This window comes from Pseudomonas sp. FYR_5, assembly GCF_043106315.1.
Lineage (GTDB): Bacteria > Pseudomonadota > Gammaproteobacteria > Pseudomonadales > Pseudomonadaceae > Aquipseudomonas > Aquipseudomonas putida_Y.
Map to the genome: position 1 here is coordinate 1 of NZ_JBICMK010000066.1, position 115,343 is coordinate 115,343.

Sequence of the window (115,343 nt, forward strand, 5' to 3'; positions counted from 1 at the left end):
GCCGCTCGCCGTTGCCGCCGCCACCGTATTCGCGGGCAAACCCGCTCCTATGTATCCTACTGTTCGCGGCGAAATTTCCTACTTGATTATCAGGTCAAGTCCTACAGCTCCGCAGCCGATGGGCAGAGATGTGATGCCAGCCATGCGCCTGCATCCTTTCTCTCACTCGCTCGGAGATTCCCCATGCTTGGCTCCCTCAACCGCAAGCTCGGCAACATCAGTGTCGCCGCCAAGCTGGCCCTCGGCTTCGCCGTGGTCCTGCTGCTCACCCTGGCCACCACCATCACCGGCTGGCGTGCCCTGGATGGTGCCATCGTGCGCTCACAGCAACTCAGCGAAATAGGCCTGATCAACGACCTGACAAAAGACCTGCGCGCGGAACGCATCACCTACCGCGTGCTCAACGACGATGCCAGCAGAGCGCGCATCAGCAACATCCTCGACCAGCTCAACAGCATGCTGACCACCCTGCAGCAACGCAGCAACGTCGATGAGTCACGGCAGTTGCTGACAGAAAAAATGGCATTGTTGCAGAGCCTGCGCGACAACTTCAGCGAACTGCAGCGCAGCGTCGCCAGCCGTGTAGCCCTGCGCGAAGCCCTGCAGTCGCAGGAGCATGCACTCAGCGAGGCAATTGACGAACTGCAGACCCAGGCCTTGCTGAAAATGCCTGACGACAGTCAGCAAAGTGGTGTGCTGGGCCTGATGGATACCCTCAGCCGGCATGTCGAAGGTGCCAATCAGCAAAGCCTGGTTCCAGCCTACACCTTCGTCCCGGTCGAGGATTTTGCCAAAGTCGGTGATAACGCCCTGGACGCCGCCGACAGTAGCCTTGCGCAACTGCTTGAAGGCCTTGCGCCGCTGGGCTTGCCACGCGCCATCAGTGAGCAACCCGGTGTCGAGCTGAGCAAGTACCGCGCCAGCCTGGATCAGTACCGCCGCGCCGCCGTACGTGTCGAGCAGTTGCAGAACAACATGGAAAACATGGGCAACGAGCTGCGAACGGTGAGCCTCGAACTGGGCAAACGCAAGGTCGAGCAACGCGACAGTGAGGCCCTGGCCGCCCGGTCGCTGCTGACCAGTGTGGCACTGCTGGCAATGGTGGTAGGGGCGCTGGCCGCCTGGCTGATCACCTTGCAGATCACCCAGCCGCTGCGCCAGACGCTGGCTGTGGCCGCCCGCATCGCCAAGGGTGACCTGAGCCAGGTTGATACCGTGCAACGCCGCGACGAAATGGGCCAGCTGCAAACCAGCATGCGCGAGATGACCTTGAGCCTGCGCGAGCTGATCGGTGGCATCGATCAGGGTGTCGGTCAGCTGTCACAGGCCGCCACGCAGTTGGCGGCCAGTAGCGAAGACACCAAGCTGCGCATCAATCAGCAGCGCGAGGAAACCGACCAGGTGGCCACTGCCATGAACCAGATGAGCGCCACCGTGCAGGAAGTGGCACAGAACGCCGAACAAGCCTCGCTGGCCGCGACCAACGCAGACCAGCAGGCACAGGTGGGTGACCAGGTAGTAGCCGAAGCCATCGGCCGTATCGAACAACTGGCCGGGCAGATGGACCATTGCCTGGCGGCCATGCAGCACCTGGCAGGCGAGAGCCAGCGGATTGGCAGCATCCTCGATGTGATCAAGTCGGTGTCCGAACAGACCAACCTACTGGCGCTGAACGCGGCGATCGAAGCGGCACGGGCCGGTGAAGCCGGGCGTGGCTTTGCCGTGGTGGCCGATGAGGTACGCGGCTTGGCTCAGCGCACGTCGACGGCGACCGAGGAGATCGGCCAACTGATAGACAGTCTGCACAACGGTACCGACGAAGTGACCCGTTTGCTGGACAGCAGCAAGAGCCTGACCGAACAGAGCGTGGATCTGAGCCGTAGAGCCGGGCACGCGCTGAGCCAGATCACCGACACGGTGTCGAGCATTCAGGGCATGAACCAGCAGATCGCCACCGCCAGTGAAGAGCAGAGCGTGGTGGCCGAGCAGATCAACCGAAGCGTGATCAATGTGCGGGATGTTTCGGATCAGACCAGTGCGGCCAGTGAGCAGACGGCAGCCTCGAGTGGAGAGCTGGAGCATCTGGGGCAGCAATTGCGGGGGATGGTGGGGCGGTTCAGCATCTGACATCACGTCGCCCTCTTCGCGGGCAAGCCCGCGCCCACAGGTACAGCACCCCCTTCAAGGCAGTGATGGACATGCAGGGGCGGGCTTGCCCGTGAAGAAGCCGGCGCGGTTACAGCACCTGGCGCAGGAATGCCCGCGCACGCGGGTCTTTCGGCGCAGCGAAGAACGCCGCCGGGGCCGAATCTTCCAGCAGTTTGCCGTGATCGAAGAACAGCACGCGGTCGGCCACTTCACGGGCAAAGCCCATTTCGTGGGTGACGCAAACCATGGTCATGCCTTCCTGGGCCAGGGTCTTCATCACGTCCAGCACCTCACCGACCATTTCCGGGTCGAGCGCTGAGGTCGGCTCGTCGAACAGCATCACTTTCGGGTCCATGGCCAGGGCTCGGGCAATCGCTACCCGCTGCTGCTGACCGCCGGAAAGCCGGGACGGGAATTCGTTGGCCTTCTGCGCAATACCGACCTTTTCCAGCAGCGCCCGGGCCTTGGCCTCGCGGTCAGCCTTGTTGCGCTTGCGCACCACCTTCTGCGCCAGGCACAGGTTTTCCAGCACGGTCATGTGCGGAAACAGGTTGAAATGCTGAAACACCATGCCGACTTCGCGGCGATAGGCATTGATGTCGGTCTTGGGGTCGGCCAGTTGCAGGCCATCGATGGCCACATGGCCTTGATCGAAATGCTCCAGGCCGTTGAGGCAGCGCAGGAACGTCGACTTGCCCGACCCCGACGGGCCGAGCACCACCACCACTTCGCCCTTGGCGACCTGAGTGGTGACGTTATCCACAGCCCTTACCACCTGGCCACGGGTGTCGAAGACTTTCAGCAGGTCACGGACTTCAATCACTTTGCGCAAGCCTCCGCTCGAGCCGGCTGGCAATGTGCGACAGCGGCAGGTTGATCAGCAGGTACAGGCCTGCCACGCAGAACCAGATCTCGAAGGTTGAGAACGAGGTGGTGATGGCCTCACGGCCACTCTTGGTCAGTTCGGTGATGGCGATCACCGACACCAGCGAGGTGTCCTTGACCAGGCTGATGAACTGGCCGGCCAGGGGCGGCAGCACGCGCTTGAACGCCTGCGGCAGAATCACATGGCGCATCGACTGGCCAGCGTTCAGGCCCAGCGACCGCGCAGCCTCGTTCTGGCCCTTGGCGATCGACTGCACGCCAGCACGGACGATCTCAGCCACGTAAGCACCGGTGAACAATGCCAGTGCCGCCACCCCGGCAAACTCGCGGGACAGGTTGAGCACGGTGCCGATGAAGAAGTAGAAGATGAAGATCTGTACCAGCAGCGGCGTGCCGCGCACCAGTTCGACATACACGGTCGACAGGTCGCGCAGGGTCGGGTTGTTGGACAACCGGCACAATCCGGCGAACAGGCCGATCACCAGGCCCAGCGCCCCGGACACCACCGAGATCCACAAGGTGGTCCACAGGCCCCACGCAAGCGGGCCAGCGGCCCAGTGGCGGGTTACGCCAATCTGGTCGCCTTCGGCAACATCGTCGCCGCGGCTGAGTTGCAGGCTGTCCTTGGCCACATCGAGCACTTGCTCGGCACCACTTTCATCCTTCAGCGTGACGCGGGCGTTGTCACCGGAGATGACGATTTCCTGCACAGTGCCGTAACCGGCAGCGCGTTGTGCGTCCTCGGCCTTGTAGGCGAAGTACTGCGGTACGCGGTTCCAGCGCCACTCGTAGGAAATCATCGAGGTGGCCATGTAAAGGCTGAGCGCCAGGCCCACCAGGACCAGGGCGGTCAACCCATGCCAGGGCCACTGGGCTTTCTTGTGTTTGATCACGTGGGGTACTTCCGTAAATGCGAACGCGCAGGGTTTGCCTGCGCGTCGGGGTCATAAAGCCGGGCTTGTGGCCTGGGCCTTATTCCATTTCCTTCAGCCAGTCCTTGTTCTTGAACCACTTGTCGTGAATACGATCGTAGGTCCCGTCGTGCTTGATCTGGTGCAGGAAGTTGTTGATGAAGTTGATGCTGTCGTAGTCGCCCTTCTTCAGGCCGAAGGCCAGCGGCTCGTAGGTGAAGGGCTCGTCGAGGAACAGCAGCTTGCCGGCGCCGGCTTTATCTACCGCCACCACGTTGTACGGTGCGTCATAGACAAAGGCGTCAGCCTTGCCGTTGACCACGTCCATGACCGCTTCCTGTTCGTTGTCGTAGCCGTGGTACTTGGCTTTGCTGATCAGCTTCCTGGCGACCATTTCACCTGTGGTGCCCAGCTTGGAAGTGAGGCGGTACTTCTCGTTGTTCAGGTCTTTGTACGACTTGATCTCGCCAGCCAGTTCCTTGCGGATCAGCAGGGTCTGACCAACCACGATGAAGGGTTCGCTGAAGTTCAGACGCAGGTTGCGCTCCTGGGTCAGGGTCATGCCGCTGCCGATCATGTCGAACTTGTCGGTCAGCAGGGCCGGGATGATGCCGTCATAGGCGGTGGACACAGCCTCGAACTTGACGCCCATGGACTTGGCCATGGCCTTGAGGATATCGACTTCGAAGCCGATGATTTCGCCACGTTTGTTGGTCATCTGGAACGGCATGTAAGTCGGGTCCATGCCCACCCGCAGGGTGCCGCGCTTGACCGCGTCATCGATGGCGCCCGCCTGGGCCGCAGTCACGGCGACCAGGGCGGTCACACCGACCAGCAGTCGCGAAAGGTATTTCTTGATCATCACCAAGTCCCCTAGCAATAAAAGTAGCGAATCTTATTGTGTTGGCACGGCCGTACTGGCCGAAGCGTCGTATCGGAGAGGGATGCTAACGCATGGCGGCCCGAGGACCTAGAGCCGCGGGGGGACTTTGTTGGCCAAAATGGGGGGCTAGGGCAAAAAGCTTCGCGGGTGAACCCGCTCCTACAAGGGAATGCGTATCCCTGGTAGGAGCGGGTTCACCCGCGAAGAGGCCCTGTCAGGTACCCTTTAGGATCAGGTCCATCGGGGCGTCGATCCGCCGCGAACAGGCCCGATCAGGCGCCGACGAGGCTCGGTTGGCCTGCGTTTTCCGGATGCAACGGCAACAGCGGCGAATGCGGGTCATTGTTGATCGACGCACGCCACACATCGATCCATGCCGCATTGTGCTCGGCCCACACCTGCTCGTGCAGGCGGCTCAGTGCCACCGGATCGCTGAGCAGGGCCAGGCGCGTATTGAGGTCCAGGCCTTTCGGCCCGACTTCAATCGCCTTGGCAACGCGCTCGGCACGCAACGCTTCGATCGGTGCCGCCTGGCCATGGCGGGCAGTGGCCATGGCGCAGGCCAGGGCATTCTGCCGCGGGTCGACCACGGCCCGCACGAAGCCATCATGCAAGGCATGCCAGCGGTTTTCGTGGGTGTACTGGTCGGTCGCCAGCAGCTCTTGTGGGGTGGCGTATTCCTCGGGGATGAGGAACAGCTTCTCGTCCTTGGCCGCCAGGCCCAGGCGGGTGCGGCTGGAAATCACCGATACCGGGATCGACAGCACCAGCGAACCGACGATAGGCGCCAGCCACCACAGGAAGCTCGGGTTCAACCACGCCACCAGTGCGGCCCAGGCAATGCCCAGCAGCGTCTGCGGGCCATGCCGGCGCACGGCTTCGCCCCACGGCGTGGAGTCGTCGTCACGCTGCGGCGAATTCCAGGTCGCAGCCCAGCCGAGGAACGCGGCCAGCACGAAGCGGGTGTGGAAGATCATGCGGACCGGTGCCAGCAACATGGAGAACAGCATCTCCATCAGCATCGACAAGGTGACCTTGACTCGCCCACCGAACTCGACGGCGCCCTTGGCCCAGATCAGGATGACGCTAAGCAGCTTGGGCAAGAACAGCAGCACGATGGTGGTGGAGAACAGCGCCACAGCCTTCTCCGGGTGCCACTGCGGCCACAGCGGGTAAAGCTGGTACGGCTCGATGAAATACTGCGGCTCCATCAGCGTGTTGGTCGCCAACAGTGCTGTCGACAGCACCAGGAACAGGAACCACAGCGGCGCCGACAGGTAAGACATCACCCCCGTGAGGAACACCGCACGGTGAACCGGGTGCATGCCCTTGACCAGGAACAGGCGGAAGTTCATCAGGTTGCCGTGGCACCAGCGGCGGTCGCGCTTGAGCTCGTCGAGCAGGTTTGGCGGCAGTTCTTCGTAGCTGCCCGGCAAGTCGTAGGCAATCCACACGCCCCAGCCGGCACGGCGCATCAGCGCAGCTTCGACGAAGTCATGGGAAAGGATGGCACCGGCGAACGCGCCCTTGCCCGGCAACGGCGCCAGGGCGCAGTGCTCGATGAACGGCTTCATGCGGATGATCGCATTGTGGCCCCAGTAGTGCGACTCACCCAACTGCCAGAAGTGCAGACCGGCAGTGAACAGTGGGCCGTACACGCGGGTAGCGAACTGCTGCATACGTGCATACAGGGTGTCCATGCCCGAGGCTTTCGGCCCGGTCTGGATGATGCCGGCGTCCGGGTTGGCCTCCATCAGGCGCACCAGGCTGCTCAGGCACTCGCCGCTCATGACACTGTCGGCGTCGAGTACAACCATATACTTGTACTCGCCACCCCAGCGACGGCAGAAGTCGTCGAGGTTGCCGCTCTTGCGCTTCACCCGGCGCCGACGGCGGCGGTAGAAGATGCGACCAAAGCCTTTGGTTTCGCGGCACACATCCAGCCAGGCCTGTTGCTCGGCCACGGCAATGTCAGTGTCGTTGGTGTCGCTGAGCACAAAGAAGTCGAAACGGTCGAGGTTGCCGCTGGCGGCCACCGACTCGAACGTTGCGCGCAGGCCGGCGAACACCCGCGGCACGTCTTCGTTGCAGATCGGCATCACCAGCGCGGTGCGCGCCTCGGGCGCGATCGGCTCGTTGCCTGCACTGCTGCCCGAAATCTTGTATTTGTCGCGCCCGGTGAGCAGCTCGAGGAAGCCCATCAGCGCGGTCCAGAAGCCCGCCGACACCCAGCAGAACAGGATGCCGAAGAGGATCAGGATGGAAGTCTGCAGGGCATACGGCCACACCTGCACCACCGTGTCCCACAGCGACTGGCTGAGGATTTCGTCGAGGTCGACGAACGACCAGCCCTGATACGGCAGGATGCCTTTCATGTACCAGCCGGCGACGATAGTCTGGCCGATCATCAGCGCCAGCAGGATGTAACGGCGGATCGAGCCGACCGTGCGCCAGCGGGCCGGTGGCAGTTCGCGTTTGGGCGGCTGCGGGGCGTTGGTGCGGCCGGTCATGCGTCGCCACATGCGGATCAACACATTGGTGCGCCACGGCTCGGGCACAACCTTGGTGCGCTTGATCGGCGGGGCAATCTTCAGGCACAGGCGGCCGCTGCCATCGACGCCGAGCATTTCGGCGTCTTCAAGTTCGGCGGCGCTGCCCACGGTCAGGCGCGGGCCCACCGAGGCCTGCACGGCCTCGGCAGAGCTGGCGGCCGGTTTGGCCGCCAAGCGTTGGTGCAGCTCACTGAACGAAGTGCAGCTGGCAAGTTCAGCCCGCTGCTCGTCGGTCAGAGGTAGGTGGGCCAGGTACTCGCCAAGCGACTCCGGCCTTGCGCTTGAGTTACTCATCGGCAGGCAACTGATAGCTCCAGGTCTCGGTCAACACCTTCTCGGTGGTGGCCGGTGCCCCGTTGGTGGACGCCGCATCGGCGGCAGGTTGTTCGGCCTTGACGGCTTTCTCGGCCTTGGCATGCTTGGCTGCGGCCTTGTCCTGCTTGGCGTCCTGGGCAGGCTTGGCGGGCTCGACCGGTACATCACGCACCAGCGCGGCACGCATTTCGGTCAATTTGTTGGCTTCCTTGACCTTCAAGCGCAGGGTCAGGCGCCAGCCCTTGGTCTCAGGGTTATAGCGCAGATTGTTCTCGACCACCTCGGCATTGTCGCCCACGCTGATCTGGCTACGCACGGCGGTGTCTTCCGGCAGGGCGGCCAGGGCCGGGCCGGCGAAGTCGACCAGGAACGCCACACTGCCGTCTGGCTGGCGGATCAGGTTGGATTGTTTGACGTCACCGGTGGAACGCAGGGTCTGCTTGACCCAGCCCAGATCAGGGGCCTGGAACTTCGGCTCGTCAATGGTCCAGTGCATACGGTAGGCGTACTCGAACGGTTTACCTGGCTCCGGCAGTTTCTCCGGGCTCCAGAAGGCCACGATGTTGTCGTTGGTCTCGTCGGCGGTCGGGATTTCGACCAGGTCCACGCTACCCTTGCCCCAGTCACCCTTCGGCTCGATCCAGGCGCTTGGGCGCTTCTGGTAGTTGTCGTCGAGATCTTCGTAGTCGCTGAACGCGCGCTGACGCTGCATCAGGCCGAAACCACGCGGGTTCTCGACGCTGAAGTTGCTCACGGCCAGGTGTTTCGGGTTGTTCAGCGGGCGCCACAGCCACTCGCCATTGCCGGCGTGAATCGACAGGCCTTCGGAATCGTGCAGTGCCGGGCGGTAGTTGAGCACCTTGGACGGCTGATTGGGGCCGAACAGGTACATGCTGGTCAGCGGCGCAATGCCCAAGCGGCTGACATGCTCACGCAGGAACACGCGGGACTGCACGTCGACCACGGTATCGTTGCCCGGACGCAGGATCAGCTTGTAGGCGCCGGTGGAGCGCGGCGAATCCAGCAGCGCGTAGATCACCAGGTGCTTGTCGGCTGGCTTGGGTTTTTCAACCCAGAACTCGGTGAAGCGCGGGAACTCTTCGCCCGATGGCAGTGCGGTGTCGATGGCCAGGCCACGGGCAGACAGGCCGTACACATGGCCCTTGCCGACTACGCGGAAATAGCTGGCGCCAAGCAGGGTCATGATCTCGTCCTGCTTGTCAGCCTTGTTGATCGGGTACAGCACGCGGAAACCGGCGTAACCGAGGTTTTTGGTGGTTTCCGGGTCGTGCGGCACGTCACCGAACTCGAAGCGGTCCGGGTCGTACTTGATTTCCCGGACCTTGGTGGCGGTGACCTCGTTGATTTTCACCGGGGTGTCAAAGTGCATGCCCTGATGATAGAACGACAGTTTGAACGGAGTCTTGTCCTTGGCCCACTCGGCCTTTTCCTGCAGGAACCGGATTTTCTGGTAGTCCGCAAACTTCATGTCGCGGAACACGGCCGGCAGGTTGCTTTTTGGTGCGTCGTACTTCTGGCCGGCCAGATCCTTTGCCTTGGCTGCAACATCGTCAAGATTGAATGCCCACAGCTGGCCCGCGCTCATCAGGCCAACCATAGCCACACTGGCCATCAGCGCCTTGCGCAGCCGAACGCCGGGGATTCTTGATGCTTTTTGGGGACTAACAATCACGAGCAACCCTCGCCGAAAACAGATCATGAAACCAACGGCCAGCGACAAATGCCGGGTTGGCGAGCACTGTTCGGACCCCGTGAGGGCGTAATGATTCCCCAAACGGATCCAGACAATGCTCGAGTCAGAGTGAAACGGACCTGCGAACGCAGGTCCATGCAGCGCGCGATTATCCAGCAGGTTGCGTGACAACGCATCAGGCTGGAGCAACTATTTATCGTACAAAACCCCTTGTTTTCCTGCGAACAAAGGGGTTTTTGACCTCATATTTGTAACATAAATGTTACAGGGCCATCATTGACCAGGTGCACCTGCATGTCCGCACCGAAGCGGCCGCTGGCCACGTCGGCGTGCTGAGCCTTTGCCTGTTGCAAAAGATAGTCGAACAACTCGGCGCCGAGGGCCGGTGGCGCCGCTGTCGAGAAGCTTGGGCGCATGCCGTTGCGGGTGTCGGCCGCCAAAGTGAACTGTGACACCAGTAGCAGGCCACCCCCGACATCCTTGAGCGACAGGTTCATCTTGCCCTGCTCGTCACTGAATACACGGTAGTTCAGCAGCTTGTGCAACAGCTTATCGGCCTGTTCGCGGGAATCGTCAGGCTCGACCGCCACCAGCACCAGCAACCCCTGGTCGATGGCACCGACCACCTCCCCCGCCACCTCAACCCGCGCACCGCGCACGCGCTGCAACAGGCCCTTCATGCTTCTTCCAGGGGCAGGTCGAGCAGGCGTCGGGCCATCTGGTCGGCGGCACGCACCAGGGCATCGGTGATGCCAGGCTCGGAAGCCGCGTGACCGGCGTCACGGATCACTTTCAGCTCACTGTTCGGCCAGGCCTGGTGCAACGCCCAGGCGTTGTCCAGTGGGCAGATCACATCGTAGCGCCCATGCACGATCACCGCCGGCAAGTGGGCGATCTTGGGCAGATCACGGATCAGCTGGTCTGGTTCGAGGAAGGCGTTGTTCATGAAGTAGTGGCATTCGATGCGAGCGATCGACAGCGCCCGCTGCGGTTCGGAAAACCGGTCGACCACCAGCGGGTTGGGACGCAGGGTGGCGGTACGGCCTTCCCAGGTGGACCACGCCTTGGCGGCGTGCATCTGGGCGATCTGGTCGTTACCGGTCAGGCGCTTGTGGAAGGCCCTGACCAGATCGTCGCGCTCCTCCGGTGGAATCGGTGCGATGTAGTCCTGCCAGTAGTCGGGGAACAGGCGGCTGGCGCCTTCCTGGTAGAACCACTCGATTTCCTGCGGCCGGCACAGGAAGATGCCACGCAGGATCAGGCCATGCACACGTTCGGGGTGAGCCTGAGCGTAGGCCAGGGCCAGGGTCGAGCCCCAAGAGCCACCAAACAGCACCCACTTGTCTATGCCAAGGTGTTCGCGAATACGCTCCAGGTCTTCGACCAGGTGCCAGGTGGTGTTGTTCTCCAGGCTCGCATGGGGCGTGGAGCGGCCACAGCCGCGCTGGTCGAAGGTGATGATGCGGTACAGGTTGGGGTCAAAGTAGCAGCGGCTCTGGGCGTCGCAGCCAGCGCCCGGGCCTCCGTGGATGAACACCACGGGCAGACCTTCCGGCGAGCCGCTTTCGTCGACATAAAGCACATGCGGCGCTTCCACGGCCAGATCGTGCCGGGCGTAGGGTTTGATCTGCGGGTAGAGGGTCTGCATTGCGCACTCCGTGTGAGGATTATTCGGCCGTGGGCCATCATAAACCTGAATTGCGCTTTCAGCACCGTCCTTGCTGACGCGTTCGAACGGCGCGAATTGACCATTGCGCCGATTTCCAGCCACTGCCCGTCACGATGCCTGGCGACGCCGATAGCGTCGCCTCCTCCACTCAACGTCTGTAACGCTCATCACCCCAAGCCAGCAGCGCTTGCAGCAGCTGCTTCAAGACCGCTTGCGTCGGTTGCGCCAGGTTTTCCCGGTAGGAAAACGGCTCGACTTCCTCCATATAGGTGCTTTGCGCCAGCTCCAGTTGCACAGCATGGATATGGTTGGCCGGGTCGCCATAATGCCGGGTGATGTACCCGCCTTTGAACCGACCGTTGAGCACATGGCTGTAACCTTGCATCCCGGCGCACACACCCTGCAGCCGCTCAGCCAGTGCCGGATCGCAACTGGCGCCGTTGAAAGTACCCAGGTTGAAGTCCGGCAACTTGCCATCGAACAGGTGCGGGATCAGCGAACGGATCGAATGGGCATCCCACAGCAGCGCATAGCCAAACTGCTCACGCAAGCGGTCCAGTTCACGACGAATGGTGGCGTGATAAGGACGCCAGATCTGCTCCAGATAGCGTTTACGTTCTTCGCCAGACGGCGCCAGCCCATCCTTGAACAGGGGTTCGCCACCGAACAACGTCGCCGGGTACAAGCCCGTGGTGGCGCCGGCGTACAGTGGCTTGTCGTCGTCCGGCCGGTTCAGGTCGATGACGAAGCGTGAATACTCTGCAGCCACCACGCTGGCGCCCATGTCACGGGCAAAGTCGTACAGCTGCGGGATGTGCCAGTCGGTGTCCGGCAAGCTTTGCGCCTGGTCGACCAGGCCGTCGCGCACGGCATCGCTCAGGCGCAGGCCAGCGTGCGGCATGCTGATCAGCAGCGGCAGGCGACCTTGGTGAAAACTCAGTACCTTGTCCATCGTGCCTCGCTCAGTTGGAGATTTCATGGCCCATGCGCACTACACGCTTGGGCAGGTCGCCACCCAGCCAGTAGGCCAGGTCGGCGGGGCGTTCGATCTGCCAGGCGACGAAGTCGGCCACCTTGCCCACTTGCAGCGAGCCGTGGCTGTCACCCAGGCCCAGCGCCGTGGCAGCGTGGACCGTAACGCCGGCCAGGGCCTCTTCCGGCGTCATGCGGAAGCAGGTGCAGCCCATGTTCAGCATCAACCGTAGCGACAACCCTGGCGAGGTGCCGGGGTTAAGGTCGCTGGCCAGGGCAATCTTCACCCCGTGCCGACGCAATGCATCCATTGGCGGCAGCTGGGTTTCACGCAGAAAGTAGAAGGCTCCCGGCAGCAGCACGGCGACTGTGCCGGCGTTTGCCATGGCCATGGCGTCTTCCTCTGTCATGAACTCCAGGTGGTCAGCCGACAGTGCCTGGTAACGCGCGGCCAGGCTTGAGCCGTGCAACGATGACAGCTGTTCGGCATGCAGCTTGACCGGCAGGCCCAGTTCGCGTGCCTTGATGAACAGTCGCTCGACCTGGGCCGGCGAGAACGCGAGGTGTTCGCAGAAGGCATCCACCGCATCTACCAGGCCTTCGGCGGCCAGGGCCGGCAACATTTCATCACAGATGTGCGCGATGTAGTCATCGGCCCGGGCTGCGTACTCCGGGGGCAAAGCGTGCGCTGCCAGGCACGTGGCACGCACCGTCAGCGGCAGCTCGTCAGCCAGGCGCCGGGCCACTCGCAGCATCTTGCGCTCGTTGGCCAGGTCCAGGCCGTAGCCGGACTTGACCTCGATGGTGGTCACGCCATCGCGCATCAGTGCCTGAACGCGCTGGCGAGCACTGGCGAACAACTCGTCTTCGCTGGCCGCACGGGTAGCCCGCACAGTGCTGGCGATACCGCCACCCTGTGCGGCGATTTCGGCATAGCTCACGCCCTGCAGGCGCTGCTCGAACTCGCCGCTGCGGTTGCCGCCGAACACCGCATGGGTGTGGCAGTCGATCAGCCCAGGGGTGACCCAGGCACCACCCAGGTCAACCGTGCGGTCAGCTTCGACGGGCGCCAGCTCGGCGCGCGGGCCTATCCACTCGATCAGCCCGGCGCTGGTGACGATCGCCGCATCCTCGATGGCCGAGTAGCGGCCGTCGGCCATGGTTGCAACATGGCAATGCTGCCAGAGGGTTCTCATGCACAATCTCCTATGCTAGCGGTGCAGCTCGGCCGGCTCCGCTACCGGCTGGCCCTGCCCTGCGCGCGGCTTGCACCACAGCAGGTAGGACGCCACCAGGAACACCACCCAGAGCACGCCGACGATCAATGCCGCCTGGGTGTCCGGGAAGTAGCCGAGCACGCCAAAGATGAACACCATGAATGCAATGGCCATGGCCGGGCCGTATGGCCAGAACGGAACCGGAAACTTGAGCTGGGCCACTTGCTCGCGGCTCATGCTGCGGCGCATGGCTACCTGGGTGAGCAGGATCATCAGCCACACCCACACCGTGGCGAAGGTGGCGATCGAGGCAATCAGCAGGAACACATTTTCCGGGATCAGGTAGTTGAGCAATACGCCGATCAACAGCGCAGCGCCCATCACCACGACGGTCATCCACGGTACGCCATGCTTCGACAACTTGCTGAAACCGCGCGGGGCGTGGCCTTGCTGGGCCAGGCCATACATCATGCGGCCAGCACCAAAGATGTCGCTGTTGATGGCAGAGATGGCAGCGGAAATCACCACGACGTTCAGCACGGCAGCGGCAGAGCCGATGCCCAGGTTGCTGAAGATCTGCACGAACGGGCTGCCCTGGCTGCCGATCTGCGGCCAGGGGTACAGGCACATCAGCACGAACAGGGTAAGCACGTAGAACAGCAGGATACGCAGCGGCACCGCGTTGATTGCTTTGGGAATGACGCGCTGCGGGTCCTTTGCCTCACCGGCGGTGACCCCGATGATCTCGATACCGCCGAAGGCGAACATCACCACGGCAAACGACGCAATCAAGCCACCCACGCCGTTAGGCATGAAGCCGCCATGGTCGAACAGGTTGCTCATGCCCACGGCATGCCCGGTACCCACCTGGCTGAAACCGAAGGCCATGATGCCGAGGCCGGCCAGGATCATCGCCACGATGGCGCCGACCTTGAGCAGCGACAGCCAGAATTCCATTTCGCCGAATACCTTGACGTTGCACAGGTTGAGGCCGCCGATCAGGAAAACGATGCCCAGCACCCAGATCCAGCGGGCTACCTCCGGGAACCAGAAGCCCATGTAGATACCGAACGCGGTGACGTCGGCGATGGCGACGATGACCATCTCGAAAGCGTAGGTCCAGCCGAGGATGAAGCCAGCCATTGGGCCGAGGTAGGTCGTGGCGTAGTGGCCGAAGGAGCCGGCCACCGGGTTGTGCACGGCCATTTCGCCAAGGGCGCGCATGACCATGAACACGGCAGCGCCGCCGATCAGGTAGGCCAGCAGCACGGCCGGGCCTGCCATCTGGATGGCCGAGGCCGAGCCGTAGAACAGGCCGGTGCCGATGGCGGAGCCAAGGGCCATGAAACGGATGTGGCGGGCACTTAACCCGCGCTTGAGACCTTGAGCTTGTTGCATGTCACGTCCTTGAATTGTTTTTGTGGTCGTGAGATTGAGGGGCTGCTGCGCAGCCCATTCACGGGCAGGCCCGCTCCTACATGGATTTGCCTATCGCAATTTGTGTAGGAGCGGGCTTGCCCGCGAAGGGCCGCCAAGCGGCCCCAAGGGGCATCACAGGCTTGGCAGCACACCCGTCGGCAGCAAGCCGGTCAGACTACCCTTGGCCAACAGTTCCACGGCCTTCTCGATATCCGGCGCGAAGAAACGGTCACGGTCGTAGTGCGGCACCTCGCTGCGCAGCGCCTGGCGCGCCTGCTCCAGTTTGGCCGAAGTCTTCAGGCCTTTGCGCAGGTCCAGGCCCTGGCAAGCGCCCAGCCATTCGATGGCCAGCACGCCACGGGTGTTTTCGGCCATTTCCCACAGGCGCTTGCCGGCCGCCGGGGCCATCGACACGTGGTCTTCCTGGTTGGCCGAAGTTGGCAGGCTGTCGACGCTGTGCGGGTGCGACAATGCCTTGTTCTCGCTGGCCAGGGCGGCAGCGGTGACCTGGGCGATCATGAAGCCGGAGTTGACCCCGCCGTTTTCTACCAGGAACGGCGGCAGCTGGGACATGTGCTTGTCCATCATCAGCGAGATGCGGCGCTCGCTGAGCGAGCCGATTTCAGCGATGGCCAGGGCCAGGTTGTCGGCGGCCATGGCCACCGGTTCGGCGTGGAAATTGCCGCCGGAGATCACATCACCTTCGGCAGCGAACACCAGCGGGTTGTCCGACACGGCGTTGGCTTCGATGCCCAGTACCTCGGCGGCCTGGCGCAGCTGGGTCAGGCAGGCACCCATGACCTGCGGCTGGCAGCGCAGCGAGTACGGGTCCTGGACCTTGTCGCAGTTCTTGTGCGACAGCGACACTTCACTGGAGTCGCCCAGCAGGTCGCGGAAGCAGGCCGCGGTGTCAATCTGGCCACGCTGGCCACGCACTTCGTGGACACGCGCATCGAACGGCGAACGCGAACCCAGCGCAGCTTCGACGCTCAGGCCGCCGCAGGCGATGGCTGCGGCATACAGGTCTTCGGCCTGGAACAGGCCACGCAAGGCATAGGCGGTGGAAGCCTGAGTCCCATTGAGCAGGGCCAGGCCCTCTTTGGCGGCCAGGGTCAGCGGTTCAAGGCCGGCAATCGCCAAGGCTTCGGTGGCCGGCAGCCACTGGCCCTTGTAGCGGGCCTTGCCTTCGCCCAGCAGCACCAGCGACATATGCGCCAGCGGTGCAAGGTCACCGGAGGCGCCTACCGAGCCTTTCAGCGGGATGTGCGGGTAGACTTCGGCGTTGACCAAGGCAATCAGCGCGTCGATGACTTTGCGGCGGATGCCGGAGAAGCCACGGCTGAGGCTGTTGATCTTCAGCACCATGATCAACCGCACCAGGTCGTCATCCAGCGGCGCGCCGATGCCGGCGGCGTGGGACAGCACCAGCGAACGCTGCAGGTTTTCCAGGTCATGGCTGGCGATGCGGGTCGAGGCCAGCAGGCCGAAACCGGTGTTGATGCCATAGGCAGTGCGGTCTTCGGCAATGATCTGTTCGACGCAGGCGACGCTGGCGTCGATGGCCGGCGCGGCGCTGGCATCTAGTTGCAGGCGCACGGGCGCGGCGTGAATCGCACGCAGCTGGGCCAGGGTCAGGGTGCCAGGCTTGAGGGTGAGTTCGGTCACTTTGCTACTCCAATCGCGTAGAGCCGCAGGCCCGTATCCAGGTGCCTGCGCGCTCCTTCTTGTTGTTCAGTATCACCCCTTGTGGGGTGCGGTCCAAAGCGAGGCGATCAACCAGTGATCATCGGCAGGTCCAGGCCCTGCTCCTTGGCGCAATCGATGGCGATGTCGTAACCGGCATCGGCGTGGCGCATGACGCCTGTCCCTGGGTCATTGGTCAGTACCCGGGCGATGCGCTCGGCGGCCTCATCGGTACCGTCGCAGACGATGACCATGCCCGAGTGCTGCGAGAAGCCCATGCCCACGCCACCGCCATGGTGCAGCGACACCCAGGTGGCTCCACCTGCGGTGTTCAGCAGGGCGTTGAGCAGCGGCCAGTCGGAAACAGCGTCCGAACCATCACGCATGGCCTCGGTTTCGCGGTTCGGGCTGGATACCGAGCCGGAATCGAGGTGGTCACGGCCGATCACCACCGGTGCCGACAGCTCGCCGCTGCGGACCATTTCGTTGAAGGCCAGGCCCAGCTTGGCGCGAAGGCCCAGACCCACCCAGCAGATACGTGCCGGCAGGCCCTGGAAGCTGATGCGCTCGCGGGCCATGTCCAGCCAGCGGTGCAGGTGGGCGTCGTCAGGGATCAGTTCCTTGACCTTGGCGTCGGTCTTGTAGATGTCCTCGGCTTCACCGGACAGCGCCGCCCAGCGGAACGGGCCGACACCGCGGCAGAACAGTGGGCGGATGTAGGCCGGGACGAAGCCTGGGAAGTCGAAGGCATTGGCCACGCCCTCTTCCTTGGCCATCTGGCGGATGTTGTTGCCGTAGTCGAAGGTCGGGATGCCCTGCTTCTGGAAGTCCAGCATGGCCTGTACGTGCACGGCCATCGACTGTTTGGCGGCCTTGACCACTGCAGCCGGTTCGGTCTGCGCACGGTCGCGGTACTGCTCCCAGGTCCAGCCGGCAGGCAGGTAGCCGTTGAGTGGGTCGTGGGCGCTGGTCTGGTCGGTGACCATGTCCGGGCGCACGCCACGTTTGACCAGTTCTGGGAGGATTTCGGCGGCGTTGCCGTGCAGGGCGATGGAGATGGCCTTGCCTTCGGCGGTGTACCTGGCGATGCGTGCCAGGGCGTCGTCGAGGTCAGTGGCCTGCTCGTCGACGTAGCGGGTTTCCAGGCGGAAGTCGATGCGGCTCTGCTGGCATTCGATGTTCAGCGAGCAAGCCCCGGCCAGGGTCGCGGCCAGTGGCTGCGCGCCGCCCATGCCGCCCAGGCCAGCGGTGAGTACCCACTTGCCTTTCAGGCTGCCGCCGTAGTGCTGGCGACCGGCTTCGACGAAGGTTTCATAGGTGCCCTGGACGATGCCCTGGCTGCCGATGTAGATCCAGCTGCCGGCGGTCATCTGGCCGTACATGGCCAGGCCCTTGGCGTCCAGTTCGTTGAAGTGTTCCCAGTTGGCCCAGTGCGGCACCAGGTTGGAGTTGGCGATCAGGACGCGCGGTGCGTTGCTGTGGGTCTTGAACACACCGACCGGCTTGCCCGACTGCACCAGCAGGGTTTCGTCGTCTTCCAGGCGGGTCAGGGTTTCAACGATCTTGTCGTAGCAGGCCCAGTTGCGCGCAGCGCGGCCGATACCGCCATATACCACCAGCTCTTTCGGGTTTTCCGCGACCTGTGGATCGAGGTTGTTCATCAGCATGCGCAGTGGCGCTTCGGTCAGCCAGCTTTTGGCGGTCAGCTTGTTGCCACGTGGGGCACGGATTTCAACGTCACGGTATTTGTTGTTGTCGGTCACGGGAAAGGTCCTCTGCGGTCGTCCGCGGGCGGGTATGTCGTGGTCAATATACAAACACACCTTTACTTGTATGTACAAGCATGGACAACCAAAATAATCGGACCTTGCCGTTCCTACCTTGACTTCTTGGGGGTAAAGCGAGCGCCGGTCCGGCTTGAGTTCTGCGGCGGTGCGTAGATCGAGCGCCGGTCCGGCTTAAGTTCTGCGGCGGTGCGTAGATCGAGCGCCGCCCGCGCGGCGCTTCGCGGGTAAACCCGCTCCTACGTTTGTTTCGGGCCAATTATACCTGTGGGATTTGCGCGCGAACGCCTTGGTGCCTATCTCGATATCGCGTCGTACCAAAAAGGCGGTCGCGCGCGCCAGGCACAGGATGGACTGGCCTGAAACAAACGTAGGAGCGGGTTTACCCGCGAAGCGCCGCGCGGGCGGCGCTCGATCTCACAGGCGCAGAATGTGTCGAGGCGGACACCTGGCGGCGCTCGATCTCACAGGCGATAAAAACCTACAGCCAGACCCTCAGCACTCAATCAGTTCGATCAGGCAGAACCGCCCCTGAACCTCCAGCCCAAGCAATTCGTCATTGCCATCCAGCCGCAAGCAGTCGAACAACCCCAACCGCTGCGTCTCGCGCCCGGAAATAGTGACTTCGACCAGGCTGCAGGCAGCAAACAACAACACCGTCGACGCCGAGCTGTACACCCGGCTGGTGCCATCCAGCCACTGCAACCGCGCCCGATATCGCTGCGGCGAATAGATCAGATTGAAATCGCGGATCGGCCCGCCCAGCAACTTGCAGCTGACCTGGTTCTCGCCGCTGAAGGCAAACGCATCGAACGCCAGCAATGGCCGGCTGGCCTGGCCGTCGACCAGCAGCCGCATGCCGTCGCCCTGCAGCACGGTGATGATCCGTTGGTAACCGACGAAGGCGGAAAAGCCGCCCGACTCCTCGATATCGGCAATCGACAGACGCCAGCCAAAACCGTCCAGGCCCTCGCCACTGTCGCGGGTAATCTCTTCGGTGAAACCGCCACCGTTCTTCCACGGCATGCGCGGGTAATCGTGCGCACGCATCAACTGCAGCTGACTCATTTGCTGAAACGTCCTTCCAGGCGATGACGGGAACCGGGGTGGATCAGCCGTGCAGCGGTCACCGGCTGACGACCGGACCAGGTGCGACGACGAATCAGCAGGCAAGGCTCGCCCTGCTCGATCTGCAACAGGCGGCATTCTTCCGGCTCGGCCAGGATCGCCTCGACCACGTGCTCGCCTTCGGTCAACGGCGCCACCTGGGACAGGTAGGCGTAAGGCGTCTGCCGAGTAAAGTCCTGCTTGAGGTAGTCGGGGGCGATGGCCGCGTTGACGTAACGGTCCTCGATCTGCACCGGCACGCCATTCTCGAAATGCACAATCAGCGAATGGAACACCCGCTGACCTTCACGCATGTCCAGAGCCAGCGCCCGTTCGGAGCCGGCCGCTTCTTCGGCAAGCGTGATCACCTGGCAGCTGTGCTGATGGCCACGCGCGGCGATTTCGTCAGCGATGTTGTTGACCTCGAACAGCGCCGAACGGCCCTTGGGCTCGGCCACGAAGGTACCGACCCCTTGCATGCGCACCAGCAGGCCTTCGGCGGTGAGTTCACGCAGGGCGCGGTTGATGGTCATGCGGCTGAAGCCCAGCTCGTTGACCAGCTCGCTCTCGGAGGGTACCCGGTGATGCGGTGGCCAGCTGCCGTTGTCGATCTGCTGGATGATCATCTGTTTGACCCGGGCGTAGAGCGGCGCCGGGCCCTCGCCCATCTGGGCAACCAGCGCGGAGACAGGAGGTGTCGGCACGGCGATGGATCCTTGTGCAAATGAAATGAGCGGTAGCTTGCCGCAGTTTACCCGGCAGGCAAACGCCTGTATATGTATATACAAGTTAACAATAACAGGATTCCACCGATGTCTGCCTACTTCGCCGAACGCGCCCTGCTACCTACGGGCTGGGCCAGCCATGTGCGTATCGAGGTCGCCAGCGATGGCCATGTGGCCAGCATCGCGCCAGGCGCTTCGGCCGAAGGCGCCGAGCGCCTGGCCGGCCCGCTGCTGCCCGGCATGCCCAACCTGCACTCACATGCCTTCCAGCGCGCCATGGCAGGCCTGGCGGAAGTTGCCGGCAACCCCAACGACAGTTTCTGGACCTGGCGCGAGCTGATGTATCGCCTGGTCGGGCAGATCAGCCCACAGCAGCTTCAGGTCATCGCCCGCCAGTTGTACATCGAGATGCTCAAGGCCGGCTACACCTCGGTGGCCGAATTCCATTACGTGCACCACGACCAGGCTGGCAAGCCCTACGCCGACCCGGCCGAACTGTCGCTCCGCATCAGCGCGGCTGCGGCCGATAGCGGCATTGGCCTGACCTTGCTGCCGGTGCTGTACAGCCATGCAGGCTTTGGCGGCCAGGCGCCGAACGACGGGCAGCGGCGCTTCATCAACTCCACTGAACAGTACCTGCAGTTGCAAGCGCAACTCGCCCCGCTGCTGGCCGCGCAACCCGCGCAGCACCTGGGCCTGTGCTTCCACTCGCTGAGGGCGGTCACGCCTGGGCAGATCGCCGAAGTGCTGGCGGCCAGCGACAGGCAGTGCCCGGTGCATATCCACATCGCCGAACAGCAGAAGGAAGTCGACGACTGCCTGGCCTGGAGCGGCCTGCGCCCGCTGCAGTGGCTGTATGAGCACGTAGACGTGGACCGCCGCTGGTGCCTGGTACACGCTACCCATGCCGAACCGGACGAAGTAACTGCCATGGCCCGCAGCGGCGCGGTGGCCGGGTTGTGCCTGACCACCGAAGCCAACCTGGGCGACGGGACTTTCCCGGCAGTGGATTTCCTGGCACAGGGCGGGCGCATGGGTATTGGCTCGGACAGCCATGTGTCGTTAAGCGTGGTGGAGGAACTGCGTTGGCTGGAATATGGTCAGCGCCTGCGGGATCAACGGCGCAACCGCCTGTATCGCGGCGACCAGCCGATGGTCGGGCGCACGCTGTATGACGCGGCGCTGGCCGGTGGTGCGCAGGCGCTGGGGCAGGCGGTCGGCGAGCTGGCGGTGGGCAAGCGCGCCGATTGGCTGGTGCTCGATGGGCAGGACCCGTACATCGCCATGGCGGAGGGTGACGCCATTCTCAACCGCTGGCTGTTTGCCGGCGGCGATCGCCAGGTACGCGATGTGATGGTGAATGGGCAGTGGGTGGTGCGCCAGGGGCGGCATGCGCAAGAAGAAGAAAGCGGGCGGGCGTTTGCCGAGGTGTTGCGCCAGCTTTTAGGCTGAGGGTACCGGGGCTGCGTTGCAGCCCTTCGCGGGCAAGCCCGCTCCCACAGGTTGGTGGACTGCCCCACAAAGCGTCTTGGGGGTAGCCCAGGGTTCAGCGCAGAACCTGTGGGAGCGGGCTTGCCCGCGAAGGGTTGCCACGCAACCCTAAAAAACTCAGTGCATCTTTACTATTTGCTGATCGGACGCCCGCCAGATCAAGCGGCTGGTGTCATACCCCTGCTGCCGCGCCCTGGACAGCAAGTTCTCGCGCTCCCAGGCCGGCAGTGTCGGCGTGCGCGACAGAATCCAAAGGTATTTGCGGTCCGGGCTGCCGACGATGGCCGTACGGTAGTGGTCGTCCACATAAAGAATCCAGTACTCACCCCGCGCCACGCCTGGCACCAGCTTGGTGAACCAGTTATCGAACTCGACCCAAAGCTTGTCGGTGTGCCCCGGCTCCTGGATATTCGCATGCCCTTCGGCGCGCAGCCATTCATCACCCATGGTGCGGCAGCGGTTGAGCACGCCATAACTGCCATCAGGCTTGAGGTTGTAATGCGCCTCGGACTGCTCGCAGCCTTCCTGGTAGCGCATGGGCAGGCGCGCCAGCTCGTACCATTTGCCCTGGTAGCGCTTGAGGTCGACATGGCCGGCGGTTTTAGGTGCCAGCGGGTCGTGCGAGGAACCTGCACAACCGCCCAGCAGCAACGCCAGGCATACCCCCATCAGCAGGTACGCACGCCTCATTTGAGACCCTGCCCGGAGTACATCAGCACCTTGTCAGCTGCGTACTGCACGCTGATGAAGCTCTTCTCGTCCCCCCAGGTGCAGCTGCTCATGCCCAACGCGCCAGAACACTCGGTCGGCGTGCCGAGCAACTGCTCGACCTCGGCCTTGCTCATACCGGCCTTGATCTTGGAATAGTTTTCCTGGTTGATCTTGCTGCAGGCAGTCAGAACGACGCACAGCGACAACAGGGCGAGGGAACGCAACGACATGAAGGGACACTCCTGAAAGATGATACAGGCGAGTGGCCTGCAGTGACCTTCGACGTGAAAATCCCTCCCAGGTTCCCTGCCCCACCCCCCTTGCCCCTACACCATTGGTCGGATGGCCACTACTGTGCGATTAATCACAAAGCATTAGTCATACGCCCAATAAAAAGGCCGCCCCTGTTGGAGCGGCCTTGCGTCGCGATGGCCTGCACAGCAGGCCTCCTGGGCGTCAGAACCTGGACCCAGGCTCCAGCAAAAAGTCCATCTCTTCACTGGTACTCGGCCGCTCCAGCACCAGGTTGCGGTGCGGGAAACGCCCGAACCGGGCAATTACCCGCTGGTGCTGCTCGGCATAGTCGAGGAAGCCTTCGAACAGCCGGCGGTTGGCCTCGGGCTGTTCGTCCAGCAGCATTTGATAGCGTTCCACGCACAGGTTCTGCCAGTCCAGCACTTCGGCATGCTCCAGCACCAGCAGCACGAACACCCGCTGGATCGGCAGCAGCTGGTAGTCCCAGCCCTTCTGCAGGCCCTGCATGGCCACCACCTGGGCACGCCGGTCGCCCTCGAAGGCACGCGGCGTGTCGCGGTAGATCATGCGTGGCAGTTGGTCCAGCAAAATCAGCAGGCCCAGCCAGCCCTGCGGACTTTGCTGCCACTCCTCGAGCCCACCCGCCAGGGCGTGCTCGACGAGATCGCCAAACAGCGCATAGGCGTCGGCATCGTGATGCTTGCCGAACCACAGCGTGCTCTTCTCGTCAGCCACGGCCTGGGCACTGGTGCCCCAACCGAACCACCACTCCAGCAACGGCTGCCAAGGTGCGAGCATGACTTACTCCTTGTGGTAGGCGGTGACGCGCTCGACCTCTTCCTTCGAGCCGAGAATCACCGACACGCGCTGGTGCAGGCTTTCTGGCTTGATGTCGAGGATGCGATCGTAACCGTTGGTGGAAGCGCCGCCGGCCTGTTCGATGATGAACGACATCGGGTTGGCTTCGTACATCAGGCGCAGCTTGCCCGGCTTGCTTGGTTCGCGGGCGTCACGTGGGTACATGAACAGGCCGCCACGGGTCAGGATGCGGTGCACGTCGGCCACCATCGAGGCGATCCAGCGCATGTTGTAGTTCTTCTTCAGCGGGCCGGTCTCGCCTGCCAGCAGTTCGCCCACATAGCGCTGTACCGGGGCTTCCCAGTGGCGCTGGTTGGACATGTTGATGGCGAACTCGGCAGTGGTTTCCGGTACGCGGATGTTTTCGTGAGTCAGCACGAAGCTGCCCAGTTCGCGATCCAGGGTGAAGCCCTTGACGCCATTGCCCAGGGTCAGGACCAGCATGGTTTGCGGGCCGTAGATGGCGTAACCGGCAGCAACCTGCTCGGTACCTGGCTGCAGGAACGCTTCTTCGTTGAGGCTTTCGTTCTGGCTCAGGTACTGGTTAGGGCAACGCAGAACCGAGAAGATGGTACCGACCGACACGTTGACATCGATGTTCGACGAACCGTCCAGCGGGTCGAAGACCAGCAGGTAGGCGCCTTTCGGGTACCTGCCCGGGATCTGGTAGGCGTTGTCCATTTCTTCGGAAGCCATGCCAGCCAGGTGGCCGCCCCACTCGTTGGCTTCCAGCAGGATATCGTTGGAAATCACGTCCAGTTTCTTCTGGACCTCGCCCTGCACGTTTTCAGTGCCCATGCTGCCCAGCACACCACCGAGGGCGCCCTTGGACACGTGATGGCTGATTTCCTTGCACGCACGCGCTACCACTTCGATCAGGAAGCGCAGATCGGCAGGGGTATTGTTGCTGCGGGTCTGCTCAATCAGATAGCGACTCAGGGTAACGCGGGACATGTATGGCTCCGAACGGATTGGGGGGGATGAAAAACCCCCGCAGTTTACAGGGAGAGTGACAGGCTAGCGAGTGATGAGACTCGCCACGGCTCTCAGACGGCACAATAGGTCGGTAGTTCAGCGCGCGCCAGGCCGGTGGTCTGGTTGTGGGGCCATTCGCGGGCACGCGCGCTCCCAGGTTGATGAAAGCCCTGCAGGAAGCGGGTCTACCCGCGAACAAGCCAGCACAGGCCTACCTCAATCCAGCGCCTTCCAGATCTCGGTCGCATACTCACGGATAGTCCGATCCGACGAGAACCAGCCCATCCGCGCGGTATTGAGCACCGCCTTGCGCCACCACTCCTGCGGCGTGTGCCACAGATCCTCGACCCGCCGCTGGGCATCCCAGTAGGCATCGAAATCGGCGCACACCAGGAAGCGATCGTAGGCCACCAGGCCGTCGATCAACCCGGTGTAACGAGAGGGGTCGTCGGGCGAGAACACACCACTGCGAATAGCCTGCAACACATCGCTCAAACGGTTGGAAGCGGCTATGGCGGCGTTGGCACCAAAGTCACCGGCACGCTTGCGCGTTTCAACCTGCTGCGCGGTCAGGCCAAAGATGAACATGTTGTCAGCCCCCACCTGTTCGCACATCTCCACATTGGCGCCATCCAGAGTGCCGATGGTCAGCGCACCATTGAGGCCGAACTTCATGTTGCTGGTACCGGACGCTTCGTAACCTGCGGTGGATATCTGCTCGGAAAGGTCGGCCGCCGGGATGATGCTCTCGGCCAGGCTGACGTTGTAGTTGGGCAGGAATACCACCTTCAGCAGGCCGCGCACCGTCGGGTCGTTGTTCACCACCCGGGCGATGTCGTTTGCCAGTTTGATGATCAATTTGGCCTGGTGGTAACTGGCCGCAGCCTTGCCAGCGAAGATCTTCACCCGTGGCACCCAGTTGGTGCCAGGGTCATTGCGTATGGCCTGGTACAGTGCAACGGTGTGCAGCAGGTTGAGCAACTGGCGCTTGTATTCGTGAATGCGTTTGACCTGAACATCGAATAGAGCCTCGGGGTTGACCGTGACACCGATGCGATCCTGAATGATGCTGGCCAGGGCACGCTTGCTGTGCAGCCGCTGGGCAGCGAACTGCTTGCGAAAAGCGGCTTTGTCGGCGAACGGCACCAGGCCCGCCAGCCGCGTCTGCGGGTCGTCCTTGAGTTCCGGCCCAAGTGCCTCGACCAGCATCTCGGTCAACTGGGGGTTGGACTGGTACAACCAGCGGCGGAAGGTAATGCCGTTGGTCTTGTTGTTGATCCGTTTCGGGTAGAGCTTGTGCAGCTCGGAGAACACCGTGCTCTTCATCAACTTGCTGTGCAGCGCCGACACGCCGTTGACGCTGTGCGAGCCAAGAAACGCCAGGTTGCCCATGCGCACCCGTCGGCCGTTGTCTTCCTCGATCAGCGAAACCGCGCGCAGCACGTCGAAATCGTGCAGGCCTTTGGCCCGCAACGCATCGATATGGTAGGCATTGATCAGGTAGATGATCTGCATGTGCCGCGGCAGCATGCGTTCCATCAGCGCTACCGGCCAGGTTTCCAGGGCTTCTGGCAACAGGGTGTGGTTGGTGTAGGCGAGCGTGCCGACGGTCAGCTCCCAGGCCTTTTCCCAAGGCACTTCGTGCTGGTCCACCAGCAACCGCATCAACTCCGCCACCGCAATCGAAGGGTGGGTGTCGTTTAGCTGGATGGCCGCTGCATCGGGCAGGTTGAGCAGGTCCTTGTGCATGTTCAGGTGGCGCCGCAGCAAGTCCTGCAGCGAAGCCGAGACGAAAAAGTACTCCTGGCGAAGGCGCAGCTCCTGACCAGCCTCGGTACTGTCGGCCGGGTAGAGTACCCGCGAAATGCTCTCGGCACGCGCCACTTCAGCCACCGCCCCCAAGTGGTCACCGGCGTTGAAGCGCTCCAGGTGCAACTCTTCCAGCGCACGGGCACGCCACAGGCGCAGGGTGTTGACGCTGGATCCGCGCCAGCCGACCACCGGCGTGTCGTAGGCTACCGCCCGCACCGTCTCGCCAGGCCACCATACCTGGCGCTGGGCACCGCTTGCATCGTGCACCGTTTCGACACTGCCGCCGAAACTGATAGGGTAGATCACCTCGGCGCGCTCGAACTCCCAGGGGTTGCCGAAATCCAGCCAGTTTTCGGTCTGTTCCTGCTGCCAACCATCGACCACGGCCTGACGGAACAACCCATGCTCGTAGCGGATGCCGTAGCCATGGGCAGCGATACCCAAGGTAGACATGCTCTCCATGAAGCAAGCCGCCAGACGGCCAAGGCCGCCATTGCCCAGCGCAGCATCCGGCTCGAGCAGGCGAATGCGCTCGAGGTCCACATCAAGCCCCTCCAGCGCATCGCGCGCGATGTCCAGCAGGCCCAGGTTGCTCAGGCTGTCGTACAGCAAGCGCCCGATGAGAAACTCCAGGGAAAGGTAGTAGACCCGTTTCTGGCTACGCCGATAGGCCTGCCGGGTGTGATCCATCCAGTGGTCGACCATGTGATCGCGCGCAGCCAGGGCAATGGCCTCGAACCAGTCATGGTCGAAGGCATGCTCGGGGTCCTTGCCGACCGCGTAGGTCAGCTTGTTCAGTACAGCGGTGCGAAAATCCGCGACTTCGGCGTCACGTGCTTTGGGTTCCTGGGACATGCGGCATCCTCGGGCAAGTTGACGAAAGCGGAGGGAGAGTGATGAGACTAGACCCTTCGACAGGGAGCGACAGTTACGGTTCGCAGTTTTCATGCCCACTCTGCGATTCCGGCAAAAGGTTGTTCATAAATTGAACAATTCCGGTATCATCGCGCGCCCCAAGACCGTGATCCACCCTATAAAGATGAAAACGACCCTGATCGCCGCCGCCGAAGTCGACCGCCTGGAGACTTGGCAGCGCTACGCCAGCCACATGTGCCACGGCTGCCATTCGACCTGCTGCACCCTGCCGGTAGAGGTGAAGATCAAGGATCTGATCCGTATCGGCGTGGTCGACGAGTTCGAAAAAGACGAACCACCCAAGAACGTGGCCAAACGCCTGCAAAAAGAAGGCATCATCGAGCGCTTCAACCAGAAGTCGGGCATCTTCACCCTGACCCGGATGAGCAACGACGACTGCATGTACCTGGATCGTAAAAGCCGCCTGTGCACCATTTATGACAAGCGCCCGGATACCTGCCGCAACCACCCCAAGGTCGGGCCGCGGCCGGGGTATTGTGCTTACAAGCCCAAAGTGGTTGGGCGCTGATCTATTGCCTGCACCGGCCTCTTCGCGGGTAAACCCGCTCCTACAGGTACTGTGGAGGTCTTGACCTTTGTGGAAATCCTGAGCGGGTTTACCCGCGAAGAGGCCAGTACCACCAGCACAAAAAACCCAGACAAACTAAAACGCCCCCGGCCTTTCGACCGGGGGCGTTTTCATTCAGCCTGAGCTAACTCAGTTCTTGGCTTTCTTGGCTGCGCGGGTACGCTCGCCTTCGTCCAGGATCTTCTTGCGCAGACGGATCGACTTAGGAGTCACTTCGCACAGCTCGTCGTCCTGGATGAACTCCAGGGCTTGCTCGAGGGTGTGGCGAACTGGCGGCACCAGGGCGATGACTTCGTCTTTGCCCGAAGCACGCATGTTGTCGAGCTTCTTGCCTTTGGTCGGGTTCACGCCCAGGTCGTTGTCACGGCTGTTCAGGCCGATGATCTGACCGTTGTAGATCTCTTGGCCGTGTTCAACGAACAGCTTGCCGCGAGCCTGCAGGGTTTCCAGCGAGTAGGTCAGTGCCTTGCCGGTCTCGACCGAAACCAGTACGCCGTTGAGGCGGCCGGACATCTGGCCCGACTTCATGGTGTCGTAGCGATCGAAGATCGAGGTCAGGATGCCTGCACCGTTGGTCAGGGTCAGGAACTGGTTACGGAAACCGATCAGACCACGGGCTGGAATGTTGTACTCCAGACGAACACGACCCTTGCCATCCGGAACCATGTTGGTCAGGTCGCCTTTACGCAGCCCCATTTCTTCCATGACCTTGCCCTGGGATTCTTCAGGGATGTCGATGGTGACGTTCTCGAACGGCTCCTGCTTGACGCCGTCGACTTCGCGGATGATCACTTCAGGACGGCCCACGGCCATTTCGAAGCCTTCACGACGCATGGTTTCGATCAGCACCGACAGGTGCAGCTCACCACGGCCCGAGACCTTGAACTTGTCAGGGGAGTCGGTTTCCTGAACGCGCAGGGCAACGTTGTACAGCAGTTCCTTGTCCAGACGGTCCTTGATGTTACGGCTGGTGACGAACTTGCCTTCTTTACCGCAGAACGGCGAGTCGTTGACCTGGAAGGTCATCGAAACGGTCGGCTCGTCAACGGTCAGCGGCTTCATCGCTTCTACCGCATCCGGGGCGCACAGGGTGTCGGAGATGAACAGCTCATCGAAACCGCTGATGCAGACGATATCGCCAGCCTGGGCTTCTTCGACGTCAACGCGGTGCAGACCGTGGTGACCCATCAGCTTCAGGATACGGCCGTTACGCTTCTTGCCGTTGGTGTCGATGGCGACAACCGGGGTGTTCGGCTTGACACGACCACGGGCGATGCGGCCAACACCGATAACGCCGAGGAAGCTGTTGTAGTCCAGTGCAGAGATCTGCATCTGGAACGGGCCTTCGCGGTCAACAGACGGAGCCGGTACGTTGTCGATGATCGACTGGTACAGCGCGGTCATGTCTTCGCCCATGGCGGTGTGGTCCAGGCCGGCAATGCCGTTCAGGGCCGAGGCGTAGACCACTTTGAAGTCCAGCTGTTCGTCGGTGGCACCGAGGTTGTCGAACAGGTCGAAGATCTGGTCCAGAACCCAGTCAGGCCGCGCGCCTGGGCGGTCAACCTTGTTGATCACGACGATTGGCTTCAGGCCGGCTTCGAAGGCCTTCTTGGTCACGAAGCGGGTTTGCGGCATCGGGCCGTCCTGGGCGTCGACCAGCAGCAGCACGGAGTCGACCATCGACATTACACGCTCAACCTCGCCACCGAAGTCGGCGTGGCCGGGGGTGTCGACGATGTTGATGTGGTAGCCGTTCCAGTTGATGGCGGTGTTTTTCGCCAGAATGGTAATACCGCGCTCTTTTTCCTGGTCGTTGGAGTCCATGACGCGCTCGTCGTTGAGCTCGTTACGCTCCAGAGTGCCGGACTGACGCAGGAGTTTGTCGACCAGAGTGGTTTTACCATGGTCAACGTGGGCGATGATGGCGATGTTACGCAGATTTTCGATCACAAGTGTATCTCGATCAGAGGATTCGGTTGCCGCCCAGTGTAGGCGGCCAATATGTACTGTTTAAGGCTCAGCGGGCCCGGCGGTCGGGAGGGCGATGGCGAATACTGCCGCCATACAGCCCCGGCATCTTATGTCGGACGATAAACACGCACATTGGCATGTCCCTCACTGAGCAGGTGGTGTGCGTGCAAACGGCTCATCACACCCTTGTCGCAATACAGCAAGTACTGGCGCGTAGGGTCCAGGTGCTTGAACTTGCTGTTGATGGCGTAGAACGGCATGGCCTGGACCTCGATACCTTCCAGCACCAGTGGTTCGTCTTCCTGGGCATCGGGGTGGCGAATGTCGATGACGATCTGGCCAGGCAGCGCCTCGGCCACTTCCTCGATTTCGATGTCCTTGCCCAGCTCATCGATCACATGGTCGATGGAAATGAACTTGGCGCGCTCAAGAGCGCGCTCCAGCACGGCCATGTCGAACTGCTTTTCTTCGTGCTCCATGCGGTGACGCTTGGCATGGGTAGTCGGGTTTACCGAGATCACGCCGCAGTATTCCGGCATGTGCTTGGCAAAGTCCGCGGTGCCGATTTCGGTGGCCTGGTCGATGATGTCCTGCTTGTGGCTGGCCAGCAGCGGGCGCAGCACCAGCTTGTCGGTGGCCGAGTCGATGATCGACAGGTTCGGCAAGGTCTGGCTGGACACCTGGGAAATCGCTTCGCCGGTCACCAGCGCGTCGATCTGCAGGCGGTCGGCCATATGGGCGGCGCCGCGCAGCATCATGCGCTTGAGGGTCACGCCCATGTAGCTGTTGTCGACCTTGTTGAGGATTTCGCCAACCACTTCTTCGAACGGCACGCTGATGAACAGTACACGCTGGCTGCTGCCGTACTTCTTCCACAGGTAGTGGGCCACTTCCATCACGCCCAGCTCATGGGCACGGCCGCCGAGGTTGAAGAAGCAGAAGTGGGTCATCAGGCCGCGGCGCATCATCTGGTAGGCCGCAACGGTGGAGTCGAAACCACCGGACATCAGCACCAGGGTCTGTTCCAGGGCACCCAGCGGATAACCGCCGATGCCATTGTGCTGGTTGTGGATCACGTACAGGCGCTGGTCGCGGATTTCGATGCGCACCAGCACTTCAGGCTTCTTCAGCTCGATCCCGGCGGCGCCACACTGCTGGCGCAGCTGGCTGCCGACGTAACGGTCGACGTCCATCGAAGTGAAGTCATGGTGGCCACCGCGCTTGCAGCGCACGGCGAAGTGCTTGCCGGCCAGCAGGTGGCCGAAGTGGTGCTTGCACTTGGCGACGATGTCGTCGAAGTCACCCAGCGGGTATTCCTCGACCTGCAGGAAGTGGGTGATACCCGGCGTGCAGGTGAGGCGCTCGATCATCTCGCGCTGAACTTTTTCGTCTTCGACGCGGGTAACCACTTCGAGATTGTCCCAGACACCATCGACCGCGAGCTCAGGGTCGAGATCCTTGAGCACGTTGCGGATGTTCTTGCCAAGCTGGCGGATGAAGCGCTTGCGCACCGGCCGGCTTTTGATGGTGATTTCTGGGAAGACTTTGACGATAAGTTTCATTGGTTAACAGCGCGCGCAGGGCCTGCCGAAAATGAGGGGCGCGAATTATATCGGAAATTGCTCAGGATTTGACCAACTTTTGATCAGAAGCTTTGAGATAAATGCAGAGAGCGGGTTTTGCAGTGCCTGTTCCGGCCCTTTCGCGGGTGCCCCCGCGCCTACAAGCAGTGCAAAGCCCGTAGGAGCGGGTTTACCCGCGAAGAGGCCCTAGAAGCTGGCACACCACTCATGCCACGCACCCTATTGGTGCGAGATGATCAAAAAACGCATCGTAAGGGTGCACTTTTACCCGCCACCCCTACGCCAAATGCCCGCAAACGCCCCCTTTTATCCCAGCCTCGCCATTTTCGGGCACTGGCATGCAATTTGCTCCCTTGTGAGGCAGGTAAGCTTGGCCGACTATCCGCGCCCGGCAACACCCTTTTTCCAGGGCAGCGGCCCACCGCGCTCTAGACCATCCGGAGGACAACATGTCGAAGTCGGTTCAACTCATCAAAGATCATGACGTCAAGTGGATTGATCTGCGTTTCACGGACACCAAAGGCACTCAGCACCACGTGACCATGCCGTCGCGTGATGCGCTGGACGAAGACTTCTTCGAAGTCGGCAAGATGTTCGACGGTTCCTCCATCGCTGGCTGGAAAGGCATCGAAGCCTCCGACATGATCCTGATGCCGGTTGACGAAACCGCCGTTCTGGATCCGTTCACCGAAGAGCCAACCCTGATCATTACCTGCGACATCGTCGACCCGTCGAGCATGCAGGGCTACGATCGTGACCCACGTGCAATCGCCAAGCGCGCCGAAGAGTACCTGAAGAGCACCGGCATCGGTGACACCGTATTCGCCGGCCCAGAGCCTGAGTTCTTCATCTTCGACGAAGTGAAGTTCCAGTCGGACATCTCCGGCTCGATGTTCAAGATCTTCTCCGAGCAGGGCTCGTGGATGACCGGCGCTGACGTGGAAGGCGGTAACAAAGGCCACCGTCCAGGCGTGAAAGGTGGCTACTTCCCGGTTCCGCCGTTCGACCACGACCACGAAATCCGTACTGCCATGTGCAACGCTCTGGAAGAAATGGGCCAGACCGTTGAAGTTCACCACCACGAAGTGGCGACTGCCGGCCAGAACGAAATCGGCGTCAAGTTCAACACCCTGGTGAAGAAGGCTGACGAAGTACAGGCGCTGAAATACGTCGTGCACAACGTTGCCGACGCTTACGGCCGTACCGCCACCTTCATGCCGAAGCCACTGTATGGCGACAACGGCTCGGGCATGCACGTGCACATGTCGATCTGGAAAGACGGCAAGAACACCTTCTCGGGTGAAGGCTATGCCGGCCTGTCCGACACCGCCCTGTACTTCATCGGCGGTATCATCAAGCACGGTAAGGCCCTGAACGGCTTCACCAACCCGTCGACCAACTCCTACAAGCGTCTGGTTCCAGGCTTCGAAGCCCCGGTAATGCTGGCCTACTCGGCTCGCAACCGCTCCGCCTCGATCCGTATTCCTTACGTTGGCAGCCCGAAAGCCCGCCGTATCGAAGCACGCTTCCCGGACCCATCGGCCAACCCGTACCTGGCCTTCGCGGCCCTGCTGATGGCTGGCCTGGACGGCATCCAGAACAAGATCCACCCAGGCGACGCGGCCGACAAGAACCTGTACGACCTGCCGCCAGAAGAAGCCAAGAACATCCCGCAAGTGTGCGGCAGCCTGAAAGAAGCTCTGGAAGAGCTGGATAAAGGCCGTGCGTTCCTGACCAAGGGCGGCGTGTTCTCCGACGACTTCATCGATGCCTTCATCGAGCTGAAGAGCGAAGAAGAAATCAAGGTGCGCACCTTCGTACACCCGCTGGAATACGAGCTGTACTACAGCTGCTGATCTGATTGGCGCCTCGCGCCGATGACCTGATCACAACGGCCTCCTCCGGGAGGCCGTTTTCGTTTCTGCGCACCAAGCAGAAGCACTGCAACCCCGCCTGTCACGCTATGCTCTATCTTGGTGCACTAATTCACACCATGCCCTCATTTGCTCCCCAATCTGGTTCAAATTAAACGTTTCACCAAGACTTTCTGGTCCGAATTTGCGCAGTTTCAGGCCTTTCTCGGCAAATTCCGCTTCTTTTCGGCGCTTTGGTTTGTTTCTTGCATTTTCTTATCAAGAGTCTCGCATCAGTGGATCCACCCCGCGTCCGGCCCTGGCCATAACAGTGCCAGGCAAGCGCCAAAAGAGGTCAACGACGCCTTATGACCATCAGCGATGCACAGCACCGTCTGCTTCTGGACAACCTGACCACTGCCACGTTGCTGCTCAACGCCGAGCTGCGCCTGGAGTACATGAATCCGGCCGCAGAAATGCTACTGGCCGTCAGTGGCCAGCGCAGCCATGGGCAGTTCATCAGCGAACTGTTCACCGAATCGACCGAGGCGCTCAGCTCGCTGCGCCAGGCGGTCGAGCAGGCGCACCCGTTCACCAAGCGTGAAGCGCAGCTTACATCGCTGACCGGGCAGACCATCACTGTCGACTACGCGGTAACGCCGATACTGCATCAAGGCCAGACCCTGCTGTTGCTCGAAGTGCATCCGCGGGACCGGCTGCTGCGCATCACCAAGGAAGAGGCCCAACTGAGCAAGCAGGAAACCACCAAGATGCTGGTACGCGGCCTGGCCCACGAAATCAAGAACCCCCTTGGCGGCATCCGCGGAGCGGCCCAGCTACTGGCCCGCGAACTGCCCGAGGAAGGGCTGCGCGATTACACCAATGTAATCATCGAAGAGGCTGACCGTTTGCGTAACCTGGTCGACCGCATGCTCGGCTCGAACAAGCTGCCGTCGCTGGCCATGACCAATATTCACGAAGTGCTGGAGCGGGTGTGTAGCCTGGTCGATGCCGAAAGCCAGGGGTGCATCACTTTGGTGCGCGATTACGACCCGAGCCTGCCGGACGTGCTGATCGACCGAGAGCAGATGATTCAGGCCGTACTCAACATCGTGCGCAACGCCATGCAGGCGATCAGCGCGCAGAATGAGCTGCGCCTGGGTCGCATTACCTTGCGCAGCCGCGCCCTGCGCCAGTTCACCATCGGCCACGTGCGTCACCGCCTGGTAGCGCGGGTAGAGATCATCGACAACGGCCCGGGCATCCCGCCGGAACTGCAAGACACCCTCTTCTATCCCATGGTCAGTGGTCGCCCGGACGGTACCGGGCTGGGCCTGGCCATTACCCAGAACATCATCAGCCAGCACCAGGGCCTGATCGAGTGTGAAAGCCACGCAGGCCATACCGCCTTCTCGATTTACCTGCCTCTGGAACAAGGAGCCACCGCCTCATGAGCCGAAGTGAAACCGTCTGGATCGTCGACGATGATCGCTCCATCCGCTGGGTCCTGGAAAAAGCCCTGCAACAGGAAGGCATGACCACCCAGAGCTTCGACAGCGCAGACGGTGTCATGGGGCGCTTGGCACGCCAGCAACCCGACGTGATCATTTCCGACATCCGCATGCCTGGCACCAGCGGCCTCGACCTGCTGGCGCAGATCCGCGAGCAGCACCCGCGCCTGCCGGTCATCATCATGACCGCCCACTCCGACCTGGACAGCGCCGTGGCCTCGTACCAGGGCGGTGCCTTCGAGTACCTGCCCAAGCCATTCGATGTCGACGAAGCGGTATCGCTGGTCAAGCGCGCCAACCAGCACGCCCAGGAGCAGCAAGGCCTGGATGTGCCACAGAACCTGGCGCGCACCCCGGAAATCATTGGCGAAGCCCCGGCGATGCAGGAGGTGTTCCGTGCCATCGGCCGCCTCAGCCACTCCAACATCACCGTGCTGATCAACGGCGAGTCCGGCACCGGCAAAGAACTGGTGGCCCACGCCCTGCACCGACACAGCCCGCGCGCAGCATCGCCGTTCATTGCCCTGAACATGGCCGCCATCCCCAAGGATCTGATGGAGTCGGAGCTGTTCGGCCATGAGAAAGGCGCCTTCACAGGTGCTGCCAACTTGCGTCGGGGCCGTTTCGAGCAGGCCGATGGCGGCACGCTGTTCCTCGACGAAATCGGGGACATGCCCGCCGACACCCAGACCCGCCTGCTGCGCGTGCTGGCCGACGGCGAGTTCTACCGCGTGGGCGGCCACGTGCCAGTCAAGGTCGACGTGCGCATCATCGCCGCCACCCACCAGAACCTGGAATCACTGGTGCAGGCCGGCAAGTTCCGTGAAGACTTGTTCCACCGTCTTAATGTCATCCGTATCCACATTCCGCGCCTGGCCGACCGCCGCGAAGATATCCCCGCCCTCGCCCGCCACTTCCTTGCCCGGGCCGCCCAGGAGTTGGCAGTCGAGCCGAAGATCCTCAAGCCGGAGACTGAAGAGTTCATCCGCAACCTGCCATGGCCGGGCAACGTGCGGCAGATGGAGAACACTTGCCGCTGGATTACCGTGATGGCCTCCAGCCGCGAAGTGCTGATCGGTGACCTGCCGCCAGAACTGCTGAACCTGCCACAAGACGCCGCGCCGGTAACCAACTGGGAGCAGGCCCTGCGCCAGTGGGCCGACCAGGCCTTGGCGCGCGGGCAGACCAACCTGCTGGACAGCGCAGTGCCGAGCTTTGAACGGATCATGATCGAGACGGCACTCAAGCACACCGCCGGACGCCGGCGGGATGCCGCGCTGTTGCTGGGCTGGGGGCGTAACACCCTGACGCGCAAGATCAAGGAATTGGGGATGAATGTGGCTGGTGGGGATGATGAGGAAGGTGATGACCACTGAGCTCTGAATTAGCCTTCTAGATTGCTGGGGCTGCTTTGCAGCCCATCGCGACACAAGGCCGCTCCCACGGGATCACCTCTGCCCCAAGGCTGATGCGATGGACACACATCGGGGTCGTCGTAGGAGCGGGTTCACCCGCGAAGAGGCCGGGCCTGCTGGCCAATCTCCACCTGCCGCTCACCATTGCCGCCACCATCGTATTCGCGGGTAAACCCGCTCCTACCACGATCCTGTGGGAGCGGCCTTGTGTCGCGATGGGGCGCAAAGCGGCCCCAGCCATTTCAGCCGTCTGAATGCACCGTTCCTGTGCCGGCTGCACCTCTCGAAGGCACAAATACCCTTAAAATCCGGCCAAATCACCCGCAAAGCCCAGTATTCACGGCTTTTGCAAAACTGGCACGCCCCCTGCAATAAGCAATACATCTACAGTTTCGGGGGCCCTGGTACAGGCAGGCCGGGTGAACCCCTCTTTTACACGCAGCACCGCCCGTTTTGGGGACCTCGGTACAGGCAGGCCGGGACATCCCCCCTTTATACGCAGTACCCCTTTTGGGGACCCTGGTACAGGCAGGCCGGGATATCCCCTCTTTTATTCGTGCAGTTTCACTTGCACCCGCCAGCGCCCAGCGTCCTCTGCACCGGCCCATTCGCCGTGCAGGGGGCGCGCGGCCACCACCGTCAGCAACAAACCTTCCTTGGTGTGCTGTACCCGCCAGCTCACCGGCTTGCCTTGCAGGCTAAGCTGCCCTTGCTGAGCCTTGCCCTGGGCCTGGAACAGCAACGCCACCGTCCCTTCCACGTTCTCGCCATGCAGCTTGGGCTCTTCGTTGAACCAAAGCTCCAGGCCATCCTGCATCACCTGCACCTGTTGCAACTCACGCTCGTCGGGCGTAGTCAGGCGACCGATCATCAGCCCCACCATCAAGCCGACGATCGCCAACGACAGCATCACCCGTGGGAAGGCCTTCGAACGCACGTCCGGTTCAGGAGTAGAATGCCCGTCATCTTCACGCTTGGAGCCGTGCATGTTTCACGTCATCCTTTTTCAACCAGAAATTCCGCCGAATACCGGCAACATCATTCGTCTATGCGCCAACAGCGGCTGCGCCCTGCACCTGATCGAACCCATCAGCTTCGAACTGGATGACAAGCGCCTGCGCCGCGCAGGGCTGGACTACCACGAGTATGCCACGCTCAAGCGTCACGAGAGCTTGGCCGGATGCCTGGAAAGCCTTGGCAACCCACGGTTGTTCGCCTTTACCACCAAGGGCTCGCACCCGTTCCACGAAGTGGCCTTCCAGCCGGGCGACGCCTTCCTGTTCGGGCCGGAGAGCCGCGGGCTGCCGGCCGAGGTGCTGGACAGCCTGCCGGCCGAACACCGCCTGCGCCTGCCGATGCGGCCGGGGTGCCGTAGCCTGAACCTGTCCAATACCGTGGCGGTGACGGTGTATGAGGCGTGGCGGCAGAACGGGTTTGCCGGGAGCTGATGTGTCGCCTGTGCCGGCCTTTTCGCGGGTAAACCCGCTCCTACACAGGTCGAGGGAACGGCGCGATCGCCTGTAGCAGCGGGTTACCCGCGAAGAGGCCCGCACAGGCAAAAAAAAAGCGCCCCGAGAGGCGCTTTCTTGATACCGGCAGTTATTACTGCACAGTAGGCGCTTCACCCGCTTCCTGCATACGCTGCATTTCTTGCGCGTACAGGGCGTCGAAGTTGACAGGCGACAGCATCAGCGCCGGGAACGAACCGCGAGTCACCAGGCTATCCAGGGCCTCACGGGCATAAGGGAACAGGATGTTAGGGCAGAACGCACCCAGGGTGTGGCTCATCGAAGGCGCATCGAGGTTGGCGATCAGGAAGATACCGGCCTGCTGCACTTCAGCAATGAAAGCCACTTCGTCACCGTTCTTGACGGTAACCGACAGGGTCAGCACGACCTCGTGGAAGTCGCCTTCCAGGGATTTCTGCTTGGTGTTCAGGTCCAGGGCAACACTTGGCTCCCAGGTCTGACGGAAGATCTGCGGGCTTTTCGGGGCCTCGAACGACAGGTCGCGCACATAGATGCGTTGCAGGGAGAACTGAGGGCTGTTGTCTTCTGCTGCAGCGCCGTTGGTCTGTTGGTCAGTCATGTCAGATCCTTATCCTAATGTTTTTGAATGCAGTGCAAATCAGGCCGCCAGCAGCGCGTCGAGCTTGCCGGCGCGCTCCAGGGCATAGAGGTCATCGCATCCACCGACATGGGTGCTGCCGATCCAGATCTGCGGCACCGACGTACGGCCGGCTTTCTGACTCATCTCGGCGCGAACCTGCGGCTTGCCGTCGACCTTGATTTCCTCGAAGGCCACGCCCTTGCTCTCGAGCAGGTACTTGGCGCGCATGCAGTAGGGGCAGTAGTCGCTGGAATAGACGATGACAGGCTTCATATCACTTCACCAGGGGCAGGTTATCGGCTTTCCAGCTGGAAACGCCACCGCTCAGTTTGGCGGCGTTGTAACCAGCTTTGAGCAGCTCGCGGCAAATAGTGCCGGACTGCTGGCCCATCGCGTCGACGACAATCAGGGTCTTCTCTTTATGTTTGCCCAACTCGGTCATGCGGTTGGCCAGTTTGTCCTGCGGGATGTTCACCGCACCGACGATATGACCAGCGGAGTATTCCTTGGCCGGGCGAATGTCGATCACCAGGGCCTTCTCGGCATTGACCATGGCTGTCAGTTGGCCGTTAGTCAGGCTCTGGCCACCACGACGGATTTCATTGATAAGCAGCAGGACCAGCAAAATGAGGAAGATCGCAACCAGGATGTAGTGATCTGTCGCGAATTGAATCAGGTGAGCAACCATCAGCGGTGTTCCAGGCGATTGAAAATGCCGGCCAGTATACACAGCCCCTTGGTGCCACCAAAGCCCGACGGGCCGGCCACAAAACCACCTTCATGTTGCTAGCACAGGTGCGCCGGTCGGTGGAATGGGACGAATATTCGCCGCGGGTGGCGTATTTGCCCTAAAATGCGTGTCTTTATCATCTTTGAACAACCGTGAGTTTGATTGATGACGAGCACGCCCAAACCCCTGGTCCTGATTATCCTGGATGGCTTCGGCCATAGCGATATCCCCGAACACAATGCCATCTTTGCCGCCAATAAACCGGTCTATGACCGCCTGTGCGCCACCCAGCCGCATGGCCTTATTTCCGGCTCGGGCATGGATGTCGGCCTGCCGGACGGGCAGATGGGCAACTCCGAAGTCGGTCATATGAACCTCGGCGCAGGTCGTGTCGTCTATCAGGACTTCACCCGGGTGACCAAGGCCATCCGCGACGGCGAGTTCTTCGAAAACCCGGTGCTGACCGGTGCTGTGGACAAGGCAGCCAGTGCTGGCAAGGCCGTGCACATTCTCGGCCTGCTGTCCGATGGTGGCGTACACAGCCACCAGGACCACTTGGTGGCCATGGCCGAATTGGCCGCCCAGCGTGGCGCCGAAAAGATCTACCTGCATGCCTTCCTCGATGGCCGCGACACCCCGCCACGCAGCGCGCAGTCGTCCATCGAACTGCTCGATGCCACCTTCGCCAAGCTGGGCAAGGGCCGCATCGCCAGCCTGATCGGCCGCTACTACGCCATGGACCGCGACAACCGCTGGGACCGTGTCAGCGCCGCCTACAACCTGATCGTCGACAGCGCTGCCGAGTACACCGCTGACACGGCCCAAGCAGGCCTTGAAGCAGCTTACGCCCGCGACGAGAGCGACGAATTCGTCAAGGCCACGCGCATCGGCGAAGCCGTCAAGGTCGAAGATGGCGATGCCGTGATCTTCATGAACTTCCGCGCCGACCGTGCTCGCGAACTGTCGCGTGCATTTGTAGAGCCAGACTTCACGGAATTCGCCCGTGCGCGCCTGCCAAAGATGGCGGCGTACATCGGCCTGACCCAGTATTCGGCGAAGATCCCGGCACCAGCAGCCTTTGCGCCATCCAGCCTCAACAACGTGCTGGGCGAATACCTGGCGAAAAACGGCAAGACCCAGCTGCGCATCGCCGAAACCGAGAAATATGCCCACGTCACCTTCTTCTTCTCTGGTGGCCGCGAAGAGCCGTTCGAAGGCGAAGAACGCATCCTGATCCCGTCGCCGAAGGTCGCCACCTATGACCTGCAACCGGAAATGAGCGCACCAGAGGTGACCGATCGCATCGTCGAAGCCATCGAACAGCAGCGCTTCGACGTCATCGTGGTCAACTACGCCAACGGTGACATGGTCGGCCACACCGGCGTGTTCGAAGCGGCAGTCAAGGCCGTCGAAGCGCTGGATACCTGCGTAGGCCGCATTGTCGACGCGCTGGACAAGGTCGGCGGCGAGGCGCTGATCACCGCCGACCACGGCAACGTCGAGCAGATGGAGGACGAGTGCACCGGCCAGGCGCACACTGCACACACTACCGAGCCGGTACCGTTCATCTATGTTGGCAAGCGCAACGTGAAAGTGCGTGAGGGCGGCGTGCTGGCCGACGTGGCACCGACCATGCTGAAGCTGCTGGGGCTGGAAAAGCCGGTGGAAATGACCGGTACTTCGATTCTGGTCGACGCCTGAATGGCAACGAGGGGCTGCCTTGCAGCCCCAATTGCCCATGAATTCCAGACAAACGCCCCCCTGCATCCGCAGCGAGGCGTTTTTTTTGCCTGCCCACGCGGGCATACTAGGCCAGTCTCCATCCTTGGTACGCCAAACCCCATGCTTCGCGCCCTGATCCTCCTAGCCTTGTCTTGCCTGCTCAGCCCGGCCTTCGCCGATGAGCGCGCGCAGACCCAGCAGCAACTGGATGCCACCCGCCAGGACATTGCCGAGCTCAAGAAAACGCTGAGCAAGCTCCAGGAAGAAAAGGCCGGTGTGCAAAAGGACCTCAAAACCACCGAAACCGACATCGGCAACCTCGAAAAGCAGGTGGAGGCCCTGCAGCAAGAACTAAAAAAGACTGAAGGCGAGCTGGAGCGCCTTGATACCGAGAAAAAAAAACTCCAGAGCGCCCGCGTTGAACAACAACGACTGATCGCCATCCAGGCCCGTTCGGCCTACCAGAACAACGGTCGCGAGGAATACCTCAAGCTGCTGCTCAACCAGCAGAACCCCGAGAAATTCGCCCGCACCCTCACCTATTACGACTACCTGAGCAAGGCGCGCCTGGAGCAATTGCGCACCTTCAACGAGACCTTGCGCCAACTGGCCAACGTCGAACAGGAAATTTCCAGCCAGCAGCAACAGCTGCTGGCCCAGCGCGCGGACCTCGACAGCCGCCGCCAGGCGCTGGAAACCGAGCGCGCCAAGCGCCAGCAGGTATTGGCCAAGCTCAACAGCGATGTAAAGGACCGCGGTCAAAAGCTACAAGCGCGCGAACAGGACCAGGCCGACCTGGCCAAGGTCCTGAAGACCATCGAGGAAACCCTCGCCCGCCAGGCCCGTGAAGCTGAAGAAGCGCGCAAGAAGGCCCTGCTGGCGCAGCAGGAAGCGGAAAAACGCCGCAAGCAGGCAGCGCTGGCCGCCGCCGCTGCCCGCGACCAGGCCCGTGAGCCAGCGGAGCCGCCGAAAAAGGCCCGCACCACCCTCGGGCCGATGGTTTCCAGCGATGGTGCGAACTACGGCGGCGCATTTTCTGCTGCGCGGGGCAAACTTCCATGGCCAGTCAATGGTCGACTGCTGGCTCGTTTCGGCGATGCCCGCGGCAGCGACGCCCGTGCCAAATGGGACGGAGTGATGATCAGCGCCACCCCGGGCACTCAGGTACGCGCCGTGCACGGCGGGCGCGTGGTTTTCGCGGACTGGTTGCGCGGCGCCGGGCTTCTGGTCATTCTCGACCATGGCAACGGTTACCTGAGCCTGTACGGCCACAACCAGAGCCTGCTCAAGAATGCCGGTGACATCGTCAAGGCCGGTGAAGCCATTTCCACCGTTGGCAACAGCGGTGGCCAGGAAGCTGCAGGCTTGTACTTCGCTATCCGCCAGCAGGGCCGCCCTACCGACCCTTCGCAGTGGTGCCGAGGCTAGTCACATTTCTACGGCGCAGCCTGAGTGCTGCGCCGATGCTCCCCAGGGAGCGCTTACAGGATCAGGAGTTCGTTCGACATGCTGCACTCGCCTCGTCTCACCCAGCTGGCCCTGTCCATCGCCCTGGCGGTAGGCGCGCCCCTGGCCACCGCCGCAGAGCCGGCCAAGGCCGCCGCAGTGCCAGCCACCGAGGTGACCGCCAAGGCGCCACTGCCGCTGGAAGAACTGCGCACCTTCGCCGAGGTCCTGGACCGTATCAAGGCCGCCTATGTCGAACCGGTAGACGACAAGACCCTGCTGGAAAACGCCATCAAGGGCATGCTTAGCAACCTTGACCCGCACTCGGCCTATCTTGGCCCCGAGGACTTCCAGGAACTGCAGGAAAGCACCAGCGGCGAGTTCGGCGGGCTGGGCATTGAAGTAGGCCAGGAAGACGGCTTCATCAAGGTGGTCTCGCCAATCGACGACACCCCGGCCTCGCGGGCCGGCGTGCAGGCTGGTGACCTGATCGTCAAGATCAACGGCGCCCCGACCCGCGGCCAGACCATGACCGAAGCGGTCGACAAGATGCGCGGCAAGGTCGGCGAGAAAATCACCCTGACCTTGGTGCGCGACGGTGGCACCCCGTTTGACGTGAACCTGACCCGTGCGGTCATTCAGGTCAAGAGCGTGAAGAGCCAGCTACTGGAGAACGATTACGGCTACATCCGTATCACCCAGTTCCAGGTCAAGACCGGTGACGAAGTGGGCAAGGCGCTGGCCAAGCTGCGCAAGGACAACGGCAAGAAGCTGCGCGGGGTAGTGCTGGACCTGCGCAACAACCCAGGCGGCGTGCTGCAGTCGGCGGTGGAAGTGGCCGACCACTTCCTGACCAAAGGCCTGATCGTCTACACCAAGGGCCGCATCGCCAACTCCGAGCTGCGTTTCTCGGCCAACCCGGCCAATGCCAGCGAAGGCGTGCCGTTGGTGGTGCTGATCAACGGTGGCAGTGCATCGGCATCGGAAATTGTCGCTGGCGCCCTGCAGGACCAGAAGCGCGCCGTACTGATGGGTACCGACAGCTTCGGCAAAGGCTCGGTGCAGACCGTGCTGCCACTGGCCAACGACCGCGCCCTGAAGCTCACCACTGCGCTGTACTACACCCCCAACGGCCGTTCGATCCAGGCCCAGGGCATCGTCCCGGACATCGAAGTGCGCCAGGCCAAGCTCACCGCCGAGGCCGACACCGAAAACTTCAAGGAAGCCGACCTGCAGGGCCACCTGGGCAACGGCAACGGCGGCGCCGACCGCCCGACGGGCAGCAGCAAGCGCAAGGAACGCCCGCAGGATGACGACTTCCAGCTGAGCCAGGCACTGAGCCTGCTCAAGGGCCTGAACATCACCAAGGGCGACTGAGCCACCCTATGCGTTATCTGCTGTGTCTGTTGTTTTGCCTGATGGCCGGAATCGCGCAAGCGGCGCCGGCCAACAAGGCCTACATGAGCATCATCATCGACGACCTGGGCCAGAGCACCGAGCGTGACAGCCGTACCCTGGCCCTGCCCGGGCCGGTAACCATGGCGATCATGCCCGACACCCCGCATGCCACCGACTTTGCCCGCCAGGCACACAAGGCCGGCAAGACGGTGATCCTGCACATGCCCATGGACCCAGCCACCGGGCCCTATGCCTGGCACCCGGGCATCGCCATCGAAGAGCTGGCGCGGCGCCTGGACGCAGCATTGGTCAAGGTGCCCTACGCCGCCGGCATCAACAACCACATGGGCAGCCGCATGACCGCACAGCGTGAACCCATGGCGTGGTTGATGGGCGAGCTACAGCGGCGCCAACTGTTCTTCGTCGACAGCCGCACCAGTGCCGCCACGGTCGCCGCGGCCGAGGCTCAAGCGCACGATGTGGCGCATGTGTCGCGGGATGTATTTCTGGATGACGTGCGCACACCGGAAGCCATCGAGACTCAACTGCAGCAGGGTGTTGCACTGGCCCGCAAGCAAGGCTCGGCCGTGTTGATCGGCCACCCCTACCCGCAAACGCTAGCGGTGCTGGAAAGGCAGATTCCACGGCTCAAGCAATTGGGTATCGAACTGATCACGCTGCAACAGATGATCGCCACACGGGGCAACCAGGCCATGCCGGCACACGGTAAGCATGGCCGTTACAGCAATCGCTAGCGTTGCCGATCGCGGGTTACCACTGGGCTGAAAGTGCAACTGTTCAGAGGTTGAACGGGATCACATCCTTGGCCTGCGCATAGGTCAGGTTACCTCGATAGATGCTCAGTACCTGCCCCTCGCTCGCGGCCTTCATTTGTTCGCGATACCCCATCTTGCGCTGGCTCCACAGCTTCAGATGGCCTTTGCCAAACGCCGTCGGCGCCGCCTGCGAGTCGGCAAAATGGAAATGCGCGGCCCACAAGGGTCTACCCTTGGCCTCGCCGGGAGCCCGCAACAGGCTGATCCGGTACTCGTCCAGATAGCCATCGGAGACCACCTGCCGAGGCCCGACATATTCCACTGCAAGCAGCCCCTGTTGATGGAGAAAATTCAGCCCTCTGGAACCTGGATAGCGCGTCTTGCTGTAAAGCGCTACCAAACAGTCCCGGCGGGCCTGACGCAACTGAATCAGCGCATCGTCCATGCCCGCCAGCAGTGCGTGCTCTGCGTTGGCATCGCTGAGCTGTTCACGCAGCTCGGCCACTTCGTTGATCTGGCCGTCCAGCATCGACATCAGGCCCATGTCGTCAGCATCCTTGGCAACCAGGGCTCTGGCTTGAGCGATGACATTTTCATTCTGTGCCAGCATGGCCTCGGCCAGTTCCCGGTTGTTCCTTTCGGAGTCCGGCGTAGAATTCCGCGACTGCTGTTCCGGTTCGCCCGCGGCTACCTCTTCAACCCAGATGTTTCCCTGCTTCTGGAAGCGATGCAGCGCGCTCTTGTTGAAAGCCGCTACAACTTGCAGCACAGCCTGCCCGTCGACCACCGATTCGCTGCCAATGACTATCTGACCAGCCCGCGTATGGGCCACCTGCAGGCTCTTTCGTGAATAGACCGCACGACGTGTGCCACGAACCTGCCCGTCCGCCTGCTCGCGCATGGCCTCGACCAACGCCTCACCGGCTATGGTTTTCAGTTCCACCATCTGTTGCTTGTAGGCCTCAAGGCGCTGGACATCGATGAGCTTGCTGCCGAGTGTCTTGATCCGTTCGGCGTTGAGAATCGCCGCGAGGTATTCGTCCCACGCACTTTGCAGCACCTCGATTCGTTCGGCGACAGGCAAGTCACAGAACATCAGCAGATGATGCGTTTGTGCGGCCACCCGCAGACGCTGACTGGCGAGCGCATGGCGGAAGATCATGTAGTGCTGGGTAGGCGTGCCTTTGTGCCACTGCAGGGCGAGCTCGACCAGGCCCATGGCCTGGAAAAACCGGATGTTGATCGTGGTCGTCTTGCGGCTCTCGATAATGCTCGAGACGGTCAGCGTGGTATTGACGTAAGGCACTTGCATGTCGATATCGGTGATGGCCAACAGGCGATCCAGCTGGCTGGAGACATTGATGATCCTGGGCTGCTCTTCAAGCAACTTCTCCAACATCGTCCGGAACCTGGCATACAACTCGGCCTGTTTCTCTGGCGGTGCCTCATTGAGCGCATTGGTGAGTTGGTCGTATTCCCTGAACCCACCCAAGGCCAGGAGCTCATCAATGAAGAACATGCCAAAGCTGATCAGGTTCTTGCGGACCTGGCCCAAGAGTATCCGTTGATCTCTCACGCTGCCGCCCTGCGTCGAGGCGCTCGCCTTGTCGAGCACGTAGATAATGTTGCGTTCAGCCTCGAGATACCCCTGGAATAGACTGTCGTTCAACGCCAGGCGCTGGGTGCGCAGCGCATTCGTCTGCTCGTGCAACTGCTGGAGTTTGCGCTTGAACAACTCGGTAGCCTGCTCGAATTGCGCACGTTCGCCCGGGTCGGTTGGTGGCGCCTTTTGCAACCGATCCTCGACTTTTTTTACCGGATCACGCAAACCGACAACCTGCTCGCTCAACGCGTTGAAATCCTTCGTGGCAGCCTCCGCGGCCAAGAGAAGCCGCTCTATCTCGGCCTGAGCCTTGGCGATCGGCCCGCTTAGTTTCTTGCGCAGTCGCTCGCGGGCCAACTCGCCGGAGCGATCATTGCCACCGTGCAATCGCGAATTATTGAGGCGCCAGACATTGCCGTCGCGCATCAGGTATGGCCCAAGCGTGCCGTCCGGACCGATGATGCGAAACGCTGCGTTATCAAGGCTGACTCGGTAGACATCACCGTCCAGAGACACATAGAAATCATCCCCAATCCGCACCAGGCCAGCAGCCACGCCCTGCGTCTGCGGTTCACGCCCCGCCAGCGAAACGCTGGTCGCCAACGCCCGCATTTGACCGCGCTGGGCACTCGACAGGCCGTTGAGCCCCCCAGCCCCACGCCAGGAAAAGTCGAGGTGGGTGTTGGCCATCGCCTGCAGCCTGTCGACCGAGGTACTGGGCTCCCGCGTTGCTGTGGAAAGGTTCGCCAACTCGACCCCATTGCCTGGAGGTGGCCCCTGGAGCAGCGATGGCGGCAGGTCACCAGAAACGGCCGGCGCTGCCAGTTTCGGCGTCTGCAGGTGTATCAGCGCCAGCAAGGTGTTGTTCAGCACATCGACCATCGCCTGGATTCGCTCGTCGAGATGCGGGCTGGCCAGCCCCTGCACATCGTTGATCAGGCTGCGCATGCCGATGTAAAGCCAGGCAACCGAGGTGAGCGGCCCTGGTAACACCGGAAACACAACGTTCAGCAGCTCCCAGGAAAATGCCGTGACCAGCCGCCAGCGCACCTCGCTGTTACTCATGGCGCTGCGATCCGCCAGCTCCAGCAACATCCGGCCCTTGGCTTCGAACATCTGCCGATCCACGTCCTGCGCCCAGAATTGCAGCGCCAACTGAACAGGCTGCGGTTTCTCCGGGAGTGTGTAAGGGTCGGGCAGCCATTGGGGCAGGTGCGGCTCCCGGAAGCCACCATTGTCGTAGACCGCGCGCTGAGCTTGCTCGATCCAAAGCAGCACGTTGTCCTGCAACGCCCCCGGGCGGCTGATCGCATCCAACAGTGCCTGAGCGCTGTCGAACTGAATCAGTGCCTTGTCGGTGTACAGCGGGCAATACAACAGATGAGCCCCCAACTCGATGAGTTCGATCACGTAGAAACCATGCGCCACATCGACCCTCTCTGATGTCGGCGAGCGTTTGAACGCAAGCGCCGCAATGCGCACAGCCGCTGCACCTTCCTGGCCACTACGGCAGAATTCTGCCAGGGCGCCGTAGGCGAACTTGTCGAGCCGCTTGACTGCCCGCGCCCGCGCGGCATCGAACATCAGGGTAATACGCCAGCGTATGGCAAATGCCGAGATGTGTTCGGCGCGGCTCGCCGAGCGATCGAGCATCGACTGTACATGACGTGGATACGTGCCGCCGATGTCGACTCGCTGCACCAGCTCACGGACGTAATCAATGGTCATCCACTTCATGATCAGCTGGTTTTCCCGGTGCGCGATGTGTGTCACCACCCCTCCTGCTGTGGCATCCAGGCGGCCGATCGCCAGTTGCGTCAGGGTCAACTTCTTTTCACCGGTCTTCTGGCCGAAGCCCAGCCCGTGACCGTCACTGACAAAGGTCTCGACGCTGAGGATAAGGTCATCAGGAAAGTAATTGGCGTCTACCGGGTGGTCATGCAGCATCGCTTCGCGCAGGCGTGTCGCCGCATAGGTGTGCAAGTCCGGCAGACCGTCCTGAATGCCCTGGGCTGGGCTGGGCTGTTGCAGTAGCGACAAGTCGAGCATGGCTTGCAGGTAGGCGGTCTGGCTATCCGTATCGGCTCGCGACAGGCCCTTGGGAAGCGCCAGACCCAGCCCACCGGTGCCCTGGTCACTGAACTCGGCAAAAAAGGACGCGGGCTCGCAGGCCAAATGGCAGTAATGCTCCAGTTGGTCGACGCTGTCGATCGCGCTCCAGCGCAGGCGGGCCACGCGCTCGAGCAAGATTTCCAGCAACAAGGCGCTGTACAGGGCGAAAGCGTCGCCCTCCACAGTAAGGCCTTGCCAGCTCAACTCATCAAATCGGTAACGTCCAGCCATCTGCATTTGCAACGCCGTGCCGAACGCGGCCTGGGCGTCGTAACTGCGGACCAGACCTTCGGGAGTACACCAGAGTGTCAGTTCGCGAACTTCACTGGAGGCGGTAATCAGCAAACCGGGCAACAGCTCATGGAAAGTGTCTTCGCCCTCACGTAACGCAACCCGCACCAGCTGCACATCGAGCCCGGTACGGTTACCCATCATCAGGTCACGCAGCAGCTTGCGTTGTTCGTCGTCCAGCGCTTCGTCTTTCAGGCCATCGAGCAGGTTGGCGCGCAACAACTGCTGCAACCACAGGTCCCGGTCGATCGTGACGTCGCCGTTCCAATAGTCGATCTGCGCTTGCTGGAAGTGCCATAGCAGCATCGGCAGCAATGCGTTGAGGCCATCGGTCAGGCGCGCGGGCTCGATCAAATCGCCCTCGGCAGTTTCGAGGCTCGACTCGATGGCGAAAAAGCGCCGGGGCGGGTTCAGGCTAAGGCGGTAGTCACCCGCTGGGGCGAGGTCCAGTGGTTTAGCCGCAAGCAGGGCCTGCAGCACCACATCCACCAGCGGCTGAGGGTGCCAGACGCCATCCGGATGCATGGACATCAGGTACAGCGGTGCAGCCGAGGTCATCTCAGGGCGATGTACGCCAACCAGAGGATAGTGCTCCAGGATCACCTTCATGACCTGTTCCCCTGCGACCTGGCGGAGCGTGGGACGGCTGGCGAACTGGGCGGCGACTGCGTGTTTGAGGTTGTGCGCGTGAGTGGCGGGCATGACCAGGACTCGTTATGGAATGAACCACAAAGCGTCCTGGAGATGTTATCGAAAGAGGTGCTACATATTACTGCTGGCAGGCCGCGGCACCTGGCGGTGCGGCGACCTGCCGGGCAGTCAGCTATAGACGCGGCCAAGCACCTGGCGATGGCTCTCGAACTGGTCGAGCACATCACGCACGATCTGGTCTGGGGCAAAGCCCATCAGGTCGTATTCCTGACTGCCGTCATGCAGGTAGACCTCGGCGCGGTAGAAGCGCTGGCGCAGTTCAGGCTCACCCTCGACCGGCGCCTCGCTCGGCGCGGCCATATAGCCGTCAAGGCTCACCTCATAGACGAACGGGTTGCCTTCTTCCATCATCACCCGCAAGCCCATCAGGTTGCGCGACTGGCCAACGCGGGTTTCCACCTCGAAGCCCAACGTCTGCAGCTGTGCAGCGGCTTCTTTCAACGCCGGGCTGACCTGCTTGTCCATGAAACGCTGCACCACGGCCTGGGTCGGCTGCAGTTCCAGCTGGGTCAGGCGCTCGCTGAAGCCGCGACGGCCGCGGGCGGCCAGTTCGGCGCGCTCCTGCTCGATCACCACGTCCTGCTTCATGGCCTTGTACAGGCCGAACATGAACAGCACCAGCACCACCGAGAACGGCAGGCCCGCCAGCACGACCATGGTCTGCATGGCCTCGAAGTTACCGGCAAACAGCAGGCCGATGGTCACCAGGGTGATCACCACGGACCAGAACACCACCATCCAGTGCGGGGCGTCTTCGTCGACCTTGCCGCCTTTGCACGACAGGTTGGCCATCATCACCGCGCCGGAGTCGGCCGGGGTGAGGAACAGCACGAAACCGACGAACACCGCCACACCAATCACGATCTTGGCCGCCGGGAAGTATTCCAGCAGCTGGTAGATCGACATCGACGGCTGTTCCAGCGCAGTCTTGCCCAGTTCCACAGCGCCCTGGTTGATCACCAGGTCCAGTGCGGTATTGCCGAAGATCGACAGCCAGGCCAGGGTGAAGCCCAGCGGAATCAGCAGCACGCCCATGACCAACTGGCGCACGGTACGGCCCTTGGAGATACGCGCAATGAACATGCCGACGAACGGGCCCCAGGAGATCCACCAGGCCCAGTAGAACACGGTCCACAGGCCCAACCAGCGCTCGGACTTGCCGGCTTCGCCTTCATACACATAAAGGTCGAAGGTTTTCAGCACGATGCCGTTGAGGTAGTCACCGACGTTCTGCACGAGGCCATTGAGCAAATGCAGGGTTTCGCCGCCCAGCAATACGAAAATCAGCAGGCCGCTGAACAGCACGATGTTCAGGTTGGACAGGCGACGAATGCCGTTTTCCACACCCGAGACCGCAGCCACGGTGGCCACACCGGCCATGACCAGAATCACCACCAGCAGGTTGGTCTTGCTGTGGTCCATGCCGAACAGGTATTCCAGGCCCGAAGAGACCTGCATCGAGCCGATACCCAGGTTGGTCACCAGGCCAAGCAGGGTGACGAACATGCCGAAGATGTCGACGGCATTGCCGGCAGCACCCTTGACCCAACGCTCGCCCACCAGCGGGTACAGCGCCGAGCGCAGTGCCAGCGGCTGGTTGTGGCGGTAAGCGAAGTAACCCACGGCCAGGCCGACCAGGGCATAGATCGCCCAGCCGTGCAGGCCCCAGTGCAGGAAGGTCAGCTGCAAGCCCTGGCGAGCGGCCTCGAGGCTGGCCGGTGTGCCTTCCGGGGGATTGAAATAGTGGTCCAGCGGCTCGGAAGCGCCGAAGTACAGCAGCGAAATACCGATACCGGACGAGAACAGCATGCCGGCCCAGGCGCCATAGCTGAAGTCCGGCTGGTCGTCCTTGCCACCCAGCTTGAGGCTGCCGTAGTCGGAGAAAGCCAGGTAGACGACGAACAGCAGGTATCCGCAGATGACCAGCATGTAGTACCAGCCAAAGGTACGCGTCAGCCACTTCTGGGCCACGCCCAGCACTTGGCCGGCAGTTTCGGGTGCAGCGATCAGCAAGGCAGTCAGAACAAGGATCATCAGCGCGGAGGTGAAGAACACCACGCGGTTGACCCGTACCCTCTCGGCGGGGGGCTTGATAAGTGAGGCAGAACTCATTGCACGAATGCTCCGGGCAGTGCGGCTGTGGAGGCTAATCAGTCTTTCCCGAGCAATTGGTGGAATATCCCCACTGCATCAGGTGTTATAAAAGAACCCTGGAAACCGTGATCCCGAATCGATACGTTGCCAAAAACAGACAGGTGGCCTGCTGAAAATGCCACGCCTCAACGGAGGTGCGCGCATTCGTCACAGAGCACCCCGCCCGCTCCAAGGGCCTGCCGCAGGACCAATGACCGTACGGCAGAATCTGCATTTCGCATCGCTCACGCCCGTCAACGCCTTGTATTCCGGGGGTTACACGATTTCCTGGGGTGTCAATCCGTGCCTTCTCGACCGCCTGAAAAACTGTCAATGGCACAAATTGTCGCAGAGCTTATTCTTTATTGATTGAACGTTCAATCAAAACAAAATAGACTGGCCTTCGCCGAGTCAGCCGCCTGTCGTCTGCTCGCAGGCCTGAGGAGATAGCAAGATGCCCAAGGTCGGTATGCAACCCATCCGGCGCCAGCAGTTGATCGAAGCCACCTTGCAGGCGGTCGATCAGGTCGGACTGGGGGACGCCAGCATTGCGCTGATTGCCCGTTTGGCCGGTGTGTCGAACGGCATCATCAGTCACTACTTTCGGGACAAGAACGGCCTGATCGCAGCGACGATGGGTTACATCATGAGCATGCTCAACGAAGGCGTCAGAGCACGTCGCCAGGCCCTGAAAGACGACAGCCCGCGCGCTCACCTGAAAGTGATCATCGAGGGCAACTTCGATGCCAGCCAGGTAAACGGCCCGGCAATGAAAACCTGGTTGGCCTTCTGGGCTTCCAGCATGCACCAGCCCGATTTGCACAGGTTGCAGCGGATCAACGACCACCGCTTGTATTCCAACCTGTGCTGCCAGTTCCGCCGCGTCCTGCCGCTCTACCATGCGCGCAAGGCAGCCCGCGGTCTGGCAGCCCTGATCGACGGTTTGTGGCTGCGTGGCGCCCTGTCGGGTGATGCATTCGACACCGACCAGGCGGTACGGATTGCTTACGAATACATGGAACTACAACTGGCCAAGCAGCACACCCTGGGCACAAACGACCAGGCTGCTGACCATGCGCGCAGGGCCCTTGCCAACCCGGCAGGAGCATGACGCGCAAGCCAAACCACACACTGCACTTGCGAGGACACTATGGCCCGTTTCGGAACGCAAAAACTCTACATTGATGGCGCTTACGTCGACGCTGGCAGCGATGCCACTTTCGAAGCCATCAACCCGGCCACTGGCGAAGTCCTCGCCCACGTACAGCGTGCTACCGAGGCAGACGTCGAGAAGGCCGTGGAAAGCGCCGAGCGTGGCCAGAAGATCTGGGCCGCGATGACCGCCATGCAGCGTTCGCGCATCCTGCGCCGCGCCGTCGACATCCTGCGCGAGCGCAACGACGAGCTGGCCATGCTGGAAACCCTGGACACCGGCAAGTCTTACTCCGAAACCCGCTACGTCGACATCGTCACCGGCGCCGACGTGCTGGAATACTACGCAGGCCTGGTACCGGCCATCGAGGGCGAGCAGATTCCGCTGCGCGAATCGTCCTTCGTCTACACCCGCCGCGAGCCGCTGGGCGTGACTGTGGGCATCGGTGCCTGGAACTACCCGATCCAGATCGCCCTGTGGAAATCTGCCCCGGCCCTGGCCGCTGGTAACGCGATGATCTTCAAACCGTCGGAAGTCACCTCGCTGACCACTCTGAAACTGGCCGAGATCTACACCGAAGCCGGCCTGCCAAACGGCGTGTTCAACGTTCTGACCGGTAGCGGCCGCGAAGTCGGCACCTGGCTGACCGAGCACCCGCGCATCGAAAAAGTGTCGTTCACCGGCGGCACCACCACCGGCAAGAAAGTCATGGCCAGCGCCTCCAGCTCTTCGCTGAAGGAAGTGACCATGGAACTGGGCGGTAAATCGCCACTGATCATCTGTGCCGACGCCGATCTGGACAAGGCCGCTGACATCGCCATGATGGCCAACTTCTACAGCTCGGGCCAGGTGTGCACCAACGGTACCCGCGTATTCATCCCAGCTGAAATGAAGGCGGCCTTCGAAGCCAAGATCGCCGAGCGCGTTGCCCGCATCCGCGTTGGCAACCCGGAAGACGAAAACACCAACTTCGGCCCGCTGGTCAGCTTCCAGCACATGGAAAGCGTGCTGGGCTACATCGCCAAAGGCAAGGAAGAAGGTGCCCGCGTCCTGTGCGGCGGCGAACGTCTGACTGCCGGTGACTTCGCCAAAGGTGCCTTCGTTGCCCCGACCGTGTTCACCGACTGCACCGACGACATGACCATCGTCAAGGAAGAGATCTTCGGCCCGGTGATGAGCATTCTCACCTACGAAACCGAAGAAGAAGTGATCCGCCGTGCCAACGACACCGACTACGGCCTGGCCGCCGGCGTCTGCACCAACGACATCACCCGCGCCCACCGCATCATCCACAAGCTCGAAGCCGGTATCTGCTGGATCAACGCCTGGGGTGAATCGCCGGCCGAAATGCCGGTAGGTGGCTACAAGCAGTCGGGCGTCGGCCGTGAAAACGGCGTCAGCTCGCTGGCTCAATACACTCGCATCAAGTCGGTCCAGGTCGAGCTGGGCGGCTATACCTCGGTTTTCTGAACCCTGTCTAGCCACGCCCGTGCCACCGCGCACGGGCGTACCCGCTCCCCGATCACCGCCAACACGAGGGTACTTTCATGTCCCAAGAATTCGATTACATCATCGTCGGTGCCGGCTCGGCCGGTAACACCCTGGCGACCCGCCTGACCGAAGACGCCGGCGTCACCGTCTTGCTGCTGGAAGCCGGTGGCCCCGACTACCGCTTCGACTTCCGCACCCAGATGCCAGCCGCCCTGGCCTTCCCGCTGCAAGGCCGCCGCTACAACTGGGCTTACGAGACCGACCCAGAGCCGCACATGGACGGCCGCCGCATGGAATGTGGCCGTGGCAAGGGCCTGGGTGGCTCGTCGCTGATCAACGGCATGTGCTACATCCGCGGCAACGCCATGGACTTCGACGGCTGGGCAGAACTGCCAGGCCTGGAAGACTGGACCTACCTCGACTGCCTGCCGTACTTCCGCAAAGCCGAAACCCGTGACATCGGCCCTAACGACTACCACGGCGGTGACGGCCCGGTCAGCGTTGCTACGCCAAAGGCCGGCAACAACCCGCTGTTCCACGCCATGGTTGAAGCTGGCGTGCAAGCCGGTTACCCGCGCACCGAAGACCTCAACGGCTACCAGCAGGAAGGCTTCGGCCCGATGGACCGTTCGGTGACCAAGAATGGCCGCCGCTCCAGCACCGCCCGTGGCTACCTTGACCAAGCCAAGAAACGCCCGAACCTGACCATCGTCACCCACGCCCTGAGCGACCGCGTGCTGTTCGACGGCAAGCGCGCCGTAGGCGTGACCTACCTGGTCGGCGACAGCGAAGAGCGCGTTGAAGCCCGCGCCCGCAAGGAAGTGATCGTCAGCTCTGGCGCCATCGCTTCGCCGCAGCTGCTGCAGCGCTCCGGCGTCGGCCCGCGCGCCCTGCTGGAAAGCCTCGACATCCCGGTTGTGCACGACCTGCCGGGCGTTGGTGAAAACCTTCAGGACCACCTGGAACTGTACCTGCAGTACGCCTGCACCCAGCCGGTATCGCTGTACCCATCGCTGCTGTGGTGGAACCAGCCGGCCATCGGTGCCGAGTGGTTGTTCAATGGCACCGGCATCGGCGCCAGCAACCAGTTCGAGGCCGGTGGTTTCATTCGTACCCGCCCTGAATTCAAGTGGCCGAACATCCAGTACCACTTCCTGCCGGTTGCGATTAACTACAACGGCTCCAATGGTGTGAAGGAACATGGCTTCCAGGCGCACATGGGCTCCATGCGCTCGCCTGCCCGTGGCCGCATCCAGGCCAAGTCGAAAGACCCACGCCAGCACCCGAGCATCCTGTTCAACTACATGTCCACCGAGCAGGACTGGCAGGAATTCCGTGACGGCATCCGCCTGACCCGTGAAATCATGGCCCAGCCAGCGCTGGACCCATACCGTGGCCGCGAAATCAGCCCGGGCCCCGACGTGCAAACCGACGAGCAACTGGACAAGTTCATCCGCGAGCACGCCGAAACCGCCTTCCACCCATCCTGCTCGTGCAAGATGGGCACTGACGACATGGCCGTGGTCGATGGCGAAGGCCGCGTGCATGGCATGCAGGGCCTGCGCGTGGTCGATGCCTCGATCATGCCACTGATCATCACCGGTAACCTCAACGCCACCACGATCATGATTGCCGAGAAGATTTCGGACAAGATCCGTGGTCGCAAGCCACTGCCGCGCAGCACCGCCAAGTACTACGTGGCAGGGGATGCACCAGTGAAAGGCAAGCCGATGCGTGAAGTGAAGCAGGGCTGAGGCCTTGATCAGGGGCCGCACAGCGGCCCCTTTCACGTTTGCTCAGGCGGGCAGCGCAAAGAAAGCTTCCCTGCCACTGATCTGCCTGACCAGCCGCTCTCGCCCCGCTGTCGCGGTGGCATGGTGGCGAAGCACATGGCCCGCCGCCCGGCGCGCCAGATTGTGCAAATCAGGAAATTGCCCGAGCAGGCACTGAGCCACCTAGGCGAGGAAAATGGTTTCTTTGCCACTCATGTTACTCAGCTGCCTGACAGTGGGCGAACATTACAGCCGCACGCCGCAACGACGATGCGGTATCGCTTTACAGCCTGCGTCGGCCTCAGGTTAGAATCGATTGGCACGCGACCTGCTAGCTTTTGCTGAAAAATGCGCTACCAAGTCCCTCCCCCTCGCTGTCTCGGAGTACCTGCCTTTGGATGCCAGCACCATCAACAGCCTGTTTCTGATCGGCGCATTGCTGGTGGGTGCAAGTATCCTGGTCAGCTCGCTGTCGTCGCGCCTGGGTATCCCTATTCTGGTCATCATCCTCGCCGTCGGCATGCTCGCCGGTGTCGATGGTGGCGGCATCATCTTCAACAATTACCCAACCGCCTACCTGGTGGGCAACCTGGCACTGGCCGTCATCCTGCTTGACGGCGGCCTGCGCACGCGGGTAGCAAGCTTTCGCGTAGCGCTTTGGCCGGCGCTGTCGCTGGCCACGGTCGGGGTAATGATCACCACCGCCCTCACTGGCCTGGTTGCCGCCTGGCTGTTCCAGCTCAGCCTGATCCAGGGCCTGCTGATCGGCGCCATCGTCGGCTCCACCGACGCCGCTGCAGTGTTCTCGCTGCTCGGCGGCAAAGGCCTGAACGAACGGGTTTCTGCTACCCTCGAGATCGAGTCGGGCAGCAACGACCCAATGGCGGTGTTTCTCACGGTCACCTTGATCGACATGATCGCCAGCGGCGAGACCGGCCTGCATTGGAGCCTGCTGGGCCACGTGCTGCGTGAGTTCGGTATCGGCGCGCTGGTTGGCCTGGGCGGCGGCTGGCTGATGCTGCAACTGGTCAACCGCATCAATCTGGCCGGCGGCCTGTACCCCATTCTGGTAGTGGCCGGCGGCCTCGTGGTGTTTTCGCTGACCAACGCCCTGCATGGTAGCGGCTTCCTCGCCGTATACCTGTGCGGCCTGGTGCTGGGCAACAGGCCGATCCGTAGCCGCCATGGCATCCTGCATATGCTCGACGGCATGGCCTGGCTGGCCCAGATCGGCATGTTCCTGGTGCTGGGGTTGCTGGTCACGCCGCACGACCTGCTGCCCATCGCCCTGCCAGCACTGGGCCTGGCGCTGTGGATGATCCTGGTGGCGCGGCCACTGTCGGTGGTTGCTGCCCTGCTGCCGTTCAAGGCTTTCCACGGCCGTGAAAAGGGCTTCATTTCGTGGGTCGGCCTGCGCGGTGCGGTACCGATCATTCTGGCGGTGTTCCCGCTGATGGCGGGCCTGCCAGACGCCCAACTGTTCTTCAACCTGGCCTTCTTCATCGTACTGGTATCGCTGCTGGTGCAAGGCACCAGCCTGCCGTGGATGGCCAAGCTGTTGAAGGTGACGGTACCGCCAGACCCGGCGCCGATCTCCCGCTCCGCCCTTGAGGTGCACATCACCAGCGAGTGGGAAATGTTCGTCTACCGTCTGGGCGCAGAAAAATGGTGCATCGGTGCCGCCCTGCGCGAACTGAAAATGCCCGAAGGCACGCGGATTGCCGCGCTGTTCCGTGGCGAGCAACTGCTGCACCCGTCGGGCAGCACCGTGCTGGAAGTTGGCGACATGCTCTGCGTGATCGGCCACGAGCACAACCTGCCTGCCTTGGGCAAACTGTTCAGCCAGGCGCCGCAACGTGGCCTGGACCTGCGTTTCTTCGGCGACTTCGTGCTCGAAGGCGATGCCGAACTGGGTGCAGTGGCGGCGTTGTACGGCCTGAAACTCGATGGCCTCGACGCGAAAATGCCGCTGGCGCAGTTCATCCGACAGAAGGTCGGAGGCGCTCCAGTAGTAGGGGACCAGGTCGAATGGCATGGCACGATCTGGACCGTGGCAACCATGGACGGGAACAAGATCCAGAAAGTAGGCGTCAGATTCCCCGAAGGAACGCGACCCGGACCAGGATTGTTCCTCTAAACTTCGTTTCAGCCGGATCCACAAGTAGCCTGCCTATGTCCCTGCGCGTGTACCTTCGCACAGCCCTGCTCGGGTTGTGCCTGTTCCTTTCTTTTGCGGCTACCGCGGCAGAAGCCCCGACCACCGCCAGCATCCAGAACAGCCTCGACAAGATCGCCGAGCGCAAGCTGCCCGAGGCAGACCAGAAGGCGCTGCAGCAGGTGCTCGAACAAACGTTGAGCCTGCTTGCTGCCAAGGAAGATAGCGAGAAGAAGCTTGCTGCACTGAAGCAGCAACTGAGCAGTGCCCCCAAAGAGACCAGTGACAGCCAGAAGGAGTTGGCCAGGCTCAAGGAAACCAAGGCACAACCGGTGGCCCAGCGCTACGCCAACCTCACCGTGCCACAGCTTGAACAGATGCTCAGCGAACGCAACACGCAGCAGGGCGAACTGCAAAAGGCGCTGTCTGAAGCCAACAGCCTGATCATCAACTCGCAAACCCGCCCCGAGCGCGCCCAGGCCGAGATCAGCAGCAGCCAGACCCGCACCCAGCAGATCAACAGCATCCTCAAAACCGGCAAGGACGGCGGCAAATCCATCAATGCCGACCAACGCAACCAGCTCAACGCCGAGCTGGCCTCGCTCAACGCGTTGACCCTGCTGCGCCGCCAGGAGCTGGCCGGCAACAGCGTGCTGCAAGACCTCGGCAATGCGCGTCATGACCTGCTGGTCGAGCGTGCTGCGCGCCTGGAGCAGGAAATCCAGGACCTGCAGACGCTGATCAACGACAAACGCCTGGCCCAGTCCCAGGAAGCCGTCACCCAGCAGTCGATCGAGGCTCAGAAGGCCGGCGGCAGCAGCCTGCTGGCCACTGAGAGCGCGATCAACCTCAAGCTTTCCGACTACCTGCTCAAAAGCACCGATCGCCTCAACGAATTGACCCAGCAGAACCTGCGCACCAAGCAGCAGCTCGACAGCCTGACCCAGGCCGACCAGGCGCTTGACGAGCAGATCAACGTGCTCAAGGGAAGCCTGCTACTGTCGAAGATCCTTTATAAGCAGAAACAGACCTTGCCGCACCTGAAGGTCGACCGCGACCTGGCCGACCAGATCGCCGACACCCGCCTGTACCAGTTCGAAGTCAACCAGCAACGCGAGCAGATGAGCAGCCCGGTCACCTACGTCGACAAGCTGCTGGCGGCGCAACCGCAGGAAGATGTGACCCCGCAGCTGCGCAAGGCCCTGCTGGATGTAGCCATCACCCGTAGCGACCTGTTGGAGCGGCTGAACCGCGAACTGTCGGCGCTGCTCAACGAATCGATCACCCTGCAACTCAACCAGAAGCAGCTGCTGGGCACTGCGCAGAGCCTACGCACCACCCTCGACGAGCAAATGTTCTGGATCCCCAGCAACAAGCCGCTGGACTGGGACTGGCTGCAATACGTGCCAGAGCGCCTGGCCGACCAAGTCGCCAAACTGCCGTGGGGTTCCGGCCTGAAAGAGCTGGCCGATGGCCTGAGCCAGCGCCCGCTGCTGTTCCTGCCACTGCTACTGGTGATCGGTGCGCTGCTGTGGCGGCGCAAATACCTTTACCAACGGTTAGGCAAAGTGCACCAGGATATCGGCCACTTCCGCCGAGACAGCCAATGGCACACGCCCCAGGCAATCCTTATCAACATTCTGCTGGCGATGCCGGTCAGCCTTGGCCTGGCGCTGTGCAGCTATGCCCTGCAGATCGACGCCCGTGGGCAGAACGCCAACCTGGGCGCCGCACTCTGGCAGCTGGCCCAGGCCTGGCTGGTGTTCTACACCGCCTACCGCATCCTCGCTCCCGGTGGCGTGGCGGAAGTTCACTTCCGCTGGCACAAACCACAGGTCGAGTTCCTGCGCGGCTGGGTTCGCCGCTTGGGCACCGTGGTGCTGGCACTGGTCGGCGTGGTGGCGGTGGCCGAGCACCAGCCTTCGGCACTGGCAGACGACGTGTTGGGCATCGGCGTGGTACTGACCTGCTATGCGCTGATGGCCTGGCTACTCAGCCGCCTGCTGCTCAGCAGCCCGGCACACCGTGACACCTCGCTGTTCCGCAGGGCCGTGGGCGTAGCATTCACCGCCCTGCCCATCGCCCTGTTCGTCGCCGTGTGCTTCGGCTACTACTACACCGCACTGAAGCTTACCGACCGACTGATCTATACCCTGTACCTGCTGCTGTTCTGGTTGGTGATCGAAGCCGCCTTCGTGCGCGGCCTGTCGGTGGCTGCACGACGCCTGGCCTACCAGCGTGCGTTGAGCAAGCGTGCAGCGGCCAAGGAAGGCCTGGATGGCGAAGTCATCACCGAAGAGCCAACACTGGATATCGAACAGGTCAACCAGCAGTCGCTGCGCCTGATCCGCCTGGCCCTGCTCGGCGGCTTCATCGCCGGCCTGTACTGGGTATGGGCCGACCTGATCTCGGTGTTCGCCTACCTCAACAACTTCGTCCTCTACGAATACACCAGCGGCACCGGCGCCGCCGCCAGCATGGTACCGATCAGCCTCGGCGACCTGCTCGGCGCACTGGTGATCGTCGGCATCACCTTCGCCCTGGCCGGCAACTTGCCAGGCCTGCTGGAAGTACTGGTGCTGTCACGCCTGAACCTCGCCCAAGGCAGTGCCTACGCCACTACTACGTTGCTGTCGTACACCATCGTCGGCATCGGCATCGTCAGTACCCTGTCGACCCTGGGGGTGAGCTGGGACAAGCTGCAATGGCTGGTGGCCGCGCTGTCAGTAGGCCTGGGCTTCGGCATGCAGGAAATCTTCGCCAACTTCATCTCCGGCATCATGATCCTGTTCGAGCGCCCGGTACGGATTGGCGACACCATCACCATCGGCAACCTGTCGGGCACGGTAAGCAAGATCCGCATCCGTGCCACCACCATCACCGACTTCGACCGCAAGGACATCATCGTCCCCAACAAGACCTTCATCACTGGCCAACTGATCAACTGGTCGCTGACCGATACGGTCACCCGGGTGACACTGAAGCTGGGCATCGACTATGGCTCAGACCTCGACCTGGTGCGTGACCTGCTGCTCAAGGGCGCGCATGAGAACCCACGCGTGCTCAAAGATCCGGAACCGATCGTGTACTTCCTCAACTTCGGCGAAAGCTCGCTGGACCACGAACTGCGCATGCACGTTCGTGACCTGGGCGACCGCAACCCGACACTGGACGAGATCAACCGGTACATCAACCGCGAGTTCAAAGCCCACAACATCAAGATCTCGGTGCGCCAGGTAGAGGTATTCTTGATGGACGCGAAGGGCAGCAAGCAGCAATTGATTCCGATGGAACAGCCGAAATCGGATGGCACTGCTTCGGCCTGAATAGGCTCGAATACTTTATTGTGTGCAACATGGCTGCGAGGGCTTCGCCCTCGTTCGCGGGTGAACCCGCTCCTACACAGGGACCGCACTGCTTTCAGGCGCTGCATGTTCTTTGTAGGGGGGCAGCCGCGAAGGGCCGCCAAGTGGCCCCATTGGCACCGATTCCAAGGAGCAGTCCCGTGAAAGCCCTCGACCAACTCACCTTCGACAACCGCTTCGCCCGTCTGGGCGATGCGTTCTCCACCCAGGTGCTGCCCGAACCCATTGCAGACCCGCGCCTGGTGGTAGCGAGCGAGTCGGCCATGGCCTTGCTCGACCTCGACCCCGCCCAGGCCGAACTGCCGGTGTTCGCCGAGCTGTTCAGCGGCCACAAGCTGTGGGAAGAGGCCGACCCTCGGGCGATGGTTTATTCCGGCCACCAGTTCGGCTCGTACAACCCACGTCTGGGCGACGGCCGTGGCCTGCTGCTGGCCGAAGTGCTCAACGACGCTGGCGAACACTGGGACCTGCACCTCAAGGGCGCCGGCCAGACCCCCTACTCCCGTATGGGTGATGGGCGCGCTGTGCTGCGCTCGTCGATCCGCGAGTTCCTCGCTTCCGAAGCCTTGCACGCCCTGGGCATCGCCACCAGCCGGGCGCTGTGCGTGATCGGTTCCAGCACCCCGGTGTGGCGCGAAACCCGTGAAAGCGCGGCCATGCTGACGCGTCTGGCGCAGAGCCATGTGCGTTTCGGCCATTTCGAGTACTTCTACTACACCAAGCAGCCCGAGCAGCAGCGCGTGTTGATCGACCACGTGCTCGAACAACACTATCCCGAATGCAGTGACGCCGAGCAGCCCTACCTGGCCATGTTCCGCACCATCGTCGAGCGCAATGCCGAACTGATCGCCCGCTGGCAGGCGTATGGCTTCTGCCACGGCGTGATGAACACCGACAACATGTCGATCCTCGGCATCACCTTCGACTTCGGCCCGTACGCGTTTCTGGACGACTTCGATGCCAACTTCATCTGCAACCACTCCGACGACCGTGGCCGCTACAGCTACGCCAACCAGGTGCCCATCGCCCACTGGAACCTCAGCGCGCTGGCCCAGGCACTGACCACCGTGATCGAAGTTGAGCCGCTGAAGGAAGCGTTGGGCCTGTTCCTGCCGCTGTACCAGGCCCATTACCTGGACCTGATGCGCCGGCGCCTGGGGCTGACCACGGCCGAAGATGACGACATGGGGCTGGTCGAGCGCCTGCTGCAGTGCATGCAACGCGGTGGCGTGGACTACAACCTGTTCTTCCGCAAACTGGGTGAGCAGCCGGTGGCTGAGGCACTGCAGGTAGTGCGTGATGACTTTATCGACCTGGCCGGTTTCGATGCCTGGGGCGCAGACTACCTGGCCCGCTGTGGGCGTGAACCCGGTAATGCCGAAGGCCGTCGTGAGCGGATGCATGCGGTGAATCCGCTGTACGTGCTGCGCAACTACCTGGCGCAGAACGCCATCGAAGCGGCCGAGGCGGGGGACTACAGTGAAGTTCGACGGCTGCACCAAGTCCTGGCCAGACCTTTTGAGGAGCAGCCCGGGATGCAGGCCTACGCCGAGCGACCGCCAGAGTGGGGCAAACACCTGGAAATAAGCTGCTCTTCCTGATTAGCACCGCTCCCACAAGGAAACCGTGAACCCAACACCGGAGATGAAATGACCGACCCACTGGTAATCCCCTGCCCCCACTGCAACGGCCTCAACCGCCTGCCCGCCGAGCGCCTGGGCGATGCGCCGAAATGCGGTCGCTGCAAAAAGGATGTGCTGTTGAGCACCCCCTTCGAACTGACTGAAGCCAGCTACGCCAGCCAGATCAAAGGCGACCTGCCGCTGCTGGTCGACATCTGGGCCGACTGGTGCGGCCCGTGCAAGTCATTCGCCCCCACCTTCGAAGAGACCGCTCGGCAACTTGCTGGCCGCTGCCGCCTGGCCAAGCTCGACAGCGAAGCCAACCGTAACCTCGCAGGGCAACTGGGCATACGCTCGATCCCCAGCCTGCTGCTGTTCAAGAACGGCCGCGAAATTAGCCGCCAAGCCGGGGCGTTTCCACTCCAGTCATTGCTGGAGTGGCTGCGTAGCCACGGGGTTTAAGCGTTCTCTTCAAGCAGCGAATGCAACTCGACAAACTGCTGAGTCAGCTTGTGCCGCGGTTCCAGGTGAATCAGCGGCAGGCTGGCGTGATGCGATTCGCGCATTTTCACCGAACTGCCCAAGTACACCGGCAGCACCGGCAACCCTTCGGCCAGCAGTTCGTCGAGCATCTGCTGTGGCAGGCTGGCACGTGACTGGAACTGGTTGACCACGATGCCTTCGACCATCAGGTCTTCGTTGTGGTCTTCCTTGAGGTCTTCGATCTCGGCCAACAGGCCATACAAGGCCTGGCGAGAGAAGCTGTCGCAGTCAAAGGGGATCAGCACGCGATCAGCAGCGATCAGCGCAGAAACTGCGTAGAAGTTCAGTGCCGGCGGGGTATCGATATAGATCCGCTCGTAATCCTCGTCCAGTGCGTCGAGCAGCTTACGCAGCTTGTTGATCTTGTGCTTGGCCTCCAGCTTCGGCTGCAGGTCGGCCAGCTCGGCAGTGGCGGTGACCACATGCAGGTTGTCGAACGGGGTTTCGTAGATATCGACCTTGTTCTTCTTGCTGAACGGCCCGCTGGAAAGGCTTTGCTTGAAGAAATCGGCAATGCCCATGGGGATGTCCTCGCCGGTCAGGCCGGTGAGGTATTGGGTCGAGTTCGCCTGGGCATCCAGGTCGATCAACAAGGTCCGGTAACCTTCATTGGCACTGACCGCCGCCAGGTTGCAGGCAATGCTCGACTTGCCTACGCCACCTTTTTGATTGAACACCACGCGCCGCATGCTTGACCTCCGTGTATCAACGAATGCCCGAGTATGTGGCGGCATGGGGGCAATGACCAGTGCCATTTGACCGGCATCACGCCTGACCGACCACCTGTCCTGTCAACAACTCGGTAAATGCCTTGGCCATCACCGAATGACCGCGCTCGCGCTGCACCAGCCACACCGCCGTCATCGCCTCTTCATCGAGCAAGGTACGGTACACCACCCCTTCTATGCGCATGCGCTGGAACGAAGCCGGCAACACCGACACCCCCAGCCCCGCCGAGACCAGACCGATGATGGTCATCGCTTCACCTGCCTCTTGCGCAAAATGGGGGCTGAAACCCGCATGCCGCGCCAGGCTCAGCAATTGTGCATGCAAACCGCTGCCATAACTGCGCGGGAAGAACACGAAGGGCTCAGGGGCCAACGCCGCCATGTAGACGCCTTGCTCAGTGCCTTCGGCCAGCGGATGCGAGGCATTGATCACCGCCACCAACGGTTCTCGGAACAACTCGGTGGCCACCAACCCCTCCGGCAGCGGCATCGGCCGCATCAACCCCACCTCGATGGACTCGTCGAATACCCCTTCGGCAACGTCACGGCTGCTCATTTCCTTGAGGTTCAGGTGCACCGCCGGAAAGCGCTGACGGAAGGCATGAATGGCCTTGGGGATTTTCGAGGTGAACGGGGCCGAGGAGGTGAAACCGATTTTCATCTCCCCCAGCTCGCCCAACTGCGCACGCCGGGCTACATCCGCAGCCTTCTCAACCTGCGCCAATACCTGGCGCGCTTCCTCGAGGAACAATCGACCGGCCTCGCTCAGTTCGACACGACGGTTGGTACGCTCGAACAGCCGGGCCCCTAGCTCCTGCTCCAGAGCCTGGATCTGCTGGCTCAAGGGCGGCTGGGAAATACCCAACTGCTGGGCGGCGCGGCCAAAGTGCAGCTCTTCGGCCACAGCAATGAAGTAACGCAGATGACGCAGTTCCATGATCCGCTCCAAATAAGTCGCCAGACGTCTCAAATAGGTCGAACAATATATTGGATCTAATCGTTAGGCAGCTATATGCTTTTTTCATTGCGCCAGAGGTACCCTCCCGTGAAAACTGCAGTAGCCCCCCTCCTCCTTGAGCCAAAGCCTGCCATCCTGAGCGAAATGTGGATCGAAAAAGGCACACCCGCCTTCATGAAAACCGTGCTGGCCTTGTTCAGCGGCGGGTTCGCCACCTTCGCCTTGCTGTACTGCGTACAGCCGATGATGCCTCTGCTATCCAGTGAGTTTGCCATCAACGCGGCACAGAGCAGCCTGGTGCTGTCGGTGTCCACCGCCATGCTGGCGTTCGGCCTGCTGATCACCGGCCCCATTTCTGACCGCATCGGACGCAAGCCCGTGATGGTGTTCGCGCTGGTCTGCGCCGCCCTGTCCACCTTGGCCAGCGCCGTAATGCCCAGCTGGGAGCTGGTACTGGCCACCCGCGCCTTGGTCGGCCTGTCGCTGAGCGGCCTGGCAGCAGTGGCGATGACCTACCTGAGCGAAGAGATCCACCCGCAGCACATTGGCCTGGCCATGGGCCTGTACATCGGCGGCAACGCGATTGGCGGCATGAGCGGGCGGCTCATCACGGGCGTATTGATCGACTTCGTCAGCTGGCACACGGCGATGCTGACCATTGGCGGCCTGGCCCTGGTGGCTGCGCTGGTGTTCTGGAAGGTGCTGCCGGAGTCACGCAATTTTCGCGCACAGACGATGAACCCGCGCAGCCTGCTGGACGGTTTTGTCATGCACTTCAAGGACGCCGGCCTGCCCTGGCTGTTCCTTGAAGCCTTTCTGCTGATGGGCGCCTTCGTCACCTTGTTCAACTACATCGGCTACCGCCTGCTGGCCGAGCCCTACCACATGAACCAGGCACTGGTCGGCTTGCTGTCGGTGGTCTACCTGTCAGGCATCTACAGTTCGGCACAGGTCGGCGCCCTGGCGGACAAACTGGGCCGGCGCAAGGTGTTCTGGGCCAGCATCGTGGTAATGGCGAGTGGCTTGCTGATGACACTGGCCAGTCCACTGGTGATGGTGATCGTGGGCATGCTGGTGTTCACCTTCGGCTTCTTTGGTGCGCACTCGGTGGCCAGCAGCTGGATCGGCCGCCGGGCGCTGAAGGCCAAGGGACAGGCGTCGTCGCTATACCTGTTCTGCTACTACGCCGGCTCCAGCGTGGCCGGTACGGCGGGCGGAGTGTTCTGGCACCAGTGGGGCTGGAACGGGATCGGGCTGTTCATTGGCAGCTTGCTGGCGGCGGCATTGCTGGTGGCGTTGCACTTGAGCAAGCTACCACCCAAAACGGTGTGATGCATTCGTGGGCACGCCCGCGCCCACAACCTGCGGGAGCGGGCGTGCCCACGAAGAGGCCATCAGATCAGTTGATGATCTCGACAATATCCACATCCACTTCCCGGCTCATCAGGTGCTTTTCCACCTCACCGGTCAGCTTCACCTTGGTCTTGTCGTTGAACGGCGTCGGCGGCAGGTCCTCATCGTCGATCTCGACAGTGATGGTGCCGGTGTTGTCCTTGAACTCGTACTTGTCGTCGTTGTTGATCTTCTTGGTCACGAACCCCTGCAGTACAACCGGGGTGTCATCGGCAGCGTCATTGGCGGCGGCAACAGTGGTTACCGACTGGGCGCCAGGGCCGGTGTAGCCAGCGGCAAATGCGCCAGTGCTGAACAAGGGGGCGAAGATGAGGGCGAGATAACGGATTTTCATGATAATCGGGTCCTGTTTCGGTTTCGATGGGACCAGATTAGCGACGATCGCTGAATTCAAACTTAACGTACAAAAAACCCGGCATCGAAGCCGGGTTTACTGTGCAATGCATCAAGTCACTGGTGGTACTGCGCCGACAGTTCGTGCACGGCGTTGATGAATGCACCCGCATGTTCCGGGTCAACTTCCGGCGTGATGCCGTGGCCGAGGTTGAATACATGGCCGGTGCCGTGGCCATAACTGGCCAGGATGCGCGCCACCTCCTTGCGGATGGCCTCGGGCTTGGCGTACAACACGGTCGGGTCCATGTTGCCTTGCAAGGCTACTTTGTCACCCACGCGGCGACGGGCATCGCCGATCTCGCAGGTCCAGTCCAGGCCCAGCGCGTCGGCACCTGCGTCGGCGATGCTTTCCAGCCACAAGCCGCCATTCTTGGTGAACAGGATCACCGGCACCTTGCGCCCCTCATGCTCGCGGATCAGGCCGCTGACGATCTTGCGCATGTAGGCCAGTGAGAACTCCTGGTAGGCTGCCGCCGACAGGTTGCCGCCCCAGGTGTCGAAGATCTGTACGGCCTGGGCGCCGGCCAGGATCTGGCCGTTCAGGTAGCTGGTGACCGACTGGGCCAGCTTGTCCAGCAGCATGTGCAGGGCTTGCGGGTTGTCGTAGGCCATGGCCTTGGTCTTGCGGAAGTCCTTCGACGAGCCGCCTTCGACCATGTAGGTGGCCAGGGTCCACGGGCTGCCGGAGAAGCCGATCAGCGGCACACGACCATTGAGCTCACGGCGAATGGTGCTGACCGCGTCCATCACGTAGCCAAGGTCTTTCTGTGGGTCCGGGACTGGCAGCGCTTCGATGTCGGCGGGGGTACTGATGACCTTCTTGAAACGCGGGCCTTCGCCGGTTTCGAAGTACAGACCCAGGCCCATGGCGTCGGGGATGGTGAGGATGTCCGAGAACAGGATCGCCGCGTCCAGCGGGTAGCGGTCCAGCGGCTGCAGGGTGACCTCGCAGGCGAACTGCGGGTTCATGCACAGGCTCATGAAGTCACCGGCCTTGGCGCGGCTGGCGCGGTACTCCGGCAGGTAGCGGCCGGCCTGGCGCATCATCCACACCGGGGTGACGTCTACGGGTTGCTTGAGCAGAGCACGCAGGAAACGATCGTTCTTCAGGGCAGTCATGTCGGCATCCGGAAAAATAGTGCGGGCATTTTCTCAGACACCAGCGCAAAAGGCACGGCCATGGCCATGTGTTTTGTCTATTGGATGCCACAGATCAAGCGTTTTTGTATACAAAAGCTTCGCGGGCATGTCCGCTCCCACAGGTTCTGCGCTTAAACCTGCGGGAGCGGGCATGCCCGCGAATAGGTCGCCAATCAGACTTCGAGGTAGTCGAGGATACCCTCGGCGGCCGTACGCCCTTCGAAGATCGCAGTCACCACCAGGTCCGAACCACGCACCATGTCGCCACCGGCGAACACTTTCGGGTTGCTGGTCTGGTGCTTGAACTGGCCCTTCTCCGGGGCAACCACACGGCCCTGGCTGTCCAGTTGAATACCATGCTGCTCAAACCACGGCGCGGGGCTCGGGCGGAAGCCGAAGGCGATCACCACGGCATCTGCCGGCAGGATCTCTTCGGAGCCCGGGATGGGCTCAGGGCTGCGGCGGCCACGGGCATCAGGCTCGCCCAGGCGGGTCTCGACCACTTTGACGCCTTCGACCCTGTCCTCACCCACAATGGCAATGGGCTGGCGGTTGTAGAGGAACTTCACGCCCTCTTCCTTGGCGTTCTTCACCTCTTTGCGCGAACCCGGCATGTTGGCTTCGTCACGACGATAAGCACAGGTCACCGCCTTGGCGCCCTGACGGATCGAGGTACGGTTGCAGTCCATCGCGGTGTCACCACCGCCCAGCACCACCACTTTCTTGCCCTGCATGTCGACGAAGTCTTCCGGCGACTTCTCGAAGCCCAGGTTGCGGTTGACGTTGGCGATCAGGAAGTCCAGTGCGTCATGCACGCCCGGCAGGTCTTCACCCGGGAAGCCACCCTTCATGTAGGTGTAGGTACCCATGCCCATGAACACTGCATCGTACTCGGCGAGCAGCTGTTCCATGGTCACGTCCTTGCCCACCTCGGTGTTCAGGCGGAACTCGATACCCATGCCGGTGAAGACTTCGCGGCGGTTGCTGAGCACGGTCTTTTCCAGCTTGAACTCGGGGATGCCAAAGGTCAGCAGGCCGCCGATTTCCGGGTTCTTGTCGAACACCACCGGGGTTACCCCAGCGCGCACCAGCACGTCGGCGCAGCCCAGGCCCGCCGGGCCGGCGCCGATGATGGCGACGCGTTTGCCGGTTGGCTTGACCTTGGACATGTCCGGACGCCAGCCCATGGCGAAGGCGGTGTCGGTGATGTACTTCTCCACCGAGCCGATGGTCACCGCGCCGAAGCCGTCGTTCAGGGTACAGGCCCCTTCGCACAGGCGGTCTTGCGGGCAAACACGGCCGCATACTTCCGGCAGGGTGTTGGTCTGGTGCGACAGCTCCGCCGCGGCCAGGATGTTGCCTTCGGAGACCAGCTTCAACCAGTTGGGGATGAAGTTGTGTACCGGGCACTTCCACTCGCAATACGGATTACCGCAGCCCAGGCAGCGGTGCGCCTGCTCTACGGACTGCTGCGGCTTGAACGGTTCGTAGATTTCCACGAACTCCTTCTTGCGCTGGCGCAGCAGCTTTTTTTTCGGGTCCTTTCGGCCCACTTCGATGAACTGGAAGTCGTTGTTCAGACGTTCAGCCATTTTTCAAAACCTCTTTACAGCAGCTGCAAGCTACAAGCTGCAAGCCGCAAGACGATCACTTAAGCCGGGCAAACCTCGAACTGCCATTTACTTGCAGCTCGGGGCTTGCCACTTGCAGCTGTTTTTACTGCGGGTTGGCACGGGTGCTGGACAGCAGTTGCTTCAGGTTGGCTGCCTTCGGCTTGACCAGCCAGAAGCGCCGCACGTAGTCGTCCAGGTTCTCCGAGAGCTCACGCCCCCACTCGCTGCCGGTCTCATCCACATACTCGGCAAGGACACGCGCCAGGTGGCTACGGTAGGCCTCCATCGCTTCGCCACTGATACGCTGGATTTCCACCAGCTCGTGGTTGAGCTTGTCGACGAAGCTATTGTCCATGTCGAGCACGTAGGCAAAGCCGCCAGTCATGCCAGAACCGAAGTTGTAACCGGTCTTGCCCAGAATGCAGACAAAGCCACCGGTCATGTATTCACAGCAGTGATCGCCAGTGCCCTCGACAACAGCATGGGCGCCGGAGTTACGAACAGCGAAGCGCTCGCCCGCAGTACCTGCGGCAAACAACTTGCCGCCAGTGGCACCGTACAGGCAGGTGTTGCCGACGATGGCGCTGTGCTGGGTTTCGAACGGGCTGCCGGCTGGCGGCACGATGGTGACCTTGCCACCGGTCATGCCTTTGCCGACGTAATCGTTGGCGTCGCCTTCCAGGTGCAGGTTCAGTCCACCGGCGTTCCACACGCCAAAGCTCTGGCCCGCAGTACCCTTGAAGCGGAAGGTGATCGGCGCCGCGGCCATGCCCTGGTTGCCGTGCAGACGGGCGATTTCGCCCGACACACGCGCACCAATGGAGCGGTCGCAGTTGCAGATGTCGAGGCTGAACTCGCCGCCCGCCTGGTCGCGGATGGCCGGCATGGCCATATCAACCATCTTCTCGGCCAACTCGCCCAGGTCGAACGGCGGGTTCTTGTCGACCTCGCAGAACTGCGGTTTGTCCGCCGGAATGTGCGAGCTGCCCAGCAGCGGCGACAGGTCCAGGTACTGCTGGCGTTCGGTGTCACCTGGCAGCACATCGAGCAGGTCGGTACGGCCGATCAGTTCACCAAGGCTGCGCACGCCCAGCTTGGCCAACCACTCGCGGGTTTCTTCGGCGACGAAGGTGAAGAAGTTGATCACCATGTCGACGGTGCCGATGTAGTGGTCCTTGCGCAGCTTGTCGTTCTGGGTGGCCACGCCGGTGGCGCAGTTGTTCAGGTGGCAGATGCGCAGGTACTTGCAGCCCAGGGCAATCATTGGCGCGGTACCAAAGCCGAAGCTTTCGGCACCGAGGATGGCCGCCTTGATCACGTCCAGGCCGGTTTTCAGGCCGCCGTCGGTCTGCACACGCACCTTGCCGCGCAGGTCGTTGCCGCGCAGGGTCTGGTGGGTTTCCGCCAGGCCCAGCTCCCAAGGGGCGCCGGCATACTTGATCGAGGTCAGCGGCGAAGCACCGGTACCACCGTCGTAACCGGAGATGGTAATCAGGTCTGCATAGGCCTTGGCCACACCAGCGGCGATGGTGCCCACGCCCGCTTCGGCTACCAGCTTGACCGATACCAGCGCCTGCGGGTTGACCTGTTTGAGGTCGTAGATTAGCTGGGCCAGATCTTCGATCGAGTAGATGTCGTGGTGTGGAGGTGGCGAGATCAGGGTCACGCCAGGCACCGCATAACGCAGCTTGGCGATCAGGCCGTTGACCTTTCCGCCCGGCAACTGGCCGCCCTCACCGGGCTTGGCGCCCTGGGCAACCTTGATCTGCAGCACTTCGGCGTTGACCAGGTACTCCGGAGTCACACCAAAACGGCCGGTGGCCACCTGCTTGATCTTCGAACTCTTGATGGTGCCATAGCGCGACGGGTCTTCGCCGCCTTCACCAGAGTTGGAGCGGGCGCCCAGGCGGTTCATGGCCTCGGCCAGCGCTTCGTGAGCTTCCGGCGACAGTGCACCCAGCGAGATCCCCGCCGAGTCAAAGCGCTTGAGAATCGCCTCCAGCGGCTCGATCTGCTCCAGCGCCAGCGGCTGGTCGGCCACCTTCACTTTGAGCAAGTCACGGATCATCGACACCGGGCGCTGGTCCACCAGCGTGGTGTATTCCTTGAACTTGGCGTAGTCGCCCTGCTGCACGGCCGCTTGCAGGGTGTTGACCACGTCCGGGTTGTAGGCGTGGTATTCGCCACCGTGGACGAACTTCAGCAGGCCACCTTGCTGGATCGGCTTGCGCGCGCTCCAGGCTTCGGCCGCCAGCAGCTTCTGGTCGTTTTCCAGGTCTTCGAAGCGCGCACCCTTGATGCGGCTGGACACGCCCTTGAAGCTCAGGCCTACCACTTCCTCGGCCAGGCCGATGGCTTCGAACAGCTGTGCACCGCGGTACGAGGCGATGGTGGAGATCCCCATCTTCGACAGGATCTTCAGCAGGCCCTTGGAAATACCCTTGCGGTAGTACTTGAACACTTCGTCCAGGTCGCCCAGCACTTCGCCGGTACGGATCAGGTCAGCCAGTACTTCATACGCCAGGTACGGGTAAACGGCCGAGGCACCGAAGCCCAGCAGCACGGCGAAGTGATGCGGATCACGGGCGGTAGCGGTTTCCACCAGGATGTTGCTGTCGCAACGCAGACCCTGTTCGGTCAGGCGGTGATGCACGGCACCAACGGCCAGCGACGCGTGCACCGGCAGCTTGCCCGGGGCGATATAACGGTCGCTCAGCACCAGCTGGGTCTTGCCCCCACGCACAGCTTCTTCGGCCTGGTCGGCAATGTTGCGGATGGCCGCTTCCAGGCCGACGCTCTGCTCATAGTTGAGGTCGATCAGCTGGCGGTCGAAGCCTTCGCGCTCCAGGTTCATCAGCGAACGCCACTTGGCAGGCGAGATGACCGGCGAGCTTAGGATTACCCGCGAAGCGTGCTCCGGGGACTCCTGGAAGATGTTGCGCTCGGCACCCAGGCAGATTTCCAGCGACATCACGATCGCTTCGCGCAGCGGGTCGATCGGCGGGTTGGTCACCTGAGCGAACTGCTGGCGGAAGAAATCGTACGGCGAACGCACGCGCTGCGACAGCACGGCCATCGGCGTGTCGTCACCCATCGAACCAACGGCTTCCTGGCCCTGCTCACCCAACGGGCGCAGCACCTGGTCACGCTCTTCGAAGGTAACCTGGAACATCTTCATGTATTGCTTGAGCTGGTCAGCGTCGTAGCTGGCCACGCCCTGGTCGTCGGTCAGTGTCGCCTGGATACGCGTAGCGTGCTGACGCAACCAGCGCTTGTATGGGTGCCGCGACTTCAGGCGGTTGTCGATGGCGTCGGTGTCGAGAATCTGGCCGGTTTCGGTGTCCACGGCAAGGATCTGGCCCGGGCCGACACGGCCCTTGGCCAGCACTTCCTCAGGCTGATAGCCCCATACGCCGATTTCCGAGGCGATGGTGATGTAGCCATTGGTGGTGGTCACCCAGCGCGCCGGGCGCAGACCGTTACGGTCGAGCAGGCACACCGCGTGGCGGCCTTCGGTCATGACGATACCGGCCGGACCATCCCACGGCTCCATGTGCATGGAGTTGTATTCGTAGAAGGCGCGCAGGTCGGCGTCCATGGTCTCGACGTTCTGCCATGCTGGCGGTACCAGCATGCGCACGCCGCGGAACAGGTCGATGCCACCGGTAACCATCAGCTCCAGCATGTTGTCCATGCTCGACGAGTCGGAACCGACGCGGTTGACCAGCGGGCCGAGCTCTTCGAGGTCGGGGATCTGGTCGTTGGCGAACTTGGTGCGACGAGCCACGGCCCAGTTGCGGTTGCCGGTGATGGTGTTGATCTCGCCGTTGTGGGCGAGGAAGCGGAACGGCTGCGCCAGCGGCCATTTTGGCAGGGTGTTGGTGGAGAAGCGCTGGTGGAACACGCAGATCGCGGTTTGCAGGCGCTCGTCACCCAGGTCTGGGTAAAACGCCGCGAGATCGCGCGGCATCATCAGGCCTTTGTAGATGATGGTCTTGTGCGAGAAGCTGCAGATGTAGTGGTCGACGTCATGGGCGTTGGCCACCGACGAACGACGACGGGCACTGAACAGCTTGATGGCGAACTCCTGGTCACTCAGGCCTTCACCGCCAATGAACACCTGCTCGATCTGCGGCAGGCGCTCCAGGGCCAGGCGGCCGAGTACACTAGTGTCGATCGGCACCTTGCGCCAACCGACCAGTTTCAGGCCGGCGGCGAGGATCTCGCGGTCCATGTTGGCGCGGGCAGCTTCGGCTTTGACCGGGTCCTGGTTGAAGAACACCATGCCGACGGCGTACTGCTTGGGCAGCTCGACAGCGAAGTGCTCCTGGGCCACGGCTCGCAGGAACTGATCGGGCTTCTGCATGAGCAGACCGCAACCGTCACCGGTCTTGCCGTCGGCATTGATGCCGCCGCGGTGGGTCATGCACGTCAACGCCTGCATGGCAGTTTGCAGAAGGTGGTGGCTCGGCACGCCCGTCATATGGGCGATCAGGCCAAAACCACAGTTGTCCTTGAATTCTTCGGGATGGTACAGACCTGTTTTCATAGACACATTCTCACCAGGTTCACCTCTCAACGGAGGTAAATCTCTTTTTTAACAACCACTTACCATCCACGCCGATCAAACGCCAGCTTTTTTGCGGTGGTCATGGAAAACCATTGTTGCACAGCGACAGCGATGCCCACAAATTTTCATGTCTCGGCATTGAAAATTTATGTCGCAATTTTGAATGTTTTTGCGCCATGCGCCGTGATAGCGGCTTGACTCGAGTCTGAAGCGTTTCAGCCATGACTGCAACTAGGGGCTTGTGGCCGGCAGTCCGGGACAGAAAAGCCTGCCGCGCTCGGGCGCAGCAGGCTAGTCGAAAGCTAGAATTCGCTTAGCTACTGGGCGGCGGGGTGATGCCGCCCGGAAGGTATCAGCGGGCCGCGGCCAGCTCTTGTTGGACGCTGGCGACGGTACGTGGCCAAGGTTTACCAGCCTGGACCTTCGCTGGCAAGTTCTTGATTGCCGCAACCGCTGCGTCACGGTTGGCGAAACTGCCGTAAGTCACGACGTACAGGGGCTTGCCCTGCAGGGTTTTCTTGAAGTAGCGATAGTCGCCACCCTGGGCCTTGACGTAAGCCTGGGCCGACGCTTCGGAGCTGGTTCCGAGGATCTGCACCACATAGTTGCCAGGCTTCTGCCCGGCATACCAGCCACCATTACCAGCGCTAGCGGCGGCTGGTTTTTCGGCAGCTTTGGGGGCCGGCTTGGCCACGGCGACCTGGGTCGGCGCTGGTGCTGGCTTTACAGGTGCAACCGGCTTGACGGGCTGGGTTGCGACAGGCTTCGGCGCAGGCGCAACCGGCTGGGCAGGCGCCGGGCCAGCCGGCACACCTTGTGGCGGGGCGATGGTGGTCACGGTAGGTGGCGGGTTGCCAGGCTGCAGCGCGGTGTCGCCAGCCGGGCTTCCCTCTTCACCCTCGCCCATGCCTGCGGCTTGGGCCAGCGGTTCGCGCATCACCGGCTGCGACTGGCCAACCAGAGGCAGCGGCATTGGCTGGGAAGAGCCAGAGAACTCGATGGCAGCGCCCTGCTTGCCATCGCCCAGCGGCAACTGGGCTTGGGCGGCCGGCGCTTCGGCAGGGGCCTTGTCGCCTTTCTTGGGCATCAATACCGCGGCCGCAACGGCAACCACGACCACAGCGGACAACGCGAGTACATGTTTTGTAGGCATCTTGAACCCCATGGTTGGTCGCTTGGCCGTCGAGCGGCTGGCGATCATGGTTTCGATCAAAGTGTCACGGGCGACCTGATTGATGTTGCCAGGCCAGCCGTCGGAGTTTTCATGGATATCGGCGATCTGTTCACGGCTGAACACCTCGATGCCCCGGCCTGCCCCTTCCAGGCGCTGCTCCAGATACTCGCGGGTTTCTTCTTCACTGTAGGGCGCAAGCTCGATGATGTGGAACCGCTCTTCCTCGACATTGAGCTCGTCCAGCCCGGCAATCAGCGATGGCTCACCGAACAGAAACACGTGCGGACGCCCTTCAGGTACCCCCGCCGCCAATTCCAGCAACGCTTGGAGTGCAGACTCGTCGAGTTGTTCCGCATCGTCCACCAGCAAATACACTTCCTGCCCGGTCAGTGCCAGTTGCACCACCTTCGACAGGATCGCCTGCACCTCGGGCTGGGCGACACCCAACTCCTGCGCGACCTGCGCGAGCATACTGGAGGCATCGCTGGCGCTGCGGGCTGACACCACCACACTTTGCACAGCCTGCTTGTTGGTACTGGCCACCAGGGCCTGGCGCAGCAGCGACTTGCCGCTGCCCAATGGGCCACTGACCACCAGCATCAACTGGCTATAGCGCGCCAGGTGGTGCAGTTGGCCAAGCACGGGCTTGCGCTGGGCCGGGAAGAACTTGAAGCCAGGTACGCGGGGCGCGAACGGATCATGGCTCAACTGGTAATGGTCGAGAAAGGCCTCATCGGCATGCAAACTTGTCATTGCGCTGTCACAACCTCAAAGCTGGGCCACGATCGCGCGGTAATCCGCCGACAGCGTGGCCTGGAGAATCTCTTTCGAATAGTCGTCGGTCACCACGGCCTCGCCCATCTGGCGCAGCAGCACCAGACGCAAACGGCCGTCGAGCACCTTCTTGTCGACCGCCATGTGCTCCATGAAATGCGCCGGGGTCATTTCCTGTGGTGGCACCACCGGCAAACCTGCGTCCTGCAACAGGCGGATCCCACGATCGCGCTCAGCCTGATCGATCCAGCCAAGGCGCATGGACATTTCCAGAGCCATCACTGTGCCCGCCGCCACGGCTTCGCCGTGCAGCCACACGCCATAGCCCATATGGGTTTCGATAGCATGCCCAAAGGTATGCCCCAGGTTCAGCGTGGCCCGTACGCCAGACTCGCGCTCGTCGGCCCCCACCACTGCAGCCTTGGCCGCGCAAGAACGGCGGATGGCCTCGGTCAGGGCTGCCGAATCGAGGGCACGCAGTGCCTGCATATTGTCTTCGAGCCAGGCGAGGAACGGCTTGTCGCAAATCAGCCCGTACTTGATCACTTCAGCCAGGCCTGCAGACAGCTCGCGCGCTGGCAGGGTCTTGAGGCTGGTGGTATCGATCAGCACCGCATTGGGCTGATAGAAAGCACCGACCATGTTCTTGCCCAGCGGATGATTGATGCCGGTCTTGCCACCCACGGAAGAGTCGACCTGAGACAACAGGGTAGTCGGCACCTGGATGAAGTCGACGCCGCGCTGGTAGCAGGCGGCAGCGAAACCAGCCATGTCACCAATCACGCCCCCACCCAGAGCGACCACAGTCGTACGACGATCATGGCGGGCTGTCAGCAGGCCATCGAAGATCAGTTGCAATGTTTCCCAGTTCTTGTGGGCTTCACCATCGGGCAACACCACTGGCAGTACCGAGTAGGCACCGAGGGCCTTGCTCAGGCGTTCGAGATACAGCGGCGCGACGGTCTCGTTGGAAACGATGGCAACCTGCCGACCCGCGATGTGCGGTGCCAGCAGCTCGGGCTGGTCCAGCAGGCCTTCGCCAATGTAGATCGGGTAGCTACGCTCGCCCAGGTCGACCTTTAGTGTCTGCATGTATCCCCACAATGTACTTGGGCGCGGCGCCATCCGGCGACCTGCGCGATAACGTTGAGCCTCGCCTCGGCGCTGGAAGCCGAGAATAGTCCCGGGTTAACGGGGCGGCAACTGCTGCAAGCGCTCGAGAATATCGATCACCACCATGCGTGGTGGCCGCTCGTCGGTTTCAACCACCAGGTCGGCGATCTCGCGGTAGAGCGGGTCACGGGTTTCCAGCAAGGTGCGCAAGGTCGCCTCGGGATTGGCCGTGCGCAGCAGCGGGCGATTGCGGTCGCGCGCAGTGCGACCGACTTGCTGCTCGACCGAAGCATGCAGGTAGATCACCCGGCCACCCTGATGCAGCGCCCGGCGGTTAGCCTCTCGCATCACCGCGCCACCGCCGGTGGCCAGAACCACACCGTCGAGCGCGCACAGCTCGGCGATCATCGCTTGCTCGCGATCACGGAAACCCGGCTCGCCTTCCTTGTCGAAAATCCACGGGATGTTTGCGCCGCATCGCAGTTCGATTTCCTTATCGGAATCCTTGAACAGCAGGCGCAGCTCTTTGGCCAACAGGCGTCCGATGGTGCTTTTACCAGCGCCCATGGGCCCCACAAGTATCAAATTTCGCACAGAATCAACGACTCACAGCAATCGCCTGGTCACTCATGATACGCGGAGTCAGGAAGACCAGCAGCTCGGATTTTTTCTCTTGTAATGCATCGCGTCGAAACAGCCGCCCAACATACGGCAGATCGCCGAAAAATGGCACCTTGTCGACTACATTGTTTTGCGAAGTCGAGTAGACGCCACCGATCACGATCGTTTCGCCGTCAGCCACACGAACCTTGGCATTGACCTCGTTCTTGCGGATCGGCGGTACGTTGTTCAAGGCATTGACGTAATCCGGCTCGTCCTTGGTCACCCTGACGGTCATGATCACCTTGTTGTCCGGAGTGATCTGTGGCGTTACTTCCAGCGACAGCGAGGCTTCGCGAAACGATACCGAGGTAGCGCCGCTTTGGCTCGTTTCCTGGTAAGGCACCTCGGTACCCTTGAGGATCCTCGCCGTTTCCTTGTCAGCCGTGACCACCTTGGGCTGCGAAATGATTTCGCCGTTGCCGCTTTTTTCCATGGCACTGAGTTCCAGGTCCAGCAACACGTCACCGCGCAACAAACCAAGACCGATACTGCTGCCGGCACGCTCCAGGCCGAGGTCGACGAACAGTTCCTTGCCAGGCCGCAGCTTCTCGCCGTACAGCGGCCCACCCCAGCGTACCCCCAGGCTTTTCTCGTAATCGACGTTAGCCTCGACGATACGCGCCTCGATCGCTACCTGGCGCACCGGCACATCCAACTGCGCCACCAACTGGCGCAACTCGGTCAGGCGCTCAGCGGGCAGATACACCACCAGCGTATTGGTGCGCTCATCGACACTCAGGCTACCCGTGGGGATGCCGTCACCCTCCAGACTTGTCTGCAGCAACTGCGCCAAATCGGCGGCCTTGGCGTGGTGAATGGGCAGCAGCTCCCGACGCAGTGGCTGCAGGTGCCCATCCAGCACCTGACTCACACGGGCGTCTGCTGATTGCGTGGCAAACTCGGCTGCAGGCGCCACCAACAGCACATTGCCCTCCTGACGCCGGGACAGGCCCTTGCTGCGCAGCACCAGATCAAGCGCCTGATCCCACGGCACATCCTGCAAACGCAAAGTGACACTGCCTTGTACTGCATCACTGGCGACCAGGTTGACGCCGGCGTAGTCAGCCAGCACCTGCAGCACTGCTCGCACCTCAACATCCTGGAAGTTCAGCGACAGGGGCTCACCCTGATAAGGCGTCGCCGAAGCCAACGGGATCGACAACAGGGTTGCCAGCAGGTATTTCATCCATGTTCTCATTCGGGTCCGAGGCCTCCTTGCCCAGGCGCTTGGCGAGGGTGATGAACGCTGTGCGCTCGTGCCATACCCCCGCCATGAACAGCCGCTCACGCACTTCGACCTGGCGTTGGTCTATATGCATCACTACCCCCTGATCGCGCCCTACCCGGTCACCCGGACGCACGCGATAAAGCTTGCCAGCCGCCATCAGCAGTGCCTCGCGCGCCGTCCCGCGCGCCAGGCTGCCGACCATTTCCAGCTGCGCCAACGGCACGCCGACCAGACCGGCGCTGGCCACTCGTGCCGCAGCGGGAGCAAACGGATCCACTTCAGGTGCAGCCATTGCGGCCCTTGCCGGCAGGTGCGCCAGCATTGCAGGTGCCTTCATGGGCGTAGCCGCGTGATAGGCATCAACCCGCAACTGCAGACGCAACAACCCAGGCTGGCGATCAACGGCTGCCAGACTCATGTCACTGCTGCGCAGAACCCGTGCCTGGCCTAACCAGTCGTCCAGCCACAACCGCAAGGCCGGATAACGCCCTACCACTTGCACCACCAGCGGTACCTTGCTGAACCCGGCCTGTTGTTCGCCCTCACCTACATCGAGGCGCTCGACAAGCAAGCCATGCGCATGCCCCGACACTGCCAGCCGCTCAAGCAGGTCGCTCATGCTCTCCCCGGCAGCCAGATACCAGTACGCCTCTTGCAACCGCTGCTCGACAAGCACCACTAAAGCCTTCAGCCGCTCCAGTTCTGCCAACTGCGATGCACTGGCTGCCTGCAGCTGGCTCAGCTCGACATGCCTGGCATCCTCACGCGCCTGCTGCTGTAACAGTGGGGGCAGGCGTATCGCGCAGCCGAGGCCGAACAGCACAACAGCTACCAGCACTGGCGCCAACCGTCGGAAGCGGCCTGAGCGCTCGACCACCGCCAGCCAAGCGAGCATCTGTGCTGCACTCACGACCAAAACGCCGCAACGCGAGCGGTCAGCAAAAACTCATCGCCGTCCGGCAGGCTCTTGATGCGCTTGAGTTCCAGATCGAGCAAAACGTTCGAGCGGTTCAAATCGCGCATGAACTGCGCAACCACAGCACCGGACGCAGCCACCCCAGTCATTTGCAAGCGGCCACTATCAAGGCTCAGGTCTAGTAGCTGCACACCTTCAGGCAGCGCCCCTTCAAGGTCGGCGAACACACCGGCCAATACATCCTGATGGGCACGCAGGCCTTCCAAAGCCACCGCACGGGCAAGTAACGCTTCATGCTGTGCACGTACCTCGACCAGCGGCTGCAACTGCTCACCCAGTACGCCAAGGGTCGCTTGGCGCTGGGTATTGGCCAACACCTGCTGCTGCCCGCGTTGGCGGGCCAGCTGATCGACCAGCATCACCGCGCAAAAAGCCAACAGTGCGCCAGCAACCAGCTGGCCTCGAAAGCGCCGCAGCGCCGCCTGACGCTGCCGTTCGCGCCAGGGCAGAAGGTTCAGCCGCATCATGGGCGCAACCCTCCCATGGCCAAGGCGCAGGCCAGAAGCATCGACCCATCGACATGTTCAAGCCCTGCCAGCCCAGGCAGGTACGTGCACGGCACATTCAGCCGGCTGCCAAGGCCTTGCAGCCAGCCCGGATTGATCGATGAGCTGCTGGCAACCCACAACCCCGCGGGCAGGCTCTGCCCGGCAAGCAAAGCCTGCAGGCGCTCTGGCCATTGCCCGCTCATGTCCGGGCCAGCCGTTTGCAGTTCAAAGCGCTGGTACGCCCTGCCCGGCTGCCAGTCATGAAGGGTCACGCTGCGGGCTTCGACACGCAGCAGTGCTGCTCCCTCAAGGCCGCCCCGTGGCAACATGCGGCACAAGGCAATGTTGTCGACCTCGACGGCTTCCAACTGCAAACCCGCCTCCTCGACGACGGCTTCGAGTGACGCCAGCGCACTCTGCCGACAGGCAGCAACCATCACCTCGGAACAATCTGGCTGGTCATGGGAAGCCCCCATGACCTGAAAGTCCAGGGCCAGGTCTTCCAGCGGGAACGGAAACAGCCGCTCTGCATCGGCTAGCAACTGCGCCTCCAACTGTGCCCCATCCTCCTCCACGGGCAGATGGCACAACTTGCAGATAACCTGACTCGCCGGCAGCGCCAGCGCCACCCGGCGTTGCCTGATGCCGCTGCGCCGATAAGCTCGCTGCAGCGCAGCCACCACCACTTCAGGCTTTGCGACCCAGTCATCGGCCAGCGGCGTCTGAAACAGCTCTTGTGCCGACCCCATTACACGGCAGCGCCGATTGCGCTGCTGCAGTTGCATTATCCGAACGGCGTCGGGCGTGATTTCCACCCCCACGAGTGAACCGGCATCCTTGCCGAAGCGTCCAAGCATGGCGACTCCTTTGCTGTCTGTTGCAGCTGCCAAGCGCAGCCACCTGTCGCAACCCCGCGGCAACACTGGGCCGGAGCTACTCATCGAGTCGACGGGTAGCCTGGCCGGTCACCCGGAGAGGCGAAAAATGCTTATAATGCCCAGCGTTTTTTGGTCCACCGGACCTGCGTGCAATCCACTCCCAACCTGGACACCGAAAAGCCTTGATACGTCTGCTGAAGTTCTTCTGGTGGTCTTCCGTCGCAGTCATCTGCGCGCTCGCACTCGGTGTGAGCGGTGCGTTTCTGTATCTTAGCCCCAGCCTGCCCTCGGTCGAGTCCCTCAGAAGCATCCAGTTGCAGATCCCCCTCAGGGTGTACAGCAGCGATGGCAAGCTGATTGCCGAATTCGGCGAAATGCGCCGCTCGCCGATCCGCTTCGCGGATATTCCCCCACAATTCATTCAGGCGCTGCTGTCAGCCGAGGACGACAATTTCCTCAACCATTACGGTGTCGACCCCGGCAGCCTGATGCGAGCCGCGACCCAACTGGTGAAAACCGGTCATATCCAGACCGGCGGTAGCACCATCACCATGCAGGTGGCGAAGAACTTCTTCCTCACCAGCGAGCGCAGCTTCTCACGCAAGACCAACGAAATCCTGCTGGCCCTGCAGATCGAGCGTGAGCTGACCAAGGACGAAATCCTTGAGCTGTACGTGAACAAGATCTACCTGGGCAACCGCGCCTACGGTATCGATGCAGCTGCACAGGTGTACTACGGCAAGTCCATCCGTGACGTGAGCCTGGCGCAGATGGCGATGATCGCGGGCCTGCCCAAGGCACCGTCACGCTTCAACCCGCTGGCCAACCCGGTGCGTGCCAAAGAGCGCCGCGACTGGATCCTCGGGCGCATGTACAAGCTGGGCAAGATCGACGAGGCCAGCTACCAGGCCGCCCTGGCCGAGCCGCTCAACGCCAGCTACCACGTGCCGACGCCTGAGGTGAATGCCCCGTACATCGCTGAAATGGCACGCGCGGAAATGGTCGGCCGCTACGGCAGCGACGCCTACACCGAAGGCTTCCGCGTCACGACCACCGTGCCTAGCGACATGCAGGAAATGGCCAACAAGGCCGTCCTCAAAGGGCTCTCCGATTACGACGAGCGCCACGGCTATCGTGGCCCTGAAGCACGTTTCCCGGGCCGCACCCCGGCAGCCTGGCTGAAGGAGCTGGGCAAGCAACGCACCCTTGGCGGCCTGGAGCCAGCCATTGTCACCCAGGTGGAACAAACCGGCCTCAAGGTGCTGACCCGTGACGGCCAAGAGGCGCAAGTTGCCTGGGACACCATGAAATGGGCGCGTCCGTTCATCAACAACAACGCCCAGGGCCGCGCACCGCAATCGCCGGCCGACGTGGCCCAGGTCGGTGACCTGGTGCGCCTGCAACGCCTCGAAGATGGCACGCTGAAGTTCAGCCAGGTACCCGCTGCGCAAAGCGCCCTGGTCACCCTCGACCCGAACAGCGGCGCCATCCGCGCCCTGGTTGGCGGTTTCTCGTTCGAGCAGAGCAACTACAACCGCGCCGTGCAGGCCAAGCGCCAACCGGGCTCAAGCTTCAAGCCATTCGTCTACAGCGCCGCGCTGGACAGCGGCTACACCGCTTCCAGCCTGGTCAACGATGCGCCGATCGTGTTCGTTGACGAGTCGGTGGATAAAGTGTGGCGACCGAAGAATGACAACAACACCTTCCTCGGCCCTATCCGCATGCGCGAGGCGCTGTACAAGTCGCGTAACCTGGTGTCGATCCGCCTGCTGCAAGCCATGGGCGTGGACCGCACCATCGACTACATCGCCAAGTTCGGCTTCAACAAACAGGACCTGCCGCGCAACCTGTCGCTGGCCCTGGGCACCGCTACCCTGACCCCGATGGAAATTGCCACCGGCTGGAGTACCTTTGCCAACGGTGGCTACAAGATCACCCCGTACCTGATCGACCGCATCGAAAGCCGCAGCGGCGAGACACTGTTCACCGCCAACCCGGCCCGCGTACCGCAAGGTGCCGAAGATCAGGCGGGCCTGGCCGCCCCCGAGCAGCCGATCAGCACTGCGGCTATGCCAGGCGAGGCACCTGCTGCCTTCAGCCAGATGGCCACGGCGCCGCAAGCGCCGGCAGTGGCCGAACAAATCATCGACGGGCGTACCACCTACATCCTCACCAGCATGCTGCAGGACGTGATCAAGCGCGGCACCGGCCGCCGGGCGCTGGCCCTGGGCCGCACCGACCTGGCGGGCAAGACGGGGACCACCAACGAATCCAAGGACGCCTGGTTCTCCGGTTACAACGCCGATTACGTGACTACCGTTTGGGTCGGCTTCGACCAGCCGGAAACCCTCGGCCGCCGCGAATATGGTGGGACTGCGGCACTGCCAATCTGGATGAGCTTCATGGGCGCGGCGCTCAAGGACAAGCCTGCGCATGCCCCGGCAGAGCCGGAAGGCATTCTCAGCTTGCGCGTCGACCCGGTCAGCGGTCGAGCCGCATCGCCGAGCACACCGAATGCCTACTTCGAGCTGTTCAAAGCCGAAGATTCACCGCCGTCGGTGGACGAACTGGGCAATGGCGTGGCACCGGGCAGCCCGCTTCCAGCCGATGAAGCGACGCCGATGGATCTGTTCTAAGGCAGGGCGCCTGACTCAGGTTTTGCGTGGGCGCGTGAATCGAGCGTCGCGCGGGCGGCGCTCGATCTGATAGGCGCCACAAGTGCCCTGACGAACACCCTGCAGCCCTGACACATTCCCAAGCCCCAATAAAAAGCCCCGGCTCATGCGAGCCGGGGCTTTTTAGTGTCGCTGGCAATCAGCCGTTGAACACTTCATCCACGCTGGTCAGCGGGTAATGCTTCGGATAAGGCAGGGTAGCCACGCCAGATTCGATGGCGGCCTTGGCCACAGCATCGGAAACGACGGTGATCAAGCGTGCATCCAGCGGCTTCGGAATGATGTACTCACGGCCGAACTCCAGGCCTTCAACGCCATAGGCCTCGCAAACTTCCTTCGGCACTGGCAGCTTGGCCAGGTCTTTCAGGGCGATTGCAGCAGCGATCTTCATTTCTTCGTTGATACGCTTGGCGCGAACGTCCAGAGCACCACGGAAGATGAACGGGAAGCCCAGCACGTTGTTGACCTGGTTCGGGTAGTCGGAACGACCGGTCGCCATGATCACGTCGTTGCGAGTGGCATGTGCCAGCTCTGGGGAGATTTCCGGGTCTGGGTTCGAGCAGGCGAACACGATCGGGTTGGCAGCCATCGACTTCAGGCCTTCCGGGCTCAGCAGGTTCGGGCCAGACAGGCCTACGAACACGTCGGCACCGTCAAGGGCGTCGGCCAGGGTGCGCTTGTCGGTCGCGTGGGCGAACTGCGCCTTGTACTGGTTCAGGTCGTCACGGCCAGCGTGGATCACGCCACTACGGTCGATCATGAAGATGTTCTCGACCTTCGCACCCATGCTTACCAGCAGTTTCATGCAGGAGATGGCAGCTGCGCCGGCGCCCAGGCAGACGATCTTGGCGTCTTCCAGTTTCTTGCCAGCGATTTCCAGGGCGTTGATCATGCCAGCGGCAGTCACGATGGCAGTACCGTGCTGGTCATCGTGGAACACCGGAATGTCACACTGTTCGATCAGGGTGCGTTCGATTTCAAAGCACTCAGGTGCCTTGATGTCTTCAAGGTTGATGCCACCGAAGGTGATCGAAATGCGGCGAACGGTGTCGATGAACGCTTGCGGGCTTTCCGACTCGACTTCGATGTCGAACACATCGATACCGGCGAAACGCTTGAACAGAACACCCTTGCCTTCCATGACCGGCTTGGAAGCCAGTGGGCCAAGGTCACCCAGACCGAGGATGGCAGTACCATCGGAAATCACCGCAACCAGGTTGCCTTTGCCGGTGTATTTGTAAGCCAGCTCTGGATCACGGCCAATTTCGCGCACCGGCTCTGCAACACCTGGGCTGTAGGCCAGGGCGAGATCACGGGCGGTGGCAGTGGGCTTGGAGAGTTCAACGCTCAGTTTCCCCGGACGAGGTTGAGCGTGATATTCGAGAGCGGCGGTTTTCAGGTCTGACATGGTGGGCATTCCGCTATTTACTGTTCTGACGGACCGCCGAGGATACGCAAAGAGCCGGGGAGCCACAAGACTGGCCGGTCACTTGTGTCAAGGCCTTTAGCCTACGACTTTACGCTACAACCCACGGGGGCATAAGACCTACAGTGTGTACAATCCAGTAGCGAAATGTCTACATCTTTTAGCCTGAAGTACGCTCCAACATGCTCGGATCGGTCAATGGCAACACCCAGCGTCGCTGCTCGTGCTTGAGGCCACCCCTGCGGGAACGATCCAGCACCCAGCCGCGCGCTTCGACCTGGCGTCCCTTGAGGTTATCGAAGAAGCTGGCAGGGAAGTTGCGCTGCAGACGAGCGGGAACCTGCAGCACCATGGTACTGCCCAGAGTAAGCCAGACCCCGCCACGGTTTCGCTCGATGCCTTCGATACGACCACGTACAACAGCGAACCCTGACTGCCTGACGTCGCCTGCAGGCACCACGGGTGAACGCCGCCACAGGCCAGCGCCAGCCTGGCGCGCCACTTGTTCGGCAAGCTGCTGGCAGCCGCTGAAACGCACATTAGGGGCAATTGCCACGCGATAGCCCAAGCCCTCGCTAAGCAATTGTGCTTGCAGATTGTCGCCATTGCGGCTGTAGATGTGCGCCAGTGTGCGACCGTACTTGTCTTTGCCTTCAACACCAGGCACCAGCCCGACGCGATGGTCACTGGCCTTTACCAAGGCCTGCAATCGCCGCCTGGCAGCTTCGGCATAAGGCTCACTGCTACGTCCCTTGCGACCGATTTCCGGTGCATTGATGCCGATCAGCCGCACACTGCGGCCATCGACCAGACGCAAGGTGTCACCATCGACCACCTGTCGTACCGCTACCCATTGGGGTTTATCCGGCTGCGGGCAGAACGCCAGGACCGGGAAATGCCAGATAACGCCCACAAAAAAGGCGCCCACAAGGGGCGCCTTCTTCAGCAACAATGCGAAACCCGAAGGAATCGCCATGCGCATGATTACTTCTTGGCACCGAACATGCCGAAGCGATCGGCGAACTTCTGTACGCGACCACCGGTGTCCAGAACTTTCTGCTTACCGGTGTAGAACGGGTGGCACAGGTTGCAAACGTCGATCGACAGGACATTGCCCAGGGTCGAACGAGTTTCGAACTTGTTACCGCAGCTGCAGGTGACTGCAACTACTTCGTAGTTCGGGTGGATACCTTCTTTCATGGTCACTTCCTCGAGCTGCGTGCCGCCACCCAACACCAATTGTTGAATACCGCACGTAATTAGGCGGCGAATAATACCAGAGCACACCGTCAGCGCAAGATGTCGCTTGCACCGACCGTCGTCTGCTAGGCTCGCCAGTCCTTGTAACGCCCTCCGAGACTTTTCGCGTGTCCGACGTCATCCTGCGCCTTGCCCTGCCCTCTCCGCTGCGGCGCCTGTTCGACTACAAGGCACCGGCGAGCATGGCGCGCCTGACCTTGACCCCTGGCATGCGTATCCGCGTGCCCTTTGGCCGCCGCGAAATGATCGGTGTACTGATAGAAGTGTGCACGCAGAGCGAAGTGCCCGCCGACAAACTGAAGCCAGCCAGCGCCCTGCTCGACCCGGTGTCCCCCATCCCAGCGTCGCTGTTCAAGTTGTGCCTGTGGACCGCCCAGTACTACCAGCACAGCCTGGGCGATACCCTGAGCTGGGCGTTGCCCACGCTGCTGCGCCAGGGCGAAGCCGCCGAAATGCGCCAAGAGCGTTTCTGGCACATAGCCCCTGGCGCCCGCCTGGAAGACCCGCGCATTGCCCGCGCGCCGCGCCAGCGCGACGCCCTCAAGACCCTGGCCCAGCATCCGCACGGCGTGGCCCACAGCCTGCTGGCCAAACTCAACCTGAACAAGGACAGCCTCGACCTGCTGCTGGCCAAGGATCTGGTGCAGGTCGAGACGCGCCGCCACCTGCCGGCACTACGCCATGAGCACTGGCTGGCACAACCGGAACTGCCGCTCAACGAAGAACAACGCGATGCCTTCGACGCCGTATGCGAAGGCTTTGGCGGTTTCGGCGCGTTCTTGCTGGCCGGCGTCACCGGTAGTGGGAAGACCGAGGTCTACCTGCAACTGATCCGCGAAACCCTGGAAGCCGGCAAGCAGGCGCTGGTGCTGATCCCGGAGATCAACCTCGGCCCGCAAACCCTTGCGCGCTTCGAGCAACGCTTCAACGCGCGTATTGCCCTGCTGCACTCGGCGGTGAACGACCGCGAACGCCTGGATGCCTGGCTAGCGGCTCGGGACGGCGAGGCCGATATCATCATCGGCACCCGCTCGGCCTTGTTCACGCCGATGAAAAACCCCGGACTGATCATCATCGACGAAGAGCACGACGGCTCCTATAAACAGCAGGAAGGCCTGCGTTACCACGCCCGCGACCTGGCGCTGGTACGCGCTCACCAGGAGAACATTCCGATCCTGCTCGGCTCCGCCACCCCGTCGCTGGAAACCCTGCATAACGCCCTGACCGGCCGTTACCGCCTGCTGCGTATGAACCAGCGCGCCGGAGGGGCACGCCCGCCGCGCATGCTGCGCCTGGATGTGAAAAGCCTGCCGCTGGACAGCGGCATCAGCGGCCCGCTGCAGCAGGCTATCCGACAGACGCTGGAAGCCGGCCAACAAGTGCTGGTGTTCCTCAACCGCCGCGGCTTTGCTCCAACCTTGCTGTGCCACGATTGCGGCTGGCTGTCCGAATGCCCACGCTGCGATGCGCGCATGACCGTGCACCAGCGCTCCGGCGTGCTGCGCTGCCACCACTGTGGCTATGACGAACGCCTGCCGCACCAGTGCCCGCAATGCAACCACGTCGACCTGCGCCCGGTCGGCGCCGGCACCGAGCGCGCCGAAGAGCGCCTGAAGGTGCTGTTCCCGGATTACCCGATCCTGCGTGTGGACCGCGACAGCACGGCACGCAAGGACGCCATGCACAACCTGTTCAGCACCATCCAGCGCGGCCAGCCGAGCATCCTCGTCGGCACCCAGATGCTCGCCAAGGGCCACCACTTCCCGCGGGTGACGCTGGTGGCCATCCTTGATGCCGATGGCGGGCTGTTTTCCGGCGACTTCCGCGCCAGCGAGCGCATGGCACAACTTATCGTGCAGGTGGCCGGGCGGGCCGGGCGGGCCGAAGAACCCGGCAAGGTCATCATCCAGACCCACCTGGCAGACCACCCACTGCTGGTACAGCTTACCGAGCAAGGCTACTTTGCCTTCGCCGAACAGGCCCTGGACGAACGCCGAGCCGCCGGGCTGCCGCCCTACTCGCACCTGGCCTTGCTGCGTGCCGAAGCACACAAGCCGGGGCAGGCCGAAGGTTTCCTCGACGAAGCCTGTGCCGCCGCCGAGCGCCTGGTGGCCGAACAACGCCTGCCGGGCATCGAACTGCTGGGCCCGGTACCGGCACCCATGGAGCGTCGCGCCGGACGATTCCGCGCGCAACTGTTGATACAGGCCAATACCCGGGCGCCGTTGCATCGACTGATCAGCGCCTGGTTGCTAGTGTTGGAACAGATGCCAAGCGGGCGCCAGGTGCGCTGGTCGCTGGATGTCGACCCGGTAGACCTGTATTGAGCTGCAAGCTGCGAGTTACCAGCCGCAAGCATGCGCCGGGTGGGTGCGATGCCGCTTTTTCTTGCAGCTTGTGGTCTCCAGCTTGCCGCCCAAAGGTTGGCAACCTGCTCCCGGCAACGGATAATGCCCAGTTTTTCCACCTGCGCATCCAGGCGCTCACCGCGCTTGCGGTCGAAAAGAGATCCCCATGAAAGACACCATTCGCCAGCTGATCCAGCAAGCCCTCACCCAACTCGTCACCGACGGTGTGCTGCCTGAAGGGCTGTCGCCGGCGATCCAGGTGGAAAACGCCCGGGACAAGACCCACGGCGACTTCGCCAGCAACATCGCCATGATGCTGGCCAAACCGGCCGGCATGAAGCCGCGCGACCTCGCCGAAAAACTGATCAACGCCCTGCCGGCCAGCGCCGACATCAGCAAGGTTGAGATCGCAGGCCCCGGCTTCCTCAACTTCTTCCAGAACACCGACGCCCTGGCCAACCGCCTGGATGCCGCCCTGGCCGACGCCCACCTGGGTGCGCGCAAAGCCGGTCCGGCGCAAAAGGTGGTGATCGACATGTCGGCACCCAACCTGGCCAAGGAAATGCACGTCGGCCACCTGCGCTCGACCATCATCGGTGACAGCGTTGCACGCGTGCTGGAGTTCCTGGGCGACAACGTCATCCGCCAGAACCACGTCGGCGACTGGGGTACCCAGTTCGGCATGCTGATGGCCTACCTGCAGGAAAACCCGATCACCAGCGACGAGCTGTCGGACCTGGAAAACTTCTACCGCGCGGCGAAGAAACGCTTCGATGAATCGGAAGAGTTCGCCACTCGCGCCCGCGGCCTGGTGGTCAAGTTGCAAGCCGGTGACCCCGAGTGCCTGGCCCTGTGGACTCGCTTCAAGGATATCTCGCTGTCGCACTGCCAGAAGACCTACGAGTTGCTCAACGTCAAGCTGACCATGGCCGACGTGATGGGCGAAAGCGCCTACAACGACGACTTGGCCAACGTGGTGGCCGACCTCAAGGCCAAGGGCCTGCTGGTGGAAGACCAGGGCGCCCAATGCGTGTTCCTCGAAGAGTTCAAGAACAGCGAAGGCGACCCACTGCCGGTGATCGTGCAGAAGGCCGACGGCGGCTACCTGTACGCGACCACCGACCTGGCTGCCGTGCGTTACCGCAGCAACGTGTTGAAAGCTGACCGCGCACTGTACTTCGTCGACCAGCGCCAGGCCCTGCACTTCAACCAGGTGTTCGAAGTGGCCCGCCGCGCAGGCTTCGTCAGCCACCCGATGCAAATGGAGCACATGGGCTTCGGCACCATGAACGGCGCCGACGGCCGCCCGTTCAAGACCCGTGACGGCGGCACCGTGAAGCTGATCGACCTGCTCACCGAGGCCAAGGAGCGCGCCTACGCGCTGGTCAAGGAAAAGAACCCGAGCCTGGCCGACGACGAACTGCGCCACATCGGCGAGGTGGTGGGCATTGGCGCGGTGAAATACGCCGATCTGTCCAAGCACCGCACCAGCGACTACAGCTTCAACTTCGAGCTGATGCTCAACTTCGAAGGCAACACCGCGCCTTACCTGCTGTACGCTTACACCCGCGTAGCCGGCGTGTTCCGCAAGCTGGGCAAAGGCTTTGACGAAGTCGACGGCAAAATCGTGCTGCAGGCTGCCCACGAACAAGATTTGGCCGCGCGCCTGGCGCAGTTTGGCGAAATTCTCAACAACGTCGCCGAAAAAGGCACGCCGCATGTGCTGTGCAGCTACCTGTACGACCTGGCCGGCCTGTTCTCCAGCTTCTACGAGAACTGCCCGATCCTCGCTGCCGAAACCCCTTCGCAGCAGCAGAGCCGGCTGCGCCTGGCCGCCCTGACCGGCCGCACCCTCAAACAAGGTCTGGAACTGCTCGGCCTGGAAACCCTGGAGCGCATGTAAGTTGGCTGCCAAGAAAAAACCTGCTCCGAAACGCGGCGCCAGCCGCCAGACGGCACCGGCCAAACAGCCGATCCCCGGCTGGGTATGGCTGGCGGTCGGCCTGACCGTAGGCGCGTTCATCGTATTCCTGATGAAACTCGAACCCGGTGGCGACGACATCAAACGCACCAAACCCGAGCAGCAGAAGCCGGCGAAAACGGCCGAAGCCGGCAAGCCAGCGCAAGCAACCCCGCAACAGCCGGTGAAGCCGAAGTACGACTTCTACACCCTGCTGCCGGAGTCTGAGGTGATCGTGCCGCCGGAAGCCGTACCGGAGAAAACGCCACCAGTGCCGGCCCAGCCGGTAGCCCCGGTGACGCCTGCAGAAGCGGCGAAAATCGACACGGCGAGGGCACAGGCAGCGCTGCTCGGCCAGACCCCGCCACCGCCACCCCCCGTGATCAAGCCGGCGGCAACCACGCAGTACTTCCTTCAGGCCGGCTCGTTCCGCAAGCAGGCCGATGCCGACAAGGTACGGGCACAGATCATCCTGCTGGGCCAGTCTGTGAAGGTGGAGTCAGGCACGGTCAAGGAAGAAACCTGGTACCGCGTGCTGGTCGGGCCGTTCAGCAACCGCGAGCAGCTGACCGGGGCTCAGAAGCAGCTGGCTGGGGCCGGTTTCAGCAACCTGTTGCTGCAACAGCGGCAGACCCGCCAGTAACGAAGAAGGCCTTGCCGCAGCGATGCGACAAGGCCTTTTTTCATAGGGGCGGGCTAGCCCTTGAATGGGCTGTAAAACAGCCCCCGGCACCGTCAGCCCCGTCCCGCATTCCTTTCGGACACCTGGCTGTTCAACGTCCAGAAGTCATACAGCACCCCCACCAGAAACAACCCGCCGGTAAAGAAGTAGATGATCGCGGTGATCCACTTACCCTGATACAGCCGGTGCAGGCCAAACACCCCCAGGAAGGTCAGCAGAATCCAGGCGATGTTGTAGTCGATACGCCCCGATTGAAACCTCAGGTCGGCTTCACGGTCCATGGACGGAATCAGGAACAGGTCGATCAACCAACCAATGCCCAGCAAGCCCAAGGTGAAGAACCAGATGGTCCCGGTAATCGGCTTGCCGTAATAGAAACGATGGGAACCGGTGAAGCCGAAAATCCACAGCAGGTAGCCGATGGTTTTGCTGTGGGTGTCGTGAAAGGGCACCCCCTGTTGATAACTGTTCATTCATAGCCCCTGTGGGTTATCCAAAAATTTTCTAAGAAAAAATGTGACTTTTTCGTCGCAAGCCGACATACGGCACCTGGACAATCGACCAACGGATCAATAACTGATCAAAAAGCTGTTATAAAGTTGCGCGCCAACACACAACTATTCATAAGAGCTTCATCTATGCCGCCTTTGATCAAGACATGGCTGACCCTCTGCCTATTATTGCCCTTGGCCGCCCACGCCACCAATCGTGAGCAACGTCTTCCCAATGGTTTCACCGGCTACACGACCAACGCCTCGGTGAAACGCGCCCCCGTCAAACAGACCGCGCTACACGCCCGCCCAAGCAATGCCGCCAGCAGCCACGGTGCGCAGGTCACCGCCATGTCGCCGAAGCAAAGCAGCGATGTGCTCAGCCGTGCGGTAAATGTGCTCGGCACCCCTTATGTTTGGGGCGGCAGCAGCCCGAAAAAAGGCTTTGACTGCAGCGGGCTGGTCAAATACGCCTTCAACGACATCGCCGACGTCGATCTGCCGCGCACCTCCAATGCGATGGCCAAGGGCCACGGGGTGAAAGTGGCCAAGAAAGATCTGAAGCCTGGCGACCTGATTTTCTTCAACATCAAGAGCCGTCGGGTCAATCACGTCGCCATCTACCTGGGTAACGACCGTTTCATCCACGCTCCACGCCGTGGCAAGCGCGTGAGTATCGATACCTTGAGCAAGCCTTACTGGCAGAAGCACTACGTGGTGGCCAAGCGGGTGCTGCCGAAAGAGCATCAACAGCTGAACCTGGCCAAGCGTTAATCTGATCGGCGCTATCCGGTACCGGCCCCTTCGCGGGCACGCCCGCTCCCACAGGTACCGCGTCGCTCTCGCGGGCAGCGCCATACCTGTGGGAGCGGGCGCGCCCGCGAAAGGGCCTTTGCAGGTACTACTAGCTTTTGATCAACCCTCGCTCCCTCAGCCTCCGCATCGCCCCCTCCATCGTCCGCATCCCCTCCGCTGCCCCACCCTGCATCACCGAAGACAACTGCGCCAACCGCCCCTCCCGAACCAGGTTACGCACCGCCGGCGTCGCCACCAGCACTTCCCGCACAGCCACCCGCCCACCGCCCACGCGCCTGACCAGCACCTGCGCGACCACCAGGCGCAGCGACTCGGCCAGCATCGCCCGCACCAACGGTTTTTCCTCGGCAGCAAAAACCTCCACCAACCTGTCGAGGCTGCTGGTCGCCGAACGCGCATGCACGGTTGCCAGCACCAGGTGCCCGGTTTCGGCCGCGCGCAGGGCCAGGCGAATGGTTTCCAAGTCGCGCAACTCGCCGATCATGATCACATCCGGATCCTGGCGCAGCGCACTGCGTAGCCCCTGAGCAAAGCCGCGGCTATGGCGCCCCATCTCACGCTGGTTGACCAGGCTGCGCTGGCTGCCATGGATGACCTCGACAGGGTCTTCCAAAGTAATGATGTGCAGTGCCCGCTCGCGGTTCAGTTGGTCGAGCAGCGTTGCCAGGGTGCTGGACTTGCCACTGCCGGTCGGCCCGCCCACGAGGATCAAGCCATCACTGCATTGCGCAACAGCTTGAAACACATCCGCAAGGTCCAGCTCGCTCACCGTGGCAATTCGCCCCGGAATCAGCCGAAAGGTCGCCGCCGGGCCATTCAACTGGCGAAACAGGTTCAGCCGAAAGCGCCCAAGCGTCGGCAACTCCAGCGCAAGGTCCAGTTCATCGCCTTGGGCCCACTGCTGGTGCTGGTGGTCATCCAGCAAGCTCGCCATGCCCTCGATCAAGGCACCCGCGCTCAAGGGTGGCAAGCCCATACGCTGCAACTCGCCATCCAGACGCAGCATCGGAATCTGGCCCGTCGCCAGGTGCAGGTCCGAAGCCCCCGCATCCACAGCTCGGGCCAACAGGTCGGTCACATCCATGAGACTCCCCAAAGGCCTTCAAGCAGGTAGAATGCCGCAGACCCTACAGCTGCCGGCATTGATCCATGTCCACCCTAGCAGACAACCTTTCCGCGATTTCCGCCCGTATCGCCAGTGCTGCCCAGGCAGCCGGGCGTGATCCGGCCAGCGTCCAGTTGCTGGCCGTGAGCAAGACCAAGCCCGCCAGCGCTATCCGTGAGATCCATGCCGCCGGTGTGCGCGACTTCGGGGAAAATTACCTACAGGAAGCACTGACAAAGCAGCAGGCGCTCAGCGACTTGCCCTTGATCTGGCACTTCATCGGCCCCATTCAGTCGAACAAGACCAAAGCCATTGCCGAGCACTTCGACTGGGTACATTCCGTGGACCGCATGAAAATTGCCCAACGCCTGTCGGAACAGCGCCCTGCCGGCCTGGCACCGCTGAACATCTGCCTGCAGGTAAACGTCAGCGGCGAAGACAGTAAATCCGGCTGCGCCCCGGCCGACCTGCCCGCGCTGGCCGCAGCCGTAGCCGCACTGCCCAACCTGCGCCTGCGCGGGCTGATGGCAATTCCCGAACCCACCGAAGACCGCGCCACCCAAGAGGCCGCGTTCGCCAGCCTGCGCAAGTTGCAGGAAGGCCTGGGGCTTGGCCTGGACACCCTGTCCATGGGCATGAGCCACGACCTGGAAGCGGCCATCGCCCAGGGTGCGACGTGGGTACGGATTGGCACGGCCCTGTTCGGTGCCCGCGACTACGGCAACACTTGATTCCATGTTTCACTCACTCTTTCCCACAAGGACCTGACATGAGCAAGACACGTATTGCCTTTATCGGCGCCGGCAACATGGCCGCCAGCCTGATCGGTGGTCTGCGTGCCCAGGGCCTGGACGCCTCGCAGATCCGCGCCAGCGACCCGGGCGCCGAGACCCGCAGTCGCATCCAGGCCGAGCACGGCATTGAAGCGTTCGAGGACAACGCCCAGGCCATCGATGGCGCCGACGTCATCGTGCTGGCGGTCAAGCCACAAGTCATGAAAACCGTCTGTCAGGCGTTGCAACCCAACCTGCAGGATGGCCAGCTGATCGTTTCCATCGCCGCCGGTATCACGTGCGCCAGCCTGCAAAGCTGGGTGGGCGCTCGCCCGGTAGTGCGCTGCATGCCCAACACCCCGGCATTGCTGCGCCAAGGCGTGAGCGGCCTGTACGCCACCGCTGAAGTGTCCGGCGAACAGCGTCAGCAGGCCGAACAACTGCTGTCGGCCGTGGGCACCGCCCTGTGGCTGGAGCAGGAACAGCAACTGGACGCCGTGACTGCTGTGTCCGGCAGTGGCCCGGCGTACTTCTTCCTGCTGATCGAGGCCATGACTGCGGCCGGCGAAAAACTCGGCCTGCCACGCGAAACCGCCTCCCAACTGACCTTGCAGACGGCCCTGGGCGCCGCGCGCATGGCGGTTGCAAGCGATGTCGATGCCGCCGAACTGCGCCGCCGCGTCACCTCGCCCGCCGGCACCACGGAAGCGGCGATCAAGTCGTTCCAGGCCAGCGGCTTCGAAGCCATCGTCGAGCAGGCGCTGCAGGCTGCAGCCACGCGCTCCGCCGAGCTGGCCGAACAACTGGGCAAATAAGGAGCTTTAGATGAATGCACTGTCAGGCGCCGCGATTTTCGTGGTGCAAACCCTGGTAAGCCTTTACCTGGTAATCGTCCTGCTGCGCTTCGTACTGCAGTTGGTCAAGGCCAACTTCTACAACCCGCTGTGCCAGTTCGCAGTTCGTGCCACCCAACCACTGCTCAAGCCGATCCGCCGGATCATCCCCAGCGTTGGCGGGCTGGACACCTCGTCGCTGCTGCTGGCGGTGGTTATCCAGGCCCTGCTGATGGGCTTCGTGCTGATGGTCACCTACGGTACCTTCGGTGACGTCCTGCACCTGCTGATGTGGGCGATCATCGGCATCACCTCGCTGTTCCTGAAGATTTTCTGGGTGGCAATGATCGTCATGGTGATCGTGTCCTGGGTTGCACCCAACAGCCACAACCCGGCGGCCGAACTGGCCTACCAGATCAGCGAGCCAGTGCTGGCGCCATTCCGCCGCCTGGTACCAAATCTGGGCGGCATGGACATCTCGCCGATCTTCGCCTTCCTGGCGATCCAGGTAATCCAGTCGTTTGTCATGCCCCCACTGGCTGCCTACGCCGGCATGCCTCAAGAGCTGTGGCGAATGATCTGAGGCTCGCCAGAGCCAGCTTGCCCCCAGTCGCAAGCCTTTGCTTGCCGCTGGGGGTAGCGCTCTTTAGACTTACGCCTCCGTCAAGCGTGAGCAGGGTCGATGTCAACTGTCTTTCCCGAAGATTCCGTCGGTCTGGTAGTACCGCAAACCGCCCGGTTCGATGAACCGCTGGCACTGGCCTGTGGCCGCTCACTGGCCAGTTACGAACTGGTCTACGAGACCTATGGCACCCTGAACGCCAGCGCGAGCAATGCCGTGCTGATCTGCCATGCCCTGTCCGGCCACCACCATGCCGCGGGCTACCATGCCGCCACCGACCGCAAGCCGGGCTGGTGGGACAGCTGCATCGGCCCCGGCAAGCCGATCGATACCAACCGCTTCTTCGTGGTCAGCCTGAACAACCTCGGCGGCTGCAACGGCAGCACCGGCCCCAGCAGCATCAACCCTGCCACCGGCAAACCGTATGGCGCCGATTTCCCCGTACTGACCGTAGAGGACTGGGTACACAGCCAGGTGCGCCTGGGCGAGCGCCTGGGCATCCAGCAATGGGCCGCTGTCGTCGGCGGCAGCCTTGGCGGCATGCAGGCGCTGCAATGGACCATCAGCTACCCCGAGCGTGTGCGCCATTGCGTCGACATTGCCTCGGCGCCCAAGCTGTCGGCGCAGAACATCGCCTTCAACGAGGTGGCGCGCCAGGCCATTCTCACCGACCCGGAGTTCCATGGCGGTTCGTTCCAGGACCAGGGCGTGATCCCCAAACGGGGCCTGATGCTGGCACGCATGGTCGGGCACATTACCTATCTGTCCGACGACTCGATGGGTGAAAAATTCGGCCGTGAGCTGAAAAGCGACAAGCTCAACTACGACTTCCACAGCGTCGAGTTTCAGGTCGAAAGCTACCTGCGCTATCAGGGCGAGGAGTTTTCCGGCCGTTTCGATGCCAATACCTACCTGCTGATGACCAAGGCACTGGACTATTTCGACCCGGCCGCCACGAACGGTGGTGACCTGGCAGCCACCCTGGCCCACGTCACGGCGGACTACTGCATCATGTCGTTCACCACCGACTGGCGCTTCTCTCCGGCCCGTTCACGTGAGATCGTCAACGCGCTGATGGCCGCGCGCAAGAACGTCTGTTACCTGGAGATCGATTCGCCCTACGGGCACGATGCCTTCCTGATCCCCACACCTCGCTACATGCAGGGTTTCTCGAACTACATGAACCGCATTGCCATCTGAGGACAGCATGAGAGCCGATCTGGAAATCATCCACGACTGGATTCCCGCCGGCAGCCGGGTACTCGACCTGGGCTGCGGTAGCGGCGAACTGCTGGCCTCGCTGCGTGACCGCAAGCAGGTCACCGGCTATGGCCTGGAAATCGACGCCGACAACATCGCCGCCTGCGTGGCCAAAGGCGTCAACGTCATCGAACAAGACCTGGACAAAGGCCTGGGCAACTTTGCCAGCGACAGCTTCGACGTGGTGATCATGACCCAAGCCCTGCAGGCCGTGGAATACCCTGACCGCATCCTCGACGAAATGCTGCGGGTGGGCCGTCAGTGCATCATCACCTTCCCCAACTTCGGTCACTGGCGTTGCCGCTGGTACCTGGCGACCAAAGGCCGCATGCCGGTATCGGACTTCATGCCTTATACCTGGTACAACACGCCGAACATCCATTTCTGCACCTTCGCCGACTTCGAAGAACTTGTGCACGAACGCCGGGCCAAGGTACTCGACCGCCTGGCGGTCGACCACTTGCACCGCAATGGGTGGGGCGGCCGGCTATGGCCTAATCTTCTAGGTGAGATCGGCATCTACCGCGTCAGCAGTTCGGGCCTGCAAGAGCAGCCGCTCGCGGTCTGACGCCCACCGGAGGAATCGCCCCATGCGCCGCCTAGCCCTGTTCCTGATCAGCCTGTGCCTGGCCCTGCCAGTACTGGCTGCCGATGCCGCACGCCCCGAGCGCAAGGAGGTATTTGGCGACGTGACGGTGCACTACAGCGCGTTCACGTCGAGCATGCTCACGCCCGAGGTGGCCGCGGCCACCGGCCTGGTTCGCAGCAAGAACCAGGGCGTGCTCAACATTACCGTACTCAAGGCCAGCAAACCGGCCACAGCGGTGGTCAGCGGCACGATCAAGGACCTGACCGGGCGCAGCAGCCCGCTGTCGTTCAAGCAGATTACCGAACAGGGCGCGGTGTACTACATCGCCCAGTTCAAGATCGACCAGCCAGAAACCGTCACCTTCGACCTGAACATCGAAACCGGCGGCATCAGCAACTCTCTCCGCTTCAACCAGGAAGTGTTCCCAGGCGAATGATGAATTTCCAGCAACTCGTATTGGCCAGCCACAACGCCGGCAAACTCAAGGAACTCCAGGCCATGCTCGGCCAATCCGTGCAACTGCGCTCGATTGGTGAGTTCAGCCAGGTCGAGCCGGAAGAAACCGGCCTGTCGTTCGTCGAGAACGCCATCCTCAAGGCGCGCAACGCCGCCCGCATTTCCGGCCTGCCGGCCCTGGCCGATGACTCCGGTCTGGCGGTGGATTTCCTCGGCGGCGCGCCGGGCATCTACTCGGCACGCTATGCCGATGGCCAGGGTGACGCGGCAAACAACGCCAAGCTGCTCGAAGCCTTGAAAGACGTGCCTGAAGCTGAGCGCGGTGCACAGTTCGTCTGCGTTCTGGCACTGGTACGTCACGCCGACGACCCGTTGCCGATCCTGTGCGAAGGCCTGTGGCAAGGGCGCATCCTGTTCGAGGCCAGCGGTGAGCAGGGCTTTGGCTACGACCCGCTGTTCTGGGTACCGGAGCGCAACTGCTCCAGCGCCGATCTGCCCCCCGCAGACAAGAACCAGCTCAGCCACCGCGCCCGTGCCATGGCCCTGCTGCGCCAACGTCTGGGCCTGGCATGATCGAAATGCTGTCGCCCCCCGGTGCGGCAGGCTTTAGCAGCCTGCCGCCGCTGGCGCTGTACATCCACATTCCGTGGTGCGTACGCAAATGCCCTTATTGCGACTTCAACTCCCACGCTGCCGGGCCTGAGCTACCGGAAGATGCCTATGTCACAGCCCTGCTCGACGACCTCGACCAGGAACTGGCTGCCGTACAAGGCCGCCCGATCAGCTCGATCTTCTTCGGTGGCGGTACGCCAAGCCTGTTCAGTGCCAACGCCCTCGGCCGGCTGCTGCGGGGCGTAGAGCAGCGTATTGCGTTCGCGCCAGACATCGAGATTACCCTGGAAGCCAACCCGGGCACCTTTGAGCAGGACAAGTTCAAGGCCTACCGGCAGACGGGCATCAACCGCCTGTCGATCGGTGTGCAGAGCTTCCAGCCAACCAAGCTGGAAGCTCTTGGGCGCATCCACAATGGCGACGAAGCGGTTCGGGCCGCTGGCATGGCGCGCGCGGCCGGTTTCGACAATTTCAACATGGACCTGATGCACGGCCTGCCCGACCAGTCGCTGGACGACGCGCTGGCTGACCTGCGCCAGGCCATCGACCTGGGGCCGACACACCTGTCGTGGTATCAGCTGACCGTGGAACCGAACACGGTGTTCTGGAACCAGCCGCCAGAGCTGCCGGAAGACGATATCCTCTGGGATATTCAGGAAGCCGGCCAAACGCTGATGGCCGCGCACGGCTACCGCCAGTACGAGGTATCGGCCTACGCCCAGGCAGGCCGCGCCGCCCGGCACAACCTCAACTACTGGCGCTTCGGCGACTTCATCGGCATTGGCGCCGGCGCCCACGGCAAGCTCACTTTCGCCGACGGGCGCATCCTGCGTACCTGGAAGACTCGCCTGCCCAAGGACTACCTGAACCTGGCCAAACCGTTCAAGGCCGGCGAGAAGCTGCTGCCAGTCGAGGAACTGCCGTTCGAGTTCCTGATGAACGCCCTGCGCCTGACCGATGGCGTGGAAGCCGACTTGTTCACCCAACGCACCGGCTTGCCACTGGCACAGCTGCATGAGGCACGCCGCGCCGCCGAACAAAAGGGCCTTTTGCAGGTCGAACCGGATCGACTGGTGGCCACCGCAAGGGGCCAACTGTTCCTCAATGACCTGCTGCAGTATTTCTTGACCTGAGGATGACCCATGGATCTGGTACTTGATCTGCTCGCGACGGTTTCCCGCTGGAGCCGCAGCAACCTGTCGGAGATTTCACTGGCCTTGGTAGGCTGCTTGCTGGTGCTGTTCGGCACCGATGTCAAAGCCTGGGCCGAGCAGCGCCTGGGCGGCCTCGCCGGCGCCCTGCGCGTGCCGTTCATGGCGCTGATGGTGATGATCGGCAGCGGTGCTGCGCTGATCTATGCCACGCCGTGGGTGGTGAAGGGGCTGAGCCAGTTCAACAACTATGCGCTGGCGCCGGTGTTGCTGGTGGTGCTGGTGTTGATTGGCGTGGTGGCGGATCGCCGCGGCTGAGCCAATGGCCCCTGGGTCAACTGTCTTGCTCAACATTTGAAAGACCTGCGCGGCCGCCTGTAGGAGCGGGTTTACCCGCGAAGAGGCCGGCCCTGCTGGCCAATTTCCACCCGCCATTCACTGTTGCTGCCGCCACCGTATTCGCGGGTAAACCCGCTCCTACACAGATGGGTGGTGGACACACATCGGTGGTTGGACACAGCCCACTGTAGGAGCGGGTTTACCCGCGAAAGGGCCGGCCCTGCTGGCCAATTTCCCCGCCGTTCACCGTTGCCGCCGCCACCGTATTCGCGGGTAAACCCGCTCCTACACAGACTGGTGGTGGACACATCTCGGGGTTGGACACAGACCGCTGTAGGAGCGGGTTCACTCGCGAATGGGCCGGCCCTGCTGGCCAATCTCCACCCGCCGCTCACCGTCGCAGCCGCCCGCGAACACCGGCAAAGCCGGTGCCATCCACCGCGTTGGTTTCTTCGCGGGCATGCCCTGAGATGTTGTGTATTACCGAAAAAAAACCGCCCTTCTCAAGGCGGTTATTTTCGCCTGCATTCCTGCAGGCATCAGCACATCGAAAAGCCGTATCAGCCGCTCAATCCACCTTCTCGAACTTCAAGTCCCACACCCCATGCCCCAACCGCTCACCGCGGCGTTCGAACTTGGTGATCGGGCGCTCTTCGGGGCGCGGCACATAGGTGCCGTCTGCCGCACGGTTGCGATAGCCCGGGGCAGCGCTCATTACCTCCAGCATGTACTCGGCATACGGCTCCCAATCGGTGGCCATGTGGAACACGCCACCGGGCTTGAGCTTGCGACGTACCAGCTCGGCGAACTCCAGCTGGACAATGCGGCGCTTGTGGTGACGCGCCTTGTGCCAAGGGTCTGGGAAGAACAGCATCAATCGATCGAGGCTATTATCCGCCACGCAGCGGTTCAGCACCTCGATGGCATCACAGTCATACACCCGCAGGTTTTTCAGCCCCTGAGTCAGCACGCCATTGAGCAGCGCGCCAACACCCGGGCGGTGCACTTCCACACCGATGAAGTCCTGCTCCGGTGCGGCAGCGGCCATTTCCAGCAGGGAATGGCCCATGCCGAAGCCGATCTCCAAGGTGCGCGGGGCCGAGCGGCCGAACACCTGGTCGTAGTCAACCGGGCTGTCAGCCAGTGGCAGGATGTACAGCGGGCCGCCTTGGTCAAGGCCGCGTTGCTGGCCTTCGGTCATGCGCCCGGCACGCATCACGAAGCTCTTGATGCGGCGGTGTGGGCGGGCTTCGCCGTCGGGGGTGATCGGCGTATCGTGCGATTCAGTCATCAGTTGCTCTTACTTGATCAGACCATCCAGCGGCGAAGAGGCGCTGGCATAGAGTTTCTTCGGCATACGACCGGCCAGATAGGCCATGCGACCCGCGACAATGGCGTGCTTCATGGCCTCGGCCATCAGCACTGGCTGCTGGGCATGGGCGATGGCCGAGTTCATCAGCACCGCCTCACAGCCCATTTCCATGGCGATGGTGGCGTCGGATGCGGTACCCACACCGGCATCGACCAGCACCGGCACCTTGGATTCTTCCAGGATGATCTGCAGGTTGTAAGGGTTGCAAATACCCAGGCCGGTGCCAATCAGGCCAGCCAGCGGCATGACTGCGATGCAGCCGACTTCGGCCAGCTGACGGGCGATGATCGGATCATCGCTGGTGTAGACCATGACGTCGAAACCTTCCTTGACCAGCACTTCGGCAGCCTTGAGGGTTTCGATCACGTTGGGGAACAGGGTTTTCTGGTCAGCCAGCACTTCCAGCTTCACCAGCGTGCGGGACTCGTGCGATTTGCGCCCATCGAGCAGTTCGCGCGCCAGACGGCAAGTGCGTACCGCTTCCACTGCATCAAAGCAGCCTGCAGTGTTCGGCAGGATGGTGTACTTGTCAGGCGACAGCACATCGAGCAGGTTCGGCTCGCCCGCGTTCTGGCCAAGGTTGGTGCGGCGCACAGCGACAGTGACGATTTCGGCACCCGAGGCCTCGGTGGCCAGGCGGGTTTCTTCCATGTCACGGTACTTGCCGGTACCGACCAGCAGGCGCGACTGGAAAGTACGCCCGGCCAGGGTGAAGGGCTTGTCGCTACGAACGTTGCTCATCGTTGTTCCTCGGGAAAAGGTTGCAGGGCTTGCTTGTGAACCGCCGGGCTGCTGTCAGCCGCCACCGATGGCGTGGACCACTTCGACCTGGTCACCGTCATTCAGCAGCGTACTGTCGTGCTGGCTGCGCGGCACGATATCCAGGTTCAGTTCCACTGCAACACGGCGCCCGGTCAGCTCAAGGCGCGCCAGCAGGGCTGCAACGCTTTCGCCGGCAGGCAGTTCGTAAGGTTCACCGTTCAATTTAATGCGCATGCGCACGGCCACCATTGTTCTTTGGGGCCAGCATTCTAGCGCCGAACCGCCCTGCAACCCAAGGGCGGTGCGCGCCATTAGTCGTGATTGTGGACCACTCGGTCAGCCCAGCCGCCAGGCTGCCAGGCCCAGGCACAACCAGCCGCCGAGGAAGCACAAGCCACCAATCGGGGTGATGATGCCAAGCTTGCCGAGGCCACTGAGGGTCAGTAGGTACAGGCTGCCGGAGAACAGCAGGATGCCCAACGCAAACAGGCCGCCGGCCCACCCCACCAGGCGCCCGGGCAGGTGCGCCGAGAGCACCGCAACGCCGAAGATCGCCAAGGCATGGACCAGTTGGTAAGTCACGCCAGTATGGAAGATCGCCAGGTAGTCAGCCGTCAGCCGGTTTTTCAGGCCATGAGCGGCGAAGGCGCCCAGGGCGACCCCGGTAAAGCCAAAAAAGGCGGCAAGCATCAGGAAGCTGCGAAGCATGGGACGACTCCTTGTATCGGGTCTGTATAATGGCCCCTTCCACCCTTAGGGCCAAGCCATCGACATGCTGTCAACGCTTATCCGTCGCCTCTCCCGTGCCCTGCTCTGGTTCGTTGCCGGCAGCATCGTACTGGTGCTGGTGTTCCGCTGGATCCCACCGCCCGGCACGGCGCTGATGGTCGAGCGCAAGGTACAGTCTTGGGTGAGTGGTGAACCGATCGACCTGCAGCGCGACTGGGAGCCATGGGAGAACATCTCCGATCAGCTCAAGGTTGCGGTCATTGCTGGCGAGGACCAGAAGTTCGCCAGCCACTGGGGTTTCGACATCCCGGCCATTCAGGCGGCCCTGGCGCACAACGAGCGCGGCGGTAATATTCGCGGCGCCAGCACCCTGACCCAACAAGTGGCCAAGAATCTCTTCCTGTGGTCAGGCCGCAGCTGGTTTCGCAAGGGACTGGAGGCCTGGTTCACTGCACTGATCGAGCTGTTCTGGTCGAAGGAAAGGATTCTCGAGGTCTATTTGAACAGCGCTGAGTGGGGCAAGGGCGTGTTTGGTGCCCAGGCGGCGGCGCGTTATCACTTTGGTGTCGACGCCAGCCGGCTCAGCCGTCAGCAGGCAGCGCAGCTGGCTGCGGTGCTGCCTAGCCCGATCAAGTGGAGCGCCAGCCGGCCGAGTGCGTATGTGGCCAGCCGGGCCAGCTGGATTCGCCGGCAGATGAGCCAGTTGGGCGGGCCCAGCTACTTGATGCAGCTGGACTCATCCAGAAAGCTTTGAATGCAGGCCCGGCCCTTTCGCGGGTAAACCCGCTCCTACGGGCAACCGCACCCCCGGCCTCCTCGCGGGCAAACCCGCTCCTACGGGCAACCGCATCTCCTGTAGGAGCGGGTTTACCCGCGAAGAGGCCAGCAAAACCAGCACAAACAAAAAAGCCGCTCACCCCATTCGGGTCAGCGGCTTTTCTTTACAACCCAGACTCGATCAGGCAGCGATCAGGGCCTTGACCTTGTTCATCGCATTCTTCTCCAGCTGGCGAATACGCTCAGCCGATACGCTGTACTTGTCTGCCAGTTCATGCAGCGTGGCCTTCTCTTCCGCCAGCCAACGCTGGTAGAGAATGTCGCGGCTACGCTCGTCCAGGCCCTGCAGCGCTTCGTGCAGGTTGCTGGTGGAGTTGTCACTCCAGTCGGCATCCTCCAGCTGCACCGCCGGATCGTAACGGTGGTCTTCCAGGTAATGCGCAGGCGACTGGAAGGCGCTGTCGTCGTCAGCTTCCGCTGCCGGGTCAAAGGCCATGTCCTGGCCACTGAGGCGGCTTTCCATCTCGCGCACTTCGCGCGGCTCGACGCCAAGGCTTTCCGCCACGCGATGCACTTCGTCGTTGTTCAGCCACGCCAGACGCTTCTTCTGGCTACGCAGGTTGAAGAACAGCTTGCGCTGAGCCTTGGTGGTAGCCACCTTCACGATGCGCCAGTTGCGCAGAATGAACTCGTGGATCTCTGCCTTGATCCAGTGCACGGCGAACGACACCAGACGCACGCCCATTTCCGGGTTGAAGCGCTTGACGGCTTTCATCAGGCCGACGTTGCCTTCCTGGATCAGGTCAGCCTGTGCCAACCCGTAGCCGGCATAGCTACGGGCGATATGTACAACAAAACGCAGGTGGGCCATCACCATCTGACGAGCGGCCTCGACATCCTGCTCATAATAGAGACGCTCGCCCAGATCACGCTCCTGCTCGACCGTCAGCAGCGGGATGCTGTTGACCGTGTGCACGTAGGCTTCCAGGTTTGCACCGGGTACCAGGGCATAGGCAGGTTGCAACGATGTGGTCATTCAAGAACCTCCGACTTACAAAACTCGCACCTTGTGGGCGCTGCCAACATTGACCCGGAACGACGGTACAAGTTCCGTAGTGAAGAAAATGTCAATGCTGGCAGGTAAAAACTATCGCGGCGCCAGCTCGTTCAAGTGGCGGGCGACTGCAATCCATGCACCGATATACCCCAACAGCACGGCTCCGATCAAGAGCGACAGACCATCGGAAGCCGGGACGCCGCCCAGGGCGAAGTCACTGCCATACAGCCCGGAAAGCCCTACCACCGCCTCGTTCAGCCAGTTCAGGCCAAACGCCAGGATGCCCCACGCCAGCAGGCCTGCGCCCAGGCCATACAGGGCGCCCATGTACAGGAAAGGCCGGCGCACGTAGGCGTCGGTGCCGCCGACCAGCTTGATCACTTCGATCTCGATTCGGCGGTTTTCAATGTGTAGACGAATTGTGTTACCGATTACTAACAGCAGGGCAGAAATCAGCATCACGGCCAGGCCGAAGACGAAGCGGTCACCCAACTTGAGGATGGCTGCCAGGCGCTCGACCCAGACCAGGTCCAGTTGCGCCACGTCCACCCGCGGCAACTCCGACAGGCGCTGACGCAAGGCTTCCAGGGCCGGCTTGTCGACCTCGGTCGGGGTTACCACCACCACACCCGGCAGTGGGTTGTCTGGCAGTTCGCGCAGGGCCTCGCCCAGCCCGGACTGCTGCTGGAACTCCTCCAGCGCCTGCTCGCGGCTGACATACTGGGCGTCCGCCACCCCAGGCATGCCCTTGATCTCGTCGCGCAGCGCTTCGCCATCGCGGCTGCCGGCATCAAGCTTGAGGTACAGCGAAATCTGCGCAGCGCGCTGCCACGAACCGCCAAGCTGCTCGACGTTCTTCAGCAACAAGGACAGGCCCATCGGCATGCTCAACGCCACTGCCATCACCAGGCAGGTGAAGAAACTGCCGATCGGCTGCTTGCCCAGGCGGCGCAGGCTGTCGGCCAAGCTGGCACGGTGGCTTTCCAGCCAGGCATGCAGCAGGGTGCGGAAGTCCGGGCCATCATCGTCTTCACCGCGTTTTTTCTTCGCAGGTTGCGGATCGGCCGGTTTCGGTGCGACCCGCTCGGAAACCTTCGGCGTACGTGTAGTGTTCATTGCCCGGCCTCCCCATCGCCGATCAAGCGGCCGCGTTGCAAGGTCAGCATGCGGTGGCGCATGCGCGCGATCAGTGCCAGGTCGTGGCTGGCGATCAATACCGTCGTGCCCAGGCGGTTGATGTCCTCGAACACGCCCATGATCTCTGCAGCCAGGCGCGGGTCGAGGTTACCGGTGGGCTCGTCGGCCAGCAGCAGCGCCGGCTGGTGAACGATGGCGCGGGCGATACCCACCCGCTGCTGCTGCCCGGTGGACAGGTCGGCCGGGAACAGCTCGCCTTTGTCGGACAGCGATACACGCTCCAGGGCCGAGTCCACGCGCTTGGCGATCTCGAGCTTGGACAGGCCGAGAATCTGCAGCGGCAAGGCAATGTTGTTGAATACCGTGCGGTCGAACAACAGCTGGTGGTTCTGGAACACCACGCCGATCTGCCGGCGCAGGAACGGGATTTGCGCATTGCTGATCTGGCCCAGGTCCTGCCCTGCCAGCATCAGCTTGCCGCTGGTCGGGCGCTCCATGGCCAGCAACAGGCGCAGCAAGGTGCTCTTGCCAGCGCCCGAGTGGCCGGTGACGAACAGGAATTCGCCCCGGCGCGCCCGGAAACTCAGCTCATGCAAACCCACATGACCGTTGGGATAGCGCTTGGCAACCTGCTCGAATCGGATCATGGTCAATCTCGCTCGGCGAACAGAGCCTTGACGAACGGCTCGGCTTCGAAGGTACGCAGGTCGTCGATGCCTTCACCGACACCGATGAAACGGATCGGGATGTTGAACTGCTTGGCCAGGGCGAAGATCACCCCGCCCTTGGCAGTGCCGTCCAGCTTGGTCAGGGCCAGGCCGGTCAGCTCGACGCTCTGGTTGAAGTACTTGGCCTGACTGATGGCGTTCTGGCCGGTGCCGGCGTCAAGCACCAGCAGCACCTCGTGCGGTGCCTCAACGTCGAGCTTGCCGATGACCCGGCGGACCTTCTTCAGCTCTTCCATCAGGTTGTCCTTGGTGTGCAGGCGGCCGGCAGTGTCGGCGATCAGCACGTCGACGCCACGGGCCTTGGCGGCCTGCACGGCATCGAAGATCACCGAAGCTGAGTCGGCGCCGGTATGCTGGGCGATCACCGGAATCTGGTTACGCTCGCCCCACACCTGCAACTGCTCGACCGCTGCTGCACGGAAGGTATCACCGGCAGCCAGCATGACCTTCTTGCCTTCCAGTTGCAGCTTTTTCGCCAGTTTGCCGATGGTGGTGGTCTTGCCGGCACCGTTGACGCCAACCACGAGGATCACATAAGGCTTGTTCTGGGCCTGTACACTCAGCGGCTGCTCGACCGGGCGCAGCAGCGCAGCCAGTTCTTCCTGCAACGATTTGTACAGGGCATCGGCATCGGCCAACTGCTTGCGCGCAACCTTCTGGGTCAGGTTCTGGACGATGGCCGAGGTAGCCTCCACACCCACGTCGGCGGTCAGCAGGCGCGTCTCGATTTCGTCGAGCAGGTCGTCGTCGATGACCTTCTTGCCGAGGAACAGGCTGGCCATGCCCTCGCCGATGCTGGCACTGGTCTTGGACAGGCCTTGCTTGAGGCGCGCGAAGAAGCCGGGCTTGGCCTGTTCGACGGGTGCAGCAACAGAGGCCACGGGGGCTGGCACCGCGCGCTCCGGGATTGCCGGCGGTGCTTTTGGCTCCAGGTCCGGTACCAGGGCGACGGGCTCTTCGGCAACCGGCAACACCAGGTTGCTGACCGGCGCTGCGGCCTCGACAGGGGCGGACTCGACAGGGGCCGCCTGCAAGGGCATGGACGCGACCGGCTGCGGTGCAGGTGCCACCAGTGGCCGGGATGCGACCGGCTCGGGCTCAGGGGCCTGCAACGGCTGGGACGCTACCGGTTCAGGGGCGGGGGCCTCGACTACCGGGGGCCGGGCGGGTGCAGCGACCGGCTGCGGCTCGGTCAGCTGTGGGGTCGCAGGGGCCTGGGCGGGTTCGGGGGCCTGTGGCGTTTCGGCGGTAGAACCCTCGACCGGAGCGGCTGCAGACTGCTCGACAGCGGGGGGGGCATTCGCGGGTACGTCCGCTCCCACAGGTGGCTGCGGCTTCTTGCGAAACCAGCTGAACAGGCCTTTCTTCTCACCAGCCTCGGCCGGCGCTTTTTTGTCGTCGTTGGAACCAAACATGGAAGACGGCTATCTCAGGGTAGCGATAGGCCAGCTATGGCCAATCGGGAATTCTCTCTACGCAGAACAGACTATCTTGAAGCCGGCTGGTTCATGCGCAACGTTTTGTCTTAGTGTCCTGTGGGCCAGAACGGCGACAGGCATGGTCGCCAGGCAACCGGATCAGTATCCTAGCACCTCCTGGCCTGCCGACGCTAAACCCAGCGGGCCGCCGAACAGGTTAAACACCGTATGAATGCTCTAGCCCGCCGCGCCGCTGGCCTGTTGCTCGGCACGCTCTGCCTGCCGCTCGCGGCCTTCGCCGCCGATGTGCAACCCACCCACGAATTCATCCTCGACAATGGCCTGAAGGTCGTGGTCCGCGAAGACCATCGCGCCCCGGTGGTGGTATCGCAGATCTGGTACAAGGTTGGCTCCAGCTACGAGACCCCGGGCCAGACCGGCTTGTCCCATGCGCTGGAACACATGATGTTCAAGGGCAGCGCAAAGGTCGGCCCCGGCGAGGCTTCGCGCATTCTGCGTGACCTCGGCGCCGATGAAAACGCCTTCACCAGCGACGATTACACCGCCTATTACCAAGTGCTGGCCCGTGACCGCCTGCCGGTAGCGCTGGAGCTGGAGGCCGATCGCCTTGCCAGCCTGCGTCTGCCTGCCGACGAGTTCAGCCGCGAAATCGAGGTCATCAAGGAAGAACGCCGCCTGCGCACCGACGACAAGCCCAATGCCAAGGCATTCGAGCTGTTCCGCGCCATGGCCTACCCGGCCAGCGGCTACCACACGCCGACCATTGGCTGGATGGCCGACCTGGAGCGTATGAAGGTCGAGGAACTTCGCCATTGGTACGAGTCCTGGTACGCCCCCAACAACGCCACCCTGGTGGTGGTCGGTGATGTCACCGCCGACGAGGTCAAGGGCCTGGCGCAGAAGTATTTCGGCAATATTCCCAAACGCGCCGTGCCGCCAGCCAAGCTGCCTCTGGAACTGGCCGAACCAGGTTGGCGCCAGTTGACCCTGCACGTACGCACCCAACTGCCAAGCCTGATCTACGGCTTCAACGTGCCCGGCCTGCCCACCGCCAAGGACCCACGTACGGTGCATGCCCTGCGCCTGATCTCGGCACTGCTCGACGGTGGCTACAGCGCCCGCATGCCGGCCCGCCTGGAGCGTGGCCAGGAACTGGTCGCCGGCGCTTCGTCCAGCTACAACGCCTTCACCCGCGGCGACAGCCTGTTCCTGATCTCGGCGACGCCGAATGTGCAGAAGCAGAAAACCCTCGCCGACGTCGAGAAAGGCATCTGGCAACTGCTTGACGAACTCAAGAGCACGCCACCCAGCGCCGAAGAGCTGGAACGCGTACGCGCCCAGGTCATCGCCGGCCTCGTCTACGACCGCGACTCCATCAGCAGCCAGGCCACCACCATCGGCCAGCTGGAAACCGTCGGCCTGTCCTGGAAGCTGATCGACAGCGAACTGGACGAGCTCAAGCGCGTCACCCCGCAGGACATCCAGAACGCCGCGCGCACCTACTTCACCCGCGAACGCCTGAGCGTTGCCCATGTACTGCCCGAGGAGTCCGCTCATGAGTGATCGCCGCGCACCACGCCCAACCCTGCTGGCCACGGGCATTCGTGCCCTGGCGCTGGCAGCTGTGCTGGCCGCTCCGGCCATGGCCGACAACGCTGCCAAGGCCGACAGCAGCGCAGCCCGCCCGGCCAACACCTTGCAATCGCTGGCCGAACTGAATGGCAAGGCACCCAGCCGGCGTCAGTTGAACATCCAGCACTGGAACACCGCCGAGGGTGCCCGGGTGCTGTTCGTCGAGGCTCGCGAACTGCCCATGTTCGACCTGCGTGTCACCTTCGCCGCCGGCAGCAGCCAGGATGGCGGCACGCCAGGCCTGGCCGCTCTGACCAACGCCATGCTCAACGAGGGCGTGGCCGGCAAGGACGTCACCGCCATCGCCGAGGGCTTCGAAGGCCTGGGTGCAGACTTTGGCAACGGCTCCTACCGCGACATGGCCGTCGCATCGCTGCGCAGCCTCAGTGCCAAGGACAAGCGCGAACCGGCCCTCAAACTGTTTACAGAGGTGGCGGGCAAGCCGACATTCCCCGAGGATGCCCTCAAGCGCATCAAGAACCAGATGCTGGCTGGCTTCGAGTATGAGAAGCAAAACCCCGGCAAGATCGCCGGCAAGGCCCTTTTCGGCAAGCTCTATGGCGACCACCCCTACGCCCACCCAAGCGACGGCACCGCCGAGAGCATCACGGGCATCAGCCTTGCGCAGTTGCGCGCGTTCCACGCAAAGGCCTATACCGGCGGCAATGCGGTAATCGCCCTGGTCGGCGACCTCAGCCGTGCAGAGGCCGAAGCCATCGCCGCACAGGTGTCTGCCGGCCTGCCCAAGGGCCCTGCGCTGGCCGCACCGGCCCAACCCACAGACGCCAAGGCCGGCCTGACCCACATCGACTTCCCGTCCAAGCAGACCCACCTGATGCTGGCCGAACTGGGGATCGACCGCCAGGACCCGGACTGGCCAGCCCTGTCCATGGGCAACCAGATCCTTGGCGGTGGCGCCTTCGGTACCCGGCTGATGAGCGAGGTGCGAGAGAAGCGCGGCCTGACCTACGGCGTTTACTCGGCATTCAGCCCGATGCAGGTGCGCGGCCCGTTCATGATCAACCTGCAAACCCGTGCCGAGCTTATCGAAGGCACGCTCAAGCTGGTGCAAGGCATTCTCGCCGACTACCTGAAGACGGGCCCGACCCAACAGGAGTTGGACGATGCCAAGCGCGAGCTGGCCGGCAGCTTCCCGCTGTCCAATGCCAGCAACGCCAGCATCGTCGGCCAACTGGGCGCGATCGGCTTCTACAACTTGCCGCTGACCTGGCTGGAGGACTTCATGCAACAGTCCCAGGCCCTTACCGTCGAACAGGTCAAGGCAGCCATGAACAAACACCTGTCAGCCGATAAACTGGTGATCGTCACCGTTGGCCCGAAAGTGCCACAAAAACCGCTGCCAGCACCCACTGACAAGCCCTCCGAGCAACCGCTCGGGGTACCGGAGCACTAATGCCAAGATCCACCCCTCCCGCCCGCCCGCAAGCGGGTCAAAGCAAGGGCCAGGGCCACCTGCGCATCATCGCCGGCGAGTGGCGCAGCCGCCGCCTGGCGGTGCCGGAAGGCGAAGGCCTGCGGCCAACGCCTGACCGCGTACGGGAAACCGTATTCAACTGGCTGGCCCCCTACATCGAGGGTGCCCGCGTGCTGGACGCCTTCACCGGCAGTGGCGCCCTGGTGCTCGAAGCCCTGTCCCGTGGGGCCGAGGACGCCGTGGCGCTGGATAGCAACCCTGCGGCCATCGCCAACCTGAAGAACAACCTCGAAATCCTGCGCTGTCCCCGCGGGCAAATTCTGCAGACCGACGCCCTGCGCTACCTGCAAGGCCCGGCCAAGCAGCAGTTCGATGTCGTGTTCCTCGACCCGCCGTTCCACCAGGACCTGTTGGCCAACACCTGCAACTTGCTGGAGCAGAACCAGTGGCTGAGCGAGCAGGCATGGGTCTACACCGAAAGCGAAGCGGCACCCTCGACCTTGCAACTGCCAGGCAACTGGCGCCTGCACCGCGAGAAGAAGACCGGCCAGGTGCACTACGCACTCTGGCAGCGGGGCTGATTACCCGCCGGGTGGGGTGTACGCAGTGACCACACCCCACCTGCGCCATGGTTGAAGCTGCACCTTCACTTCCACCAATAGCGCAGGTACTGGAGCGCTGTTTCGTGGCAAGCTAGAACGGCACATCATGAGTCGCCTAGCATGCCCAGCCACAACGCCACATTCCGTCCGGCCATCGGCCTGTCCAATCCCCACCTGCAGACCCTGTGGGGGCCACTCTGGCGCAAGCTGCCTGAGCTGCAGCGTGACCGTGAGCGGCTGTGGCTGGCCGACGGTGACTTCATCGACCTGGACTGGCACGGCCCGCACCAACCCCATGCACCACTGGTCCTGGTGCTGCATGGGCTGACCGGCTCGTCTCACTCACCTTACGTGAAAGGCTTGCAGCAAGCGCTGCAAGGCCGCGGCTGGGCCAGCGTGGCAGTGAACTGGCGTGGTTGTTCAGGCGAACCCAACCTGTTGCCGCGCAGCTACCATTCCGGCGCCAGCGAAGACCTGGCGGAAATCGTCAGTCATCTTCGCGCCCAGCGTCCGCTGGCGCCGCTGTATGCGGTGGGCTATTCGCTGGGTGGCAATGTACTGTTGAAATACTTGGGTGAGAGCGGCGTCGCCAGCCAACTGGAGGCAGCAGTTGCAGTATCGGTGCCCTTTCGCCTGGACCACTGTGCCGACCGTATCGGCCAAGGATTCTCCAAGGTGTATCAGGCGCATTTCATGCGCGAGATGCTGGCGTATGTTCAGCTCAAGCAGCGGCACTTCCACGCCCAGGGCCAGCATGAACAGCTGGCGACACTGGAACGCCTGGGCCAACTCGACAACTTGCGCACATTCTGGGACTTCGACGGAAAAGTCACTGCACCGCTCAATGGCTTTCGCGATGCACACGACTACTATCGCCGCTCATCCAGCCACTTCTTCCTTGGCCAGAACCGCACACCAACGCTGATCATCCATTCCAGCGATGACCCGTTCGTGTCCAGCCACAGCCTGCCGACGGCCCGTGAACTGTCACCACAGACCCGCTTCGAACTGCATGACCGCGGTGGACATGTGGGTTTTGTCGATGGCAGCCTGCGAAATCCGGGGTACTACCTGGAACGACGGATTCCGCAGTGGCTGGTGGACGGTAGCTAGCCTCAATTCGTAACGGCTGCCCGCCCCACAGGGTTCAACCCGGTCTGCTTACTCGCCAGTGGCCACAGCATGCTGCGGGTTGTTGATCCAATCGCTCCACGACCCGGCATACAACTTGCCCAGCGGGTACCCCGCCAGCGCCATGGCAAACAGGTTATGGCAAGCCGTTACCCCAGAGCCGCAGTAAGACACCAACTGCGCCGGTGCCCGCCCGGCCAGCTTTTCAGCAAAGCGCTGCTTAAGCTGATCCGCCGGCAAAAAACGCCCATCAGCCCCCAGGTTGTCGGTAAACGCCGCGCACTGGGCACCGGGAATATGCCCCGCCACCGGGTCGATCGGCTCCACTTCACCACGAAAACGTGGCAAGGCACGCGCATCGATCAAAGTCAGGTCTGTGCTACCAAGGCGCTTGCCCAGATGGTCGGCATCAATCAGCAGCTTCGCGTCCGGCTCACCACTGAAAGTGCCCTCACGTTTGGGCGGCGGGTCCAGGCTCAACGGCAGGTGCGCCGCGTGCCAGGCCTTCAGGCCACCGTCGAGAATCGCCACACCGCTGCGCTTGCCCAGCCAGACCAGCAGCCACCAGGCCCGGGCGGCAAAGGCGCCGGGGCCATCGTCATACAGCACCACTTCGCTATCGTTGTTCAGCCCCCACTCTCGCAGGCGCTCGACCAGCCGCTGCGGATCGGGCAATGGGTGGCGCCCGGTGCGCCCCTTGCTCACCGGCCCGCTGAGGTCGCGGTCCAGGTCGGCAAAATGCGCCCCGGCAATATGCCCCTGGGCATAGCTGCGCTGGCCATAGTCCACATCCTCGAGGGCAAAACGGCAGTCGAGGATCACCAACCCGGGCGAGTCCAGTCGCTCGGCCAACTGCTGCGGGGTGATCAATTGCGCAAGGGGCATGACAATCTCCTGGTCAATGGCACGAGGGCCCTGAGCTAGTGCTCCAGGGCCTGGTTGAACGGTACATGGAATTCCTCGCACAGTGCGTCCACGGCAGTGCGAGCATTGTCGGTGACGAAGCCGAGTTCCAGCACAAGCACCTGATAGACGCCGCGCTTGAAGGCTTCTTCACCCAAGTGCGCGGAATGTTCACGCGTGGTGCTGAGAAAACGTACCCATGACGTCAGCACGATCCAGGCGTTGATGGTCAGCGATTCGATCTGTGCCGGCGCCATGGCCAGGATGCCCGCCTCGACGAAGCCGCGGTAGATCGCCTGGCCCTGGCGCAGGCAGCGCTCGGAAAATCGCCGGTAACGGGCGGCCAGTTCGGCATCGCTGTCCAGCAGATGCTCCAGGTCACGGTGCAGGAAGCGGTAGTTCCACATCGCCGCCAGCAAGGCCTTGAGGTAGAAGCGCTTGTCTTCCACGGTTGCCGCGCGGCCCTGTGGCGGGCGCAGAAAGCTGTCCACCAGCGCTTCGTACTGGCTGAACAACAGGGCAATGATCGCCTGCTTGTTGGGGAAGTGGTAATACAGGTTGCCGGGCGAGATTTCCATGTGCGCGGCGATGTGGTTGGTACTGACGCTGCGTTCGCCCTGCTGGTTGAACAGCTCCAGGCTGTTCTGCACGATGCGCTCTCGGGTCTTCATGCGCGGGGCCATGCTCAGCTCCCAGTCTGCGGGCCTTCATCAAAGGTTTATCTTACGGCTTATTACAGGTGGAATGCACCGTTGAACGGCCTGTAAAAATTCGCACCATGGTACAAATTAGAGTATAGGCTCTAGGCAACCCCTGCCCGGACTCGACACCGCCATGAACTCGTCCAGTGCCTTGCCCTCTGTGCAATCCGACCTCGACCTCGCGACGGCGTTCGCGGCCCAACGCCTGGCCTTTGCCGGTAACCCGCTGCCACCGTTGGCGCAGCGGCGGCAGTGGCTGAAAAGCCTGCGTGAAGCCTTGCTGAGCAGCCAGGCAGAACTGATCGACGCCATCAGCCAGGATTTTGCCGGGCGCAGTGCGGACGAGACCTTGCTGGCCGAGCTGCTACCGTCA

The 115,343-nt window shown here is 62.3% G+C and carries 93 protein-coding genes and 2 pseudogenes (1 of these 95 running past the window's edge); 40 read left to right on the top strand and 55 right to left on the bottom strand.

Annotation, left to right across the window (positions count from 1 at the left end; genetic code table 11):
* Nucleotides 1-183: 183 nt before the first annotated feature.
* Both ACF8RA_RS10525 and ACF8RA_RS10530 read left to right on the top strand, forming a co-directional pair.
* Nucleotides 184-1,224, top strand: a pseudogene (locus ACF8RA_RS10525) (methyl-accepting chemotaxis protein); the annotation flags it as partial.
* A gap of 198 nt (nucleotides 1,225-1,422) precedes the next feature.
* On the top strand, nucleotides 1,423-2,127 hold the full coding sequence (locus tag ACF8RA_RS10530; RefSeq protein ID WP_392514121.1) for a methyl-accepting chemotaxis protein: 705 nt from the start codon (nucleotides 1,423-1,425) through the stop codon (nucleotides 2,125-2,127).
* Nucleotides 2,128-2,236: 109 nt separating this feature from the next.
* Here ACF8RA_RS10530 and ACF8RA_RS10535 read toward each other — a convergent pair whose 3' ends face one another.
* From ACF8RA_RS10535 to hutC, 14 genes are all read right to left on the bottom strand, one after another.
* Nucleotides 2,237-2,971 carry an amino acid ABC transporter ATP-binding protein gene (locus tag ACF8RA_RS10535; protein WP_392519158.1) on the bottom strand — a complete coding sequence of 245 codons (735 nt, stop codon included), beginning with the start codon at nucleotides 2,969-2,971 and terminating at the stop codon, nucleotides 2,237-2,239.
* Nucleotides 2,964-3,926 (bottom strand): amino acid ABC transporter permease, encoded by a 963-nt coding sequence (locus tag ACF8RA_RS10540; protein ID WP_209969536.1) that lies wholly within the window; start codon nucleotides 3,924-3,926, stop codon nucleotides 2,964-2,966. Before ACF8RA_RS10540 ends, ACF8RA_RS10535 begins: the two co-directional genes overlap by 8 nt.
* A gap of 79 nt (nucleotides 3,927-4,005) precedes the next feature.
* Nucleotides 4,006-4,803 carry a transporter substrate-binding domain-containing protein gene (locus ACF8RA_RS10545; RefSeq protein WP_033730273.1) on the bottom strand — a complete coding sequence of 266 codons (798 nt, stop codon included), beginning with the start codon at nucleotides 4,801-4,803 and terminating at the stop codon, nucleotides 4,006-4,008.
* 296 nt (nucleotides 4,804-5,099) lie between these two features.
* The gene (gene mdoH, locus ACF8RA_RS10550; RefSeq protein ID WP_176684824.1) at nucleotides 5,100-7,673 is read right to left on the bottom strand and encodes a glucans biosynthesis glucosyltransferase MdoH; all 2,574 of its coding nucleotides are present in this window, start codon (nucleotides 7,671-7,673) and stop codon (nucleotides 5,100-5,102) included.
* Nucleotides 7,666-9,387, bottom strand: a complete 1,722-nt coding sequence (locus ACF8RA_RS10555) for a glucan biosynthesis protein G (RefSeq protein WP_392460880.1) — start codon at nucleotides 9,385-9,387, stop codon at nucleotides 7,666-7,668. The genes mdoH and ACF8RA_RS10555 overlap by 8 nt, the downstream gene beginning before the upstream one ends.
* A 263-nt stretch (nucleotides 9,388-9,650) precedes the next feature.
* Nucleotides 9,651-10,088, bottom strand: a complete 438-nt coding sequence (gene dtd / locus ACF8RA_RS10560) for a D-aminoacyl-tRNA deacylase (protein ID WP_176684823.1) — start codon at nucleotides 10,086-10,088, stop codon at nucleotides 9,651-9,653.
* The gene (pip, locus tag ACF8RA_RS10565; RefSeq protein ID WP_252461015.1) at nucleotides 10,085-11,056 is read right to left on the bottom strand and encodes a prolyl aminopeptidase; all 972 of its coding nucleotides are present in this window, start codon (nucleotides 11,054-11,056) and stop codon (nucleotides 10,085-10,087) included. Before pip ends, dtd begins: the two co-directional genes overlap by 4 nt.
* 169 nt (nucleotides 11,057-11,225) lie before the next feature.
* Nucleotides 11,226-12,029: an N-formylglutamate deformylase gene (gene hutG, locus ACF8RA_RS10570; protein WP_392519149.1), complete on the bottom strand. Its 804-nt coding sequence runs from the start codon at nucleotides 12,027-12,029 to the stop codon at nucleotides 11,226-11,228.
* A gap of 10 nt (nucleotides 12,030-12,039) precedes the next feature.
* A complete protein-coding gene (gene hutI, locus ACF8RA_RS10575) occupies nucleotides 12,040-13,245 on the bottom strand; it encodes an imidazolonepropionase (RefSeq protein WP_053870496.1) in 1,206 nt (401 codons plus the stop codon).
* A 15-nt stretch (nucleotides 13,246-13,260) separates the two neighbouring features.
* Nucleotides 13,261-14,664 (bottom strand): amino acid permease, encoded by a 1,404-nt coding sequence (locus ACF8RA_RS10580; protein WP_176684820.1) that lies wholly within the window; start codon nucleotides 14,662-14,664, stop codon nucleotides 13,261-13,263.
* Nucleotides 14,665-14,817: 153 nt separating this feature from the next.
* Complete coding sequence (gene hutH, locus ACF8RA_RS10585; protein ID WP_176684819.1) at nucleotides 14,818-16,350, bottom strand: histidine ammonia-lyase; 1,533 nt, start codon at nucleotides 16,348-16,350, stop codon at nucleotides 14,818-14,820.
* Nucleotides 16,351-16,457: 107 nt separating this feature from the next.
* A complete protein-coding gene (gene hutU / locus ACF8RA_RS10590; RefSeq protein ID WP_176684818.1) occupies nucleotides 16,458-18,131 on the bottom strand; it encodes a urocanate hydratase in 1,674 nt (557 codons plus the stop codon).
* Nucleotides 18,132-18,647: 516 nt separating this feature from the next.
* Nucleotides 18,648-19,220 carry a HutD family protein gene (locus ACF8RA_RS10595; protein WP_392519150.1) on the bottom strand — a complete coding sequence of 191 codons (573 nt, stop codon included), beginning with the start codon at nucleotides 19,218-19,220 and terminating at the stop codon, nucleotides 18,648-18,650.
* Nucleotides 19,217-19,927: a histidine utilization repressor gene (hutC, locus tag ACF8RA_RS10600; protein ID WP_176684829.1), complete on the bottom strand. Its 711-nt coding sequence runs from the start codon at nucleotides 19,925-19,927 to the stop codon at nucleotides 19,217-19,219. Before hutC ends, ACF8RA_RS10595 begins: the two co-directional genes overlap by 4 nt.
* Nucleotides 19,928-20,071: 144 nt before the next feature.
* Between hutC and ACF8RA_RS10605 the strand changes: the two genes are divergently transcribed.
* Nucleotides 20,072-21,436 carry a formimidoylglutamate deiminase gene (locus ACF8RA_RS10605; protein WP_392519151.1) on the top strand — a complete coding sequence of 455 codons (1,365 nt, stop codon included), beginning with the start codon at nucleotides 20,072-20,074 and terminating at the stop codon, nucleotides 21,434-21,436.
* 156 nt (nucleotides 21,437-21,592) lie between these two features.
* On the opposite strand, the gene ACF8RA_RS10610 is transcribed toward ACF8RA_RS10605, so the two are convergent.
* The 5 genes from ACF8RA_RS10610 to ACF8RA_RS10630 form a co-directional block, all read right to left on the bottom strand.
* Nucleotides 21,593-22,165: a lipocalin family protein gene (locus ACF8RA_RS10610; protein WP_176684815.1), complete on the bottom strand. Its 573-nt coding sequence runs from the start codon at nucleotides 22,163-22,165 to the stop codon at nucleotides 21,593-21,595.
* Nucleotides 22,162-22,416: an outer membrane protein assembly factor BamE gene (gene bamE / locus ACF8RA_RS10615; RefSeq protein WP_009681214.1), complete on the bottom strand. Its 255-nt coding sequence runs from the start codon at nucleotides 22,414-22,416 to the stop codon at nucleotides 22,162-22,164. Before bamE ends, ACF8RA_RS10610 begins: the two co-directional genes overlap by 4 nt.
* A 226-nt stretch (nucleotides 22,417-22,642) precedes the next feature.
* Entirely contained in the window at nucleotides 22,643-23,239 is a 597-nt protein-coding gene (locus ACF8RA_RS10620) for a DUF924 family protein (protein ID WP_176684814.1), read from the bottom strand.
* Nucleotides 23,240-23,242: 3 nt separating this feature from the next.
* Nucleotides 23,243-24,253, bottom strand: a complete 1,011-nt coding sequence (locus ACF8RA_RS10625; protein WP_176684813.1) for a class 1 fructose-bisphosphatase — start codon at nucleotides 24,251-24,253, stop codon at nucleotides 23,243-23,245.
* Nucleotides 24,254-24,490: 237 nt separating this feature from the next.
* On the bottom strand, nucleotides 24,491-26,941 hold the full coding sequence (locus ACF8RA_RS10630; RefSeq protein WP_392519152.1) for a glycogen/starch/alpha-glucan phosphorylase: 2,451 nt from the start codon (nucleotides 26,939-26,941) through the stop codon (nucleotides 24,491-24,493).
* Nucleotides 26,942-27,125: 184 nt separating this feature from the next.
* On the opposite strand from ACF8RA_RS10630, the gene ACF8RA_RS10635 reads away from it, so the two are divergent.
* The gene (locus tag ACF8RA_RS10635) at nucleotides 27,126-27,530 is read left to right on the top strand and encodes a YkgJ family cysteine cluster protein (RefSeq protein ID WP_049870388.1); all 405 of its coding nucleotides are present in this window, start codon (nucleotides 27,126-27,128) and stop codon (nucleotides 27,528-27,530) included.
* A 189-nt stretch (nucleotides 27,531-27,719) separates the two neighbouring features.
* Here ACF8RA_RS10635 and typA read toward each other — a convergent pair whose 3' ends face one another.
* Both typA and thiI read right to left on the bottom strand, forming a co-directional pair.
* Nucleotides 27,720-29,540, bottom strand: coding sequence for a translational GTPase TypA (gene typA, locus ACF8RA_RS10640; RefSeq protein WP_021783717.1), 1,821 nt, complete (start codon nucleotides 29,538-29,540; stop codon nucleotides 27,720-27,722).
* Nucleotides 29,541-29,668: 128 nt separating this feature from the next.
* Nucleotides 29,669-31,123 carry a tRNA uracil 4-sulfurtransferase ThiI gene (thiI, locus tag ACF8RA_RS10645; protein WP_003249221.1) on the bottom strand — a complete coding sequence of 485 codons (1,455 nt, stop codon included), beginning with the start codon at nucleotides 31,121-31,123 and terminating at the stop codon, nucleotides 29,669-29,671.
* A 470-nt stretch (nucleotides 31,124-31,593) separates the two neighbouring features.
* Here thiI and glnA point away from each other — a divergent pair, with 470 nt between their 5' ends.
* The 3 genes from glnA to ntrC all read left to right on the top strand — a co-directional run bounded on the left by glnA (nucleotide 31,594) and on the right by ntrC (nucleotide 35,884).
* Nucleotides 31,594-33,000 carry a type I glutamate--ammonia ligase gene (gene glnA, locus ACF8RA_RS10650; protein WP_021783715.1) on the top strand — a complete coding sequence of 469 codons (1,407 nt, stop codon included), beginning with the start codon at nucleotides 31,594-31,596 and terminating at the stop codon, nucleotides 32,998-33,000.
* Between the two features lie 365 nt (nucleotides 33,001-33,365).
* Entirely contained in the window at nucleotides 33,366-34,451 is a 1,086-nt protein-coding gene (glnL, locus tag ACF8RA_RS10655; RefSeq protein ID WP_209969488.1) for a nitrogen regulation protein NR(II), read from the top strand.
* Nucleotides 34,448-35,884, top strand: a complete 1,437-nt coding sequence (gene ntrC, locus ACF8RA_RS10660; RefSeq protein ID WP_176684809.1) for a nitrogen regulation protein NR(I) — start codon at nucleotides 34,448-34,450, stop codon at nucleotides 35,882-35,884. The genes glnL and ntrC overlap by 4 nt, the downstream gene beginning before the upstream one ends.
* 589 nt (nucleotides 35,885-36,473) lie before the next feature.
* Here ntrC and ACF8RA_RS10665 read toward each other — a convergent pair.
* Nucleotides 36,474-36,911 carry a hypothetical protein gene (locus ACF8RA_RS10665; RefSeq protein WP_176684808.1) on the bottom strand — a complete coding sequence of 146 codons (438 nt, stop codon included), beginning with the start codon at nucleotides 36,909-36,911 and terminating at the stop codon, nucleotides 36,474-36,476.
* Between ACF8RA_RS10665 and trmL the strand changes: the two genes are divergently transcribed.
* Nucleotides 36,910-37,371 carry a tRNA (uridine(34)/cytosine(34)/5-carboxymethylaminomethyluridine(34)-2'-O)-methyltransferase TrmL gene (trmL, locus tag ACF8RA_RS10670; RefSeq protein ID WP_003249209.1) on the top strand — a complete coding sequence of 154 codons (462 nt, stop codon included), beginning with the start codon at nucleotides 36,910-36,912 and terminating at the stop codon, nucleotides 37,369-37,371. The genes ACF8RA_RS10665 and trmL overlap by 2 nt on opposite strands.
* 154 nt (nucleotides 37,372-37,525) lie before the next feature.
* Here trmL and secB read toward each other — a convergent pair whose 3' ends face one another.
* From secB to ACF8RA_RS10685, 3 genes are read right to left on the bottom strand one after another with little or no spacing between them, the layout of a single operon-like run.
* Entirely contained in the window at nucleotides 37,526-38,011 is a 486-nt protein-coding gene (gene secB, locus ACF8RA_RS10675) for a protein-export chaperone SecB (protein ID WP_003249206.1), read from the bottom strand.
* Between the two features lie 39 nt (nucleotides 38,012-38,050).
* Nucleotides 38,051-38,305: a glutaredoxin 3 gene (grxC, locus tag ACF8RA_RS10680; protein WP_003249204.1), complete on the bottom strand. Its 255-nt coding sequence runs from the start codon at nucleotides 38,303-38,305 to the stop codon at nucleotides 38,051-38,053.
* Between the two features lies 1 nt (nucleotide 38,306).
* Nucleotides 38,307-38,720, bottom strand: coding sequence for a rhodanese-like domain-containing protein (locus tag ACF8RA_RS10685; protein ID WP_176684807.1), 414 nt, complete (start codon nucleotides 38,718-38,720; stop codon nucleotides 38,307-38,309).
* 207 nt (nucleotides 38,721-38,927) lie between these two features.
* On the opposite strand from ACF8RA_RS10685, the gene gpmI reads away from it, so the two are divergent.
* From gpmI to ACF8RA_RS10705, 4 genes are all read left to right on the top strand, one after another.
* Nucleotides 38,928-40,463 (top strand): 2,3-bisphosphoglycerate-independent phosphoglycerate mutase, encoded by a 1,536-nt coding sequence (gene gpmI / locus ACF8RA_RS10690; RefSeq protein ID WP_176684806.1) that lies wholly within the window; start codon nucleotides 38,928-38,930, stop codon nucleotides 40,461-40,463.
* 141 nt (nucleotides 40,464-40,604) lie between these two features.
* Complete coding sequence (locus ACF8RA_RS10695) at nucleotides 40,605-41,912, top strand: murein hydrolase activator EnvC family protein (protein WP_392460887.1); 1,308 nt, start codon at nucleotides 40,605-40,607, stop codon at nucleotides 41,910-41,912.
* A gap of 78 nt (nucleotides 41,913-41,990) precedes the next feature.
* Nucleotides 41,991-43,307 (top strand): S41 family peptidase, encoded by a 1,317-nt coding sequence (locus tag ACF8RA_RS10700; protein WP_176684804.1) that lies wholly within the window; start codon nucleotides 41,991-41,993, stop codon nucleotides 43,305-43,307.
* 8 nt (nucleotides 43,308-43,315) lie between these two features.
* The gene (locus ACF8RA_RS10705; RefSeq protein WP_392514402.1) at nucleotides 43,316-44,083 is read left to right on the top strand and encodes a divergent polysaccharide deacetylase family protein; all 768 of its coding nucleotides are present in this window, start codon (nucleotides 43,316-43,318) and stop codon (nucleotides 44,081-44,083) included.
* Between the two features lie 43 nt (nucleotides 44,084-44,126).
* On the opposite strand, the gene ACF8RA_RS10710 is transcribed toward ACF8RA_RS10705, so the two are convergent.
* Nucleotides 44,127-48,812 (bottom strand): dermonecrotic toxin domain-containing protein, encoded by a 4,686-nt coding sequence (locus ACF8RA_RS10710; RefSeq protein WP_392519153.1) that lies wholly within the window; start codon nucleotides 48,810-48,812, stop codon nucleotides 44,127-44,129.
* Nucleotides 48,813-48,929: 117 nt separating this feature from the next.
* Nucleotides 48,930-50,933, bottom strand: a complete 2,004-nt coding sequence (locus ACF8RA_RS10715; protein WP_370844375.1) for a BCCT family transporter — start codon at nucleotides 50,931-50,933, stop codon at nucleotides 48,930-48,932.
* A gap of 475 nt (nucleotides 50,934-51,408) precedes the next feature.
* Here ACF8RA_RS10715 and betI point away from each other — a divergent pair, with 475 nt between their 5' ends.
* The 7 genes from betI to trxC all read left to right on the top strand — a co-directional run bounded on the left by betI (nucleotide 51,409) and on the right by trxC (nucleotide 62,974).
* Complete coding sequence (betI, locus tag ACF8RA_RS10720; RefSeq protein ID WP_209969470.1) at nucleotides 51,409-52,065, top strand: transcriptional regulator BetI; 657 nt, start codon at nucleotides 51,409-51,411, stop codon at nucleotides 52,063-52,065.
* A 39-nt stretch (nucleotides 52,066-52,104) separates the two neighbouring features.
* Nucleotides 52,105-53,577: a betaine-aldehyde dehydrogenase gene (gene betB / locus ACF8RA_RS10725; RefSeq protein ID WP_176684799.1), complete on the top strand. Its 1,473-nt coding sequence runs from the start codon at nucleotides 52,105-52,107 to the stop codon at nucleotides 53,575-53,577.
* 77 nt (nucleotides 53,578-53,654) lie between these two features.
* Nucleotides 53,655-55,352, top strand: coding sequence for a choline dehydrogenase (gene betA / locus ACF8RA_RS10730; RefSeq protein ID WP_176684798.1), 1,698 nt, complete (start codon nucleotides 53,655-53,657; stop codon nucleotides 55,350-55,352).
* Nucleotides 55,353-55,764: 412 nt separating this feature from the next.
* Nucleotides 55,765-57,507, top strand: coding sequence for a potassium/proton antiporter (locus ACF8RA_RS10735; protein ID WP_021783701.1), 1,743 nt, complete (start codon nucleotides 55,765-55,767; stop codon nucleotides 57,505-57,507).
* A gap of 35 nt (nucleotides 57,508-57,542) precedes the next feature.
* Nucleotides 57,543-60,851, top strand: a complete 3,309-nt coding sequence (mscK, locus tag ACF8RA_RS10740) for a mechanosensitive channel MscK (RefSeq protein ID WP_176684797.1) — start codon at nucleotides 57,543-57,545, stop codon at nucleotides 60,849-60,851.
* 179 nt (nucleotides 60,852-61,030) lie between these two features.
* Nucleotides 61,031-62,491: a protein adenylyltransferase SelO gene (selO, locus tag ACF8RA_RS10745; protein WP_176684796.1), complete on the top strand. Its 1,461-nt coding sequence runs from the start codon at nucleotides 61,031-61,033 to the stop codon at nucleotides 62,489-62,491.
* Between the two features lie 48 nt (nucleotides 62,492-62,539).
* A complete protein-coding gene (trxC, locus tag ACF8RA_RS10750; RefSeq protein ID WP_176684795.1) occupies nucleotides 62,540-62,974 on the top strand; it encodes a thioredoxin TrxC in 435 nt (144 codons plus the stop codon).
* On the opposite strand, the gene ACF8RA_RS10755 is transcribed toward trxC, so the two are convergent.
* Nucleotides 62,971-63,744 (bottom strand): ParA family protein, encoded by a 774-nt coding sequence (locus ACF8RA_RS10755; protein WP_176684794.1) that lies wholly within the window; start codon nucleotides 63,742-63,744, stop codon nucleotides 62,971-62,973. The genes trxC and ACF8RA_RS10755 overlap by 4 nt on opposite strands.
* A gap of 76 nt (nucleotides 63,745-63,820) precedes the next feature.
* Nucleotides 63,821-64,720, bottom strand: a complete 900-nt coding sequence (locus tag ACF8RA_RS10760; RefSeq protein WP_176684793.1) for a LysR family transcriptional regulator — start codon at nucleotides 64,718-64,720, stop codon at nucleotides 63,821-63,823.
* 165 nt (nucleotides 64,721-64,885) lie between these two features.
* Between ACF8RA_RS10760 and ACF8RA_RS10765 the strand changes: the two genes are divergently transcribed.
* Nucleotides 64,886-66,073: an MFS transporter gene (locus ACF8RA_RS10765; protein WP_245355316.1), complete on the top strand. Its 1,188-nt coding sequence runs from the start codon at nucleotides 64,886-64,888 to the stop codon at nucleotides 66,071-66,073.
* Nucleotides 66,074-66,140: 67 nt separating this feature from the next.
* On the opposite strand, the gene ACF8RA_RS10770 is transcribed toward ACF8RA_RS10765, so the two are convergent.
* The 11 genes from ACF8RA_RS10770 to pilM form a co-directional block, all read right to left on the bottom strand.
* On the bottom strand, nucleotides 66,141-66,488 hold the full coding sequence (locus tag ACF8RA_RS10770) for a YgiW/YdeI family stress tolerance OB fold protein (protein ID WP_176684791.1): 348 nt from the start codon (nucleotides 66,486-66,488) through the stop codon (nucleotides 66,141-66,143).
* Between the two features lie 116 nt (nucleotides 66,489-66,604).
* On the bottom strand, nucleotides 66,605-67,669 hold the full coding sequence (gene hemE / locus ACF8RA_RS10775) for a uroporphyrinogen decarboxylase (protein ID WP_209969449.1): 1,065 nt from the start codon (nucleotides 67,667-67,669) through the stop codon (nucleotides 66,605-66,607).
* Nucleotides 67,670-67,863: 194 nt separating this feature from the next.
* On the bottom strand, nucleotides 67,864-69,282 hold the full coding sequence (locus ACF8RA_RS10780) for an FAD-dependent oxidoreductase (protein WP_176684790.1): 1,419 nt from the start codon (nucleotides 69,280-69,282) through the stop codon (nucleotides 67,864-67,866).
* Between the two features lie 124 nt (nucleotides 69,283-69,406).
* Nucleotides 69,407-73,852, bottom strand: a complete 4,446-nt coding sequence (gene gltB, locus ACF8RA_RS10785) for a glutamate synthase large subunit (RefSeq protein WP_392519154.1) — start codon at nucleotides 73,850-73,852, stop codon at nucleotides 69,407-69,409.
* A 373-nt stretch (nucleotides 73,853-74,225) separates the two neighbouring features.
* Nucleotides 74,226-75,800, bottom strand: a complete 1,575-nt coding sequence (locus ACF8RA_RS10790; RefSeq protein WP_209969437.1) for an SPOR domain-containing protein — start codon at nucleotides 75,798-75,800, stop codon at nucleotides 74,226-74,228.
* Nucleotides 75,801-75,815: 15 nt separating this feature from the next.
* Complete coding sequence (gene aroB / locus ACF8RA_RS10795) at nucleotides 75,816-76,913, bottom strand: 3-dehydroquinate synthase (protein WP_003249149.1); 1,098 nt, start codon at nucleotides 76,911-76,913, stop codon at nucleotides 75,816-75,818.
* A 96-nt stretch (nucleotides 76,914-77,009) separates the two neighbouring features.
* Complete coding sequence (aroK, locus tag ACF8RA_RS10800; RefSeq protein WP_176684787.1) at nucleotides 77,010-77,528, bottom strand: shikimate kinase AroK; 519 nt, start codon at nucleotides 77,526-77,528, stop codon at nucleotides 77,010-77,012.
* A gap of 4 nt (nucleotides 77,529-77,532) precedes the next feature.
* Complete coding sequence (locus ACF8RA_RS10805) at nucleotides 77,533-78,795, bottom strand: type IV pilus secretin PilQ (RefSeq protein WP_176684786.1); 1,263 nt, start codon at nucleotides 78,793-78,795, stop codon at nucleotides 77,533-77,535.
* On the bottom strand, nucleotides 78,719-79,720 hold the full coding sequence (locus tag ACF8RA_RS10810; protein ID WP_176684828.1) for a pilus assembly protein PilP: 1,002 nt from the start codon (nucleotides 79,718-79,720) through the stop codon (nucleotides 78,719-78,721). Before ACF8RA_RS10810 ends, ACF8RA_RS10805 begins: the two co-directional genes overlap by 77 nt.
* A gap of 11 nt (nucleotides 79,721-79,731) precedes the next feature.
* On the bottom strand, nucleotides 79,732-80,268 hold the full coding sequence (locus ACF8RA_RS10815; RefSeq protein WP_392514404.1) for a PilN domain-containing protein: 537 nt from the start codon (nucleotides 80,266-80,268) through the stop codon (nucleotides 79,732-79,734).
* On the bottom strand, nucleotides 80,265-81,146 hold the full coding sequence (pilM, locus tag ACF8RA_RS10820) for a type IV pilus biogenesis protein PilM (RefSeq protein ID WP_209969431.1): 882 nt from the start codon (nucleotides 81,144-81,146) through the stop codon (nucleotides 80,265-80,267). The genes ACF8RA_RS10815 and pilM overlap by 4 nt, the downstream gene beginning before the upstream one ends.
* A gap of 206 nt (nucleotides 81,147-81,352) precedes the next feature.
* On the opposite strand from pilM, the gene ACF8RA_RS10825 reads away from it, so the two are divergent.
* The gene (locus ACF8RA_RS10825) at nucleotides 81,353-83,803 is read left to right on the top strand and encodes a penicillin-binding protein 1A (protein WP_370844389.1); all 2,451 of its coding nucleotides are present in this window, start codon (nucleotides 81,353-81,355) and stop codon (nucleotides 83,801-83,803) included.
* A 178-nt stretch (nucleotides 83,804-83,981) separates the two neighbouring features.
* Here ACF8RA_RS10825 and ACF8RA_RS10830 read toward each other — a convergent pair whose 3' ends face one another.
* The 3 genes from ACF8RA_RS10830 to rpmE all read right to left on the bottom strand — a co-directional run bounded on the left by ACF8RA_RS10830 (nucleotide 83,982) and on the right by rpmE (nucleotide 86,468).
* Nucleotides 83,982-85,250 carry a malic enzyme-like NAD(P)-binding protein gene (locus ACF8RA_RS10830; protein ID WP_003249133.1) on the bottom strand — a complete coding sequence of 423 codons (1,269 nt, stop codon included), beginning with the start codon at nucleotides 85,248-85,250 and terminating at the stop codon, nucleotides 83,982-83,984.
* Between the two features lie 178 nt (nucleotides 85,251-85,428).
* A complete protein-coding gene (locus ACF8RA_RS10835; RefSeq protein WP_176684781.1) occupies nucleotides 85,429-86,250 on the bottom strand; it encodes a thermonuclease family protein in 822 nt (273 codons plus the stop codon).
* A 2-nt stretch (nucleotides 86,251-86,252) separates the two neighbouring features.
* Nucleotides 86,253-86,468, bottom strand: a complete 216-nt coding sequence (rpmE, locus tag ACF8RA_RS10840) for a 50S ribosomal protein L31 (protein WP_003249127.1) — start codon at nucleotides 86,466-86,468, stop codon at nucleotides 86,253-86,255.
* 167 nt (nucleotides 86,469-86,635) lie between these two features.
* Between rpmE and ACF8RA_RS10845 the strand changes: the two genes are divergently transcribed.
* The 3 genes from ACF8RA_RS10845 to ACF8RA_RS10855 all read left to right on the top strand — a co-directional run bounded on the left by ACF8RA_RS10845 (nucleotide 86,636) and on the right by ACF8RA_RS10855 (nucleotide 91,479).
* On the top strand, nucleotides 86,636-88,855 hold the full coding sequence (locus tag ACF8RA_RS10845) for a primosomal protein N' (protein WP_176684780.1): 2,220 nt from the start codon (nucleotides 86,636-86,638) through the stop codon (nucleotides 88,853-88,855).
* A 187-nt stretch (nucleotides 88,856-89,042) separates the two neighbouring features.
* Nucleotides 89,043-90,779 (top strand): arginine--tRNA ligase, encoded by a 1,737-nt coding sequence (gene argS, locus ACF8RA_RS10850; protein ID WP_176684779.1) that lies wholly within the window; start codon nucleotides 89,043-89,045, stop codon nucleotides 90,777-90,779.
* A gap of 1 nt (nucleotide 90,780) precedes the next feature.
* Nucleotides 90,781-91,479 carry an SPOR domain-containing protein gene (locus ACF8RA_RS10855; RefSeq protein ID WP_053870424.1) on the top strand — a complete coding sequence of 233 codons (699 nt, stop codon included), beginning with the start codon at nucleotides 90,781-90,783 and terminating at the stop codon, nucleotides 91,477-91,479.
* Between the two features lie 92 nt (nucleotides 91,480-91,571).
* Here ACF8RA_RS10855 and ACF8RA_RS10860 read toward each other — a convergent pair whose 3' ends face one another.
* A complete protein-coding gene (locus tag ACF8RA_RS10860) occupies nucleotides 91,572-91,991 on the bottom strand; it encodes a TM2 domain-containing protein (protein ID WP_010955634.1) in 420 nt (139 codons plus the stop codon).
* Between the two features lie 165 nt (nucleotides 91,992-92,156).
* On the opposite strand from ACF8RA_RS10860, the gene ACF8RA_RS10865 reads away from it, so the two are divergent.
* A complete protein-coding gene (locus ACF8RA_RS10865; RefSeq protein WP_176684778.1) occupies nucleotides 92,157-92,783 on the top strand; it encodes a C40 family peptidase in 627 nt (208 codons plus the stop codon).
* A 130-nt stretch (nucleotides 92,784-92,913) separates the two neighbouring features.
* Here the strand turns inward: ACF8RA_RS10865 and ACF8RA_RS10870 are convergent, their stop codons facing one another.
* Complete coding sequence (locus ACF8RA_RS10870) at nucleotides 92,914-93,909, bottom strand: type IV pilus twitching motility protein PilT (RefSeq protein ID WP_392514405.1); 996 nt, start codon at nucleotides 93,907-93,909, stop codon at nucleotides 92,914-92,916.
* 65 nt (nucleotides 93,910-93,974) lie between these two features.
* Between ACF8RA_RS10870 and ACF8RA_RS10875 the strand changes: the two genes are divergently transcribed.
* From ACF8RA_RS10875 to ACF8RA_RS10915, 9 genes are all read left to right on the top strand, one after another.
* Nucleotides 93,975-94,661 (top strand): YggS family pyridoxal phosphate-dependent enzyme, encoded by a 687-nt coding sequence (locus ACF8RA_RS10875; protein WP_392519155.1) that lies wholly within the window; start codon nucleotides 93,975-93,977, stop codon nucleotides 94,659-94,661.
* Nucleotides 94,662-94,699: 38 nt separating this feature from the next.
* Nucleotides 94,700-95,518 carry a pyrroline-5-carboxylate reductase gene (gene proC, locus ACF8RA_RS10880; RefSeq protein ID WP_004575483.1) on the top strand — a complete coding sequence of 273 codons (819 nt, stop codon included), beginning with the start codon at nucleotides 94,700-94,702 and terminating at the stop codon, nucleotides 95,516-95,518.
* Between the two features lie 10 nt (nucleotides 95,519-95,528).
* Nucleotides 95,529-96,119 (top strand): YggT family protein, encoded by a 591-nt coding sequence (locus ACF8RA_RS10885; protein WP_012053960.1) that lies wholly within the window; start codon nucleotides 95,529-95,531, stop codon nucleotides 96,117-96,119.
* Between the two features lie 99 nt (nucleotides 96,120-96,218).
* Nucleotides 96,219-97,358 (top strand): homoserine O-acetyltransferase, encoded by a 1,140-nt coding sequence (locus tag ACF8RA_RS10890; protein ID WP_339533676.1) that lies wholly within the window; start codon nucleotides 96,219-96,221, stop codon nucleotides 97,356-97,358.
* A 7-nt stretch (nucleotides 97,359-97,365) separates the two neighbouring features.
* Entirely contained in the window at nucleotides 97,366-97,986 is a 621-nt protein-coding gene (gene metW, locus ACF8RA_RS10895; RefSeq protein ID WP_392460892.1) for a methionine biosynthesis protein MetW, read from the top strand.
* Between the two features lie 22 nt (nucleotides 97,987-98,008).
* Nucleotides 98,009-98,443 (top strand): DUF4426 domain-containing protein, encoded by a 435-nt coding sequence (locus ACF8RA_RS10900; protein WP_021783663.1) that lies wholly within the window; start codon nucleotides 98,009-98,011, stop codon nucleotides 98,441-98,443.
* Nucleotides 98,440-99,036, top strand: coding sequence for an RdgB/HAM1 family non-canonical purine NTP pyrophosphatase (gene rdgB, locus ACF8RA_RS10905; RefSeq protein WP_176684773.1), 597 nt, complete (start codon nucleotides 98,440-98,442; stop codon nucleotides 99,034-99,036). The genes ACF8RA_RS10900 and rdgB overlap by 4 nt, the downstream gene beginning before the upstream one ends.
* The gene (gene hemW / locus ACF8RA_RS10910) at nucleotides 99,033-100,208 is read left to right on the top strand and encodes a radical SAM family heme chaperone HemW (RefSeq protein ID WP_176684772.1); all 1,176 of its coding nucleotides are present in this window, start codon (nucleotides 99,033-99,035) and stop codon (nucleotides 100,206-100,208) included. The genes rdgB and hemW overlap by 4 nt, the downstream gene beginning before the upstream one ends.
* Before the next feature lie 9 nt (nucleotides 100,209-100,217).
* Nucleotides 100,218-100,544, top strand: a complete 327-nt coding sequence (locus tag ACF8RA_RS10915; protein ID WP_003249095.1) for a DUF3392 domain-containing protein — start codon at nucleotides 100,218-100,220, stop codon at nucleotides 100,542-100,544.
* A 589-nt stretch (nucleotides 100,545-101,133) separates the two neighbouring features.
* Here the strand turns inward: ACF8RA_RS10915 and trmB are convergent.
* The 4 genes from trmB to ACF8RA_RS10935 form a co-directional block, all read right to left on the bottom strand.
* A complete protein-coding gene (trmB, locus tag ACF8RA_RS10920; RefSeq protein ID WP_004575478.1) occupies nucleotides 101,134-101,856 on the bottom strand; it encodes a tRNA (guanosine(46)-N7)-methyltransferase TrmB in 723 nt (240 codons plus the stop codon).
* Between the two features lie 9 nt (nucleotides 101,857-101,865).
* Entirely contained in the window at nucleotides 101,866-102,678 is an 813-nt protein-coding gene (locus tag ACF8RA_RS10925) for a thiazole synthase (RefSeq protein WP_003249091.1), read from the bottom strand.
* 54 nt (nucleotides 102,679-102,732) lie between these two features.
* Nucleotides 102,733-102,933 carry a sulfur carrier protein ThiS gene (gene thiS, locus ACF8RA_RS10930; protein ID WP_003249090.1) on the bottom strand — a complete coding sequence of 67 codons (201 nt, stop codon included), beginning with the start codon at nucleotides 102,931-102,933 and terminating at the stop codon, nucleotides 102,733-102,735.
* A gap of 102 nt (nucleotides 102,934-103,035) precedes the next feature.
* Complete coding sequence (locus ACF8RA_RS10935; RefSeq protein ID WP_176684771.1) at nucleotides 103,036-103,407, bottom strand: DUF423 domain-containing protein; 372 nt, start codon at nucleotides 103,405-103,407, stop codon at nucleotides 103,036-103,038.
* A 29-nt stretch (nucleotides 103,408-103,436) separates the two neighbouring features.
* Here ACF8RA_RS10935 and mtgA point away from each other — a divergent pair.
* Nucleotides 103,437-104,182, top strand: a pseudogene (gene mtgA, locus ACF8RA_RS10940) (monofunctional biosynthetic peptidoglycan transglycosylase).
* A gap of 204 nt (nucleotides 104,183-104,386) precedes the next feature.
* Here the strand turns inward: mtgA and rpoH are convergent.
* The 4 genes from rpoH to ftsY form a co-directional block, all read right to left on the bottom strand.
* The gene (gene rpoH / locus ACF8RA_RS10945; RefSeq protein ID WP_003249083.1) at nucleotides 104,387-105,241 is read right to left on the bottom strand and encodes an RNA polymerase sigma factor RpoH; all 855 of its coding nucleotides are present in this window, start codon (nucleotides 105,239-105,241) and stop codon (nucleotides 104,387-104,389) included.
* Nucleotides 105,242-105,352: 111 nt separating this feature from the next.
* Nucleotides 105,353-106,378: a permease-like cell division protein FtsX gene (gene ftsX / locus ACF8RA_RS10950; protein ID WP_021783657.1), complete on the bottom strand. Its 1,026-nt coding sequence runs from the start codon at nucleotides 106,376-106,378 to the stop codon at nucleotides 105,353-105,355.
* Nucleotides 106,375-107,046, bottom strand: coding sequence for a cell division ATP-binding protein FtsE (ftsE, locus tag ACF8RA_RS10955; protein ID WP_176684769.1), 672 nt, complete (start codon nucleotides 107,044-107,046; stop codon nucleotides 106,375-106,377). The genes ftsX and ftsE overlap by 4 nt, the downstream gene beginning before the upstream one ends.
* Before the next feature lie 2 nt (nucleotides 107,047-107,048).
* Nucleotides 107,049-108,542 (bottom strand): signal recognition particle-docking protein FtsY, encoded by a 1,494-nt coding sequence (gene ftsY / locus ACF8RA_RS10960; RefSeq protein ID WP_392514793.1) that lies wholly within the window; start codon nucleotides 108,540-108,542, stop codon nucleotides 107,049-107,051.
* Between the two features lie 231 nt (nucleotides 108,543-108,773).
* On the opposite strand from ftsY, the gene ACF8RA_RS10965 reads away from it, so the two are divergent.
* The 4 genes from ACF8RA_RS10965 to ACF8RA_RS10980 all read left to right on the top strand — a co-directional run bounded on the left by ACF8RA_RS10965 (nucleotide 108,774) and on the right by ACF8RA_RS10980 (nucleotide 113,348).
* Nucleotides 108,774-110,129: a pitrilysin family protein gene (locus ACF8RA_RS10965; RefSeq protein WP_176684767.1), complete on the top strand. Its 1,356-nt coding sequence runs from the start codon at nucleotides 108,774-108,776 to the stop codon at nucleotides 110,127-110,129.
* Nucleotides 110,122-111,612 carry a M16 family metallopeptidase gene (locus ACF8RA_RS10970; RefSeq protein WP_392519156.1) on the top strand — a complete coding sequence of 497 codons (1,491 nt, stop codon included), beginning with the start codon at nucleotides 110,122-110,124 and terminating at the stop codon, nucleotides 111,610-111,612. Before ACF8RA_RS10965 ends, ACF8RA_RS10970 begins: the two co-directional genes overlap by 8 nt.
* Entirely contained in the window at nucleotides 111,612-112,214 is a 603-nt protein-coding gene (rsmD, locus tag ACF8RA_RS10975; protein WP_392519157.1) for a 16S rRNA (guanine(966)-N(2))-methyltransferase RsmD, read from the top strand. Before ACF8RA_RS10970 ends, rsmD begins: the two co-directional genes overlap by 1 nt.
* Nucleotides 112,215-112,355: 141 nt before the next feature.
* Nucleotides 112,356-113,348, top strand: coding sequence for a hydrolase (locus tag ACF8RA_RS10980; RefSeq protein WP_209969374.1), 993 nt, complete (start codon nucleotides 112,356-112,358; stop codon nucleotides 113,346-113,348).
* A 48-nt stretch (nucleotides 113,349-113,396) separates the two neighbouring features.
* Here ACF8RA_RS10980 and ACF8RA_RS10985 read toward each other — a convergent pair whose 3' ends face one another.
* Both ACF8RA_RS10985 and ACF8RA_RS10990 read right to left on the bottom strand, forming a co-directional pair.
* Nucleotides 113,397-114,251: a sulfurtransferase gene (locus tag ACF8RA_RS10985; protein ID WP_339444584.1), complete on the bottom strand. Its 855-nt coding sequence runs from the start codon at nucleotides 114,249-114,251 to the stop codon at nucleotides 113,397-113,399.
* A 35-nt stretch (nucleotides 114,252-114,286) separates the two neighbouring features.
* Complete coding sequence (locus tag ACF8RA_RS10990) at nucleotides 114,287-114,952, bottom strand: TetR/AcrR family transcriptional regulator (RefSeq protein ID WP_176684761.1); 666 nt, start codon at nucleotides 114,950-114,952, stop codon at nucleotides 114,287-114,289.
* Between the two features lie 151 nt (nucleotides 114,953-115,103).
* Here ACF8RA_RS10990 and ACF8RA_RS10995 point away from each other — a divergent pair, with 151 nt between their 5' ends.
* Nucleotides 115,104-115,343, top strand: partial view of a coniferyl aldehyde dehydrogenase gene (locus ACF8RA_RS10995; RefSeq protein ID WP_176684760.1) — the 5' end (the start) only. 1,191 nt of this gene lie beyond the right edge of the window; the window shows 240 of its 1,431 coding nt (coding positions 1-240); the start codon lies at nucleotides 115,104-115,106; the stop codon falls past the right edge of the window.

Excerpts from the sequence above, each read along its gene's own strand:
- rdgB (WP_176684773.1), top strand. The coding sequence starts at position 98,440 with ATGATGAATTTCCAGCAACTCGTATTGGCCAGCCACAACGCCGGCAAA.
- ACF8RA_RS10530 (WP_392514121.1), top strand. The coding sequence starts at position 1,423 with ATGAGCGCCACCGTGCAGGAAGTGGCACAGAACGCCGAACAAGCCTCG.
- ACF8RA_RS10715 (WP_370844375.1), bottom strand. The coding sequence starts at position 50,933 with ATGAGTTCTGCCTCACTTATCAAGCCCCCCGCCGAGAGGGTACGGGTC.
- grxC (WP_003249204.1), bottom strand. The coding sequence starts at position 38,305 with ATGAAGCCTGTCATCGTCTATTCCAGCGACTACTGCCCCTACTGCATG.
- hemW (WP_176684772.1), top strand. The coding sequence starts at position 99,033 with ATGATCGAAATGCTGTCGCCCCCCGGTGCGGCAGGCTTTAGCAGCCTG.
- ACF8RA_RS10835 (WP_176684781.1), bottom strand. The coding sequence starts at position 86,250 with ATGCGCATGGCGATTCCTTCGGGTTTCGCATTGTTGCTGAAGAAGGCG.
- ACF8RA_RS10605 (WP_392519151.1), top strand. The coding sequence starts at position 20,072 with ATGTCTGCCTACTTCGCCGAACGCGCCCTGCTACCTACGGGCTGGGCC.
- ACF8RA_RS10965 (WP_176684767.1), top strand. The coding sequence starts at position 108,774 with ATGAATGCTCTAGCCCGCCGCGCCGCTGGCCTGTTGCTCGGCACGCTC.
- ACF8RA_RS10925 (WP_003249091.1), bottom strand. The coding sequence starts at position 102,678 with ATGAGCAACGTTCGTAGCGACAAGCCCTTCACCCTGGCCGGGCGTACT.
- ACF8RA_RS10630 (WP_392519152.1), bottom strand. The coding sequence starts at position 26,941 with ATGTCCCAGGAACCCAAAGCACGTGACGCCGAAGTCGCGGATTTTCGC.
- rpoH (WP_003249083.1), bottom strand. The coding sequence starts at position 105,241 with ATGACCACATCGTTGCAACCTGCCTATGCCCTGGTACCCGGTGCAAAC.
- rpmE (WP_003249127.1), bottom strand. The coding sequence starts at position 86,468 with ATGAAAGAAGGTATCCACCCGAACTACGAAGTAGTTGCAGTCACCTGC.
- ACF8RA_RS10770 (WP_176684791.1), bottom strand. The coding sequence starts at position 66,488 with ATGAAAATCCGTTATCTCGCCCTCATCTTCGCCCCCTTGTTCAGCACT.
- ACF8RA_RS10860 (WP_010955634.1), bottom strand. The coding sequence starts at position 91,991 with ATGAACAGTTATCAACAGGGGGTGCCCTTTCACGACACCCACAGCAAA.
- trmL (WP_003249209.1), top strand. The coding sequence starts at position 36,910 with ATGTTTCACGTCATCCTTTTTCAACCAGAAATTCCGCCGAATACCGGC.
- ACF8RA_RS10665 (WP_176684808.1), bottom strand. The coding sequence starts at position 36,911 with ATGCACGGCTCCAAGCGTGAAGATGACGGGCATTCTACTCCTGAACCG.
- ACF8RA_RS10805 (WP_176684786.1), bottom strand. The coding sequence starts at position 78,795 with ATGAGAACATGGATGAAATACCTGCTGGCAACCCTGTTGTCGATCCCG.
- ACF8RA_RS10685 (WP_176684807.1), bottom strand. The coding sequence starts at position 38,720 with ATGGTTGCTCACCTGATTCAATTCGCGACAGATCACTACATCCTGGTT.
- gpmI (WP_176684806.1), top strand. The coding sequence starts at position 38,928 with ATGACGAGCACGCCCAAACCCCTGGTCCTGATTATCCTGGATGGCTTC.
- pilM (WP_209969431.1), bottom strand. The coding sequence starts at position 81,146 with ATGCTTGGACGCTTCGGCAAGGATGCCGGTTCACTCGTGGGGGTGGAA.
- ACF8RA_RS10985 (WP_339444584.1), bottom strand. The coding sequence starts at position 114,251 with ATGCCCCTTGCGCAATTGATCACCCCGCAGCAGTTGGCCGAGCGACTG.
- betA (WP_176684798.1), top strand. The coding sequence starts at position 53,655 with ATGTCCCAAGAATTCGATTACATCATCGTCGGTGCCGGCTCGGCCGGT.
- ACF8RA_RS10625 (WP_176684813.1), bottom strand. The coding sequence starts at position 24,253 with ATGTCCCGCGTTACCCTGAGTCGCTATCTGATTGAGCAGACCCGCAGC.
- trxC (WP_176684795.1), top strand. The coding sequence starts at position 62,540 with ATGACCGACCCACTGGTAATCCCCTGCCCCCACTGCAACGGCCTCAAC.
- ACF8RA_RS10635 (WP_049870388.1), top strand. The coding sequence starts at position 27,126 with ATGAAAACGACCCTGATCGCCGCCGCCGAAGTCGACCGCCTGGAGACT.
- ntrC (WP_176684809.1), top strand. The coding sequence starts at position 34,448 with ATGAGCCGAAGTGAAACCGTCTGGATCGTCGACGATGATCGCTCCATC.
- ftsX (WP_021783657.1), bottom strand. The coding sequence starts at position 106,378 with ATGAACACTACACGTACGCCGAAGGTTTCCGAGCGGGTCGCACCGAAA.
- ACF8RA_RS10780 (WP_176684790.1), bottom strand. The coding sequence starts at position 69,282 with ATGGCTGAACGTCTGAACAACGACTTCCAGTTCATCGAAGTGGGCCGA.
- metW (WP_392460892.1), top strand. The coding sequence starts at position 97,366 with ATGAGAGCCGATCTGGAAATCATCCACGACTGGATTCCCGCCGGCAGC.
- ACF8RA_RS10710 (WP_392519153.1), bottom strand. The coding sequence starts at position 48,812 with ATGCCCGCCACTCACGCGCACAACCTCAAACACGCAGTCGCCGCCCAG.
- ACF8RA_RS10980 (WP_209969374.1), top strand. The coding sequence starts at position 112,356 with ATGCCCAGCCACAACGCCACATTCCGTCCGGCCATCGGCCTGTCCAAT.
- thiS (WP_003249090.1), bottom strand. The coding sequence starts at position 102,933 with ATGCGCATTAAATTGAACGGTGAACCTTACGAACTGCCTGCCGGCGAA.
- ACF8RA_RS10870 (WP_392514405.1), bottom strand. The coding sequence starts at position 93,909 with ATGGATGTGACCGACCTGTTGGCCCGAGCTGTGGATGCGGGGGCTTCG.
- argS (WP_176684779.1), top strand. The coding sequence starts at position 89,043 with ATGAAAGACACCATTCGCCAGCTGATCCAGCAAGCCCTCACCCAACTC.
- ACF8RA_RS10620 (WP_176684814.1), bottom strand. The coding sequence starts at position 23,239 with ATGCTCGCACCTTGGCAGCCGTTGCTGGAGTGGTGGTTCGGTTGGGGC.
- ACF8RA_RS10610 (WP_176684815.1), bottom strand. The coding sequence starts at position 22,165 with ATGAGGCGTGCGTACCTGCTGATGGGGGTATGCCTGGCGTTGCTGCTG.
- ACF8RA_RS10790 (WP_209969437.1), bottom strand. The coding sequence starts at position 75,800 with ATGACAAGTTTGCATGCCGATGAGGCCTTTCTCGACCATTACCAGTTG.
- ACF8RA_RS10875 (WP_392519155.1), top strand. The coding sequence starts at position 93,975 with ATGTCCACCCTAGCAGACAACCTTTCCGCGATTTCCGCCCGTATCGCC.
- ACF8RA_RS10695 (WP_392460887.1), top strand. The coding sequence starts at position 40,605 with ATGCTTCGCGCCCTGATCCTCCTAGCCTTGTCTTGCCTGCTCAGCCCG.
- glnL (WP_209969488.1), top strand. The coding sequence starts at position 33,366 with ATGACCATCAGCGATGCACAGCACCGTCTGCTTCTGGACAACCTGACC.
- ACF8RA_RS10830 (WP_003249133.1), bottom strand. The coding sequence starts at position 85,250 with ATGTCAGACCTGAAAACCGCCGCTCTCGAATATCACGCTCAACCTCGT.
- ACF8RA_RS10915 (WP_003249095.1), top strand. The coding sequence starts at position 100,218 with ATGGATCTGGTACTTGATCTGCTCGCGACGGTTTCCCGCTGGAGCCGC.
- ACF8RA_RS10970 (WP_392519156.1), top strand. The coding sequence starts at position 110,122 with ATGAGTGATCGCCGCGCACCACGCCCAACCCTGCTGGCCACGGGCATT.
- rsmD (WP_392519157.1), top strand. The coding sequence starts at position 111,612 with ATGCCAAGATCCACCCCTCCCGCCCGCCCGCAAGCGGGTCAAAGCAAG.
- ACF8RA_RS10700 (WP_176684804.1), top strand. The coding sequence starts at position 41,991 with ATGCTGCACTCGCCTCGTCTCACCCAGCTGGCCCTGTCCATCGCCCTG.
- secB (WP_003249206.1), bottom strand. The coding sequence starts at position 38,011 with ATGACTGACCAACAGACCAACGGCGCTGCAGCAGAAGACAACAGCCCT.
- betI (WP_209969470.1), top strand. The coding sequence starts at position 51,409 with ATGCCCAAGGTCGGTATGCAACCCATCCGGCGCCAGCAGTTGATCGAA.
- gltB (WP_392519154.1), bottom strand. The coding sequence starts at position 73,852 with ATGAAAACAGGTCTGTACCATCCCGAAGAATTCAAGGACAACTGTGGT.
- ACF8RA_RS10810 (WP_176684828.1), bottom strand. The coding sequence starts at position 79,720 with ATGCTCGCTTGGCTGGCGGTGGTCGAGCGCTCAGGCCGCTTCCGACGG.
- proC (WP_004575483.1), top strand. The coding sequence starts at position 94,700 with ATGAGCAAGACACGTATTGCCTTTATCGGCGCCGGCAACATGGCCGCC.
- ACF8RA_RS10890 (WP_339533676.1), top strand. The coding sequence starts at position 96,219 with ATGTCAACTGTCTTTCCCGAAGATTCCGTCGGTCTGGTAGTACCGCAA.
- ACF8RA_RS10755 (WP_176684794.1), bottom strand. The coding sequence starts at position 63,744 with ATGCGGCGCGTGGTGTTCAATCAAAAAGGTGGCGTAGGCAAGTCGAGC.
- ACF8RA_RS10815 (WP_392514404.1), bottom strand. The coding sequence starts at position 80,268 with ATGATGCGGCTGAACCTTCTGCCCTGGCGCGAACGGCAGCGTCAGGCG.
- ACF8RA_RS10865 (WP_176684778.1), top strand. The coding sequence starts at position 92,157 with ATGCCGCCTTTGATCAAGACATGGCTGACCCTCTGCCTATTATTGCCC.
- ftsY (WP_392514793.1), bottom strand. The coding sequence starts at position 108,542 with ATGTTTGGTTCCAACGACGACAAAAAAGCGCCGGCCGAGGCTGGTGAG.
- hutI (WP_053870496.1), bottom strand. The coding sequence starts at position 13,245 with ATGAGAACCCTCTGGCAGCATTGCCATGTTGCAACCATGGCCGACGGC.
- ACF8RA_RS10885 (WP_012053960.1), top strand. The coding sequence starts at position 95,529 with ATGAATGCACTGTCAGGCGCCGCGATTTTCGTGGTGCAAACCCTGGTA.
- betB (WP_176684799.1), top strand. The coding sequence starts at position 52,105 with ATGGCCCGTTTCGGAACGCAAAAACTCTACATTGATGGCGCTTACGTC.
- ACF8RA_RS10595 (WP_392519150.1), bottom strand. The coding sequence starts at position 19,220 with ATGAGTCAGCTGCAGTTGATGCGTGCGCACGATTACCCGCGCATGCCG.
- hutG (WP_392519149.1), bottom strand. The coding sequence starts at position 12,029 with ATGGACAAGGTACTGAGTTTTCACCAAGGTCGCCTGCCGCTGCTGATC.
- dtd (WP_176684823.1), bottom strand. The coding sequence starts at position 10,088 with ATGAAGGGCCTGTTGCAGCGCGTGCGCGGTGCGCGGGTTGAGGTGGCG.
- ACF8RA_RS10990 (WP_176684761.1), bottom strand. The coding sequence starts at position 114,952 with ATGGCCCCGCGCATGAAGACCCGAGAGCGCATCGTGCAGAACAGCCTG.
- ACF8RA_RS10900 (WP_021783663.1), top strand. The coding sequence starts at position 98,009 with ATGCGCCGCCTAGCCCTGTTCCTGATCAGCCTGTGCCTGGCCCTGCCA.
- thiI (WP_003249221.1), bottom strand. The coding sequence starts at position 31,123 with ATGAAACTTATCGTCAAAGTCTTCCCAGAAATCACCATCAAAAGCCGG.
- glnA (WP_021783715.1), top strand. The coding sequence starts at position 31,594 with ATGTCGAAGTCGGTTCAACTCATCAAAGATCATGACGTCAAGTGGATT.
- bamE (WP_009681214.1), bottom strand. The coding sequence starts at position 22,416 with ATGTCGTTGCGTTCCCTCGCCCTGTTGTCGCTGTGCGTCGTTCTGACT.
- hemE (WP_209969449.1), bottom strand. The coding sequence starts at position 67,669 with ATGACTGCCCTGAAGAACGATCGTTTCCTGCGTGCTCTGCTCAAGCAA.
- mscK (WP_176684797.1), top strand. The coding sequence starts at position 57,543 with ATGTCCCTGCGCGTGTACCTTCGCACAGCCCTGCTCGGGTTGTGCCTG.
- trmB (WP_004575478.1), bottom strand. The coding sequence starts at position 101,856 with ATGACTGAATCGCACGATACGCCGATCACCCCCGACGGCGAAGCCCGC.
- ACF8RA_RS10580 (WP_176684820.1), bottom strand. The coding sequence starts at position 14,664 with ATGCAACAAGCTCAAGGTCTCAAGCGCGGGTTAAGTGCCCGCCACATC.
- ACF8RA_RS10705 (WP_392514402.1), top strand. The coding sequence starts at position 43,316 with ATGCGTTATCTGCTGTGTCTGTTGTTTTGCCTGATGGCCGGAATCGCG.
- aroB (WP_003249149.1), bottom strand. The coding sequence starts at position 76,913 with ATGCAGACACTAAAGGTCGACCTGGGCGAGCGTAGCTACCCGATCTAC.
- ACF8RA_RS10935 (WP_176684771.1), bottom strand. The coding sequence starts at position 103,407 with ATGCTTCGCAGCTTCCTGATGCTTGCCGCCTTTTTTGGCTTTACCGGG.
- ACF8RA_RS10760 (WP_176684793.1), bottom strand. The coding sequence starts at position 64,720 with ATGGAACTGCGTCATCTGCGTTACTTCATTGCTGTGGCCGAAGAGCTG.
- ACF8RA_RS10765 (WP_245355316.1), top strand. The coding sequence starts at position 64,886 with ATGTGGATCGAAAAAGGCACACCCGCCTTCATGAAAACCGTGCTGGCC.
- ftsE (WP_176684769.1), bottom strand. The coding sequence starts at position 107,046 with ATGATCCGATTCGAGCAGGTTGCCAAGCGCTATCCCAACGGTCATGTG.
- hutC (WP_176684829.1), bottom strand. The coding sequence starts at position 19,927 with ATGGGCGAGGGCCCGGCGCCGCTCTACGCCCGGGTCAAACAGATGATC.
- pip (WP_252461015.1), bottom strand. The coding sequence starts at position 11,056 with ATGCAGACCCTCTACCCGCAGATCAAACCCTACGCCCGGCACGATCTG.
- mdoH (WP_176684824.1), bottom strand. The coding sequence starts at position 7,673 with ATGAGTAACTCAAGCGCAAGGCCGGAGTCGCTTGGCGAGTACCTGGCC.